Raw genomic sequence first — 114,360 nt, 5'->3', positions numbered from 1 at the left:
CTAAAATCATATTGGCCTGAAGCCGATTATAAAACATTAAATATCATGGCTGACAATATACTTACCAGTATTGCTCCAATAATATATGAAGAAATTAGACAGGCCATAGGTGAAAGAAAAAGGGAATATTGCTTAAAGAGAAAAAATAACAATTTGTAATTTATGTCTAAAAATTAGCGGCTATTATAAATAGTAGGCATAACAAGTGACTTAAATACTCTATTTATAGATTTGATACTTTATCCCGGTGGCGTAATTCTGCCGGGATTTTTTTATGATGAAGCATTTTTTCTTTGCTGCTGTTGCCGTTTAAGTTGTTCAAGCTTTAATCGATTGACGGGTTCAATTTTATTACCGTATTTTTCTTGAAGCATAGTTTCTATGTCTTGTGAGTTTAGATTATAACTTCGCACAATTATTAAGTCACCTCCGTTACAACTTAATATATCATGTTTGTGGTATATTATCCGTAGCTTATTGATGAATTGGGACGATGGTTTATAGAAAAATAAGTCTCGTTGCCGTGATGGGGACGGGCTTTTTCATTATAAAAACTGACTACTCAGTCATAATTTTGTCATACTTCTATTATAAACTTTAGATAATCAATGAATAGATAATTGATTATACATAATGGAGGGGCTAATTTTATGAAAAATATAGCAAAGAAAATAATCACTTACTCACTGTTGGCGGGTGTTATGCAATTCGGATTTAGCGCAACCGTATCACAAGCTTCGCCAAGAGACGATTGGCAGCAGCAACATAATGATCAGCAGTTTCAGGAAAATCAGCGGCATGAGCGGGAGATGCGGCGACATGGAAATGAGAATGAGCGGGATTGGCACGAACGCCAGCGCCAGGAAAACGAAAGGCATGAGCGTTATCTTCGGCAAGACAATGAACGGCAATATCGGAATGAGCTAGAAATGGAGCGGCATGAACGAGAGTTGCAAAGGCGCGAAGATGAGTCGTGGCAGGAGTGGAATGATAGGGCGTGGCTAGAAAATCAGAGACATGAAGATGCCGTTCGTCAAATTGAGATAGATGTGTTAGCGATGTTCTTGAATTAAAATGTTTGAGTCTAATGTTAATCCCCCGCCTGGCGTGTGCCGGGCGGGTTTGGTTTATACGATTATCCTGTTTTGTCCCCAGAAAGTCTTTTTACAATTATCCCCTCTCCTGGCCGATGGCTGGGGTAGGGGGTTAGTTTTACTTTTATCATCCATTCTTTTTTCCAGTAACCACCTGCGGAAAATCATTATTGATAAGCTCCATAACGGGGCTTTATTTTTTACCAGTTGTGACAAAGCCGTAACAATCATATACTATAATAAAATAGTAATTAGTAGATTGGAGGAATGGTAAAGTGAAAAAGAAGCTGACTGCTTTAATACTAGCGATATTTATATCTTCTTTCAGTGGGCTAGGATTAGTAAATGCTTCGCCCAATGATAGAGATAGGGATGAGCATCATCAATCAAATGATGATCGCGACCAAACCAGACATGATGATCGTGACCAAACCAGACATGATGATCGTGACCAAACCGGACATGATGATCGCGACCAAACCAGACATGATGATCATGACCAGCAATGGCATAATGATCACGACAAACAATGGAGAGATCATGATCGGGAATGGAGGGAGCACGATCGTGAATGGCACGAACATGATGGCGATCGGGATTGGCAAGAAAGACATGCGCATGAATGGAAAGACTGGTATCGTTGGCATCATGACAATGGTGATGACGGATTTGATAGTTTCTTAGCCGGCGTAATTGTTGGTGTCATTCTTGGCGGAGAACATTAAATAACGTAAATACTAAAGCCACTGTATCTTTATGAATGATAGTGGCTTTTTTCTATTCTTGCCGTTGGCTGGGGTAGACGGTTCTAATTTAATTCTAAAAATTAGCGGCTACAATTAAGCCATAATATTCAGAGTGGCTTAGCTGCTCTGTTTACATAGATTTGATACTTTATCCCGGCACAATGCTGCCGGGTATTTTACTTACTGCGAAAATAAATAATCCCCATACCCAGAAGGATAAGGGGATTATCAAAGCTTATTTTTTTTGGGCCCTGATTAAGTCTAGAATGCCGTCTTCGTGTATGATTTTAGATAATTCTTGTTTTTCATTTATCCATTTCATTTCTACTTTTTGAGGATCTAAATACTCAACTTGTAATCCCATGTTTTTAACATGTTGTTTAAATTCTTCATCCTCAGTCATTTTTTTTAGCCCTTCGGCAAGTTTAGCTTTTGCTTCTGGCGGTATATCCTTGGGTGCTGCTAGTCCAAACCAATTTTCAAATTCAATATTAAAATCTTGTTCCATTAATGTTGGTATATCGGCAAGACATGGATCATCAAGCCGATATTTACCTGTTACAGCTAATGCTCTTATAGTGCCATTGTCAATATGCGCCTTTACCACAGAAGGATTAACAATAGCAACCTGGACGTGTCCTCCAAGTAATGCTGTCAATGCTTCACCAGAACTTTGAAATGGAACTTGTTCGAGGTCAATACCGGATTCTTTATTAATCATTTCACCAATTAAATGAGGGAAAGATCCGATCCCACCATGACTAAATTTTAATTCACCCGGGTGTTCTTTGGCATAAGTAACTAATTCGCCTATACTTTTCCATGGTTGCTTTGATTGAATGACTACTATCCAAGAAGAACTTGTAATTTGCGCTAGGGGCTGTAACGCAGATATATAATTATACTTTGTCGTGCCATATATAGGTAATGTAATTAATTCAGCACCGGTCATTCCTATAGTATAGCCATCAGGTCTAGATGCTGCCAGTTCGTTCCAACCGTTTATACCTGCACCACCGGGTTTGTTGACAATTATCAGGGATTGCCCAAGGTATTTAGATGCATCTTTTTCGATAGTTCTAGCTGCTAGATCTTGTCCACCACCAACACTAAAAGGAACAATAATAGTAATTGGCTTTTCAGGATACTTATTGGCGCTATTTACCGCCTTATTTTGTATACCGCTGCAACCTCCAATCAATGTGGAAATCGTCATCAAACAGGCTACTAACAAAAATAAATGGTTTTTCCGCATATAACCACCTCCTGATTTCCAATATACTACATTTTACAGGAAATTCCTGCAATTATATGTAAAAAAGTACAAATTTTTACGTATAACACCGAAGATAAATTTATTGCCAAAAATATGTTATCAGGGGTGATTGCTATACTATGCAAGTCAGTAGATTTTATAGGCGGAGAAGTAGATTTGTTGCCGGGGGTTTTATGTGTTGGGACATAATTCTTCTTGGTTGTAAATGGGATGGAGCGTATAATCAACTCATGTCATAATAAAGTAGATTGCGTCCTCATAGCTCAGATGGATAGAGCAGTGGCCTTCGAAGCCATGTGTCGCAGGTTCGAATCCTGCTGGGGATGCCAACGCAATTAATGGCCGCCCTCTGCGGGGTGGCTTTTTGTTTATTCCCCGCCTGGCGTGTGCCGGGCGGGGGTATACTTTGCTTCAGTAGCATATAAATAATGTAGGCAACTTATTTGTCATGCTTTTATTTACACGGCGTTCTAGTGCCATGAATGCCATAGGTATCGTAGTTAAGACCCATCCAGCGGGTGCCCAGCATACCGCCGGGGTTTAAAATTTTATTGGCAATGGCATAGTTGCCGGAAGGGGTAGGGGTTGCCGGCTTGCCAATGCCGACCGGATACTGATGGACCGGATTGTTGCCGTCGAACAGGGTGAGCCGGCGTTGAGCTTTGGCAATCAGGATATTGCCGCGGGGCAGGGAAAAGTCAGCCCGCTCCGCGCTTTTTAAGACCGGGATTTCGCTGACAGGGGAATCCAGCAGGTGACAGTAGGTAAGAGGATCGGCGATGCCGGTAGCCGGCAAGCCGGCGGATTCCTGAAACAAAGCTACCGCCTCCCGGGTTTCGGCATCATATTCAACCTGCAGCACTCCTTTATACAGACCGCGGTTTTTTAATAACTGCTGCAGTCTGGGAACTAAGGGGTGTTTTTTATCTTCGCTGAAATTTATTTGGGATAAAGGGTGATCCAAATAAAGCTTGCGGATCTTCATAGCGTCGACCTCCTATAATGTTCTTTTAGCATAATCATTATATGGTGATAGTACTGGTTTGGTGTTTTTCCCGCCACTTTTTGCTAGAAGCAGACGGACGGAAAAAATGTATAAAGATATGCAATATCTGGTAAAGCTAGGCGTATAAGCTTTTCATATTCTCTGAGGGAGGAAGACATGGAGAAAACGAGAGCAGGAAATCTGGTCATTATCGGCGGGAACGAGGACAAGCAGGGAGACTGTCTGATCCTCCGCAAGTTCATGGAGATAGCCGGCGGCCGGCAGGCACGGATCGCCGTATTGACAACGGCTACCGAACTGCCCCGGGAAGTTGGCGATGAATACCGGAATTTATTTACTCAAATGGGTGCTGATAATGCTCCGGTTTTGTATATTACCAATCGGGAGTCGGCCAATGACCGTCATCAAATTCGTGAAATTGACAATGCTACCGGTATTTTTATTACCGGCGGCGACCAATTACGGCTGACCAGTATTTTGGGTGGCTCAGGCGTGGATGCCGCACTCCGGCGGGCTTTTTCCCGGGGAACGGTAATTGCCGGAACAAGTGCCGGAGCGTCGGTAATGAGTGATACCATGATCGTTGGCGGCGACTCCAGCGATACACCGAAAAAATTGACTTTGAGCATGGCCCATGGAATGGGATTATTGGCGGAAGTTGTCATTGATCAGCATTTCGCCCAGCGGGGACGGATTAACCGGCTGCTGGCTGCGGTGGCACAAAATCCTCATATTCTGGGGATCGGCATTGATGAAGATACGGCGCTGGTTGTGGAAGCGGGAGGCAAGTGTCAGGTGATTGGTTCTCAGACGGTAACCATTCTGGATGGCAAAAACATTATTCACTCCAATATATTTGAGTCAAAACGACAAGATCCTCTGGCGATAACCAATATGAGTCTGCATGTGCTGCCGTCAGGTTACGGCTATGATATTTCCCGGCGCATACCGTTTACGATTACCGGAAAACGGGAAGAACAGGCGGAGCCTGAACAAAACTATTAATACGGAACCCGTTTTTTCTGTGTTGGCCGCGTTCTCTGCGGTTCAAGAAATATATTTACTAATCATGCGATAGAGTCAAGGAGGCTTATTAATGGAAATTTTGTCGGTACGGACGCTGGAAGGGCCTAATATTTACAGCTTTAGCCCGGTACTGCGGGCAAAACTGGATATTGGACGGTATGATGATGTATCCAGTTCCGAGATCGAGGGCTTTAGCGAGAAATTATTGGCGTTGCTGCCCGGTTTGCAGGAACATCACTGCTCCTGCGGCTGTCCGGGAGGTTTTGTGCTGCGGCTTAAGGAAGGAACGTATCTGGCACATATTTTTGAGCATACGGTCCTTGAACTGCAATGCATGGCCGGGGATGAGATTAACTTTGGTAAAACGCGGCAGGACGGCCGTCCCGGACTTTACCAGGTAGTGGTTGCCTATCGTTCGGCGGCATTGGCCCGGCAGGCTGTTTATGAATCTTGCCGGTTATTAACGGCGATTTTGCAGCACCAGTCCTTTGATGTTGCGGCCGGAGTCGCCAGGATAGTACAGGCCGGTGATCAGGATAAGCTGGGGCCCAGTACAGAAGCCATTTATCAGGCCGCTTTGGCCCGGGACATTCCGGTGAACCGGCTGGAGAATGAAAGTTTGCTGATTTTGGGGTATGGCCGGCACTGTCAGCGGGTATGGGCGACATTGACCAGTCGTACCAGCGCTTTGGCCACTGATTTGGCCGGCGATAAGCAGCTGACAAAAAGAGTGTTGGAACAAGGCGGGATCATTGTGCCGTTTGGTACGGTTGTGACCAATGCTGTGGATGCGGTGGCGGCGGTTAAACGGTTAAACTGTCCGGCAGTGATAAAACCCCTCGGCGGCAATCAGGGCAAAGGTGTGACGATCGGCGTTACCGGAGCGGCGGAGACAGAGCGGGCTTTTCAGGATGCCAGCCGGTTTGATTCTCAGGTTCTGGTCGAAGAATACATTCCCGGACTGCAATATCGGCTTTGTGTGGTCAATGGTAAAATGGTGGCTGCCGCCGAGCGGATTCCGGCTTATGTGGCAGGCGACGGAAAGCACAGTGTAGCCGAACTGGTTGAGATTACAAATTGTGATCCCGGCCGGGGAGAAGGCCATGGCAAAAAACTGAGCAAAATTAAACTTGACAATGTGGCCATTGCAGTACTGGCGAAACAACAGCTTTCGCCCCAGGCAGTTCCACCGGCCGGACAAGTTGTGCGCATCCGGGACAACGCCAACCTCAGTACCGGCGGTACGGCGGTGGATGTAACCGACATTGTGCATCCGGCCAATAGCCGGCTGGCCGAATGGGCGGCTCAGCTCATCGGACTTGATGTGGCCGGGATTGATCTGGTGGCCAGGAATATTACCCAGCCTATCGGCCGGGGGAACGGAGCGGTAATTGAAGTCAATGCCGCTCCCGGTATCCGGATGCATCACTATCCCTCAGCCGGCAAGCCGCGGGATGTGGGGGCTTGTATTGTTGATTCTTTATTTCCGGAAGACGAGACGGGGCGCATTCCGGTGCTGGCGATTACCGGAACCAATGGCAAGACAACCGTTACCCGGATGATCGGTCACGTTTGGCGGCAGGCCGGCTATAATGTTGGCATGACTACCACCGACGGTATTTATATCAATGATCGCTGTATTCTTTCCGGTGATACAACCGGGCCCGGCAGTGCCAGAATCGTGCTGACCGATTCCCAAGTGGATGTAGCTGTTCTGGAAACGGCCCGGGGCGGCATCATCCGCGGCGGCCTGGCTTTTGACCGGTGTGATGTGGGGATTGTTACCAACATTACGGAAGATCATTTAGGGCAGGATGGCATTGAAACGCTGGACGACCTGGCGTATATTAAATCCTTGGTGCCGGAAACCGTCCGGCCGGGCGGGTATGCTCTGCTGAATGCGGATGATCCCTGCGTTGCGGCAATGGCGCCCAGAATCCGGGCGGAAGTTGTGTACTTTAGTGTGGAACCGTCTAATGTCGTTGTTCGCCGTCATTTGGGGACAGGGGGAAAAGGCTTTTTTGTGAAAGAGGGTATGATATACGCTGCCTGCGGCGGTTTGGCCAGGACCGTTTTACCGGTCAATGAAATTCCGGCGACATTAGGCGGTATTGCGATCCATAATCTCCAGAACGCGGTGATTGCGGCGGCGGCCTGTTATTGTTCTAAAATACCCCTTTCCTATATCCGTCAGGGATTGTCCAGCTTTGCTCAAAATCCGGGACGGCTGAATCTGTTAACTTTAGGCGATTTCCGGGTATGCGTGGATTACGGACACAATCCGGCCGGTTATCAGGCACTCATCAGCACCATGCACCGCCTGGATGCGGCCCGGCTGGTGGGTGTGGTTGCCGCACCGGGCGATCGTCGGGATGATGTTACCCTGAACATCGGGCGGATTGCCGGCAGTGGTTTTGATTTTATTTACATTAAAGAAGACGAAGATTTGCGGGGCCGTAAACCGGGGGAAACGGCAGAACTATTGCGCCGGGGAATTTTGGACGCCGGCTTTCCGGTTGATCGGATCGTTACCGTTTTGCCGGAAAAGGCAGCAGTGACCCGTGCGTTGACGAATGCCAAACCTAGTGATTTGATTGTTGTTTTTTACGAGAAATATGACGTCGTTATGGCGGCGATTCAAGAATTTCGCGAACAGCTAATCTTGGATTCTGCTGAGTCTAAGGCTGAATATGAGACGGTAATCGCTGCCGAAGCAAAAATACTGTAAAAATATTGTTGGCAAATGCAGGCAAACACCGTTATAATATCGAATATATTATCTTCAGGTATTTTATCCTTTTTTGCCGGGAAACAATATAGCTTCGATGCGGAGGTATTGCCGAATGGAAAATGAAGTGAAGAGCCAACAGGAACTGCAATTGGTAATTTTCCAATTAGCCAAAGAAGAATATGGGCTACCCATTACTACGGTGCAGGAAATTAACCGTCTGGTTCCCATAACCAAGCTGCCTCAAACCGCTTCTTTTATGGAAGGAATTATTAATCTCCGGGGACGGATCATACCGGTTGTTGATCTTCGAAAACGGTTTCAGCTAGCAGTTGCCGAGCATACGGATGATACGAGGATTATCATTGTGGAAGTGAACGGGCAAACGGTGGGAGTTATTGTGGATTCGGTGAACGAAGTGGTGCGGCTGCGTGCCGACAGCATCGAACCGCCACCGCCGTCCTTTGTCCTGGATGCCCGTTATATTCAAGGTGTTGGCAAACTGGATGGCAGGCTGCTGATCCTGCTGGAGATCGACAAGATCCTGACTACAGAAGAAGAAATCGCTTTAAAACAAGTGAATGGTTGATGAATAGTGCTGACAGTAAACGCATACGGGAAAATAAATCTGGCTCTTGATATACTGGGGAAGCGTGATGATGGCTATCACGAAGTCGCCATGATTATGCAGACTATTGATTTGGCGGATACGCTGTATTTTTCTGAGCAGTCAGCCGGCATTTCCGTCAGTTCCGATGAACAGGAACTGGCCTGCGATCAGACTAATCTGGCTTATCGGGCGGCATCTTTGCTGCAAGAACGATTTTTTGTCAAGCAGGGTGTACATATTGAGTTGAAAAAACGGATTCCCTTGGCTGCCGGTTTAGCCGGCGGCAGTGCCGATGCCGCCGGGACTCTCATCGGTTTGAACCATCGTTGGCAGCTGGGAATGACGGTTGAGCAGCTGGCCGATCTGGGGGCTGTGCTGGGAGCGGATGTGCCTTTTTGTGTTCGGGGCGGGACGATGCTGGCAACGGGCCGGGGCGAGAAATTAAGCAGGCTGCCCCTACTGCCGTCTTGCTGGGCGATATTGGCCAAACCACGGATACAGGTCTCCACTGTCTGGGCCTATCAGCACTATCGGGCCGGTGCAGTGGAAAAGCATCCTGATATTCCGGCCATGCTGGCTTGTTTGGAGCGCGGTGATTTAAAGGGAATAACCGCCGGTCTGTGTAATGTGCTGGAGAGTGTAACTATACCGGTTCATCCGGAGATCGGCGAACTGAAACGGCAGCTGCAGGAATTGGGTGTGCGGGGTTGCCTTATGTCAGGCAGCGGCCCGACGGTTTTCGGTTTAACACCGGACTGCTGCCGGGCAAAAGCGGTTGCAGAAAAACTAAAGAAGCAAAGTGATGCTGTAATACTAGTTTCAAAGGTAGGTGGAGCAAATGGAACGTCGATTGCTGCCGATTAGACTGGATAGCTATCAACCTCTTAGAGAAGTAGTCTGCGAGACACTGCGGGAAGCAATTGTCAATGGAGTGTTGAAACCCGGCGAGCGTTTGATGGAGATTCAGCTGGCGGAAGAATTGGGGGTTAGCCGTACACCGGTGCGGGAGGCAATTCGCAAACTGGAACTGGAAGGCTTTGTGATTATGATACCGCGGCGCGGTACTTATGTGGCTGATCTTTCCATCAAAGATGTCAATGAAGTATTTGAGGTGCGTACTTCCCTGGATGTGCTGGCAGCCGGTCTGGCGGCGGAACGCATTACCGATGAAGAACTGGAGCAAATGGAACGGCTGTTAGTCCAGATTGGCGAATATATTGAACAAGGCGATATGGATAAAATAGTGGAAGCCGACAGTCAGTTTCATGATATCCTTTATCAGGCCAGTCGCAACGACAGGCTGGTAGGTATTATTAACAATCTGCGGGAGCAGTTAACCCGCTTCCGTTCTATGTCCATGTCTTATCCGGGACGGCTGAAGAACACACTGGAGGAGCATGGCCGGCTGGTGGAGGCTATTGCGGCCCGGGATGTTGAACTTGCCCAGCAATTGGCTACGGAGCATATGGAAAATTCGGAGCAGACGCTGTTGCTGGATATGAATGAGCGCAGGCAGAAAGTGGATGGAAAGTAACATTGGCATTCGCTTGACAAGCAGCAATCCAAATGGGAGGGTCGCAGTATATGTATGATGCCATTATACTGGCCGGCGGCGAAAATAGTAAATCGTTAAGCAAGTTTTCACCTCAGCCGTATGAGGCGATGATAGAAATTGCCGGTAAACCGATGGTGTCTTTCGTCGCTCGGGCTTTGTCCGACAGTCCTCATGTAAATAGGATCTTTGTTGTTGGTCCGATCAAGGAACTAACGAACTGTGATTTTCCTGCGGAGGCAGTGCTTGTGGAAGGCGGGCAAACGATTATTGAGACTATAAAAATCGGTATGAAAGCCTTGAACCATCAGCATAAAGTTTTGGTGACAACCGCCGATATTCCTTTGTTAACTCCGGAAGCAATTGAGGATTTTCTGCTGCAATGCAGCAAAATAGAGGCTGATCTATATTATCCTATTGTCACCCGTGATGTGAATGAAAAACATTATCCGGGGAATAAGCGGACCTACGTTCGGTTGAATGAGGGAACGTATACCGGCGGCAATATTTTTTTGGTGGATCCGGCCATTGTACCCCGTTGTGTGGCCGTTGCCGAACGGATTATCGCTAACCGGAAAAATCCCGTTAAATTAGCCTGTATTTTAGGCTGGAGTTTTGTCTTCCGGTTTTTACTGGGGTGTTTGAGCCTGACGGCGGTAAAAGAACGGGTAACTGCCCTGTTGAAGATTTCCGGTGCGGTTATTCATTCCGAATACCCAGAGTTGGGCATTGATGTTGATAAACCCAGTGACTTGGAATTGGTTCGGTCGGTCTTTTTAGCTCAGGCATAATTCACTTGTAGCAACATATGAAAAACAACAATGCAGCCTTAAGGCTGCATTGTTGTTTTTCATATGTTGCTGTGAGCCAACAGCCGCACAGCTTTTTTTCAGAATAATTTTCGCCGCAGCAGGAATTGCTAACTAGACAGAGAAACTGAATAAAAATGCATTGAGACAGAAAAACATTCGGTAATAGACAGACAATGGGGGCTGGGAAATGAATAAAGTACGGAGAGTTGAGCGGATTGCGGCGTTGACCAAACTGCTGACCGATATGCCGGGACGCCTCTTTTCGCTGGGCCATTTCAGCGAGGTGTTCGGTGCAGCTAAATCCACAGTAAGCGAGGATTTGGTGACGATAAAACAATCGTTGCAGCAATTTGGGTTAGGAACGCTGGAAACGGTATCCGGCGCTTCCGGCGGCGTGCGCTTTCTGCCGTATCGAGGCAAAGAAGCGGCTGACCGGTTGCTGTCTGATTTGGCTTTTCAACTGGAGAAACCGGAGCGGATTATTCCCGGCGGCTATATTTATATGACGGATTTATTGTTTACAGCCAATCTGATGGTACCCATTGGCGAAATCTTTATGAGCAAGTTTTCCCATTTGTCGCCGGATTATATCATGACGATTGAGACAAAAGGGATTCCTTTGGCATTGGTGACAGCCCGGGCTTTTGATCTGCCGCTGGTAGTGGTGCGCCGGGGCGGGAAGGTAACGGAGGGACCGTCGGTCAGTATCAATTACGTCAGCGGCTCATCGAAGCGGATTCAGACGATGTCGCTGCCCAGAAGGGCGATTTCCGCCGGGTCCAAGGTGCTTGTTATTGATGATTTCATGAAAGCCGGCGGCACCGCTCAGGGAATGGTGGATTTGGCCCGGGAAGTGGAGGCTGAGGTGGTGGGTACCGGCGTGCTGGTAGCCACGGCCGATCCGGAAGAAAAATTAGTGGAAGATTATCTGGCCCTGCTTATTTTATACGGCGTGGATCAGCATACTAAGAAGACCGATATACGGCCGGCGGCGCTGTAACAGTGAAACTAAGGAGGGCATCGCGATGGAGAAAAATATAGGTTTGGCAGATATTGAACAGGCATATGCTGCACTGCGGGGGGTCGTTCACCATACGCCATTGGATCGAAGCCGTACTTTCAGTAACATGGCCGGCTGTGATGTTTACTTAAAATTAGAGAATTTGCAAAAGACCGGCTCCTTTAAAATTCGGGGCGCTTATAATAAAATACGTACCTTAACGGACAGGGAAAAGGCGAAAGGAGTTATTGCGGCATCGGCCGGCAATCACGCTCAGGGCGTGGCTTTTGCCGCCGGAATGGCTGGTGCCAGGGCTACCATCGTTATGCCGGAAGTGGCGCCGCTGGCCAAAAGCATGGCTACCCGGGGTTATGGGGCAGAAGTTGTGTTAAAAGGGCTGGTATACGACGATGCGTTTCAACAGGCCCAGGAACTGCAGGAGCAGACCGGACAAACCTTTATTCATGCTTTTAATGATCCGGCGGTGATTGCCGGACAGGGTACGGTCGGTTTGGAAATTTTGGAATCCCTGCAGGATGTGTCTTCAATTGTTGTGCCTGTGGGCGGCGGTGGCCTTATCGCCGGAATCGCCATGGCAGTAAAGGAGACATCACCTCATGTGAAAATTTACGGAGTGCAGGCACAGGGAGCGCCGGCGATGTATATGTCGAAGCGGGCCCGCGAGATTCGTACAACACCGGAGGCGGCGACGATAGCGGACGGTATTGCCGTAAGAACGCCTGGAAATTTAACCTTTGGAATTATTGATAAATATGTGGACGACATCGTTGTTGTGGATGATGAGGCTATTGCCGGGACGATTCTCCTGTTATTGGAACGGGCGAAGCTAGTGGTGGAGGGCGCCGGAGCGGTTAGTCTGGCTGCCATTCTTCAGCATAAAATTCCCGGGGCAGGCAAGGTAGCCGGGGTGATTTCCGGCGGGAATATTGATGTAAACTTTATCTCCCGGATTATTGAGCGGGGGCTGGTGAAAGCCGGCCGACGGATCAAGCTTTCGGCAATGATTCACGACCGTCCCGGGGTACTGCAGCATCTGCTGAATGTAATTGCTCAGTTGCAGGCCAATGTCATCAGCGTCTATCATGACCGGGTGGAACAAAATGTGCCGATTGGGCAGGCACTCGTGGAGATTAGCCTTGAAACCAGGGATGCCATGCATACGGAACAAATATTAAACAGCCTCCGACAGGATGGCTGCAACGCGAAAGTAATCTAAAATGGCTATGAGCTATGAGCTATGAGCTATGAGCTATGAGCTATGAGCTATGAGCTATGAGCTATGAGCTATGAGCTGTCATCACGAGGCGTTAGCCGTGGCGATTTCACGCTGGATAGGCGAATGCGGCCGGGAGATTGCTTCGCTGGCGCTCGCAATGACAGAATTTAGTGCTATGAGTCAAGTACCAAAACTGTTTGAATTTACTGTTTTCTTTTTAATGCAGGAATTTAGCTTATACTGTCGAAAGAAATTATGTTTTACTCTGTCATTTTCCAATATGATTTAACTTGGCCTATGCCAAGATGATTTTTTGCGGGGAAACGCTTTTAGGAAATGGGGGAACGGTAATGTCAGATTTGCTGACGGTAATTCTGGCGGCAGGCAAAGGTACTCGTATGAAGTCAGCATTACCGAAGGTGCTTCATACTGTCGGCGGGAAACCAATGGTGCAGCAGGTCCTGGATGCCGCGAATCAGGCGGGATCATCCAGAAATATCGTAGTCGTTGGTTTTGGCGCCGATCAGGTGGAAGAAGTGATTGGAACTCAGGCGGAATTTGTGGTTCAGGAGCAGCAGCTTGGTACCGGTCATGCAGTGCGGCAGGCCGAAAGATTGCTGACAGATTTTAATGGCACTGTCATGGTTTTGTGTGGCGATACGCCTCTGCTGGAAGGGAAAACTCTGGCTGAATTGTATGCTGCGCATCAGGCTGCCGGAGCGGCGGCTACTGTGCTGACGGCCCGTATGCCGGATCCGGCAGGCTATGGCCGGGTTATTCGCGACGACAGCGGCCGGGTGCTCAAGATTGTGGAACAGAAGGATGCGAATCCGGCGGAATTAGCGGTTAATGAAGTCAATACCGGGATATACTGCTTTGACCGGGAAGCGTTATTCGAAGCATTGGCCGCTATTAACTGCGCCAATCAGCAGGGTGAATATTATCTGACCGATGTAATTGGCATCCTTACCGGGCAAAAGGCCAAGGTAGGGGCGGTAGTTGCTGAGGATTATCAGCAGACGCTGGGAATCAATTCCCGGCTGCAGCTGGCGGCAGCAGAGAAAATTCTGCGGCGCCGCAAATTGAATGAAGTTATGGAAAACGGTGTTACGATTATGGACCCGGACAGCACTTTTATTGATGCTGAAGTGACGATTGAACCGGATACGGTGATTTATCCTTTTACCTGGCTGGAAGGCGCAACCACTATCGGCCGGGGTTGCAGCATCGGTCCCGGCACCCGGATTCAGAATACTAAAATTGGCGACGAAGTAACGCTGCAGTTCACCTATGCCCATGACTGCCGGGTGGAAAATCATGTGACAGTGGGTCCTTATGTCCACCTGCGCCCGGATACCGTATTGTCGGAAGGCGTCAAGGTGGGCAATTTTGTTGAGGTGAAAAATTCTCAGGTGGGCAAAAACAGCAAGATTCCGCATCTCAGCTATATCGGCGATACCGATATGGGAGCCAGGGTCAATATCGGTTCCGGCACCATTACCGTTAATTATGACGGCAAAACGAAACACCGGACAACGATTGAGGATGAGGCGTTTATTGGCTGCAACAGCAACTTAGTAGCTCCGGTTACGGTTGGTAAAGGCGCTTATATAGGTGCCGGTTCAACCATTACGAAAAATGTGCCGTCGGTGGGTCTGGGCGTGGCCCGGGCCCGTCAGGTAAACATTGAAGGCTGGGTAGGCAAGCGAAAATCCTGACTTTTAAGAAAAAATGAAACAAAATGTGTTGGAGGCAAGATAATTCATGAGTTTAGCAGAGACGAAGAAGTTGCGATTGTTTACCGGAAATTCCAATCCGGCCTTGGCTGAGGAAATTGCCGCGCATCTGGGAGTTACGTTGGGCAGCGCCATGGTAGGACATTTCAATAACGGTGAAACCCAGGTGATTATTGACGAAAGCGTCCGCGGCAAAGAAGTTTTTATTATTCAGCCTACCTGTTATCCCGTTAATGACAGTGTGATGGAACTCTTAATCATGGTCGATGCCATGAAACGGGCTTCGGCCAAGCATATTACGGCTGTAGTGCCTTACTATGCCTATGCCCGTCAGGACCGGAAAACCCGCGGACGGGAGCCGATTTCCGCCAAACTGATGGCCAATCTGCTGACTACTGCCGGGGTAACCCGGGTGGTTACTATGGATCTTCACGCCGGCCAGATTCAGGGTTTCTTTGATATTCCGGTGGATCATCTTCCCGGTGTTCCCATTTTAGCTGATTACATTGCTTCCAAAAAATTAGAGGATATGATTGTCGTTTCTCCCGATTTGGGCGGTGTTACCAGGGCACGGCAGTTGGCCGACCGCCTCCATGCTCCGATTGCCATTATTGAAAAACGCCGCCCCATGCCCGGTGTGGCGGAAGTTATGAATCTGATCGGCAGTGTGGAAGGCAAGAATGCAGTCATTGTCGATGATATCATCGACACCGCCGGTTCTCTGACTGAGGGAGCCCGGGCCCTGGAACGTCTTGGCGCCAAAGAGGTTTATGCCTGCTGTACCCACGCCGTGCTCAGCGATCCGGCGGTACAGCGTGTCAAAGATTCCAACATTAAAGAACTGATTGTAACCAATACCATTCCGGTACCGCCGGAGAAACAGGATGGGAAGATTAAAATCCTGTCCGTAGCGCCTATTTTTGGGGAAGCCATTATCCGGATTTTCGGCGAGCTTTCCGTAAGCAAGCTGTTTGATTAAAAGATAAGAAAAGCCGCTAGCGCGTCTTCTCGGCACTTAGCACTTAGAAAAAAGATTCTAATTACGTATAAATTATTCTTTCTAAGATCGAAACCTCAAACGATGTATCTTAATAAAATGGCTGTTGGCTTCTGCCGGCGGCCATTTTTTTAGGGCCGACATTACGATATAATTGCAGTAAGACAGGAAGGTTGGTTATTGGGTTGGGCTTTTTGTATTGCAGGATGGATAAACATTACAAATAGCTGTAAAAGCTCAAAGGAGGAAAAGTAATGGAGCATAGCAGCAGTCACTTTATTAACGAGGATATAATCAGATATTTTAGTGAATTACAGTTTAGAATGAACATTTAGGAGCAAGGGGACGTTTATTTCGCTTCTCGCCTAAGATTCGTTAGAAGCGAATGAGCTCGTTTAGCTAAAGCTGAACAGCGAAGCTCCAGGTGGAGATTCTTATTCCACCTGGAGTCAGAAGCGAAGCTACCACGTATAGAAGTGGCAGTCTTGTGGTATGAATCCATGTAAAGGGTTTGCCTTCTTCCACCGGCAGCCATTTTTTTAGATCGGGAATTATGATATAATCGCAGTGAGGCAGGTGAGAATATGACCGGCTCAGTGATTATCAATCGGGCCCTGCCGGCTGATATACCGGCGATTGCCGCGTTGTTTACCGAGAGTTTTATCGAAAGTGTCCTGCATCATTGCGGGCGGCTGCCCAAGCCCCAGGCCATGGAGGATGTTTTCTCCCTGGTGTGGTCAGCGGAGCCGGCGGCGGCGCTGGTTGCCCGGAATGGTGAGAATGGGCGGATCGTTGGTTACTGTTTTGCGCCTACCGGACTGTCCCATTTGTGGGTGCGGGCTGTGCTGGGGGGGCATATACTAAAGTGGGCCTGGCGCTGGCTGACCGGCCGCTATGGCTTCGGGCTGCACCCGGTGAAGATTATTATGATGAATAAGCTGGCTTTTCTTCGGTCTTCGCTGCGGCCGGCGGCCGCAGTGAATGCCCGTATACTGTCGATTGCGGTGGCGGAAGATTGCCGGGGCCGGGGAATCGCGTCCCGGCTCATGGAAGCGGCAGTGGAATATTTTACAGCACAGCAGGCCAAACGGATCAGGCTGGAAGTAAGGCCGGACAATCTGCCGGCTGTCCGGGTGTATCAAAAAATGGGATTTTATCCCGGCGGCCGGACGGCGGATTCTCAGGGCGAGTGGCTGATTATGTTTAAGGAAATGGAGTAAAGTTTATGATAGATGGTAATATGCGGCTGATCAGCATGCTGGGACTCATAACCATCCTGGTTGTGGCCGGTTTGCTGCTGGATTATTTCCGGCTTCTCCGGCGCCCTCACAGATTGGGCATGTGGCTGGCACTGCTGGGCATTGTGGCCGGTCTGGGGTTGACGCTGAGCGCAGTGCTGCCAAACAATCACTTCTATGGTATGGCGTTTTCCGAAATCCCGACCAGCCGGAAAGAGTTGGCTCTGACTTTTGACGATGGTCCTTATCCTCCCTATACGGATCAGATATTGGATATATTAAAAGAATATCAGGTGCCGGCGACTTTTTTTGTTATCGGTCAAAATGCGGAAAAACATCCGGAATTGGTAGCCCGTATTGTCAGGGAGGGCCATCAGGTGGGCAATCATTCCTATCATCATGTTGATTTGCTGAAAGCCGATAGCAGTGTAATTGCTGCTGAAATTGACCGTACAAGTCAGGTGATTGCGAATATTACCGGGCAGCCGCCTAAGTTTGTGCGTCCGCCACATGGCTTCCGGGATCCCGTGGTGATGGAAGCCATGAACAAGCGGGGACTGACGGTGGTAGAGTGGTCGGTGATGAGTCGGGACTGGACCAACCCCGGGGTAGAGGCCATTGTGGAGCGGACGGTCGGCAAAGTGCAGAACGGTTCGGTGATTTTGCTGCACGACGGCGACGGTGTGGCGCAGGCCGCATCCCGGGCCCAGTCGGTTGAGGCAACGCGGCGGATTATTCAGCAGCTGCGGGCTCAGGGGTATACTTTTGTAACAGTAAATGAAATTTTAGCTAAACCGGAGGACGGACACAAGTGAAAATGATAGTGGGTCTGGGGAATCCCGGACAGGAATACAGCGGGACCCGCCACAATGTGGGGTTTATGGTTATGGATGAATTGGCCGGACGGTGGGAGGCTGCCGGCTGGCGCAGTAAACAGGACGCCCTGGTGACGGAATATCGTAGCGGCGGTGAACCGATTTTACTGGTTAAGCCTCAGACTTTTATGAATTTAAGCGGTACCGCGGTGGGGGCGTTGGCTCGCTGGCACAAGATACCGGCAGAAGATATTATTGCGATTTGCGACGATATGGATTTACCGGTCGGCCGGCTGCGGCTGCGGACAAAAGGCGGGTCCGGCGGACACAAAGGCATTGAATCCTTGCTGGTTCATTTGGGGCAAGACAATTTTTCCCGGATCCGGGTAGGCATCGGCCGCCCGCCGGCAGGCTGGGAAGTTGTGAATTATGTGCTCAGCCGGTTTACGGCGGAAGAGGCGCCCCTTATGGAAGCTGCCCTCAGCCGGGCGGCGGCGGCGGCAGAGTCCATTATCAACAAGGGCATGGTCAAGACCATGAACATATTCAATCAATAATGAGCCGGCCGAACCGGTAAATGGAGTGGGTAAGCGGTGTTGACAGCATTATATGCGGATAGTGAGGGAGAAATATTTGATGCACCGGGAGTTCAGGCCGTTGGCCGTATCGGGCGGGAAAATGTCTTGCTGAACCCGGCGGATATGATTCCTCTGCCGGAAGGCGCCGATTTGATGTTTTTGCCCGGCCGCCAGGCGCTTGGCGCTGAGAATGGCCGGATTTTACCGGTGAAGGGGAAGGTTTTGGCGGCGGCGGCTATTTTGCCGGTGGGCTATACCCGGACATTCCTGCCAGCTTTTGTCCGCGAACAAAAGGCGCCGATATTGCCTTTATACGGATATGCCGCAGTTGCCTTGTATAACGATCAGCTGTATGTGGCTGCAGTAAAAAGCGACGACAATGACAAATGGCATCCTTATCATTACAATACCCGGAATCTGAAAAAAAAAGTTGCATCAGTGGAAAAAGAACTGTCCGGCAACCGGATTGTGGCGCAGTTGGCCGGCTGTTCGCTCAAATGGCACTGTTGCACGGCGCAGAATTTGTTTTACCATCGGTGGGAAGCCGGCATTCCCACATCGCCGGTTTGCAATGCCAACTGCTTTGGCTGTATTTCCCTGCAGCCGGCACAGTGCTGCCCTTCTCCCCAGAACCGGATTGACTTTAGACCTACAGCGGAAGAAATTGCTGCAGTAGGAATTTATCATCTAGCCTCGGCTCCGGAAGCAATTATTAGCTTTGGCCAGGGCTGCGAGGGGGAACCTTCTCTTGCCGCCGGGGAAATTGCCGCCGGCGTGCGGCAAATCCGCCGGGCTACCGAGAAGGGCATTATCAATATCAATACTAACGCCGGATTTACCGAGGGAATCCGGTCCATTGTGGATGCCGGGCTGGACAGTATGCGGGTCAGTATCATCAGCGGCATACCGGAAACGTATCAGGCGTATTATCGCTGCAGCTATGAATTGGCGGATGTAAAGGCTTCTATAGCTTATGCCAAGTCTCGCGGCGTGTATGTCTCCTTCAATATGCTGTCTTTCCCCGGACTGAATGACCGGCCGGAAGAACTGGCGGCCTGGGAAGAATTGATTGGGGAAACCAGCGTGGATATGATTCAACTGCGGAATTTAAACATTGACCCGGATGAATTTTTAGCGATTATGCCCCCTGCCAAACAGCCGCCATTGGGAGTTAAAGCTTTTTTGCGGCGGTTGTCGGCGCGTTTTCCTGCTTTGGCAGTCGGCAGTTTCAGCCGCTATTTGGGCAAGAATCATTAACGAAGCGGTTAATCGGTTGACCGGGAGACACCATCGGGCTTACAAGCAAATCGGGTTCAATATCTGCCACAATCACCGCCGGTTTGTTTGCAGCAAGAGCGGCTTGAAACGATTTTTTGAATTGACGCGGCGTTTTCGCGCTAAAGGCGGCCGCGCCGTTAACAGTCGCAAAACCGGTAAAATCAAAATCAGACAATTCGGTAGACATGTAACGATGGTTGAAGAACAAATGCTGCCACTGGTGTACCATTCCCAGGGATTTATTGTTAAATATGACGCAGATAACCGGCAGTCCTTCATCTACCGCTGTATGCAATTCCATACCCGTCATCTTAAATCCGCCATCTCCGGCGATTAAAATGACACGTTTGTCGGGAGTGGCTGCCTGCGCTCCTAATGCCGCCGGCAGCCCAAATCCCATTGTTCCCAATCCCCCCGCAGTGATCCAGGAACGCGGGCTGCTGATTTTCAGGTATTGTGCCGCCCACATTTGATGCTGGCCCACATCCGTAACCCAAGTGACAGGAAAGTCTGCGGCTGCTTCGGACAGGTAATTCATAATCCAGGGGGGATTTAATGTTTTGTCGTCATAAACGGGCAGAAAATTTTGCCGCCACATTTCGATCTTTTGCCACCAATTATGGATGTCGCTCCAGGGATTCGGCTGCAGTATTTTAGTTAGCTGAAGCAAAGAATACTTCAATCCGCCGACAACTGTTATATCGGTGCTGATATTCTTGCCGCATTCGGCCGGATCAACATCGCAATGGATGATCGTTTTTCCCTGGGAATATTGGTTGATATCGCCGGTTATTCTATCGCTGAAGCGGGTTCCAACCGCCAGAACGACATCGGCATGATGCACGGCCAGATTGGCGGCCTTATGTCCGTGCATGCCGGTCAGCCCAAGAAAATAAGGCTGACCGGCAGGAAAAGCATCCAATCCCATAAGCGTACTTACAACGGGAATACGGGTAGAACGAACGAAGTCTAACACCTCGGCGCAGGCATTGCCTGTTTTTACTCCGCCGCCGATAAGCATGACAGGCTGTCTGGCTTTGGCTAAAGCTGCCGCAGCCGCTTTAATGGCGGTTTTATTGGCGTAGGCCGGCACTGTATTCCAAGCCGCTTTTTGCCGCGCAGCATAATACTCCGCCGTACCGGTCAGCACATCTCTTGGCACATCAATCAGCACCGGCCCCGGCCGGCCGCTGGCGGCAAGCATGAATGCCTGGTCGATGATGCCGGGCAGGCTGTTTATATCCCGAACGAGGAAATTATGCTTAGTAACCGGCATAGTAATACTGATAATATCAACTTCCTGAAAAGCATCACTGCCGAGCAGGGCGGTAGCTACCTGGCCTGTAATTGCAACAACCGGCGATGAATCAAGAAAAGCTGTTGCCAAACCGGTAACTAAATTGGTTGCGCCCGGTCCCGATGTGGCTATGCATACGCCTACTTGTCCCGAGGCGCGGGCATAACCATCAGCGGCATGGACGGCTCCTTGTTCGTGTATAGTCAATATATGGCGGATAGGAGAATCATACAGAACATCGTAAAAAGGCATAATGGCTCCACCCGGGTAACCAAAAATAACGCTGACACCGTGACGCAATAAACACCTTTCCATAATTTTGCTGCCGGAAACTTTCATGGTCGTATAATCCTCCAACAAGCATTAGTCTTTCTTTAACCAGGACATCATGGGCCGCAGCTTTTTACCGACGCTTTCAATGGGATGAGACGCTTTTTTTCTGCGCAGGGCGTTAAAAGTCGGTCGGTTTGCCTGATTCTCCAAGATCCATTGCTTGGCGAACGAGCCATCCTGGATTTCAGCTAATATCTGGCGCATTTCAGCTCGGGTGGATTCGGTAATAATCCGCTGTCCCGCAACATAATCGCCAAATTCGGCGGTATCACTGATGGAGTGACGCATTGCGGCCATTCCGCCCTCGTACATTAAATCCACGATTAGTTTCATTTCATGCAGACATTCGAAGTAAGCCAGTTCCGGCTGATAGCCGGCTTGGGTCAGCGTTTCAAAACCGGCACAGACCAGTTCGGTCAGTCCGCCGCAGAGAACTGCCTGCTCACCAAACAGATCGGTCTCTGTTTCTTCCGCAAATGTCGTCGCCAAAACTCCTGCCCTGGTGCCGCCGATACCGCGTGCATAAGCAAGCGCCAATTCCTTAGCCGTACCTGTGTTGTCATGATAAACCGCAAACAGGCAGGGAACACCTTTGCCCTCGGTAAAAGTCCGCCGTACCAGATGCCCCGGTCCCTTGGGAGCAACCATAAAAACATCAACATCATCAGTCGGCTGGATTTGGCCGTAATGAATATTAAAGCCGTGAGCAAAAGCTAAAGCGGCTCCTTTCTGTAAGTACGGGGCGACTTCCTGCCGGTAAACAGCAGCCTGCTTTTCGTCAGGTAAAAGCATCATGACAATATCCGCCCGGGATACCGCATCGCGTACTGTGGTTACATTCACCCCGTCACCTTCCGCCTTAGCCCAGGATTTACTGCCTTCATAGAGTCCTACAGTTACTTTGATACCGCTGTCCTGAAGGTTTAAAGCATGAGCCCGCCCTTGACTGCCATAACCGAGTACGGCGACATGCTTGTTTTTTATAACCTCCCAATTTGCATCATGATCATAATATAATTTTGCCATAAAAATTTCCTCGCTTTCTTTTTCTACTATAATTCGCTTTTTTGATTTTGCCGGTTTAATTGAGCGTTGAACAGGTACAGCTTCCTATTGCGCTCTTATCCGGCCGGATATCGGCATGGATGACGCCGACCAGTTTTAAGATGTTAGGCAGCAGTTGACCAGACCGCTTATTATGACCGGACACGACAGCTGTTACCCGGATGCATTCCAACTTATCATCAGGAACAGCTAACAGGCTTTCTACCCAATAGCCACGCCGGTAAATCAGCCCGGTCAGTCTTACCAGAGAATCATCCTGGTGCTGCAGCAAAATCGAAAGTATCTGTGTCATAACAGAGACCTCCTTTCTTTTAAATTAAAAAATCCGCCCCTGCTGCATGCTGTCAGCATGCAACAGGGGCGGATAATTCCGCGGTACCACCCTGCATTTTACTCATTTCATCGGCCATCACCGACTGCTCCTGTAACGTAGAGCTTACGCCTTCAGCTAGGGTATTCGGCGGGATAAAAAGCTTCTGTTTGCCGAAATACTTTCGTAAAGGAGTTCGTGGGTGATTTAGAAAAGACCATACCGCTCCGGTTCGCACCAACCACCGGCTCTCTGCTGCGGTTTGCTTGATCTATTCCGCTCCCAGTCATTACTTTTTGAGTAGAATCATGATATGAAAATAAACAAAGGAATTCTTGTTGGACTTCCTTTTGCACAATTGGCTATTACAAATGATATATTGTATACATTATTACAGGGAATAATTCTTTTGTCAATAGAATTTGTAATATTTTTTAAGACGGCATTAACAATTGAGAAGTATGTTTCAGCAAAACAAGGTTGCACATCAGAAAGGGGTATGCTATAATTGTCTGGTATAAACCCAGGTGGAATACTATTATGCCTGCGGCATGAGATAATATTAAAAAAACCCACCGCTGAAGGGTACAAAGCGAGGTGCAATATCCATGAAAGAAAAAATTCATCCTAAATTTGGTGAAGCAAAGGTTATTTGCGGGTGCGGCAATACTTTTGTAACTGGTTCTACAAAAAAAGAGCTGCGCGTCGATGTATGCTCCAAATGCCATCCCTTCTTCACCGGCCAGCAGCGTAATGCGGCTGCGGGCGGGCGTATTGAGAAATTCAATAAGCGTTACGGCCAGGAAGGCTAAACGGCTAGCAGAGCAGCGATGCTCTGCTTCATTTATAATAAATAAGGCTGCCGGTTTTATTGCAGCCGGGGAGGGAATACCGTGAAATCAAGGATTAATATTGGCGGGCAAGCGGTAATTGAGGGCGTGATGATGCGCGGACCATCACTTATCGCTACTGCCGTGCGGGAACCGTCAGGCGAAATTACCGTAAAAAAAGATACCCTTACTTCCGTCACCGACCGGTATCCTATCCTGAAACAGCCAATGATTCGTGGCGTTGTGGCTTTGATAGAATCATTGATCTATGGCCTGAAGGCATTATCTTTTTCGGCTCAGGCTGCCGGGGAAGAAGGAGAAGAACTGACGGCCAAGGAAATTGTCCTGACGATGCTGTTTGCCCTCGGATTGGCCATTGTGTTATTTGTTATAATTCCGACGTATGCGGCAAAATATATTCATAGCTCCATTACCGACCCCCGGATGTTGAATTTGTTCGAAGGCATTCTCCGGCTGGCAATTTTTTTGGCTTATATCGGCGGGATATCGATGATGAAGGATATCCAGCGGGTGTTTGAGTATCATGGCGCCGAGCATAAGACCATTCATGCTTATGAAGCCGGAGTTCCGCTGGATGTGGAGCATGTGCGGACTTTCAGCACACTGCATCCCCGTTGCGGCACGAATTTTCTGCTGATTGTTATGTTGGTCAGTATTTTTGTGTTCGCCTTTCTCGGCTGGCCGGATTTATGGCTGCGAATTGTTTCCCGCATTGTCCTGATGCCGCTTGTGGCCGGAATTGCCTACGAAATGATCCGGTTTGCCGGTCGGAGTGAAAAAAAGTGGGTAGCTTATGCAATTTTGCCCGGTCTGTGGCTGCAAAAGCTGACGACAAGAGAGCCCAGCGATGATCAGCTTGAAGTGGCCATCCGCTCACTGGAAGCGGTTCGTCCCACTGATGATAAACTGGTACTGTAAGATGCGGAATACTTTAGAAGGCCCGTTGCAGGTGAAGAAGCGAAAGCTGCCTGCAACAGCGGGTGCAAGAGGAGAACGGCATGCTTGACAAATTACAGGTCTTAGAAGATAGATATTGTGAACTGGAGTCCCTGATCAGCGATCCGTCGGTGATGGCGGATATGCCCCAGTGGCAGCAGCATACCAAGGCTCTTGCCAAGCTGAGTCCGATTGTAACTAAATTCCGGGAATATAAAAAAGTCCGGCAGGGATTGGAAGATGCCCGGGAAATGCTGAAGGAGAAGCTGGATGAGGACTTTCATGCTATGGTAGAAGCTGAATTTACCGAATTGAAGCAGCAAAATGTCAAACTGGAAGAAGAACTGACAGTATTGCTGCTGCCGAAAGATCCCAATGATGAAAAAAGTGTTATTGTGGAAATCCGCGGCGGCGCCGGCGGCGATGAAGCGGCTTTGTTTGCCGGTGATTTGTTCCGCATGTATACCCGCTATGCGGAAAGCAGGGGCTGGAAGACGGAAATACTGGATGCCAACGCCCCTGATTTAGGCGGGTTTAAGGAAGTCGTTTTTGCCGTTGTGGGGGAAGGCGCTTACAGCCGTTTGAAATATGAAAGCGGCGTACACCGGGTACAGCGGGTGCCGACTACCGAATCCAGCGGCCGCATTCATACGTCCACGGTGACGGTGGCAGTACTGCCGGAAGCGGAAGAAGTGGAAGTGGACATTAACCCCGTTGATTTAAAAATTGATACCTATTGTGCCAGCGGTGCCGGCGGGCAGCATGTCAACCGGACTGAGTCGGCGGTGCGCATCACCCATCTGCCAACCGGCGTGGTAGTAACCTGCCAGGATGAAAAATCTCAGTTTAAAAACCGGGATAAAGCCATGCGGGTGCTGCGGGCCAGGCTGCTGGAGCTGGCTCAGGCCGAGCAGCATGCGGAAGTGGCGGAAAACCGGAAAAGCCAGGTAGGCACCGGCGACCGCAGTGAACGGATTCGTACCTATAATTTTCCTCAGGGACGGGTTACCGATCACCGCATCGGGCTGACACTGCATAAACTGGATTTTGTGTTAAACGGCGATTTGGATGAATTAATTGACGCGCTGGTCACAGCCGGTCAGAGCGAGCAATTGAAACAGGTTGAATAACATGAACAAACAGAAGAAAGTTTGGACCATTGGCAGCATTTTAACATGGACTAGGCAGTACTTTGGCGAGAAAGGGGTGGATAATCCACGACTTGATGCCGAGGTACTGCTTTCCCACATTCTGGATAAGGACCGGTTGCATTTATATGTGAATTTTGATCAGCCCCTGCAGCCGGCAGAACTGGCAGCTTTTCGTGATGCTGTAAAAAAACGGGTTATGCGGATTCCGGTGGCGTATATAACCGGACATAAAGAATTTATGGGATTGGATTTTACTGTAGCCCCGGCAGTCCTCATTCCCCGGCCGGATACGGAAATTCTGGTGGAAACGGCTTTGAACCGGCTGAAGGGGGCGGAGTCTCTCCGCCTTTTGGATATGGGTATCGGCAGCGGCGCCATCCTGATCAGTCTGCTGGTAAAACTTCCTCAGGCCCAGGGGGTGGGGGTGGATATATCCCAGGATGCCTTGCAGGTGGCGGAGAAAAACGGAGAGCACCTTGGGGTGGCAAACCGACTGGAATTATGTCGGGGTGATTTGTTTGCTCCGGTGGCCGACCGAGAATTTGATGCTGTTTTGTCCAATCCCCCCTATATCCCTGATGGGGATATCAGTCAATTGACGCCGGAAGTCCGGCGGGAGCCCCGGCTGGCTCTGGCCGGCGGTAATGACGGACTGGACTTTTACCGGCGGATCATTGATCAGGGCGGCAAACTGTTGAGCTCCGGTGGGTTTATCGCTCTGGAAGTGGGCGTTCATCAGGCCGGGCAGGTAGCATCTCTGGCGGCCGCCGGACAGGAACTTGTAGTTGCGGCTATAGTAAAGGATTACGCCGGAATTGAGAGGGTAGTCGTGTTGGAGAAGAAATGAATCGAGGTTATATAATATGAATACAGAGTTGTTTACCGTTGATCGGAATTGCCCGGACAGTATTTTGCTGGCGAGGGCGGCGGATATTTTAAAGCAGGGCGGACTAGTGGCGTTTCCCACGGAAACAGTGTACGGACTGGGAGCCAATGGACTGGATGATCGGGCGGTAAGAAGAATTTATCAGGCGAAAGGCAGACCTTCCGATAATCCGTTGATTTTACATGTTTCCGCTATTAGCGAAGTACAGAGACTGGTGGCGGATATCCCGGCCAACGCCCGGGCGCTGATGGAGCGCTACTGGCCGGGTCCTTTGACATTGGTGCTGAAACGGCGGCCGGTGGTGCCGGATATCGTTACCGGCGGACTGGATACGGTAGCTATCCGTTTTCCTGATTCCGCGGTGGCCAGACAATTGATTCGTTTGGCCGGTGTGCCGGTAGCGGGGCCCAGCGCCAATTTGTCCGGCCGGCCCAGTCCTACTACCGCTCAGGCTGTTTGGAATGATTTGAACGGCAGGATTGAGGCCATTTTGGATGCCGGACCCTGTGAAGTGGGTGTGGAATCGACTGTTGTTGACTGCACTACACCGGTTCCGACACTGCTGCGGCCGGGTGGCCTTACGTTGGAAATGTTGACAGATACGTTGGGAGTTGTCGAGGTGGACCCCGCCTTAGGGGGAGTAAAAAAAGATGTGGTTCCCCGTTCACCGGGAATGAAATACAGGCATTACGCTCCGAAGGCGCCGATGACGCTGCTGGAGGGAGCCGCCGGTCCTTTGGTAAAGCGGCTGCATCAGGAAATCAAACAGGCCCTCGCCAACGGACAAACTGTCGGGGCGGTGGTATCCGATGAAACAGCTGCGCTGCTGCCGCCGGAAGTCAGAACGGCGGCTTACGGTTCAAGACAGGACGCAGGAGAAATTGCCGCACATTTGTATACGGCGCTTCTCTCCTTTGATGATCGGCCGGTAGACCTTATTTTCGGCGAGGGTATATCCGAAGCGGGATTGGGATTGGCGGTTATGAATCGATTGCGCAAGGCCAGCGGGTATCGGATTATTAAGGTGTAGGGCTTTTGGCTGTTAGCTGTTGGCTCATAGCTAACAGCCCATCGCCAACAGCCAACTCCCCCTTCCCGTCATATCCTTTCTTTGCCCCTCATATACATTAGTCGGAGGGGATGGCTGTGAGCGGAGTTGAATTATTTGTCTTAAGTGTGGCCTTGGGAACGGATTTATTTTCCGTGGCCATACCCATAGGGATGAGGCGGGTGCGGCTGAAAGTAATTTTGCGGGCTGCAGCAGTATTTGCCCTGTTTCATATTGTCATGATTCTGACGGGATATTATGTGGGCCACCGGCTGGGGACGGTGGTAGAGTATTTTGGTTCTTATCAGACAGATTGTCCGGCTGTGGTGGTACAAAACTGGGCCGGCGTGGTGGGCTCATTGGTTTTGATTGGCTTAGGCTTATATATGATGAAAGAAAACTTGCAGGGCAGTCCAAATTATGCTCCGCAGAAACATCCCCTGCAGGGCACCTCTCTTCTGATGCTGGCTTTTAGTGTCAGTGTGGATGCTCTGGCGGCCGGATTCAGCATGGGAATGATGGACGTTGATTTAGTAAAGCTGAGCATCATCCTGGGAGTTGTAATTTTCGGCATTGCAGCCGTGGGCCTGGGATTGGGCCGGCGGGCCGGGCGTTATTTTGGTTCCCGGTCGGAAATCATTGGCGGCGGGGTACTGATTTTGCTGGGAATTCATGTATTGTCGACCACATTGGCCATTTGACGATTAGCTTGCGGTTGTTGAAAAAGATGCTAGTTCTAAATCCGGACGGACATACTAAAGGGAGGTTGAGCAGCCGTGCTGCAGATTGTATTTGTTTGTACAGGCAACACTTGCCGCAGTCCCATGGCTGAGGCATTATTGCGGGAAAAAATCGGACAAGCCGGCATGACGGATCGAATTACCGTATCTTCCGCCGGCATGACTGCTTATGGGCAGATGACTGCTTCGCGGGGGGCGGCTTCGGCGATGGAGCGGCAGGGAATTGATTTGTCCGGCCACCGTTCCCGGCTGCTTACAGCTCAGATAACTGCTGCCGCCGGCTTGATTTTAACAATGACGGCAGAACATAAACGGGTTGTTTTGTCCATTGCCCCGGAAGCGGCGGAGAAAGTGTTTACCCTGACGGAGTTTGCGGACGATTCCGGTGAAGTTGCCGATCCTTACGGCGGTGATACGGCAGTGTATCAGTTATGTGCCCGGCAGATCCGCCGGTTGTTGGACAAGTCCTGGGAAAAAATTGTCGCTTTAGCAGGAAAAAGCAATTGAGTGGCGAAAGATGACGAATAGATTGTAAGGAGGTTGTCAGTTTTGTTAGTGGCTATTGGCAGCGATCATGGCGGGTTTCATCTAAAAGAAGAGATAAAGCAATTATTAGCGGAAAATAGAATTGAATTTCACGATTTCGGCACTCATTCGACAGAATCCGTCGATTACCCCGACATTGCCCGGAGCGTGGGTCAGGCTGTTGCTTCCGGTCAGTGTGAGCGGGGCATTATTATATGCGGCACCGGTATTGGCGTCAGCATTGCCGCCAATAAAATAAAAGGAATCCGGGCGGCATTGTGCCATGACGTCTTTTCGGCTCAGATGTCCCGGGAGCATAATGATGCCAATATTCTGACCATGGGAGAACGGGTTATCGGACCCGGCTTGGCAGGGATGATTGTCATGACCTGGCTGAAGACGGAATTTGCCGGCGGACGTCATGGCCGCCGGGTTGGTAAAATTACAAAATTGGAATCTTTGTGCCATTGAACCATGCAATCTTCCTGAAGGAAAAATTGAGGTGATGGATATGGATACGGATTTAAAAATGATTGGCTTGCAGGCGAAAGAAGCACTGGCCGAACTGCTGCAGACTGCGCAGCTTACAGCCGGTCAGATTGTGGTCGTAGGCTGCAGTACCAGTGAAGTACGGGGAGCTCGAATCGGTTCGGCCGGCTCGGCGGAAGTGGCTGCCGCTTTATTAAACGGTTTGACGGAAGTCTGTGCCGGGGCACAGGTGCATTTGGCCATCCAGTGCTGTGAACATTTGAACCGGGCATTGGTAGTGGAACGGTCGGTTATGGAGAACTATCAATTGGAGCAGGTGTCTGTCCGGCCGATACCTCATGCCGGCGGGGCTTTAGCCGCTCAGGCCATGCAGGACTTTACCGATCCGGTGGTAGTGGAATTTATTTCCGCCCACGCCGGGCTGGATATTGGCAGTACGCTGATTGGAATGCACTTAAAGCGGGTTGCCGTGCCGGTCAGGCTGAAAAACAAACAGGTGGGGCAGGCGTTGGTGACAGCAGCCAGGACAAGGCCGAAACTGATTGGCGGAGTCCGGGCGGTATACGAGTAGGCAATATTATTTTACATACATATGGAGGCTAGTATATGAGTATTCTTTCTCAAATTGATCCCGAAATTGCTCAAGCTATTAATTTGGAGCGTCAGCGGCAGCAGCAGAAACTGGAACTGATTGCATCGGAAAATTTTGTCAGCAAGGCAGTATTGGAAGCTCAGGGGTCGGTATTAACCAACAAATATGCGGAAGGATATCCGGGACGTCGTTACTACGGCGGCTGCGAGTATGTGGATATTGTTGAAAAGCTGGCCATCGACCGGGCAAAAACTTTATTTGGCGTCGAGCATGTCAATGTTCAGCCCCATTCCGGCGCTCAGGCCAATACCGCCGTTTATTTTGCTTTGCTCAAGCCGGGGGATACTATTTTAGGAATGAACCTGTCCCACGGCGGACATTTGACTCACGGCAGTCCGGTTAATATTTCCGGCAAATATTTTACGATTGTGCCTTATGGTGTCGATAAAGACACCCAGCGGATTAATTATGACCAAGTTGAAGTGCTGGCAAGGGAACATCATCCCAAGCTGATTGTCGCCGGAGCCAGTGCTTATCCCCGCATAATTGATTTTGCCCGCATGGGTGAAATCGCCCATTCAGTCGGGGCGCTGCTGATGGTGGATATGGCTCATATCGCCGGCTTGGTAGCGGCGGGGCTGCATCCGACCCCGGTGGGACATGCCGATATCGTGACGACCACTACTCATAAAACGCTACGGGGGCCAAGGGGCGGCATGATCATGTGCGGCGCCGAACTGGCTCCGGCTATCGACAAGGCGATTTTCCCCGGAACCCAGGGTGGTCCGCTGATGCATGTGATTGCCGCTAAGGCGGTAGCCTTGAAAGAGGCAATGAGCGAGGAATTCAAATTGTATCAGGAACAAATTATCAAGAATGCCAAAGCTTTGGCGGACAAGCTGCTGCAGTCGGGCTTTACTCTGGTTTCCGGCGGTACGGACAATCACTTGCTGCTGGTTGACGTACGGGGACAGAATTTAACCGGCAAACAGGCGGAAAAATTACTGGATGAAGTCGGTGTAACAGTGAATAAAAATACAATTCCTTTTGATCCCGCCAGTCCTTTTGTGACCAGCGGCATTCGGATCGGGACACCGGCGCTGACTTCGCGGGGTATGAAGGAAGAGGACATGCTGGTGGTAGGGGAGATCATTGCTTCCGTGCTAAGCAAGCCTGAGGACAGTTATACGAAATCCCGCGCTGTAAGCATGGTCGCCAAGCTGTGCGGCAAGTATCCGTTATATGAATAATTTGGCTTAGAGGGGAGAACATTGACTGATGCAGGTAAAGATTATTGATCACCCGTTAGTTCAGCACAAATTGTCGCTGCTTCGCGACGTCAAAACCGGACCGAAGGAATTCCGTGAGCTGCTTGAGGAAATCGCCATGCTCATGGCCTATGAGATCACCCGGGATTTGCCTTTGGAAGAAACGAAGATCACGACGCCCCTTACGGAATGTGTCTGTAAGACACTGACCGGCAAAAAAATCGGTATTGTGCCGATACTGCGGGCCGGCCTGGGAATGACCGGCGGCGTGCTGAAACTGATCCCGGCGGCAAAGGTCGGTCATGTTGGTTTGTATCGTGACCCGAAGACACTGCAACCGGTGGAATACTACTGTAAACTGCCCACCGATGTGGAGGAACGGGACTTTGTGGTAATTGATCCTATGCTGGCTACCGGCGGTTCGGTAATCGCCACCCTGGATATTTTGAAACGCAAAGGAGCCAAGCATATCAAGCTGATGTGTCTGGTGGCGGCACCGGAGGGAGTGCTTGCTGTCAACCGGCAGCATCCGGATGTGGAGGTTTATGTGGCTTCAGTGGACGAAAGACTGAATGATCACGGCTATATTGTTCCCGGTCTGGGAGATGCCGGCGATCGGATTTTTGGCACGAAATGATCAGGCCATCCTGGGATGAATATTTTATGGACATTGTCCGGGTTGTTGCGACCCGTTCCACTTGTCTCAGACGGCAGGTGGGAGCCGCCATTGTTAAGGATAAACGGGTGCTGACCACAGGCTACAATGGTGCGCCTCAGGGATTGGCTCACTGTATTGAGGCGGGCTGTCTGCGGGAGACCTATCACATCCCTTCCGGTCAGCGCCACGAATTGTGCCGGGGCCTGCATGCCGAGCAAAATGCCATTATTCAGGCAGCCTTCCATGGGGTGGCGATTAAGGGCGCGACTTTGTATTGTACCCATCAGCCTTGTTCCGCCTGTACCAAAATGATTATTAATGCCGGAATCAAGCGGATTGTATATGAGAATGGTTATCCCGACCCCTTGGCGGTAAAGCTGGCCGGGGAGGCCGGGGTTGACAGTGAGCATATGCCGCAAGAAAATAGTGGGGATAGCAAGTAGCAAAACCTTATAGTTTTACGTCTCAGGAATAACGACGAAAAGCAAGGCTTATCATTGTTGGTAAGCCTTGCTTTTCGTTTACGGGTTCAATTACCGGCCGCAGTCTAATAAATTCTTATGCTACGGCTCTTAGCATTTTCATTTCTTCCGAGTTAAACAGTTTACTCAAATCCAGTATAATCAGCAGCCGGTCATCCCTTTTGCCGATGCCTCTGATAAATTGATTGGAATTTGCGATTCCATTTGCTGCTTCGATAGCAGTATCTTCAAGCCGTATTACTTCCGTGACCGTGTCGACCACGATCCCCATTTCCTGGCCTGCTGTTTCAACGATTAGCGCCTGCTTATCAGAATTTTTCTCTAGCTGCAGTTCAAACTTGGCGGCAAGGTCGATTACGGGAATGATTTTGCCGCGAAGATTTATCATTCCTTCCATATACGCAGGCGTGTCAGGCAGTTTGGTAGCCCCGTTATAGCGGATGATTTCCCTGACATGAGCTATAGAAACAGCATATTCTTCAGCTGCCAGTTGAAAAACGACAAGTTGTTCGGTTGCCATGATATGCACCCATCCTTTACCATTATACTTGAAACTTGCTTACAGCCGTCTGAAGATCCTGAGCCATTTTTGCCAGACTTTGGCTGGAAGCGGCGATTTCTTCCATAGATGCCGATTGCTCCTCCGTAGCCGCGGAGACTGTCTGGGACTCACCGGATGCCTTTTTGCTTAATTTATCAATTTTCTTTACCGATTCTACAATCTGTTGGCTGCCCACTGCCATTTGCTCAATGGCGGTGGAAATTTCCTGCACCTGGCTCGATACGGTTGTGACCAGAGTTGCGATTTCCCGGAAGGCTTGTCCGGCAGCATTGACGATTTCCGCTCCCAGTTTAACTTCCTTAGTTCCGTCATTCATGGCGATGACTGCTTTGTCGGTATTGCCCTGAATTTCATTAATCAGGGAAGCAATTTGTTTAGCCGCTTCCTGGGACTGTTCCGCCAGTTTGCGCACTTCTTCCGCAACTACGGCAAAGCCCCGGCCCTGTTCACCGGCACGGGCTGCTTCGATGGCGGCATTTAACGCCAGGAGGTTGGTTTGGCCGGCAATGCCGGAGATTGTATCCACAATCTGGCCGATTTCCTTGGAACGCTCTCCTAATAGCGTTACTACCTCGGCGGAGGCAGTAACCGTCTGCTCGATGCTGGTCATTTGTTCTACGGCTTTATCTACCGCTTTGTTTCCTTCGTTGGCCTTGTCGGCAGTCTGGGCCGATTGTCCGGCTACCTCGTTGGTGTTGGCGGCCACTTGCTGAATACTGGCCGACAACTGTTCCACCACGGCGGAAGTATCATTTGCTGCGGCTAACTGTTCTTCCGCGCCTTTTGCCACATCGGTAATGGAGGTGGCAACTTGATTGGCCGCCTGAGCCGACTGCTCGGAACTGGCAGTCAGCTCTTCGCTGGATGATGCTACCTGTTCGGCGTTTTCCGTAACTTGCCTGATCAGTGTCTTAAGCGCCGTTACCATAGTATTGAAGGATGCTGCCAGCTGGCCGATTTCGTCCTGACTGGTAACCTTTACTTGCTGCGTTAAATCACCGTTGGCTACTTTTTCGGCAACAGCGGCTAACTGATTGACCGGACGGGACATACGGCGGGCGGCGAAAAAGCCGATGAGAATGCCCAGAACGGCAGACAATAAAGCGGCAGCAATGGAGATATTTTTGGCTTGATTGGAATGTTCCACGGCCTTGTTTAAACTGTCGTTGATTTCCTTGTTGCGGAAGGATTGAGCTTCAGCTGTTTTGTTATCTAAGGCTTTAGCGATGGGGTTCATTTCGCTGCTCAGAATTTGCAAGGCTTCCTCCTGATGGCCGGCTTGCACCAAAGGAATAAATTTTTCTTCAGTAATTTTTGAGTATTTGTCATCTAAAGCTTTTACTTCCACAGCCAAGCGCTTTCCCTCCGCTGTAGTAGATGTTTGAATTAATTCCTCTTCCAGCTTGCTGTTTTCATCGGCCGCATTTTTGTAACCGCTGAGAAATTGCGGGCTTTTGGTAATAAAATATCCCCGCGTATTGGCTAATTCATCACTGGAGTTGGTATTGATTTTGCTCATTTTTAGCAGCCGCGGCAGCGAGGTATTATTTACATTGGTAACTATATCCGTCACGTCATTGACTTTCCAGATGGTGTAGGCAAACCCCAATGAGGTCACCAGTACAACCAGCAGAAAATAGGCTACCATTTTCGTCGTCAGATTCATTTTCATTTCTTCCCTGCTTCTTTGTTTTGCGAAGCAGGTTCACCTCCTTTATGTAGTAAGATTGCGGTTAATAGGGTGTGAGATTATTTAAAAGAGTAAACAGTACTCTGAATTTTTGCCGGGAATCAAGGTGGTTTATTTCTAAAAAAAACGTCGACCAATACAGGGTCAAACCAGGTGCCGCTTCCCTCCCGGATCACTTTCAATGACTCCTGCGGGGACATCGCCTTGCGATAACAGCGATCGGAAGTAATTGCTTCATATACATCTGCGAGCGTTAATATGCGTGAAATTAAAGGGATACCCTCGCCGGAACTGCCTGAGGGATAGCCGGTGCCATTAAATTTTTCGTGATGATGCAAAACGATTTTGGCTATATGATGCAGCTGCCGGGACCCGTTTAGGATTTGATAGCCGTATTCAGGGTGACGCTTTATAATTTCAAATTCGGAATGGGTTAATTTTCCGGGTTTAGTTAATATGGTGTTAGAAATCTTCATTTTACCAATGTCATGAAGTAGGGCGGCGTCGGATATATCCTGAATTATCGGCGCGGCAAGATCAAGGCCGGCTGCCAGTTCCATGGCCAGACGTTGTACTTTAAAGGAATGTTCGGCTGTATAGCGATCATAATCAGCGATCAAACTCAGAAAGGAACTTACTATTTCCGGCATTGTTTGCAAAGAAGCTATAATTTTTATTTTAGAAAACATATCATCATCCCTTGAGGCGTAATGTAACACAATAGACTTGTGTTACATTACGCCTTTTTTATTCATCAAACAAGGTTTGTATTTAAAGTAACATATTGTATAATTTATAGATGATAAGTAACATAAAACAGGAGATGTGGTTTGATGAAATATGTAGAGCCGATACGATCTAAAAAGCAGATCGACAATATGAAACGCTACTTAAAAAAGAGCAATTTGCGCGACTATCTTCTTTTTGTTCTCGGTATCAATAGTGGCTTGCGAATTTCGGATTTATTACTGTTAACAATAGACGATGTAAAAGAGAAAAATAGAATCATCATAAAAGAGAAAAAAACAGGGAAAACAAAAGATTTTCCTTTATCCGATACTTGTAAAAAAGCGATAAAGGAATATTTGGCTAATATTCATTCTGCGGGGAAATGGCTGTTTAAAAGCAAAAAAGGAGATCGGCCGATTACCAGGATACAAGCGTATAGAATTATCAATACAGCGGCCCGGGCAATAGGAATTAAGGATGCGATCGGGACCCATACCTTACGCAAAACATTCGGTTATTGGACGTATAAAAGCGGGGTAGATATCATTAAGATTCAAAAATTACTGAATCATTCGGCATCAAGCATAACCTTGGCCTATATTGGAATCACCAAAGATGAATTAGATAATATTTATATTAATTTGAATTTATAAAAAATCATTAGCGAAAAAGGAGGAATGATAGGAGAAAAGAAGAAATAATAGAAAAAAAAGGAACATAAGGAGAAAATTGTGTCGAAAAAAGTCGTTATGATGTAACAAAAGTCTATTGTGTTACTATAAAATAGCAGCAAAAACAGGATTTTTGGCCTTAATAGAAGAATACGTATTTAAGCCGAGGTTGCAGAACGATAGGAATAGATTGACTCGTCCGATATTCTCGCTGCAGGGCTTAGGGTCCAGCGTTAATAATAGCTGGGTTTGAAATTACCCTTAGGAGCATCTTATGATTCCATTAAAAGGGCTGTTGCTGCCGTTTTTTTTCCTCGTCTGGTGGTGGACGGCTGCCGCTTTGCAGCTGGTCAACAGTTATTTGATTCCGTCGCCGGCAGCCATATTACATACAGCGGCGGTGCTGCTGGAAAAAGGGATACTGGTGCATCATGTGGAAACAAGCCTGTACCGGGTATTTACCGGCTTCACTATTACTTTTTTTCTGGCCTTTCCCCTGGCGGTGCTGCTGGGAATGAACCGGCGGCTGGAAGCTTATTTTGATCCGGTCCTCAATTTTATCCGGCATGTTCCGCCGATTTCCTGTATTCCCCTGCTTATTCTTTGGTTCGGGATTGGCGAGGCTTCCAAAATGGCAGTGATTATTCTGGCAGCGTTTTTCCCCATTTTCTTAAACTCTCTGGAAGGCATTGCCCAGTGCGATTCGCAGCTGATTGAGGTGGGACAATCCTTTGGTTTTAGCAGGAAACAGCAATTCCTGAAAATTATTTTGCCGGCATCACTGCCCGCCGTTATTCTGGGCATGCGGCTGGGGCTGGGATACAGCTGGCGGGCTTTGATTGGGGCGGAACTTATCGCTGCTTCCGCCGGTATCGGCTATATGATTATTGAAGCCGAAGAGCTTTCCCGGCCGGATATTGTCATTGTCGGCATACTGGTCATCGGCTTGTTTGGCTATGTGATTGATTACGGATTTCTCAAGCTTACCCGGCTGCTTTTGCCATGGAATCGAAAGAAGGCGGAACATGACAGCTTTAGTGCTAAGGGGGCTTTATAAACAGTATTCGCTCCACGGGCAGCCGGTCAATGCCTTGACGAATGTCAATCTTACGGTGGAGCATGGCAGTTTCGTTACGATAGTCGGCAGGAGCGGTTGTGGAAAAACAACGCTGCTGCGGGTTATCGGCGGGCTGGAAAGTTTGTCTGCCGGCCAAATTATTTTTACGCCGCCTGGTACGAAGGTGGGAATGGTATTCCAGGAACCCCGCCTAATGCCCTGGCTGACGGTGGAACAGAATATGGCTCTGGGAATGGGGCAGGCGGCCGGCAAGGAAAAAGTTAGGCAAACTACAAGCCGCTTTTTGGCAATGCTGGGCCTTACTTCATTCAAAAACGCCTACCCGGATCAATTGTCAGGCGGTATGGCTCAGCGGGCGGCTTTAGGACGGGTTTTATGCTATGATCCCGACATTATCCTGCTGGATGAACCTTTGAGTGCGCTTGATGCTTTTACAAGGCGAAATCTGCAAAAGGAGTTAGTGAATATTTTTCGAACTCAGCAAAAAACCATTTTGTTTGTTACTCATGATGTGGATGAAGCCTTACTATTGGGCCAGCGAGTGCTGATTATGGAAAATGGCGGGATTGTCGGCGAATTTACAGTGTCCTTTCCGTATCCCCGCAATTCCTCCGGTGAAGATTTTTATCGGCTGCGGGAAGAATTGCTGGGGGCAATACAGGGCGGCATTGAATAAAAAGAGGTGGACTCAATGAAAAAATGGCTTGCTTATGGTTTGATATGTATGCTGCTGCTCGCTCTTTCCGGCTGTGGCTCAGCCGGAAAGAGCGCAGCTCCCAAAGTGGATACGATTCATATTTCCTATGTGAAACTTCCCCTGAATGTTCCGTCCATTGTGGAAAAAAAGCAGGGATTATTTGAACAGGAATTTGGCAGGGATAATATCAAAGTTGAGTTTCCGGAAATCACGGAAGGCCCGAAGATGACGGAAGCGCTGGCTGCCGGCTCGCTGGATTTCTGCAATGCCCTTGGCGGTACTTCCGCCATACTGGCGGCAGCAAACGGCGTTGACCTGAAAATTATCGGTATCTACAGCCGGGCGCCGAAAGCTTTCACGATTATGGCCAGGGACCCGCAAATTAAAACGACAGCCGATTTGAGGGGGAAAAAAGTGGCAGGGCCGAAGGGAACCATTCTGCATCAGCTGCTGCTTGCGTCCCTTACCAAAGCGGGAATGACGGCGGATGATGCCGCCTTTATTAATATGGGCATCCCCCAGGGGATGGCGGCCATGTTCTCCGGCAATGTGGATGCGGCGCTGGTTGCCGGTCCGGCGGTACCGAAAGCGCTGGCTGGCGGGGCTCATATTCTGACGACCGGCGAAGGACTGCTGGATGCTACCATTGTAATTGCTGTCAGCAATAAATTTTTGACGGAGCATCCTGATCTGGTGAAACGATATATGCAGGTCCATCAGCAAAGCCTGCAGTACATCCAGCAGCAGCCGGAAGAAGTATACCAAATGGCGGCGGAGGAAACCGGTATTGGGGTGGAAGATGTCCGGAATATGGTGTCCTGGTATGACTTTAATCCCGCCATTACGTCTGCCGATGTCGAGGATTTGGAGAAAACCCAGGAGTTTTTGCTGCAGAATGGAATGCTGACGCAGAAGGTAGAGCTCAAACGGCTGATCAGCGATCTGACAAAATAGAAAGCTTCTATAGGTATATATAACGAACTAATGTTTTTTACTGTCATTGCGCGACGGTACGATGCAGCAGTCTGCTAAACAAGGCCATGAGATTGCTTCACTATCGTTCGCAATGACAGATCCTTTTTTATCGCTTTTCAGATAGAAACACTTTCTATGTACAAACTATTGATGATATGCTATACTTTTTTAGCTATGAGCTATGAGCTATGAGCTATGAGCTATGAGCCATGAGCCATGAGCCATGAGCCATGAGCTATGAGCTATGAGCCATGAGCCATGAGCCATGAGCTATGAGCTATGAGCTATGAGCTATGAGCCGATTCCCCGTTCTATTGCTTGTATCCAATGAATATAGTTATTGGTGATGAAATTGGCTGATATAGTTTGATTATGGGTAATCAAGTGCGATTTGACAAGTTTCTGACAGGTGATGTAAAATGAAGGTGTTGTCTAGAAATGAGGTGTTAAAATTATGCAGACCTATGTAGTGACGTTTACCATAGCTTTGGCTGTGGCGTATTTTATAACGCCGGAAATTAAGAAACTGGCGGAGAAGGCCGGTGCCATGGATGCGCCGGATGCCCGTAAGGTTCACACCAAACCGATTCCCCGAATGGGCGGCTTGGCGATTTATGCCGGTTTTGTCATCGCGGTTTTGGCCAGTGTGCATATGAGCCGGGAGATATTGGGCTTGTTAACCGGTGGAACGATTATTTTGATTGTTGGTATTATAGATGATTTGAAACAGTTGTCGCCAAAGGTAAAACTGATGGGACAGATTATTGCTGCTGCGGTGCTGATACTGTTTGACATACGCATTGACTGGCTTACCAATCCTTTTGGCGATATGATTTATGTGGAGTATTTCTCTATACCCCTTACCATTCTGTGGGTAGTCGGTTTGACTAATACCGTAAACCTGATTGATGGTCTGGATGGCTTAGCCGCCGGTGTTTCGACCATAGCTTCGATTACTATATTGCTGGTGGCTTTGCAGCAGAACTTCTGGATGGTGGTGATTTTGAGTGCCGCATTGGCGGGAAGCGCCATGGGCTTTCTTCAGCATAATTTTAATCCGGCTAAAATCTTTATGGGTGATACCGGCAGCATGTTTTTAGGATATATGCTGGCAGCGGTATCGGTGATTGGCGCGGTAAAAAGTGCGGCGACGATTGCGCTGATTGTGCCGATTGTTGCTTTGGGACTGCCGATTATGGATACTGCTTTTGCGATCATCCGCCGTTATATGAGCGGCAAGCCGATTTTTAAACCGGATAAAGGGCATTTGCATCACCGTTTACTGGAGATGGGGCTGACTCAGAAAGAAGCGGTGCTGTTGATGTATGTCATTAGCGGCTGTCTGGGATTAAGCGCTATAGCATTGACTGAAGTGAATCATGCTTTGGGGGCTTTGATTCTTATCGGGCTGCTTGGGCTCGCCTTTTTCGGCGCCAAAAAGATCGGTGTTTTAAAAGCCACCAAATCGGTGGAAAGTCATTAAAATGGTTATATAGGCGGGCGTAATGCCCGCCTTATTTTCGGTATCATAGACATGATAATAGTTGAGGTTTTGATTTCAGGAAGGAAAGCTTGCATTTTTCGCTACGTGCTATGAGCCGGCGAAATGCTAGCACCTTTTCTCGCACTACTGTAACCAGTCGGAAGGGAGCGATTTCATGTCGCGCATTAAAGTTATGACCGTATTCGGCACTCGCCCGGAAGCAATTAAGATGGCTCCGGTGGTTTTGAAACTGGCAAAGTATCCGGAAGCGATTATTCCGGTTGTTGCCGTAACCGCCCAGCACAGGGAGATGCTGGATCAGGTGCTGCATTTATTTCAGATAGAACCTCAGTATGACCTGGATATTATGGCTCGGGGGCAGACTTTGTTTGATATTACCTGCCGGGCGATGCAGGGACTGAATTCGGTGATTCAAAAGGAACGGCCGGATATTGTGCTGGTGCACGGGGATACCACAACTACCTTTGCCGGAGCGCTGACTGCTTTTTACAATCAGACTGCTGTCGGTCATGTGGAGGCAGGACTGCGGACGGGCAATAAGTATTCTCCTTTTCCGGAAGAGATGAATCGGAAACTGACCGGAGCTTTAACGGATCTGCATTTTGCTCCCACCCTGACGGCTCAAAAAAATTTGTTGGGGGAAGGGATCCCTGAAACAGCAACTTTTGTGACCGGCAATACAGTGATCGATGCCCTTTTGGCAACAGTGCAGCAGGATTACCAGTTTACGGATCCTCTGCTGACGGATATTGATTATACCAGTAAACGGATTGTTTTGGTGACGACTCACCGCCGGGAGAATTTGGGTGAGCCGATGCGCCATGTGTATCAGGCACTGCGGGATATTGTGGCGGAATTTGAGGATGTGGAAGTTATTTTCCCGGTTCACAGGAATCCCAGGGTGCGGGAAGTTGTGAACAGTGAACTGGGCGAACGGGAACGGGTTCATCTGATCGATCCATTGGATTACCAGCCTTTTGCCAATCTTTTGGCAAGGGCTTATCTGGTGCTTACCGATTCCGGCGGTATTCAGGAAGAGGCTCCCGCCCTGGGGAAACCGGTACTGGTGTTGCGGGATACGACAGAACGGCCGGAAGCGATCGATGCCGGTACGGTGAAACTGATTGGCACCGATAAAACACGGGTATATCAGGAAACCAAGCGGCTGCTTGCCGACAGGACAGAATATGACCGTTTGGCCAATGCCTGCAATCCTTACGGCGACGGTCAGGCAGCCGACCGCATTGTTAAGGCTATTCTGTGGAAATACGGCTTTTCCCCGGAAAAGCCCGGCCATTTCGGCAGTTATAAGAAATAAGGCAATAATCAGCTGATGACACCTGGTATATCGAAGCAGGAGCAGTCAGCTTTTTTCTAATTCAAAATTATTTATCATTGACACATATTGAAAATAGGCATAAGATGGTTTTGTAACAGTGAGTACCAATTTGGTTTTTACAGTACATTGCTTAACAAAGCCGGAATCGGGGGATGCTGTCTGATAAAATGTTATGAATTATAAAATTGAATTAGCAGGAAATAGCAATAAATTAGCGAATGCTTATCGTAATTGTCGAATTGCCGAACAAGAGTAAGATTTTTCTATTGAGGGTATAGTAAAGAAAATCAGAGCGGGCAGATAAAAGACGGCAGCGACGGCAGAAGGATACAGCGGTGAAGCGGCTATGGCAAAAGATGATAAACGGCAACTGTTTGAGGCGTTTAGCTTGGTGGGCATCATTGGCCTGAATATGGTGGCGTCAGTGGTGGTGGGACTGTTTATCGGCCGGCTGATTGATAACTGGCTGGACGGCGGCTTCGGGGCAACGATAGCCGGGATAGTATTGGGGATGTTTGCCGGTCTCTGGTCTGCTTATAAAAGGATATTGAATAAGGACTAGCACAATATGCAGGAATATCGTTTCGCAGTTAAACGTACAGTGATTCAAATTGTTTTATGGGGCATTGGCCTGGGCAGCGGGGCTTATGCTGCCGGCTACAGCAGCTGGCTGTCAGGACTGGCCCTGGGAACGATAACCAGTATTGTTTATTTTTTGTTTATGAGCTGCCGGGTTCGTAAAAGTGTCGAACTGCCGCCGCATAAGGCGGTATCTTATATGCGGGTTGGCTGGGCAATCCGGTTGATATTTATTTTACTGATGCTGGTTTTGTCGGTACAGATTCCTTCCGTCCATTTCTGGGCCGCCGTGGCGGGAATGCTTTCCCTGCAGGTGGTGCTGCTGCTGAATGGCGGGATATTGATTCTTAAAAGTCTCCTGGGTGCCGTCAAAAAGCACCCGTTGTGAAAATGATTTACAGCAAGAGCCATATTGGCAAGTCGTCTGTGGGTTTAATCGGTGAAGAAAAGGGGTGAAAATATGGAGCACGAAATAGGCGTTCATCAACTGGCTTATTGGGCAGGCCTTACCTTTAATATTGATACATTGAGGATGACCTGGCTGGCAATGGGAATTGTGATTTTGCTGGCTTTTGTGGCTACCAGGGGAATCCGTCTGGTGCCTCGCCGCTGGCAAAACCTGCTGGAGATGGCGGTAGTGGCTCTGCTTGACCAGATTGAAGCGACCATGGGGCCTAATGGCAAGAAACTGGCGCCGCTGATTATTACCTTGTTTTTGTTTTTACTGGTAGCCAACTGGCTGGGATTGATTCCCGGCTTTACATCACCCACCAGTGATTTGAATACCACCTTGGGGCTGGCGTTGATGGTGATTATTCTGGTGCATGGACTGGAGGTGGTACACAGGGGGGGAGGCAAATACATCAAGCGTTTCTTTCAACCCTTTATACCATTTGTTTTGATTAATATCATTGAGGAACTGGCCAAACCGATCACGCTGTCTTTCCGTCTTTTCGGCAATATTCTGGCTGGGGAAGTGTTGATTATTATTTTAGGCATTTTAGTGCCGTATGTGATTCCGACAGCATGGCTGGCTTTTAGTGTTTTTGTCGGTGCTGTGCAGGCTTTTATTTTTACCATGCTGTCGATGTCGTACTTAGCAAATTCTCTTCGGGACGATTAATACTAACATTTGAGATATATAGCTTGATACTTGTTTAAAGGGTAGCTGAGAAGGAAAGGAGGGGGCATCATGGAACATGCCATTATGGTTGCAGGAGCTTTTATTGGGGCAGGCTTGGCTATAGGTTTGGGCGCGGTCGGCGCTGGTATTGGTGACGGGTCCGTAACTGCGAAAGCCGTTGAGGGCATTGCAAGACAACCGGAAGCAAAGAGTACTATTTTAGTAAATATGCTGATTTCGGTGGGCTTGATTGAATCCATTCCGATTATTGCGGCAGTTATTGCTATTGTACTGCTTTACGCCAATCCGATGATAAAGTAACAACAGCGTAATAGGGCGGCGGAGGGATTTGTCCTGCCGTCGCCTCCCTTACACGCCGGACAGAGGAGGTGCCCTGCTTGATTGATTTAAATGCGACGCTTATAGCGCAGATCATAAATTTCCTCATCTTGGTGGTCATATTGACGAAAGTAGCCTATAAACCGTTGATAAAGGTACTGGATGACAGGAAAAATAAGATTGCCGCCAGTATGGAGCAGGCGGAGCGGGAAAAAATCGCTGCCGAGCAGCTAAAACGGGAGTATCAGGAGCAGTTGATGGCCGCCCGTACACAGGCTCAGACTATTGTGGAAAAAGCCGTGCGGACAGCAGAGCAAAGCAAAGAAGAAATTTTGGCAGAGGCCCGGGCCGAACATGCCAGAATGCTGAAAACCGCTCAGGAAGAAATCAGCCGGGAGCGGGAACGGGCGTTTGCTCAGCTGCGGGGTGAAGTGGTGACTCTTTCGATGGCTGCCGCAACTAAGATTATTGAGAAAAACCTGGATGAAGCGGCAGAAGCCAAGTTAGTGGCTAATTTTATTGAAAAGCTGGATAATGAGAAAATAGGTGGTTTGCCATGCTAGTGGAACAGCTGGCGCAAAAGTATGCTCAGGCCGTATATGAACTGGCGGCAGAAAACAATCTGCTGGAACAGGTGGAAACTGAACTGCAGATGGTGGGAGAGACCATTGAAGACAATCCTGATTTGGCTATTTTTCTCTACCATCCTCAGGTACTGGCTGCAGCAAAAAAGGAAACCGTCAGCCGGATCTTTAAACAGGAACTGAGTGAAATGGTTCATACCTTTCTACTGCTCTTAATTGATAAACGGCGGGAAGCTATTTTACCGGCCATTGTCCGGGAGTATTGCAACCTGTCCAATGCGGCAAGAAATATTGCCGAGGCTGAGGTAACCACGGCAAAACCGTTAAGCGATGCTGAGCATGCGGCTCTGGCAGATAAATTAAGTGCCGTAACCGGAAAAAACATGGTACTGAAAACCAGTATCGATCCCCGGCTTTTAGGCGGGGTTATCGTAAAAATGGGGGATAAGCTGATTGACGGCAGTGTGGTACGTCAGTTGGAAATGCTGAAAACCACGCTGCTGGGCAAGTGACAAAGATTGGGGTGACAAACGCAACATGAAAATGAGGCCAGAAGAAATAACGGCTATCATCAAACAGCAGATAGAGCACTATCAGGTGGATCTTAATGTCGATGACGTCGGTACGGTCATTGAGGTTGGTGATGGAATTGCCCGTATCCACGGCCTGCAGAAAGCGATGGCCGGCGAATTGCTGGAGTTCCCTCATGGCGTATACGGAATGGTACTCAATCTGGAGGAAGATAACGTCGGCGGAGTACTGCTGGGCGGGGAAACCCTTATCAAAGAAGGGGATACCGTACGCCGTACCGGCCGGATTATGGAAGTGCCGGTAGGCGAGGGACTCATCGGACGGGTAGTTAATGCCTTAGGCCAGCCCATTGACGGCAAAGGTACTATTGCTACCACCGAATTTCGTCCGGTGGAATATCCGGCGCCGGGTATTGCCGACCGTCAGTCGGTTAAAGAACCGTTGCAAACCGGCCTGAAGGCTATCGATTCCATGGTTCCCATTGGCCGCGGCCAGCGGGAATTGATTATCGGCGACCGGGGTACCGGTAAAACGGCAATTGCCATTGATACTATATTGAATCAAAAGGGCCATGGAGTTGTTTGCATTTACGTGGCCATTGGTCAAAAGGCGTCCACTGTTGCCCGGGTGGTACGTACCCTGGAAGAAGGCGGGGCGATGGAATACACGATTGTTGTCGCTGCTTCGGCTTCCGACAGTGCGCCGCTTCAGTACTTGGCTCCGTATTCCGGTGTTGCTATGGGCGAGTATTTTATGTACAAGGGCGGCCACGTATTATGTGTCTATGACGACCTGTCAAAGCATGCTACAGCCTATCGGGCCATGTCCCTCCTGTTGCGGCGTCCGCCGGGACGGGAAGCATATCCCGGCGATGTATTTTATTTGCATTCCCGGCTGCTGGAGCGGGCGGCGAAACTTTCCGACGAACTTGGCGGCGGTTCCATTACCGCACTGCCGATCATCGAAACTTTGGCCGGCGATGTTTCGGCCTATATTCCTACGAATGTAATCTCGATTACTGACGGGCAGATTTTTCTGGAAGGCGAATTATTCTACTCTGGTATCCGGCCGGCCATTAATGTTGGTTTGTCCGTGTCCCGGGTAGGCGGTTCGGCTCAGATTAAAGCTATGAAACAGGTGGCTGGACGGCTGCGGCTTGATTTGGCTCAGTACCGGGAATTAGCGGCTTTTTCCCAGTTCGGTTCCGATTTGGATAAAGCTACCAAAGCATTGCTGGACAGAGGACAGCGTACCATGGAAGTGCTGAAACAGCCTCAGTATTCACCGGTGCCGGTAGAAGAACAGGCCATGATCATTTATGTAGCGGTTAATGGTTATCTGGATGACGTGGCTGTAGAGAATGTAACCAAATTTGAACAGGATTATATCAAATTTATGCGTTCCAATTATACCGAAATCGGTAAGAGTATCCGGGAAAAGAAGGTTCTTGATGCCGAAACGGAAACAGCCTTGAAAAAGGCTATTAAAGAGTTTAAAGATACCTTTGTCAGTTTTGAAAAAAACCAAGCGGCTGCGAGGTGATATAAATGCCTAGTACCCAGGATATACGCCGCCGCATCAAAAGTGTAAAAAGCATTGAACAGATTACCAAAGCGATGAAGATGGTTGCCGCAGCCCGTCTTCGGCGGGCTCAGGAGCGGGCTATTGCCAGCCGTCCCTTTACCGAAAAAATCCGGCAGGTATTAGCTGGCGTGGCTCAGAGTGCCGGAGATATTTCCCATCCTCTCCTTGAGGAGCGGGAGGTTCGGCAAACCGGCTATTTGATTCTCAGTGCCGATAAAGGATTGGCCGGCGCTTATTCTTCCAACCTGTTCAAAGAAGTTCAGCCCCAGATAATTGACAAAGGAACCGCCCGGCTGATTGTGGTAGGGCGAAAAGCCAGAGATTATTTTAAGCGTCGGGGCTATTCGATTGATCAGGAGTATACCGGCTTTTCGGAAAAACCGACATATGATCATGCCCGGCAGCTAGCTGCAGCTATGGCGGATGGCTACCAGAACGGCGACTATGATGAGATTCAGCTGAGTTATACTCAGTTTCTGTCACCGATGAATCATCAACCGGTTACCATCAAGCTGCTGCCCGTTGCTCATCCGACAGTGGAAGGGGCCACAGGGCATCATGAATACCTGTTCGAGCCTTCGGCTGGTGAAGTGCTGGATTTGCTGCTGCCGAAATATCTGGAAACAGTGATTTACGGGGCACTCCTGCAGTCGGCAGCCAGTGAACTGGCTGCCCGGATGACAGCTATGGGATCGGCAACGGAAAATGCCGAAGAATTAATTTCTAAATTGGTGCTTAATTATAACAAAGTGCGTCAGGCGACCATTACTCGGGAGATTTCCGAAATTGTGGGCGGCGCCGAAGCGCTTAAATAACAAGGAGGGGAAAGACTGTTGAATACCGGTAAAGTGGTACAAGTAATTGGACCTGTCGTTGATATTGAATTTCCCCCGGAACAGCTGCCCGCCATTTATAATGCAATCACCATCAACGGGAAAGCCGGTGATGTGGACATTCACCTGACGGTAGAAGTTATGCAGCATCTTGGTGATAATACGATCCGCTGTGTGGCCATGTCCTCCACCGATGGGCTTACCCGGGGGATGGTGGCAACCGATACAGGTCTGCCGATTAAAATTCCGGTGGGTAAAGCGACTCTGGGCCGGGTGTTTAATGTTTTGGGCGAGACAGTGGACCATAATCCGGCGCCGGTTCAGGCCGATGACTATTGGCCGATTCACCGTCCGGCACCTAGCTTTGAACAGCAGGAAACATCGACACAGATTCTGGAAACCGGAATTAAAGTCGTGGATTTGATCGCCCCTTATTCCCGGGGCGGTAAAATCGGCTTATTTGGCGGTGCCGGAGTTGGCAAGACGGTATTGATTATGGAACTGATCCGCAATATTGCCACTGAGCATGGCGGCTTTTCCGTATTTGCCGGCGTGGGAGAGCGTACCCGGGAAGGAAATGATCTCTGGACAGAGATGAAGGAGTCCGGTGTTATTGAAAAAACGGCTCTTGTATACGGACAGATGAATGAACCGCCGGGAGCCAGAATGCGGGTTGGCCTGACCGGCCTGACTATGGCGGAATATTTCCGCGATGTGGGCGGTCAGGATGTGTTGCTGTTTATTGATAATATATTCCGGTTTATCCAGGCCGGTTCGGAAGTATCGGCACTGCTCGGCCGCATGCCTTCGGCCGTTGGCTATCAGCCGACTTTGGGTACGGATGTGGGTGCCTTGCAGGAACGGATTACCTCTACTAAACAGGGTTCCATTACTTCGGTACAGGCCGTATATGTGCCGGCAGACGATTTGACCGATCCGGCGCCGGCTGCAACTTTTGCCCATCTGGATGCGACTACCGTACTGTCCCGGCAGATTGCTGAACTGGGGATTTATCCGGCGGTTGATCCTCTGGATTCCACTTCCCGGATTGTTGATCCTAACATTATCGGCGAAGAGCATTATCAGGTAGCCAGAGGCGTGCAGGAAGTCCTGCAGCGGTATAAGGAACTGCAGGATATCATTGCCATTCTGGGGATGGAAGAATTGTCTGACGAAGATAAATTGACGGTGTCCAGGGCCCGTAAAATACAGCGGTTTCTCAGCCAGCCGTTCTTTGTGGCGGAAACCTTCACCAATATGGCCGGTAAATATGTACCGCTGAAAGAAACCATTCGCGGTTTTAAAGAGATTCTCAGCGGCAAATATGATGACTTGCCGGAAACGGCATTCTTCATGGTCGGTTCAATTGACGAAGTGGTGGAAAAGGCGAAAAAAGTAAAGGGGGAATAACAGGTGGCTAAAAAAATCCGGCTGGATATTGTTACCCCCGAAAAGATCGTTTACTCTGATGATGTCAACATGGTGATTGCCCGGACTACTGCCGGCGATATCGGTGTGCTGCCCGGGCACGCAGCTTTGGTTGCGGGCTTGGTAATATGGCCGCTCAGGCTCCTTACGGATGACGGGGAAACGGAAGTTTCACTCTGCGGCGGATTTATTGAAGTGCTGCCGGAAAAGGTAACGATTTTGGCTCATTGTGCCGAACTGCCTGGCGATATAGACGTGGCACGGGCGGAAGCGGCTAAAGCAAGAGCAGAGAATCGTCTTAAAGGCGACAGGGAAGGCATTGATGTCAGCCGGGCGGAAGCGGCCTTGCACCGGGCCATGATTCGCCTGCAGGTGGCCAAACATCAGCAATAGACAGGTTTGAGAGCATTTTTGAGACTGCTTGGCGGCAATAAGCCTGCCGGCAGTCTCATTTTGGTACTAGCAGCCGATTGTTTAAATTCAGATACAAGGGAACTTGATTAGCATAATTTGTCTTGTATATCTCCCCTAAAAACTGGCAAGAATGAAATTAACAGCAAAATTTTTTCGCCGGTGAAGGGGAGCGGGAGAATGAATCGGTTTCGCTATGGTCTTATTTTAGGGATGATACTGGTCGTCATAGTTTGGTTTGCTTATGAGCAGCGTAGTGCTGCAGAAGAACCGGAGCCCCTCAGTGCTGCTATGCTGGCGACAGGCGCCAAGGCTGAGGAGTTGTCGGTCAACGGCTGGGCCAGGCTGCCCCTGCAGGAAGCCGATGAAGCCTATTTAGAAAGAGTGGTGACAATCGCTATGGATCAGTTGGGGTTTACCCCTGCTGATTATCAAGTTTCGCGCAGTAAAAATCGACAGCAGCAAATCCTTCGGGCGGAGGTTACTGCCGATCACTTTCATGGGGTTGTTGCGGCGAAAAGCATCCGGCCGGTTGGTAGCCAACAAAACAGTGGTGTTTATGTAGTAATTAATATTGAGACAAAACCGGAACAAAACAGGGAACTGCTGCAATGGCATGCGGCAATAACCGGTATTTTGAAGAATTTTGGCGGCTCGCCGCGTATTTCCTCTTGCCTGGTCGGCTGGCTTAATGGTAAACTAAAGGATGGAGACTGGAACGAGCGGTTGGAAAATGGGTTTGCCGCCGCGAAGGGAACTGCCGTTGACAGAACGAGGTATACTAATTTTGCCAGTTATACAGGATTTTCGCCAGCCATTTCCGATTTTTTGCAAGTCGGAAGCAATAAGGTGAATTTAAATTTGGCCATGCGCTACAGTCCGTATGATGATCGTACATATGTCATAGTCGGCTCCCCGGTAATTACCAGGGAGTATTAGCGGTTATTATTGCAGGAGGGCATTTATAGTAGTTTGTGTGGGAGGAAGTTATGGAAAAGCTAGTCATACGCGGAGGTAATAGACTATCCGGTACTGTAAAAATCAGTGGTGCTAAAAATGCGGTGCTGCCGCTTATCGCTGCCGCCTTGCTGGGGACTACGCCCAGTATCCTTGATGAAGTTCCCGATTTGGAGGATGTCCGCACTTTTTCGGAAGTGCTGCAGCATTTGGGCGTAGGTGTGCGGCGGGAAAAGAATGAACTCTATATTGACAGTTCCAACCTGACCAGTTGTGAGGCGCCTTATGAATTGGTACGGAAAATGCGGGCTTCTTTTTTAGTAATGGGACCGCTGCTGGCCCGACGGGGAAGAGCAAAGATCTCCTTACCCGGCGGCTGCGCAATTGGCACCCGGCCAATTGATTTGCATCTGAAAGGGTTTGAAGCTTTGGGCGCCGATATTGATATCGGGCATGGGTATATTGAAGCAAAAGCACCCCAGGGGTTAACGGGAGCGAGGATATATTTGGATTTTCCCAGTGTTGGTGCAACGGAAAATATTATCATGGCGGCCAGTATGGCAAAGGGCCAGACCATCCTGGAGAATCCGGCTCACGAACCGGAAATTGTCGATTTAGCCAACTATTTGAACGTCATGGGAGCCAGGATTCGCGGTGCCGGCACGAATGTGATTAAAGTTGAAGGTGTGAACGAGCTCAGAGGAATGGATTACACTGTCATTCCCGATCGGATCGAAGCAGGCACCTATATGGTGGCCGCCGCCATGACCGGCGGCGATGTCTGGATTGAAAATGCATTGACCGAGCATCTGAAGCCGGTAGTGGCCAAGCTGAAGGAGGCCGGTGTTTGTATTGAGGAAGATATTAACGGTGTGAGGGTCTGGGGTGACGGCAATTTCCGGGCGGTGGATATTAAGACATTGCCTTATCCGGGTTTTCCCACCGATATGCAGGCTCAGTTTATGGCCATGGCAGCCATTGCCAAGGGAACCAGTGTAGTGAGTGAAACGGTATTTGAAAATCGCTTTATGCATGTGGACGAATTGAAACGGATGGGAGCTTGTATCAAGATTGAAGGGCGCAGTGCAGTTGTGGAAGGTGTGGCCACGTTGACCGGCTGTCCGGTTAAAGCCACCGATTTGCGGGCCGGTGCCGCCATGGTATTGGCAGGACTGGCTGCGGAGGGAAAAACCGAGGTCGGTTACATTCATCATATCGACCGCGGCTATGACAATCTTGTGAACAAGCTGAAAGGAATCGGCGCCGACATCGAACGCATCGGCTAAGCACTTATAATTTAGGCTAATACATGAAAGGACGGCTAAGCTTAGCCGTCCTTTCATGTATTAGGGGAGATTTGTCATTGCGAGGCGGCACGACGAAGCAATCTTAGGAGCATGGGGTGCTCTTTTTTGATAATGACAATTGCTATAAGGCGGCTTTGTCGGGAGACAAGAAGACGGAGGTGCGCGCTGTAAGCTAGGGTTGAGGCTGATAGTAGCGAGAATTAGCCAATTTATGCAGGAAATACCATTTCCCGAGCGAATAAATATAATAATGAAGCAATAATGAAGCGAAGAAAATGCACTCTCTTATGGGGTGAGTGGATTATGAATTTTAAAAAAATGCGGCTGGTTTGCTTACTTACGATTCTGCTTGCTGTCTGCACAGGATGCGGCTCTTTCCCGGGTAAGGATAAGTACATTGATTTTAAGAAGGTGGAACCGGCACCGGCTGTTTCTGCCGTCAGCACGGATTCTCAGGCTTTGCGGGTGGCGATTTCCTCTGTGTTATTGCCGCAGGAGACCGTAATGCATTACCGCTCGATAGCTAATTTTCTCGGCCAGCATGTGGATAGGCCGGTCATCCTGATTCAGCGAAAAAGTTATGCAGAGATTGCACTGCTGCTCCTAAATGGCGGCGCGGACATTGCTTTTTTCTCATCCGGAGAATATGCGGCTTACAGTGGCTTTGACGAGATTGAGATGCTGGCATCGCAGCAGCGGATGGGGCTGCCCTATTATCAAGGGTATATTATTGTAGCGAAGGATAGCGGAATAAACGACATAGCGGATCTTAAAGGCAAGACGGTCGCCTTTACCGACCCGTTAAGTTATTCCGGTTACACATTTTTAGTACAAATGCTGCGACACAGGAACCAGACGCCGGAAACGTTTTTCGGACATTATATTTACACGTATAGTCATGATAATTCTCTTCGCGCCGTTGCCAACAAGGTCGTCGATGGTGCGCCTGTTACCAGGCTGGTATACGATAGGGCGAAAGAAAAACAGCCGGAGCTGGCGGAGGCTGTTAAGATTATTGCTGTTTCGCCGCCTGCCGGGATTGGCCCGGTAGTAGCGGGTAAAAGTGTAAGCCAGAGACAGCGGGACAGCTTGCGCAAAGCCCTGCTCAGCATGCATGAATACCCGTATATGACGCCGGCACTGCAAGGATTGTCGATTGACCGGTTCGTGCCGCCTCAGCCGGAGCTGTTTGAACCGATTCGGCTGATGCTGCGCGAAGGAAGAGAGGAGTTATGAGGCTGCCGCGGTTGTCGGTTTATTACCGGATATTGGCGATGGCACTTTTTATCATCGCGCTGCTTAGCGTTGCTATCGGTTTAATTGTTTGGGACTCGCTTGACGATGTTGTTTCGCAGCAGCTGCAAAAGCGCGGCACCGAGATCGCCAATCACGTAGCATTGGCCGGCGGAAATTATATATTGATGGAAGATTTGTACAATCTCTATGAGCTGGCGGCTCAGACAGCCGCCAGCAGCGAAGATGTGCGGTATATTTTAATTATCGACAGCAACCAGCGTTTGCTGGCGCATACTTTTCACGGGGGCATACCCGCGGGACTGCTGGATGATATGCCCGATTTTACGCAGCAAGAAATAACGGCATTTAATTCTGACGAAGGGCTTATCCATGATATTGTTGTTCCCATTGAAAATGGAGCCGTCGGTTATGTTCGGGTCGGCATGACCGAAAAGTACACGCGGAACTCGATTCATCAGCATGCAAGGGACGTGTTGTTTACTGTCTTTATTGTTTGCGCCCTGGCTGTATTCTTATCCAGCCGGATATCGGCGCTGATTACAAAACCGATTCGCGATCTGGCGGAAGTTGCCGAATCAATAACCCAGGGAAATCTAAAAATTCGGGCCAATATCCGTGATACCGGCGAGGTCGGCAAGCTGGCCGTCGCTTTTAACGAAATGGCGGCCAGCCTGATAAAGGCTAGCGCTGATAAGGAAATTTTGCTGGGCGAGCTGCGTGTCAAGGAACAGCTGCGGGATACTTTGATTACAAAGCTGATGACAGCGCAGGAAGACGAGCGCAAGCGGATTTCTCGCGAACTGCATGATGAAACAAGTCAGGCGCTAACCTCGCTTATGCTGACAATGCGGGTTCTAGCGGAAGATGCATCAAATCAGGAGCAAAAAGATGCTTTGCTTCTGGGGCGCGACGTTGCCGCCAATATTTTGCGGGAGGTTCGCGATCTGGCAGTTGAGCTAAGACCGCCGGCGCTGGATGATCTCGGGCTAGTCGCAGCCATAGAACGATATAGTGAGAAATTCGCCAGCCGCCATGGGCTAGACATTGACCTAAATACATCAGGCCGGCAAACTTCGGTAGATGGCCAAATTGCTGTGGCCCTTTACCGAATTGTCCAGGAGAGCTTAAATAATGTTGTTCAGCACTCCGGCGCAACTACTGTGTCAATTGATATCACCTTTCAGCCCGAGCGGATTATGGTCGCTATAGCTGACAATGGCAGGGGCATTACCGATTCTGATTTAATTCGGGCCCAGAAAGAACATCGGCTTGGATTATATGGAATGCGTGAACGGGTGGAACTGCTGCAGGGAAGGCTAGATATCGGACAGTCCCCCGGCGGCGGCACGGAACTTTTCATTGCGATTCCTCAATACCACCCAGTGAAAGGAGAGCTATCGTGAAACAAAAGCTAAAATTGCTATTGGCGGATGATCATAAGCTGCTTCGCTCCGGCTTGAAACTGCTGCTGCAGCGGAATCCGGATATGCTGGTGGTGGGAGAGTCGGCGGATGGTGAGCAGACAATACAGCTGTTTGAGCAGCTTAAACCAGATATTCTGCTGCTTGACTTATCAATGCCGAATATGAGTGGGATTGAATGTCTCAAGGAGATCAAAAGCCGTCATCCTGATGCCAGGGTGATTGTGCTGACGATGCACGAAGATGAGAGTTATATAAAGCGGGCAATGCAGGCAGGAGCCGCTGCTTACGTCCATAAAAGCGCGGCGGACACTGATTTGTTCAAAGCGATTGCGTCGGTGCAAGCCGGTGAGCTTTACCTCAGCCAACAAGATTCCAGTCTATTGCTGCACGATTTACTAAACCAGGAGCAGGAAACGATTGATAAAAAAGCTCCTTACGTTCTGCTCAGTCCCAGGGAGCGGGAAGTCTTGCGGCTTGTTGCCCATGGATATTCCCTGGCCGAGGTAGCGGCAAGACTATCGCTGAGTATTAAAACAGTGGATACGTATAAAGTACGGCTAACGGAGAAACTGAAAACAACCAAAAGGAGTGATTTGGTAAGTTACGCCCTGAAGTACGGTTTATTGTCGAATAAATAACCTTTGTAAGGGATTTTTCCGACAGTAAGTTAGGGGATTTTTCCGCTACATTACAGCCTTTAATTGTGCGATAATTTAGAAAAAGCACAAAAGGCTGTTTTTTTCATGGGTAGACAAGTAAAGTTTCTACCTTTTTCCGGTGTACCCAATAACTTACACAAGGAGGATTTCGGGAAAATGAGAAAAAAAAGTATTCTTTTGTTAGCGTTCATCATGTTGTGCAGTATCCTGCTTGCCGGTTGCGGCGGCAACGATAAAAAAGCGCAAGCTCCCGGTGCCGCAGACGGAAATAAACTTATCATCTACACGTCCATGAAGGAATCTCTCATCAAAGGGATAGTTGAAGGTTTCAAGCAGAAAAATCCCGGCATTGAGGTAGATTATCAGTCCGCCGGCGCCGGCAAGCTCATGGCCAAAATCGCGGCAGAGCGGCAGAGCGGCCATATTCTGGCAGACGTTATCTGGACAAGTGAGGTTCCCGATTTCTACAGTATGAAGAAAGAGGGAATCCTGGAACAATACAAGTCGCCGCTCTTAGGTGAGATCGTCAATCCTTTTGAAGATTATGATGGATCTTTTACCGCGGCTCGGCTGGGAACACTGGGCATAGCCATCAACACAGACAAAATTAAGACCCCGCCTACTCAGTGGTCCGATCTGTTAAAACCGGAATATAAAGGGGCCTTCGCCATAGCGGATCCCGCTCTTTCCGGAACATCCTACATGAGTGTCGCTTTGCTGGAAAAGCAGTTCGGCTGGGAGTTTTTTGAGAAACTGCACGCGAATCAGGCCAGAATAGGCAAGGGGTCGGGTCAGGTTGTTGACGACACCGCCTCGGGTGAACTTGCTGCCAGTCTTGCCGTTGATTACATAACAAACAGCAAGATTAAAAAGGGCGCGCATATTGCCCTGTACTATCCGCCGGAACTTTTGGTTGTGCCCAGTCCGGTGGCTATATTCAAAGGGACTGCCAAGCTTGACGCAGCGAAGAAATTTGTCGACTATCTTCTCGGTCCGGAAGCTCAGGCGCTTATTGCCGCTGAGGGTACGATTTCCGTACGCCCGGACGTGAAGAGCCCGGAAAAATTCAATCTGCCGGAGGCGGCTGAAGCGTTGAAGCGCGCCATCAAGATAGACTATAACGAGGCTCTGACCACCAAGGAAGCAACGATAAAGAAGTTTACTGAAATACTGCAGGTGAAAAAATAATTGTAACAAAACTTCCTGCTTACTTCAGCGGGGCGGATCGTTCCGTTCCGCTGTTTTATTTATTGAAATGTTTGAAATTTTGGAGGGTAGAGTATGGAAATAATCCGGGTAGAAGGTGTAGCGAAGAGTTACGACAAGCATCAGGTACACAACGATCTTACACTTGCCATTGAGCAGGGTGAATGTTTTACCCTGCTGGGGCCGTCGGGTTGCGGTAAAACCGTGCTGCTGCGGCTTATTGCGGGTTTTGAGATTCCGGATGCCGGCAGAATATCCATTGATAATATTGTCGTTACAGACACGGCGGGGGGTATAAATATTCCTCCCGACCGCAGAGGGCTTGGCATCGTCTTTCAGGATTACGCAGTCTGGCCGCATATGACTGTATTTGACAATGTCGGTTATCCTTTAAAAATTGCCAAACGGTCGAAAAACGAGCTGCGGGATCGGGTAATGGAAACAATCGAGATGGTTGGGATGGGCGGCCTCGAGCACCGTCTGCCCTCGGAGCTTTCCGGCGGTCAGCAGCAGCGTGTGGCCCTGGCCCGTGCGCTTGTCGCCAGACCGTCCGTGATGCTGTTGGATGAGCCGCTGAGCAATCTTGACGCCAATCTGCGCGAAGAAATGCGGTTTGAAATAAAAGAGCTGCAGCGCAAGCTGAATATAACAGTTCTCTATGTTACGCATGATCAGGAGATAGCGCTTGCTATCTCAGACCGCATTGCTATCATGGACGAGACGGGCAGGATACGGCAGACAAGCAACCCTTGGGAGATTTTTGAACGACCGGCGGATCCTTTTATCTTCAACTTCATGGGCATAGCGAACTTTGTCCCTGTGCGGCGGGACGGGGAATCCTATCTGGTGGGCGACGGTGAACAGCTCATTCCCTGGGAGCTGCCCAAGGGCGACGCGCCTGAATGGGTCGCGGGCTTTCGCCCCTCCGACGTGGAAATTACCCGGCAGGGAACCGGCCTCAGAGGCGTGGTCAAGCGTGCCAACTTCCTTGGCTCGACGATGGATTATCTCATTGAGGTGGACGGCGCCCATTTACGCACAAGCATAGAGACACACGCGGCCATTTCCAAGGGGCTTATGTTCAAAGAAGGGGAGACTTGCGTCATCAGCTTCCGGAGCCTCCTGTGGTTCAACGCTGAGAGCCTGAAGGAGGTGAAGCAATGAAATCAATCACGCAAAAGAGCAATTTTGGCGTGGCGCAGGTTATACTGTTTCTCTCCATTGCCATTTTGGTTATTGTGGTGGCTGTTCCGGTTCTTTTGATTTTGTTCAATGCCTTCTGGGTGAACGGTGAGTTCAACCTCAAGGATGTCTACAAGACTATTTCAGAACCGCAGACGTATCAGGCCCTGATAAATTCGCTTATTATTGCTACCGGCACTACGATTGGCAGTACGATCGTCGGCACTTTTTTTGCTTGGCTGGTAACGCGTACTGATCTTCCCTACAAAGGTTTTATGAAGGCCATGTTCTTAGTACCGTTCATGCTCCCGTCATTTATCGGTGCGCTCGCCTGGAAGATGCTGCTTTCCCCCAATGCCGGGTTCATTAACAAATTTTTTATGAATAATTTTGGCTTTGACGGTCCGATTTTTAATATTTACAGCTATCTTGGTATTAGCGGTGTAGAGGTAATGTATCTGTTTCCCTTTGTTTTCATCCAGGTGTGCGGCGCGCTTGAGCGCATGGACCCGACCCTGGAGGAGTCGGCTCGCATATCGGGGGCGGGGCTTTTCACCATCACAAGAAAAATTACAATTCCTTTAGTGCTGCCAAGTATTCTTTCAGGCTCGCTGCTGATAATGCTCTACTCAATGGCTCACTTTGGCACTGTCGCTGTGCTTGGCATAGAAAATGGGATATACAATATACCGACACTTATTTACGAGCGCATACACCAGAGCGGGGGGAGCTTTGACTCGATACGGACCGGTACAGTGCTTGCCACGGTACTGATTATATCTGCGGCTTTCATCATCTGGCTGCAGGGGAAAGTACTGGGCAAGGGGCATTATCAGATTATCGGCGGTAAAAGCTTCCGGCCGATGGAACTGAAACTGCGCGCTCTGCGCGTACCGCTTCTTATCCTCTGCCTGGGGTACATTGGTTTTACGATTGTCCTGCCTACGGTGGTTATTTTCCTGGTAGGAGGGCTGACGACCTATGGACTGCCTTTCACTTGGGAGAATCTTTCACTTAGCAACTATAAATACATCCTCTTTGACTATAATGTGACCAGGGATGCAATCTGCAACAGCGTTACTCTGGGGTTGAGCGCGGCTGTCATTACCATGTTCGCCGGGGTTATGATTTCCTATGTCATTGTTAAGATGAAGGTGCGGGGCAAACGCATCTTAGAGTTCTTGGGGATGCTTCCCTTCTCGGTTCCCGGTTCGGTAATCGCCCTTGGTGTGATCCTTGCCTGGAGCGGCCAGTTTGGCATCAACCTCTATAACACGGTTTGGATCATATTAATCGCCTATATTGCCCGCTACATGGCTTTTTCGCTCAAAGCCAACTCGGCGGCCCTGGAGCAGGTGCATGACTCCTTGATAGAGGCAGCCCGCTCCTGCGGTGCTAGCATGTGGCAGTCCCTTAAGGATATCGTGCTGCCCCTTGTGCGTCCCGGCATGCTGGCGGCCTTCTTTCTGATTTTTCTTCCATCCCTGAGAGAACTAACCGTTTCTATCATGCTTTACTCACCGGCTACCCGGACCATCGGCGTTGCGATATATACCCTGAACGAGGACGGGGAAACAGTAATCTCGGCGGCCTTAGCCGGTATTGCGCTGCTGATCATTATTACCGGTCAGACACTGATTAACCATTTCACCAAAAAGGCAGGTGTGTAAAAGATCATGTCATATGTGCGCTTAGTGAATGTTACCAAAAAATTCGGCGACGTTACCGCCGTTAATTCCCTGAACCTGGAGATTGGCAAGGGGGAATGCTTTTCCATGCTGGGTCCGTCCGGCTGCGGTAAGACCACGACACTCCGCATGGTGGCTGGGTTTGAGGACTTGAGCGACGGGGAAATTTACGTCGGGGATCATCTTATTTCTTCCCCTAAGCGTAATTATTATCTGCCGCCGGAAAAACGTAATTTCGGCATGGTTTTTCAGGCTTTTGCCGTCTGGCCCCATTTGTCGGTTTTTGAGAATGTCGCTTTTCCGCTGCGCATCCGCAAATTACCTGCCGCTGAGATTGAGCGGCGCACGAACGACGCTCTGCGCGCCACAAACCTGCTAAAGGTCGCAGCGGACAGCCCGGCAGACCTTTCAGGCGGCGGCAAACAGCGGGTAGCGCTTGCCCGGGCGCTGTCCATGAATCCTGATGTCATGCTCTTGGATGAGCCGCTCTCAAGCTTAGACCCTCATCTGCGCGAGGAGATGCGTTTTGAGATTAAGGACTTACAGCGAAAGTACGGCTTTTCCATCATCTATGTGACTCATGACCAGTCCGAGGCCATGGCCCTTTCAGACCGGATACTGGTGATGAAAGCAGGTATCATGCAGCAGATAGATACGCCGCTTAATATCTACAACAAGCCGGCCAATAAATTCGTCTTCAGTTTTATTGGCCTGTCCAACTTTCTCGATATTGTTCGGGAGGACGGCAAAACGTTTGTGCGCGGTGACAATGCATCGCTGCCGTTGAATTTGCTCCCGCCGGCAGCGATGCACGACAGGGGCATGCTTTCCTTGGCAAGCCGTCCGTCTGAGATCGATTTTGTGAGTGGGGACGACGAGGACGGAGTGCGCGGCGTTGTCAGCCGTAAAGCATTTCTGGGCGAAATTATTGACTATCAGGTGAAAATCGGCGAACAGGAGGTACGCGTTCAGAAGGGACGTCGCGCCCCCGGCCCCGAGTTGGGCGAATCATGCTGCCTGCGTTTCCTGCGCCCCTTCTGGTACGGCGGCGAGCAATAGAATAAAGCTATTGGCTGCCGTTGCGCTTTATTTTATGGTGATGATGGGATCAGTGTGTATTATTGCGGAAAGAAGCAGGAATGTCCGACTAGCCGGCAATGAGCAATGAGCAATGAGCTATGAGCTATGAGCTATGAGCCAACAGCCAATAGCCAACAGCCAATAGCCAACAGCCAACAGCCAATAGCCAAATTCCAAGTGCTCCCTTCCTTGCATACTCTGCCTATATAACGCATAATTATTAGTAGCAGAATAGACAGCGGGCTGCAATTTTTTTCGTATGGACAAGGAAAATATCGCGGAGTATCGGATCGGAGAGGAGGGACAGTGTGAAAAAACTGCTGGCGTTTACAGCGCTGCTGGTGATTGTTCTGGTCATCATCATTCCTGCCCTGCTGGTGCGCCTGGATTTTACCGGTCCGGCACCGAACAGGGGGAATAAGGTGTTCACAAGTGAAGATATCTCGATTCGGGTTTATCTGCCTGAAACGAATAAAATTGTCGAGATGAACCTGGAGGATTATATCAAAGGGGTAGTAGCTGCGGAAATGCCGGCCGAGTTCGAGCTTGAGGCACTAAAGGCCCAGGCGGTCGCGGCACGGACAGTAGCGGTAAAAAGTATGGCATCTTTTGGCGGCTCAGGTGTGCCGGAACATCCGGGAGCCGATGTCAGCGCGGATTTTAAGCAAAGCCAGGCTTGGCTTGGCGAAGCCAGGCTCAGGGAGCGGTGGGGGGATAATTATGGACGCTACTGGGCGCGAATTTCACAGGCTGTAGACCAGACTAGGGGCCAAATTATTACCTATGCCGGCGAGCCGATCAACGCAGTATTCCATTCTACCAGCGGTGGACGTACTGCCAGCGCCAAAGAAGTGTGGGGATTTGAGTATCCCTATTTGCAAAGTGTAGCCTGCACCTGGGATCAAACATCACCTCGCTATAATGACACCAAAGAAATACCTCTGGCGGAAATTGAACAGCGGCTGGGTCCTGATGCCGGAGTTATGTCCGCCGCCAAAAACGGTAGCGGAGCAGTGGCTCATATTATAGATCTGACGGATTCCGGCCGGGTGGATAAGATTCGTATTGGCAGCAAGGTGCTGTCGGGAATTGCCGCGCGGGAAAAGCTGGAGCTGCGTTCCGCTAATTTCACTGTGGAACAAAGTGGCGACAAAATGATTTTTAAAACCATCGGCTACGGTCACGGCGTCGGCCTGTGCCAATATGGAGCCAACGGCATGGCGAAAGAAGGCAGGGATTATCGTCAGATTGTTACCTATTATTACACCGGCGTAGCCTTGACGAACATATTCGGGTCGTAAGGGCTATGAGCAACCGCCAGATTTTCCCTTGTTGGCCGGTGTCATCGCGAGGCGTCAGCCGTGGCGATCTCAAGGATGGGTAGAGGCAAAACGGAACCGAGATTGCTTCGCTGCTCGCTCGCAATGACAATTCCAGTACCAAGTACCAAGTACCAAGTACCAAGTGCCAAGTTCTCTATACGCCAACCGTCCATATCCCCGTTTGAAATTCTTCTCTCCCGGGCATACTGATTGTGAGGTGATCGTATGTTCGGGAAAACGGGTTGGATGGTAGCGCTGTGGGATCAATGCAAGCTAATCTTTTATCCGGGGTGGATACGGCCTAAGCCGGTTTATGCTGCGGCAGGGCTGCTGCTCCTGACCGGCGGATTGCTGTTTACAGTGGCATCAAGTCTGGAAAGCGGAGCGGAGAGGCTCCCGGTCCCGGCGGCTGAAATCACAGATGGGACCGGGGAGCGGCTTTCTCCCTCAGTCGGGACCGGGGAGGCGGTGGTCGAGCCAGCTAAGCCTGCAGCCGCCGTGGCGCCGGTGGCTGCAGCAGAAACGGCTTGCTGGCCGCTTCAGGGGAAAATACAGCGGGAGATGGGCTGGCAGCTGCATCCGGTTTTTTTGGACTGGCGATACCATACCGGCATTGATATTCAGGCAAAAGAGGAGCAGCCGGTTCAGGCCATGTTCAGCGGCAGAGTAACCGATATTTATACCGACAACGGCAGCGGTTTGACAGTGGTCGTGGCGGGTGAGAAATATACGGTGTATTATGGCTCCCTGGCAGCCGCTGCGGTTGCTAAAGGCAGTCGGGTGACTGCCGGCAGCCGGATCGGCACTGCCGGTTTGTGCGACGCGGAGCCTTATCTTCATCTCCATTTAGCGGTGAAAAAGGGGGACAACTGGATCGATCCAAGAGAACTGACAAATAATTGAGGCCGACAAAACGGATAGAAGAACCCAGAGCCCTCTTGTCCAAATGCGTGAGAAAACTCACGCATTTTTTGTTTTTGTCCGCATATACATGTTAGCAAATGGAGGGTGAGGGGGAAGCAAAAAATATGAAAGACTATATCCGCAAACGGGTATTGGACATCTGCAGTCATATCCTGGAAAGTAAACATACGGTGCGGCAAACAGCGGTCGTCTTTGGTGTCAGCAAAAGTACGGTACACAAGGATATGATTGAGCGCCTGCCAGTGATCAATAAGCGGCTGGCCGGAAAGGTCAGATTGATACTGGAAGAAAATAAAGCGGAGCGCCATATCCGCGGGGGTGAGGCAACTCGGCGAAAGTATAAATTATCAAAAGAAAATAGCAAAAAATAAAGGGTTTCGGCGATAAATGTAGAAAAATATTCAAACATATACGGATTTTTGTAACTGCTTGTTTGAATTCTGGCGGCTGATTGCTTCTTTTCCGGCCAATCAGGGACAGGCGTTCGGTTATAATTGAAAGGGGATTCTACATGTTTGGGATATCAATGGATATTGGGGTGGATTTAGGTACTGCGAATGTACTGGTATACATAAAGGGAAGGGGAATTGTTTTGCGGGAGCCGTCGGTAGTGGCAATTGACCGGGATACCAATCGCATCCTGGCGATTGGCGAAGAGGCTCGCCGTATGCTGGGGCGTACTCCCGGCAATATTATTGCCATTCGTCCTTTGCGGGAGGGTGTGATTGCTGATTACGATACGACGGAAAGCATGCTCCGCCATTTTATCCAAAAGGTAGCCGGGAAAAACATGTTCTTCAAGCCACGAATTATGGTTTGCATCCCTTCGGGTGTTACTACGGTAGAAAAACGGGCTGTGCTTGAGGCTGCCATGCAGGCCGGGGCCAGAAAAACCTACTTGATTGAAGAACCGCTGGCGGCGGCTCTGGGAGCTGGGCTGGAAATTTCCGAACCCTGCGGCGCTATGGTGGTTGACATTGGTGGCGGGACGACCGATGTGGCGGTTCTCAGTCTGGGGGGGATTGTAATCAGCGAGTCTCTTCGGATTGGCGGCGATAAATTTGATGAAGCTTTAGTGCGGTATGTCAAGCGGGAGTTTAATATTATGATTGGCGAACGGACTGCAGAAGAAATTAAAGTCAATGTCGGTACCGCCTACGAAAAAGGCCGGGAAGAATCTCTCGAAATCCGGGGGCGGGATTTATTGTCCGGCTTACCGAAAACCATGCGGATTACTTCCGAAGAAACAAGAGAAGCCTTGGCCGATTCGGTAGCAATGATTGTTCATTGTGTAAAATCCGTTCTGGAAAGCACTCCCCCCGAATTATCTGCCGATATCATGGACAGAGGAATTGTTATGACCGGTGGCGGTTCGCTGCTTACCGGGCTGGACAAGCTGATTCAGGCGGAAACCGGCATTCCGACATATCTGGCGGAAGATCCGCTGTCTTGCGTGGCTTTGGGTACCGGTAAAGCATTAGAATCCATGGAAGCACTGGAAGATGGTATTACTACCCTCAAAAAAGGCAGCATTGCGTAATGTTGTTTAGACTAAAAACCGAAAAGCGAGGTGAGCGTATATGATTCGCGGGATTTATTCAGCGGCAGCCGGTATGATGACTGAAATAGTCCGCAGTGACGTAACTGCCAATAATCTGGCGAATGCCAACACTACCGGTTTTAAAAAAGATGTGTCGATCAGCAAGGATTTTAACAGTGTGCTGATCGAAAGAATCAATGACGGAGCGAGTTCTCCTATTGGCGAGATGGGATCGGGCTCTCAGGTTGACGAAGTTGCGACCATATACACCGGCGGTCAGATTCGCGCCACGGGCAACGATCTTGATTTGGCCATTAACGGCAAAGGCTTTTTTGCGGTACAGACCCCGAACGGAATCCGTTATACCCGTAATGGCTCTTTTACCAGGAGCTCCCGGGGAGAACTCGTTACCGGTGACGGTTACCGGGTCATGGGACAGCGTGGGGCGGTTCGGGTGAACGATGGCAAATTGACGGTAAATGCTATGGGCCAGGTTTTTGTAGACGGAGTTCAGACCGACCGTCTGCGGGTAACTGATTTTGCCGATACCAAACAGCTGACGAAAGAAGGCAGCAGCTTGTTTGCCGCATCAGACAATGCCCGGACGCAGCCGGTGTCCGGACAGGTGGAGCAAGGCTGTCTGGAGATGTCTAACGTGAATGTGGTATCCGAGATGGTAAACCTGATTGCCAACTATCGCGCTTATGAAGTCAACGGCAAAACGGTGCAGGCTCACGATTCATTGCTGGATAAGGCAGTCAATGATGTAGGAAAAATCTAATGGCTGTTATAAAATAGCACTTAATTTTTTTCCCATTTTTATCGATAAGATAGTAAAGACTATGTTATGGGGCCGGACCTTTGCGGGAGCCCCGGGCTGCTGATCGATAGATGCAGCTTATTACGGATAAACCGGGGGAGGAATATATTATGATGCGTGCCTTATGGACTGCCGGGTCAGGAATGATTGCACAGCAGTCAAATTTGGATATTATTTCCAACAATCTGGCCAATGTGAATACAACAGGTTTCAAAAAAAGCCGTAACGATTTTCAGGATCTAATGTATCAGACAATGCGCCAGGCCGGTTCTTCTACAGGACCGGATACCCAGGTCCCAGCAGGAATCCAGGTGGGAAGCGGCGTGCGCCAGGTAGCGACCACAAAACTTTATACCGAAGGCAGTCCTCAATCCACGGGCGATTCGTATGATGTAATGATTGAGGGAGACGGATTTTTTCAAATCAATATGCCGGACGGGACACTGGCTTATACTCGCGACGGTTCCTTTAAAAAGGATTCCCAGGGAAGAATCGTAACTTCCGACGGCTATACAGTTGAGCCGCAGATTACGGTTCCGGATACGGCTACGGACATTTCCATATCCGCGGATGGACAGGTTACAGCAAAGATTCCGAATCAGACGGATCCCCAGGATATCGGGCAGCTGCAGATTGCTCGCTTTATCAACTCGGCCGGTCTTGACAGCATCGGCAGAAATTTATTACAGGAGACAGCGGCTTCCGGCACACCGGTTGTTACGAATCCGGGTACCGATGGAGCAGGAACTTTGCAGCAAAAATATTTGGAGATGTCAAATGTTCAGGTAGTCGAAGAAATGGTCAATATGATTGTGGCCCAGCGGGCTTATGAAATTGACTCCAAAGCGATTACCGCAGCGGATGACATGCTGAGTCAGGCTGCTCAGTTGAAGCGTTAGCATAAGGCTATGCTAAGAAAAATTTGCGGGGTGTGCTTAGCCGCCTTCTTTCTGCTGATAGGGACTGCGCTGGCCGCCGAAAATGCTGCTGACGGCTCAGAACAGGCAGATATTGCCGGCGGGCAGGAGGTAAGCGGTCAAACATTGTCAGATGCTGCCGCCGCCTATATCCGTCAGCGTATTGGGATTCCGGCCGACAGCGATGCTGTAGACATTACGCTGTTGCACTTGCCGCAGGCTGCTGTCGTACCTGCCGGTACTTTGAATTTGACAGTCGAATTACCTTATGGCGTTCGCTACAGCACACCGACCAATGCCACGGTTACTATTGCAGTTGATGGCCGGACTGCGGCGCAGGTGAACCTGCTGTTTGCAGTGAAATATTATCAGCAGGTCGTTGTAGCAGCCGGGGTTATTGAGGCCCGGGAATTGCTTACAGCTGACAGGCTGCGTTATGAGCGGGTCGATACAGGGCGGCTGGCAGTGGGCTATATTACTGATATCAACAAGGCAGTGGGGTTAGCCGCTCGCAGGCAGATTTCACCGGGTACGGTAATGAATCAGTCGCTGCTGGTTAAACCGGTGCTTATCAAACGGGGAAATGTCGTTACCATTCTGGCCCGTAAAGGGACCATTGAGGTATCTGCACCGGGACAAGCCTTGCAGGACGGTGTAGAAGGACAGCTGATAAAAATACAAAATTTGAACTCCCGAAAAATAATCGTCGCCAAAGTGCTGAATGATGCTGCTGTTTTGGCAGCGACGTATAACGGAAGGTGAAACAGATGATTCGCTTCAGGTTAACCGGATTGCTGCTGGCAGGTTTGTTAGCGCTATCGTTTCCCTTGGCCAATTCGGCTCAGGCCGATTCCTTGTGGAGTGATAACGGTTCTGCTTCCAGTCTGTTTGCCGATCATAAAGCCCATGCTGTGGGCGATATTGTTACGATTCTCATTAATGAGACTTCCAGTGCTACTCGTGCCGGTTCGGCCAGTAATTCCAAAAATGCCAGTACTACTATGAGTGCCGGAACCGGGATCTTCCATGGAATTGCTGCCGCCAGTGCTGCCGATACGGATAGCTTCACTGCTAAGGGGACCATAGCCAACACGAATGTGGTGACTGGGACAATGACCGCTGTAATCACTGAAGTGAAACCTAATGGCAATATGGTGATTTCCGGAACCCAAAGTATTAAACAAAATGGGGAAGCGCAAAAAATCACAGTAGTCGGGACGATCCGTTCCGAAGATATTACTTCGTCCAATACGATTTATTCCAGCTATATCGCCAATGCACAAATTTTTGTTGACGGTAAAGGGCCGATTGCCGGCAAACAGCGGCAAGGGATTGTTTCCCAATTATTCAATTTCCTGTTTTAACGGAGGGCATATGAAAAAAGCAATAAACGTAATAACCATCATGTTTGTTATTACGATAATAATGTTTACGGAAATGATTGCCCTGGCTGCCCCGGCATCAGCCGGCAGCCGGATAAAGGACATTGCCAAGGTACAGGGAGTCCGCTCCAACCAACTGGTGGGCTATGGCCTGGTAGTGGGGCTGGCCGGAACGGGTGATGGAACCAAAAGCGTGGAGACCATTCAGACCATTGCCAATATGCTTAAAAATTTTGGCGTGAGTGTGAGTGCGGTTAAAATGCAGCAATTACAAGCGAAAAATGTGGCTTCCGTTATGGTAACGGCTATGCTGCCGCCGTTTGTGAAACCGGGTGATACGATTGATATTACGGTTTCTTCCATGGGGGACGCTAAAAGCCTGCAGGGCGGCACACTGCTGCAGACTCCTTTAAAGGCGGCCAACGGTCTCGTCTATGCGGTGGCTCAGGGAGCCGTATCAACCGGCGGTTTTGTTGCCGGTAGCGGCGGGAGCAGTCAGCAAAAGAATTTTCCCACTGTCGGCACGACGCCCAACGGGGCGATTGTTGAGCGGGATGTGCCCAGTCAGCTCAACAGCGGCGGCAGCATTAATCTTGCTCTGAATCAGCCTGACTTTACCACTGCCAGTCGTATTTGCGAAGTGTTAAACAGTCAGTTCGGCGGCGTTGCCACCGCCCGTGATCCAGGAACAGTTAACGTTGTGATTCCGCCGGATTATAGCGGTGATATTGTCGGCTTTGTAGCAGCGCTGGAGGAACTGCCGGTGACGCCGGATTCCATTGCCCGGGTGGTTATTAATGAACGTACCGGTACCGTGGTGATGGGTTCCAATGTTACGATTGATGAAGTAGCGGTTGCACAAGGCGGGCTTAGCATCAAAATCGGTAAGACAATAGAAGTTTCCCAGCCGGCGCCATTTTCCAACGGCAGCACGGTGGTAACCGGTCAGACAACCGTAGATGTGCAAGAAGATAAGGCTCATGTTGTATTGTTACCGGCCACGGCTAATGTAGGCGATGTTGTTAACGCACTCAATGCTATAGGGGCCACGCCGCGGGACATTATTTCCATCCTTCAGGCCATAAAAGCCGCCGGTGCACTCCATGCCGACCTGCAGATCATGTAGGGGTTATGAGCGATTGGTCAATAACCAAAAGCTAATAGCTCATAGCTCAACGCCAAAAGCCCATAAAGTAGGTGTAATTCATGGGAATTAATAGTATTGATACCCAGACAGGAATAAACAATTATAAATCGGGTCAAATTAAAGCCGTCGGTGCTCTTGCCGATAAGCTGGAAAAATCTGCTGCCGGTCAGTCGGGAATAAGTCAGGATGATATTAAGCTTAAACATGCCTGCCGGGACATGGAAGCCGTATTTCTTAACTTACTGCTTACCGAAATGCGAAAGACAGTGCCTAAGTCCAGCTTGTTGGGGGATCAGTCCCAGGAGGAACTCATGACATCGATGCTGGACAGTGAAATGACGAAAAATATGGCTCAAGCCGGAGGAATCGGGTTGGCGGATATGCTTTATCGCCAGCTCCGAATAACAACGGCAAAGGGAAATTTTACGGGTCAGGCACCTAAATAGGTGTCTGGTTTTTTCTTCCGAATACCATTATTTATTGGAGTACCGTCGCGAGGCGCTAGCCGTGGCGATCTCAACGCCGGATAGGCAACCGCAGTCGAGAGATTGCTTCGCTGTCGCTCGCAATGACAGAATTTAATGCCGAGTGCCAAGTACCAAGTGCCAACCGGCTGCAAAGGAGACAATGAATATGAAAAAGCTGAGATTATCGATTCTGCTCGCAGGATTGATGCTCTTCCTGCTGTCGCAGGTCGTATGGGCAGCTTCGGCCAGTAATCCGGAGATACAAAAAATTCGCTTTAGCCAATCGGCGGAAAAAATTCGCATTGTATTAGATGTAAGTACAATACCTACATATACTACAAGTTTAGAACCGGATAATCTGCATTTGGACGTTGATTTTGCCGGTACCTTGGCTTCCGGGGTTTTGCCTCAGATGACTTTTAATGATGAAGTCGTCAGCGGGCTGCGCGTAGTGGAAACCGAGCCGGGGAAATTGCGAGCTATTGTAGACTTGAAGACCGCCGCCGTATATAAGGTATTTAGTCTTACCGGCCCGAATCGTCTGGTTATTGACATTGTTAAGGGATATGATCAAAAAATTACCCAGGAGATAGCTCCGGGAGTGCGTTATACCAGCTGGTCGCGGGGAAGCTCGGCCGGACCGGTTGCCGCTTATATATTGGATGTGAATTTAAAAGCCGGCTACCGTGTAAAACCGGTATTGTCCAATGATGCCATATCCGGGCTGGAGACAGTCAAATCCATGGCGGACCGGGTGCAGGCTATTGCCGCTGTAAACGGCTCCTATTTCGACCCGGACGGTGAAATTCTGGGGCTGCTGATGCTGGATGGAAAGATTGTCAGCGTATCGGATTTACCCCGGACTGCCATGGGGGTCACAGCGGAGGGAAATATTCTCTTCGATCAGGTGGATTATAACGGTACAGTGACTCTGCCGGGAGATAAATTAATCGCCATCAGCGGCGTGAATTGCGAACGGGGACCGGACAATTTAATTTTATATAACAGCTTTTATGGCAGTACTACCGGTACGAATGAGTTTGGGGCGGAATACGTGATTACCGGCGATACGGTGACCTCCGTCAATGGCAATAATTCGGCTCTCACAGCCGGCAGTGTGGTATTGTCCGCCCATGGGACGGCAGCTCAGGTACTGTCGGGGTTAAAGGTGGGGAGCAAAGTAAAAATCAGTCAGACTCTGGGCAGTGTATGGGACAAAGCAGTCTATGTCTTGGGTGCGGGGCCGATGCTGGTTAAAGACGGCAGTGTGTATCTGACGACCAAAACCGAGCAGTTCGGTTCCGATGTAGCCAGCGGTCGCGCACCGAGAACGGCTTTGGGCCTGGACAAACAGGGACATTTACTGCTGGTGGTTGTAGATGGACGGCAAAGCCATAGTATTGGTATGACATTGTTGGAGCTGGCTCAGTTTATGCAGGAACTGGGTGCTGTCAATGCCATGAATTTGGATGGCGGCGGATCCAGCGATATGGTGGTAAACGGCAAGGTCGTCAATAAGCCTTCCGACGGACGGGAACGTTTGGTAGGCGATTCCCTGGTTATTTTAAAAAATTAGTCTGCTGGGAAATGATTACACCATATTGCTTATTGGCAGTGATACTGTATAATGAGATCGACGGGAGGTGTTACCATGATTCATAGAAAAACTGTTATGATTCTCACGGCAGTGCTGCTTGCCGTCCTTGGCACCTGGGCAATGGCTGCAGACAAAACCATTGATCAAACGAGTGTTCTGTCAGGCCGGGTGGTAGCTCAGGGGCTGGTGACACCGGGAACAGTTGTAAGCGAAGGAAATATTCTGGTGAATGTTCAAACCATTGCCGGCCCAATGCCGACGGCAAGGGCCACAAGTGACGGCGTGGTAAGAGAAGTCCTGGTAAAAGCAGGAGACACTATCCATTCCGGCGATGTAGTGGCACGGATCGAACCGGCGCACAAATAACATGAAAGGATGATCTGTTTGTCACATTTATGGAAGCGGAGCCTGGCAGTATTGGCAGTGCTGCTGGTGCTGCCGCTTGTTTTTGCCTATGCATCGCCTGAAATATTGCCGGTTGATCAAATTACGCCCGGTATGAAGGGCGTCGCTAAGACAGTAGTATCAGGAACGGCTATTGAAGAATTTGATGTTGAAGTGTTGGGCATTCTGAAGGATAAAGGACCTGCCGGCGACTTGATTTTAGTCCGTACTTCCGGCGACCTGATTGATCGGACCGGAGGAATTGCCGAGGGAATGAGCGGCAGTCCGGTCTATATTGACGGCAAGCTGGTTGGAGCCATCGCTTATGGTTGGTCGCTGACTGATCATAAAATCGGCATGGTTACGCCTATTGCCGATATGCTCAAGTTATGGGACTTGCCGGATAATAGAAATAAGATCCCGGTTGATGATACGGATTGGCTGAACGGGACTGGTTTTAAAAAATTAGCTACTCCGCTGATGGTGAGTGGGTTTGGCCAGCCGGCTTTGTCCATGCTGAAGGATAAGCTGGGGCCATTGAATTTGGTACCCTATGCCGTAGGCGATGCGCCTGACGGCGTTCAATTTGGCCCGCTGGAACCGGGGAGCGCTGTCGGCGTGCAGCTGGTTGGTGGTGATGTAAGCATAGGCGCATTAGGCACGGTGACCTATGCCGAAGGCAGTAAGGTACTGGCATTTGGTCATCCTTTTCTGAAAAAAGGCAATGTGGGTTATTTGATGACCAATGCCTATGTGTTTACAACTGTCAACGGCTTGGAAAATTCATTTAAAGTCGGAACGACGGGTGAGCTCATTGGTCTCATTAATCAGGATCGGGGCGCAGCCGTTGCCGGCGAAGTGGGACGTTATCCCTCGGTGATCCCCATGCTGATTACCGTTCAGGACAATGGCTTGAACCGGAAAGAAGTATCAGCCGTTCAAATAGTGCAGGATGAGCAGCTGGCGCCGATTTTGGCTGCAGCCACGGCATTTAATGCTACAGAAAAAGCTATGGACCGGGTTGGCCCCGGAACGGCCAAGGTGACTTTTCAGATTACCGGACGGGATTTGCCGGGAGATGTGTTAACCAGGGAAAATATGTTTTACAGTCCGGCCAATGTCGGGGAAATGGCTGTCGGCGAGTTTTTGGATGCCATGAGCCTGATTGCGAACAACCAATATCATCCGGTTGATATCATGGATGTTAAGGTCAACATTACTATGGATGAAGAACGCCGGACAGCTGCCATTATTTCGGCAAAGGCCGGAGAAATGACTGTAAAGCCAGGTCAAAAGGTAGACATCACCGTTAAACTGAAGCCTTTTCGCGGCGCGCCCGTTACTCAGGTAGTGCCTTTCACCGTTCCGAAGGATCAGCCGGAAGGTACAATGATGCTGGAAGTGCGGGGCGGTGGCTTGATTCCTCTCAGTCAGCTGCTATTAAGGCGCCAGGGGCTGGACGAGGATTTGTTCAAACCTAATAAGAAAAAAAATAAATCGTTTGAAAAGATATTGAAAGAATTTAGCCAGAATGATCGGAATAACGATATTGTAGTGGACATACTGGATATGAGCCAGGAGGATATTGTCGAGCCGACTCTGGCTGCCACGGCAGCTCCCGTTGCAGCGGAAAATAAAAGCAAAGGGACAAAATTGGCTGCCACAGAGAAAAAAGCGAGCGAAGCTGAAGATGCTAAGAATAAAAGTTTTCTTACCACGGACTACATTATTGAGGGCGACACCCAGCTGGCAATACCGGTTATGAAAGATAAGTGAATGATTTCTAGACAGGCGCGCTCCACTGAGTGCGCCTGTTTTGTGCCCATTACCAAGTTCCCATTACCAACCGCCAACCGCCGACTTCCCGGATAAGAAATGACACGAAAAATCCGCTGCCGGCAGGGAACCGGCGGTGAATGTGGAATTAACAAAATAGGAATTAGGCTGAAATAATAACCGATAATGAGGTTGGAAGAATGCTGATTAAGCTACTGGAAGGGATAGGACGCAGAGTAATTCAGGGAATGGAGATTAGCGGACAGGTCGTGCTGTTGTTTGCTGAAACCTTGTATTATATATGCCGTCGCCCTAAAATTGTTCACATTCTGCAGCAAATGAATCATCTTGGCGTGGAGTCGCTGCCGATTGTTTTGCTGACCATTCTATTTACCGGAATGGTGATGACGGTGCAGACGGCCCATGAATTTATTAAATATGGGGCCCAGGCGACAGTGGGCGGTGTCATTGCCATCGGCATGGGGCGGGAATTAGCGCCGGTGCTTTCCGGCGTAGTGTTTGCCGGCAGGGTCGGTGCGGCCATTACGGCTGAAATCGGCTCCATGAAAGTAACCGAGCAGATTGATGCTCTCAGGGTGATGGCAACCAGCCCCGTGGCCTATCTTGTAGTTCCCCGGTTTTTGGCCTGTGTGCTGATGCTGCCGGTTTTGGTAGTGTTTGCCGATCTTATCGGCACCTTTGGGGGCTATTTGGTAGCCACTTTGTATGCCGGTATCAGTTCTTATACCTATATGCAGTCGATTCAGGTTTTTGCTGTCGTGAATGATGTCATCGGCGGATTGATAAAAGCCATGGTTTTCGGCGGGATTGTAGCCATTATCGGCTGTCATCGCGGTTTGAACGCCGGTCAGGGTGCTGAAGGCGTGGGCCAGGCGACGACCGGCTCGGTGGTTAGTTCTATTATTATAATCTTTATTGCCAATTATTTTTTATCACTATTGCTATATCGTTGATGAGGTGGGCGGATGATTAAACTAGTGAATGTTACAATGAGTTTTGGCAACAAGCATGTACTGGAAGGTGTCAGTCTGGAAGTGGCCGAAGGCGAAACAATGGTAATTATCGGCCCCAGCGGCTCCGGAAAAAGTACACTGCTGCGTTTAATCGTCGGGCTGATGAAACCTTCAGACGGTGAAATATGGATAGATAATCAGGAAATTTCCCGACTGGGTGAAGCTGAACTAAACCGTATCCGCCTGAACATGGGCATGGTATTTCAGTATTCCGCCTTGTTTGATTTCATGAGTGTTGGGGAGAACGTGGCTTTCGGGCTGCGGCAGCACACCACGATGACGGAAGAGCAGATAGCCCGGGTTGTGCGGCGGAAGCTGCAGATGGTAGGATTGTCAGGCCAGGAGAATGTGATGCCCAATGAGCTTTCCGGCGGTATGAAGAAACGGGTCAGTCTGGCACGGGCTACCGCCATTGATCCGAAGATTATTCTCTATGATGAACCGACTGCCGGACTGGATCCGATAATGTCCAATACGATTGACCAGATGATTGTCAGTACCCAGCGAATTATGGGAGTGACTTCAGTGGTTGTGACCCATCAGATGAGCAGTGCCTTCAATATTGCCGACCGTATCGCTATGATTTATGAAGGCAGAATTGTGGAAGTCGGGACAGTGGAGCAGATACGAAATTCGGAGAACGAGATTGTCCGGCGATTTATTTGCGGACAAGAGATCACAGCCGGCATTAATGACCGAAGGAGGAACAATTCGTGAGCTTAAGTACAGAAGCGAAGGTAGGCGGCTTCACGTTAGTCGGACTTATTTTACTTGCCTATATGATTATTCATCTTGGCAACTTTAATTTTGGCGAGAAAGGCTATCCGGTCCAAGCGGTCTTCAGCCAGGTAAACGGCCTGAAAGAAGGCAATCTGGTACGCTATAACGGGGTGGAAGTCGGCCGGGTGAAATCAGTTCGGGTAGTCCCCGACGGGGTTGCCGTAACCCTTATGATCCATTCGGACGTAAAAATTCCGGAAGGATCAAAATTCAGTATCGGTACCGATGGCTTAATGGGTGAGAAATTTATCAATATTGCTCCGCCGCCTTTTAGCTCCTCCGGCTTTCTGCCGCCTAACGCCATAGTGCGGGGTGAAGATTCCCGGGGGCTGGACCATCTGGTGGCAACAGCCGAGCAAGTTCTGCTGGAAATTCAGCAGCTGGTCCGGTCCATGAATGACGTCCTCGGTGATGAAAACGTGAAAACCTCGCTGAAGGAAACAGCACTGAATGCCCGGACTATAACCGCTAATCTCAATACACTCAGTGCTACGCTGGCCCGTATGGCCCAAAACAATGAAGCGGATGTCAATACAATGGTAAGTAATTTAAGGGTTATGTCCGGCAGTTTGCGGGATGTCGCCGCCCGGGTGGACAAGATGGTGGCCGTTTTGGACAACGACGGGCAGACAGCCCGGGATCTGAGGGAAGCCATTCACAACTTAAAAGTGACCAGTGTACGGGTGGAGAAGATGGCAGCTTCTCTGGAAGGTGTTGTCACCGATCCGGAAACTGCTAAAAATATTAAAGAAACGCTGCGCAACGCCCGCAGCGTCAGCGATAAGGCCGATAAAATGCTGACCAGAATACAATCGATTCACACTGAGACAGGATTTGAAATGCTGTACAATACCGATACCAGCAAGTACCGCAGTGATGCCGACGTGCGGATCAGCACTTCACCGGATAATTTTGCCGTGCTGGGTGTCGATGATATCGGCGAAACCAATAAAACGAACTTCCAGATTGGTAAAGGCAGTGATCAATTTGCCACCCGGGCGGGAATAATTGAAAGCCGGGCCGGCGTCGGCGTGGATACAAAGCTGGGCAATCAGCTGCGGCTGTCGCTGGATGCCTATGATCCCAATGATGTGCGTCTGAAACTGCGTACCCAGTACCGGCTGTCAGCCGATACCTATCTGGTTGGTCAGGTCGACAGTATTAACAAATCGTCAGACCAAAATACCTATGTAGGCATTCGGCGAACCTTCTAATGGTATTGACACTGACAATAATTGGCTTTATAATAAAACAGTGATTGACTATTTAGTCAGAAATTATCATACTGCTGTCGCGGTACACGCAGAATGAAAATGGAGGATGCTGTACGCAGAGAGCACAGAGAATTCAGCGAGATGTCAGAGTATATGATTAAACCCGTAATCCATTTTCACCCTCTGCGTACTCTGTGGTTCAAAAATCCCCTTATTTTAATCAAAGTGGGGAGTATTGGGAATAGGAGGAAATATACATGGCAAGAAATGGTTGTTGGAAAAAACGGTTGAGTACCGTGATGGTCGGTGGATTTTTAATTTTAAACGCTGCAGTGGCAATGGCCGATCCGGTTGAATTATCGCTGGATGACAGCGTTGCCCTGGCCTTAAAAAATAATCCGTCCATAAGCGTGTCAGATGCTGACAAGGAAAAAGCAGCCTGGGCTGTTGATACGGCCAAGGCCGGTAGAAAGCCGGTTTTAAACTGGACCAATACGGACGCTCACTTGAAGAGCAATCCGGCTGCAGGAAGTTCTGTTATAAAAGATAATTATGACAATAGTGTGACTCTCAGCCTGCCCTTATATACAGGCAACAAGCTGGAAGGCACCATTGATCAGGCTAAACTGAGTCTCAAATATTATGATTTGGCCTTGAGTGCTACCAAGCAGCAGGTAAAATTAGATGCGACTACCGGTTATTTCGATATCCTGCAGGCCCGCAATATGGTCAGAGTGGATCAGGAATCGGTGGACGCTTTGGCCGAACACTTGCGAAATGTCCAAGCTCAATATGATGTAGGCACAGTGGCTAAATCCGATCTGCTGCGGTCGGAAGTGGAACTGGCGAATGCCCAGCAAACTCTGATTAAAGCGAATAATACTTACGACTTGGCTGTCTCCGGCTTCAATAAAGTGGTGGGGCTGCCATTGGATACGGTAGTGACTTTGAACGACGAATTGCAATATCAAAAATATGATTTGACATTGACGGAATGCATTCAATATGCTTTGGTTCACCGTCCGGAAGTCGCTGAGGCGGATACGAATATTGATATTGCCAAAAAAGGAATTACGATTGCCAATGCCGGCCGGCTGCCGACAGTTACTGCCAGTGCCGCAAGCGACTGGAATGACGAAGATTTTCCGGGAGCGGAGAATAATAATTGGCAGGTGGCGCTAAAAGCCAGTTGGAATGTTTTTGATTCGAATTTGACCAAGTCTCAGATTAGGCAGGCGGAAGCGGCTCAGAATAAGGCAGTTGCTCAGGCGCGTGACACGCGTGATTCGGTGCAGCTGGATGTTCGTGATGCTTATCTCAGCATGCAGGAAGCCGAAAAGCGGATTGCTACCAGTAAAGTTACAGTTGCCAAAGCCCAGGAAGATTACAAAATTGCCCAGGTGCGCTACAGCGCCGGCGTGGGAACCAACGTTGACGTGATGGATGCGCAGGTTGCCCTGACTACGGCAAAGACAAACTATATCCAGGCCTTGTACGATTATAACACCAGCAAGGCAAAACTGGATAAAGCCATGGGTGTGAGCGTGCAGTAAGTCAATAAAGAGTGGAGTAACAGCCGGGGCGCAGCCCCGGCTGTTTTTACCATAAGGGGGATTCACAGCACAAAAATCACCAAATTTATCCGTATAATACAAATTATTCCGGAAAGAATAATATTCCACTTCAGCAACAAAGGAAGCCAGCGGGTAGACGTCGAAATGATATCTCATTATCATACGGGAGGCTCGCATGAGAAAAAAGGCAATCGTACTAGGGGTTACAGTTTTATTTCTACTCATTGCTGCCGGCGCTTTTTGGCATAGCAGGAGCCGGTCAGTCATGGCGGATGTCCGGTCTGTCGTGGAAACAGGACTGTCCCAAAGTCTGGGCGGTTCAATTTTGCTTGGCAGTATGGAATTAACGGCTTGGAATGAATTGACAATTCATCAGGTTACGCTTTACGACAAACAAGGAAATTTGGCGGCGTCCGGTGATCAGATACATATAGCTTATAGCCTCTGGGGTATTTTTCAGGGGAAAGCGGCAGTCAGCCTGATTCAAAAGGTCATAATCGAACAACCGGAGCTTTTTTTAAAACAGCGATCGGACGGCAGCTGGAATATTGAAGATATTATACAGCAGCAGGAAGGTGAAGCTCGGTTTACCGGTGAGGTCGTGCTGAAAAACGGCAGACTGTCGGTGGATAGCCTGCGGGGATTCCGTCAGCTTGAGGGAATTAACGGCAGTCTGGATTTTGCCGCTAACCCTGCTATTGATCTTCAACTGGCTGCTGCCTATCAAGGAACTGACATATCTGTAGCCGGGGCGCTGTCGGACAGCAATAATCTGTCACTTACGCTTAAGGCGGAGCGGTTGTCTTTAGTCGATCTGCAAGAATTTTGTCAGGCGGAACTGCCGCTGCGACTGGTGGAGGGTGACGCGAAAAAAATCAATCTTACAATTCGGCGCCAGGACGGTGATTTTCATTTTGCCGGGGAAGCCGGACTGGATCATGCCGGTTTTGACGTTAACGCTGTGCCGGTTCGTGCTGCCCAGGGACTTATGACTTTTACGGATAACCGGGTTTATTTGTTTCAAACCGCTGAAATTTATGATCAGCCGGTGAATGTACGGGGCTGGATAGCGGTTGATACTGGTGAACCGGTATTTAAACTGGCAGTTTCTTCTTCCGGCTTTGATCCCGGGGCGATTGATCCGGCGCTGCCGCTGCAGGGGCCGGTATCATTTAATGCCGATGTCAGCGGGACAATCGCCGATCCCTTGGTTACAGGTGAGTTTCAACTGAAGCAGGGTACACTGGCCGGGTATGGGGCGACAGATGTATCGGTCAGACTGAAGTTTGCGGATCAGAATCTGACTTTGCAGGAGTTTCACGGGAATGTGTGGGGAGGCAGGGTGGAAGGTGCAGGTACGGTAAATCTTACCCAGCGATCTTACCGGCTGACTGCCAGGGGACAGCACCTGGACAGTCAGTATGCCAGCCAGTGGGTTCCCGGTCTTAGTGCTTCTGGCGATATTCAGATTGCCGCCGCCGGTTCCCTGGACGGAATTGATGGAATGATCGTGTATGGAACGGCTGCTTTACAGGCGGGTACATATTCGGGAATTCCTTTTGCATCCATAGATACCGGGTTTTACCGCTCCGGTGAACAGATAGGCATTGATTATGCAAACATTGTCCTGGAAGGAGGCCTGCTGACTGCCGGCGGCAGGATCGATAATGGCAGCTTAAACCTGAACATAGGGGGATGGTCGCTTCCTTTAAGTCTGGCCGCCCGGCAGATTGACGGACTGCCTCTGGACGGAACAGCAGATTTTTCCGGCACTCTTACCGGAACGGTCGATAGTCCTTCGCTCGCCGCTGCTTTTACGGCAGTCAACGGTCAGGCATTTTATCAGCCGTTTGCTCAGGCCCGGGGAAATGTTCAGATTCGGCCGGATCAGGTGATACTGGATAATATCGAATTAGTAAGCGGCCCTGCCAGCCACCGAATTCAGGGAAAGGTAGGCCTGACGGGACGGCGGGATATTGATTTAACAGTAATTTCCCACCAGGCACGGGGAGAAGACCTCATCCGGCTGTTGTCGCCGGGAGAGCATTTTACCGGCAACATTGATAATGAAATGGTTCTCAGCGGCTCTTTGGATAATTTTGACGCCACAGGAAAAATCACGCTCACCGACGGCAGCTTTCGCGGCTATCTGCTGGCTAAAGCCGGCGGGACTTACAGTCGGCAAAATGGCGTTCTCCGGCTGAATGATTTTGTCATTCAGTCTTTAAACAGTCAAATTCAGTTAAGCGGTGCAATTTATCCCGGGAATGAACTGGAGCTTGATGTGGCGGCTCATCATATTGATTTGAGCCGGTTGTATCAGGAGGGATCCTATCCGTTAACCGGTCAGGCCGATTTTGCCGGGAAACTGACCGGAACTCCGGCAATGCCCCGGTTCGATGGTCGGTTCAGTGCCGATAAGCTAACGATTAAGAACCAGGAACTGCGGCAACTGACCGGCAGCGTTGCTGTCGACGGCAATACGGTTTTCCTGCCGGCGGTTCGCTTTTTCCAGGGACCCGGCCGGTATAGCTTTTCCGGCGGCGCCGATTTGGCCGCTGGTACCATTTTCGGTCAGATGGATGTGGAGCAGGCCGAAGTCGCGCCGCTGCTGGCAGTATGCAACGTGCCGCTGCAGGGGGGGATCAATGGCCGGCTGAACGGCCACGTTGTCCTGAATGGTACGTTTACCCAGCCGAATCTGTGGATTACCGGCAGCATGACCAACGGCAGCATTAAAAAATATCCTTTGGAAAATGTGGATGTGGATGTTGCTCTGGAAAATAATATCGTTACCATCAACCACTTTGCTGCCCGGCAGGGCAAGGGGACACTGTTCGTTCTTGGTACTGCCGCTATAAACGGCCCACTGAATCTGGAAGTCGGCGGTTCCAATATTGATGCCGGCATACTGACGGCTTGGTTTGACTCTGATGCCGGACTGAAAGGAAATTTAAATTTTTCTTCCCAGATTTCCGGTACGTCTGTCAACCCCCATGCCGCGGTATCTCTGGGAATTAAGGGCGGAACTCTGGCGAACGCAACTTTTGATGATCTATATGGTCTGTTTATTATTAATAAGCACAGAATTCATGTCAACCAACTGATGCTGGCCAAAGGTTCCAATAAAATTACGGCTTACGGCGAAATTCCGCTGGGAGCGCTAACTGCCGAAGGGCGGCAGCAGGCTACAGAAGCCGATCAGATGAACCTTACGCTTGACTTAAATGAAGGCAATCTAAGCATGCTGCCGCTGTTTAACGGACAGCTATCCTGGGCAGCCGGCAAAACCCAGGGAAAGATAACTGTTGGCGGGACGTTGGCTGAACCTGTTCTAACCGGCAGCGTGTCGGTCGACGAAGGGGCGTTCAAACTGAAGCTGCTGTCCGATCCCATCCAAAAAGTGGGGCTTGCTATTCAGTTCGAAGGTGATAAAATAAATGTAAAATCTTTTGACGGGTCTATGGGGTCAGGCAGCTACCGTTTGACCGGATCGGCCAGACTGGATGGTTTGTCCCTGGCAGATTATAATATGCTGCTGGTCCTGGATAAGCTTGGAGTAAACAGCAAATACTTTAAAGGCTCTCTCAATGGAACATTAACTCTTGCCGGCAGCGGCCACAGTCCGAAATTATCCGGTAAGCTGTTGTTTGATCACGATATGATCAATATCCCTTATGTGGCTGCCGTAGAGCCAACAGATATGAATTTGGGCCTGGATGTGGAATTGGTAGCCGGCAATAAGGTGCGCTTCTATAATCCTTATATGTATGATATTATGGCGGAAGGAAGGGTAAGGTTTACCGGCAGTATCCGGGAACCGGTTGCCTCCGGCAGGATTACTGCCTTACGGGGAACAGTCAACTATTTAAGCACACAGTTTCAAATTAAAGAGGCCAGTGCTGAATTTACCCAATACGGTTCCTTTGAACCGGTGATTCATCTCCAGGCGGATACTAAGCTCCAGGAGATGGCTGTTAATCTTAGAATTGACGGACCGGTTACTGCTATGGAATTTCAGCTGACTTCCGATCCGGCAATGAGCCAGCAGGAAATTTTATCACTGTTGACGCTGCGCAGCCGTTATTTCAGTAAACAAAATAATTCCAATGCCTCGCCGGATACCGGCTTTGGCCGGGACGAAATGATGAGTTTGCTGGATGCCGGTCTTCAGCTCCGGTTTATCAGTGAGGTGGAAGATATTTTCCGCAATGCTACCGGCTTCGATAATGTTCGGTTTGTTCGCAGTACCGATACTACGCAAAAAGCTGCGATGGATTCCCGGCAGCTGTATAATCTGGAAGTCGGCAAGTATATTACCGACCGGCTGATGCTGAGTTACATTGTCGGCGTGGATCATAGCGAGCACGGGTCTGCTTTTCGTTACGATTTAAGCAGCAGGGTGAGTTTAACCGGTTCTCTCGACAACCAAAACCACTCCCGGTTTGGTCTGGAAACCAGGGTTAGGTTCTAAGGGCGGTTAGCAGCTGGCTGTTGGCGATTGGCTCATAGCACATAGCAAAAAGCCAAATTATTATCTGTTTGTCACAAATTTGTAATATTTTTAAGGTACTATATGGATATGACTTGATAGGTTTAGGCTGCTGTCATAGGCTGTCATCGCGAGACGCTAGCCGTGGCGATCTCTAAGCTGGGTGAGGCAATCTGTAACACAGAGATTGCTTTCGCTGCCGCTCGCAATGACAATTCCGCTGCCAAGTGCTATTAGGCTATGGGCTATGAGCCAATCGCCAATAGCTTACAGCCAACAGCCAATAGCCCCATTTAGAAAAGAGTGATTACGATGATGCTCAGACAGTATCTTGCTGAACTGAAAAAGATTCAGCTGTTTACGCCGGAAGAAGAAGCCGGATTGTGGCAGGGCTACAAAACAGAGGATAATATTGAATGCCGCCGGCAGCTGATTGAAAATTATCAGCCCCTGGTTTTTAAGGCTGCCATGAACTGGAAGGTAGATCACGCTACCCTGATGGATATTATCCAGGAGGGTACGGTCGGACTGATTGAAGCGGTGGAGAGGTACGATCCCGGCCGCGGGGTCGCTTTTAGTCTGTTCGCTTTTCATCGGATTCGCGGCCGCATGCTGAATTATATGGAACGGGAAGGAAAACGTTCTTTGGCTTATATGGACAGCCCTTTGGACGGAGACAGCGCCACCTTAGGGGAACTGCTGGTTGATCCGGCGCCTGATGTTTCCCGCCAGGCTGAGCAAAATATTCTGGTTGAACAAGTTAAAAAGGCTTTGGAGCGGCTGCCGATCAAGGAACAGATGGTCTTAAGCGGGGTATACCTGGAAGACAGGGAACCGAAGCAGCTGGCGGAAAAGCTGGATATGAGCATTTCTCATGTGTATCGATTGCAAAAGCAGGGGATTCGACGTATCAGGGGTATGCTGTCAAAATTTATGCAGCATTGGTAACTAGGCAATATCGGGAGAAAAACAGTCTAAATCACTAGTATTTCCTTTGCTTTTTTGTAAAATGAGTGGATATAGCTGTATTTGTCTGAATACAGGATGACCAGAATCTGGACTCTTCCCAGGACTATATATTGTGGATATAATGGGGGGTGGTGAATATGGCGGAGTTTAAACACCATATGTTTCAGCGTCTGCATTCAGCCAGACAATGGCTGAACCGGGCAGAAGAATCCTTTGACAAGGATCGCGATATTCGGGCCGAACTTGATTTAATGCTGGCTCAGGCGGAATTGCAGCATGTCAAGGAAGCCAGCCGTTCCCGCCAATGGCGCTATAAGTATCCCCTGCTGCGTCAGGGACTGGCGTTCGGACTGGCGCTGACCGTAATCAGCGCCGGTATTGGCGGTGCAAGCTATTTTTGGCACCAGCAGCAATCTGTTCTGCCGGTACCGATAGCCGTACAGGAGAATAGCCGGCCGGCGTCGGAAGTCGAACCCGGGGCGGAACATGCTGTTATACAGCCCAAACCGGCTGCTTCAGCCGCAGCCGGTTCTGCTTCCGTGGTTCCGAAAGCTGCGGCGGTTTCTTCCGCCCCGGAGCAGGCAGGCGATAGCAGAGTTTCAGACAACCGCAGAAGTGAACCCCAGGTGACCCGCCCGGCGGAAAAACAGGTAACTTTATCGCCGGAAGAAATGCAGCAATTGGTGCGGGCCGCCGGAAAATCTTTACGCGGCCAGTAATTTGATAAGGAGGTAATGCATGAGTACAAAAAGACGCTACGGACAACTATTCTTTGCAACCATTTTCAGTCTCAGCCTGATTCTTACCGTTTTCGCTCCTGTGTATGCTCAGGATCTTACCGGCAAAGTGGTTACCAAGGTAACGGTTACCGGCAATTCCACAGTGGCGGAAAGCACGATTCTGAGTGTGGTAAAGGTAAAACCGGGAGATGTACTGGCGGCCGACAAAGTCAAGCAGGATATGCAGTCTATTTATGAATTGGGTTATTTTTTCGACGTGGTAGCTAATTTTACCGAAGTCCCTGAAGGCGTCCAGGTGGTTTATACTGTCATGGAAAATCCGGTGCTTACCGATATTGTGATTAAAGGCAATACCAAGGTAACTACCGATAAGCTGAAGAGCATGCTGACAGTTGCTAAAGGCAGTGTTTTAAATTCTAGGACACTGAACGACAATGCTCGTGCGATTGAACAGTATTATCATGATCAGGGATATATCCTGGCGAAAGTCAGTGATGTTTCCATGGCAAGCGGCGGCGTCCTGAATATTACGATTAATGAGGGTACGCTGGAAGGAATCCAGGTGAAGGGCAATGACAAAACAAAGAACTATGTCATTACCCGCGAAATGAAGCTGAAGCCGGGTGAGCCCTTTAATGCCAAGGATGCCCGCCGCAGCATGCAGAAAGTGTACAACCTGGGGTACTTTGAAGATGTGAACATGAAGCTGAATCCGGGAAAAGAGCCAAACGCTGTTGTGCTGGAAGCCGATGTGGTGGAACAAAAAACCGGCACCTTCTCCATTGGCGGCGGCTACAGCAAAAGTGACGGCATGGTGGGAATTATTGAATTAGGCGACACGAACTTCCACGGTACCGGCGATCAGGTCAAAATTCATTGGGAATTCGGCGGCAATGCCGAAAGTGTAAGCAATGGGAAGAATTATGAATTTAGTTATACTCATCCCTGGCTTGATGCCAAGCAGACTTCCCTGGGCTTTAACTTTTATAACATGACTAATGAATATACCGATTACGATGGTGAGACGGAACGATCCGACTACTATAAAAAGCGGAAAGGCTGGGATGTTACCTTTGGGCGTCCGCAAGACGAATACACTACCAACTATATTACTCTGAAGCACCGGGATGATGTCTATGTGGAACCCGTTTCCGGCGTGGATTACAGCGGTGCGTCGACAGATACAAAAACGACAGACTTTTTGTCTAAGTATCCCAATTATTTAAAAGATAATTTTGGTGTAACCCGCAGCGTTACGCTTATGCGGGTGTATGATTCCCGGGACAATGTGTTTAACCCGACGGAAGGGAAACGGACTTCACTGTCGGCTGAGTTTGCCGGACGTACCTTTGGCGGCGATTTTGATTTTAACAAATATACCGCTGAAAACCGCAACTATTTCAAAGTAGGACATGCACAGGTTGTGGCGGTTCGCCTGATGACAGGTTATGCAACCGGAAACTTGCCGGAAGACGGTGAATTTTCCCTCGGCGGTGCCGATAGCCTGCGCGGGTATGAGGATGACGAATTTAAGGGCGATAAAATGATGGCGGCAACAGTCGAATACCGGTTCCCGCTGGCAAAAAAAGTCCAGGGCGTATTCTTTACCGATGCCGGCAAGACGTGGAATGAAGACAGCTACCAAATCAGCGACTTAAAAGTAGGGGTTGGTTTCGGTGTAAGGATTTCCACTCCTATTGGGCCGATTAAGCTGGACTATGGGAAAGGTTCCGAAGGCGGCAGAACCCATTTCAGTTTTGGCGGACAATTCTAACTGCACAGTGGAGTCAGGTTTCGGCCTGACTCCTTCTGTACATAATAGGAGGTGTGTGGCATGAAGAAACGTTTTCCGGTTTTTCTCTGTATACTGACATTGTTTTTGGTTTTTTCCCTGCCGGGGACAGCATTGGCCGCGGCGGCGGTGGAAACAGTTTCTGTCAGCATTACTGCCGGCAGCGATTCTCCGCTGCCGCCTCTTATCGCCAAGCGAATGGCCAATAGCGTGAGTACAGTAGGCCAGCAGGTCTTAATCGGGCGCAAAGTCGCTGATATCGCAGACGGAAGAAGTTCTTATGAAGGCATTATCAAAGAAGTATTCGACCGCATCCTGGTGGGATACTCCGTTGATCAGGTAGAAATCACCCCGGGAGTTGAAACCCACATTGACGTTACCCTGGCTCCCTGGGGCGAAATAGTCAAGGCAGTAGAGCTGGAAATCGATTCGACGGGCATGCAGCCGGCAGTGGCTGAACTGGTCAGGCAGGATTTAGGCGATATCCAGGGAAAAGTGACGGATGTCCTCATTGGTCTGCCGATCGATGCCGTCGACTGGGCTGGCGGAGTGAGTAAGACTGTCATTCGGGATTTGGTGGCGGATCGGCTGCCGGAATTCCGGGCCAATATTGATGTGGCTTCCGGCCCCAAAACGGTGGTAAGAATATCTTTAGTGCCTCAGGGTGCAATGATCCAGGATGTTCATGTGTCACTGCGGTCTCACACGATTCCCAACGTGCTGCTGGCTCAGGCCAGGCCGTCCCTTGACGAATTTGCCGTGATGCTGCGGGGATTGCCGGTTTCTTTTGTGGAACGGCACCGGGATATTTTTACCACCCGGCTGACAGCTGCCGCGGCGGCGAGTTCAATCACCCGCCGCTACGGAATTACCTTAACGCCTGTCCTTCAGCCGGCGGCGGATACGGAGGTTATGCTGGATGCTGAGACGACCAGGTATAAAGTGACACTGGAAGGGTATCTGGATATGGGACGGGCGACGGATAATACTTCCGTCAGACTCCATGGGGGAAAGTTTACTGATGCGCGGAACGAATTGTTTGTGGAGACGGATTTTTTCCCCAGCAGCGTTACCTGGAAAATTATGCCTGGCTGGTCCCACAGGGTCGGCGCTTCCACTTTCATCGGCTTTAAATATAATCTCACCGATGATCGGAACATTGTTTTTATTAATCAGAGTCTTCCTGACAACTGGTCTTTGCGGCTGGAGCGCACGCCGGTTACGGATTTGGACGAAGTGGGACTGCGGTATAGATTCCATGATTTTTTAAGTGTCGAATATGTGTTTACCAATAAGGATAAGTGGCTGCGTCTGGTAGCTGAATTGTAGAAAGATTGCAATAAAATACCAGGACTAATGATAATTCTTGAAACTGGACATATACCCTGCTATAATCATAATGGTAATAGAAAATAGAGTGCCGTCAGGCGAGAGAGAAGGAGTTTATTCGTGTTAAATTTGCAAAAAAAACAAGTTAAAATCATATCATTAGCCATCGTTGCATTCTTTGTCTTGGGAGTTGCCGGACTGGCGTTGTCGCAAACCGGTAAAACCAATGTGGCAAATGCCAGCAGTTCCTCCAACATTGGAGTGGTAAACCATCAATTGCTGGTTTCTCAGCATCCGGATATGGCTAAGGCGCAGGACGCCATGCAAACCGAAGTGGAAGCAGCAAAGCAGGATTTCGATACGAAAACGGCCAATATGAATGACAAAGAAAAACAAGACTACTACATGCAGGTACAGCAGCGGTTAAACCTGAAGCAGCAGGAACTGATCGGACCGATCTTTGATAAAGTGGATGCGGCCATTAAATCCGTTGCCGATGCAAAAGGCATCGCCGTTGTTCTGGATAAAAGCAACGTAGTGTATGGCGGTCAGGATATAACCGACGATGTAATGAAAAAATTAGGCGGTAAGTAAATTCGTTTCAGCAAAGCTGCAACATCGGCAATTCAGGCGGGGAGTCACCCCCGCCTGAATCAACGCGGCTTATAGAGGCGGGAGTCTCGACTCACCGCCGGAAATAAAATTTCATAACCAGGGAATGGCCGAGCGGGTGACCAGCTCGGCTCTTATTAAAAAATTGCGGCAGTGTGGTATGTTTACCACACAGAGAAAATAGAATACTCTCCGCCGGGCTCTCCATGGTCTCCGCGGTTAATTTTTTGCCATTTAATTTGGAAAGTGGGTGATTTGGTGTTTCGTAATCCCAGGATTCTTTCTTTTTCTCTGCTGACAGTGACCGCCGCCTTTCTGATCACCGGTTGTTTTTTTAAACCGGCGCAGGACACCAAGTCGCCCGCAGCGCCTCAAATCGGCGTAATCGACATGAATAAGGCAATCAAAGCCCATCCTAAATATCCGCAGCTGGCGGCGCTGCAGCAGCAATACAATCTTCTGGCCGCAAAACTGGAATCCCGGCAGTCCAGTGCCGCCATGAACTCAAGCAACAATGCGGGGGCAGGGGAACAGCCGCTTATTCCTCTGCCGGAAGAGCCCCGGGAAAATAGCGGGGCTGCTTTTGAGCAAGAGTATAATGCCCGTATGGCAGCGAAACAGGCGGAATTGAAGGATGCTGTCGACAGCAAAACCGCCCGGACCCGGCAGGAACTAGCGGCGGAACGGCAGGCTTACAACGAAGAATTGGATCAACAATATCAAACGCCGATTTTCAGCCTTCAGCTGAAATTGAAAACCCTTCAGTTGGAAAAAGGAGAAATGGCCGCGTTGGCGGAGCAACTGGAACAATTACAGCAGGAGCGTTCCGTAAAAGCCGCTGCCCGGGAACAATCACTGACGGCTCGTCTTGATTCTGTTACGCTGGCGGCGAAGAGTGAGGCCGAGGAGCAGCTGGCAGCTTTCTCCCGGCAGCTGCAGGAGGAAATCGATCAAAAGGCGGCGGCAAAGGCGGCGGAGATATCTTCCCGGAATCAGACACTGCTGCCGGAGAATCCGCCTCCGGATACGACTGCTTCCCCGCGTTTGCCGGATACCGGGGAGGATGAAAAAATGCTGGCGCTAAAGCGGCAGGAAATTGATTCTTTGCAGCAGGCTATCATTGAGGATATCCGTGATAAAGCCGCTCAAGTCGCCGCCGGGCGGGGAATGGAAACCGTACTGGCTAATGTCCGGGTTAATCTTAGCGCCGAGGATATTACCATGAGTGTGATTAACGAATTTAGTACTTTTTCATCCCGGCTGCAGTAACAAAATAGCCGGACTAAAAATATCTGCGCTGGGTATAGTAAAGATATCACCAGGCAGATGGAAGAATGGATGATTGGAGGATTCATAATGAAACAAACCAAAAAATTAGTTGTACTGCTGCTGATAGTTTTTGCTGCATCCCTGCTGCTTAGCGGCTGCAGTACAAGCTCGCAGAATATTGGCGTACTGGATGTGAACAAAGTCATGTCCGACAGTCCGCAAGTGAAACAATTTCAGGATCAGCTTAACCAAAAGGGCAAGGAATTAAGCGATCAGCTGGAAAAGGACAAGGCCAATTTATCCGCTGAGGATTTCCAAAAAAAGCAGGAAGCTGCCTATACTGAATTCATGAAGAACAAACAGGAACTGGAAAGTCAGATTGATGCCAGTATTAAACAGGCTTTGGAGCAGGTATCCAAAGATAAGAAACTGGGAGTTGTTTTGTATAAGAATGGCGTAGCTCAGGGCGGAACCGATATAACGGATGATGTAATTCAAAAAATGCAATAAAACCAGGGAGGACTTCCGGTGAAAATGAAGCTTGGTGAAATCGCCGACCTGGTAAACGGTACGGTTTTAGGCGATAGAGAGATTGTGATTGCAGGGGTGTCCGGTATGGAAGATGCCGGGGCCGAAGAGATTACCTTTGCCGTCGTGCCTTATATTGAACAGGCGGGCTTATCCGGGGCGGCCGCGGTGATTCTGCCGGATACCGTCACGGAATTTGTCAAACCGGCCATTCGGGTAGCTAATCCCCGGGTGGCCTTTACCAGGCTGCTGGAGATATTTAATCCGCCGCCTGCCATTGTGCGGGGCGTTCACCCCACCGCTATTATCGGTCAGAATGTGAAACTTGGCAAAGATATTGCAATAATGCCTTATGTAGTGATTGCGGATAAAGCAGCGATCGGCGACAATACAATTCTTTATCCCCACACCTATATTGGTGAAAATGTTCATATCGGCCGGGATGTTTATATTTATCCCAATGTAACTGTAAGGGAAAACTGTCGAATTGGCGACCGTGTACTGATTCATAGCGGTGCGGTCATTGGCAGTGACGGATTTGGCTTTGTTACCCAGGAGGGCGTTCACCATAAAGTTCCCCAGGTAGGCAATGTAGTGATTGAAGACGATGTGGAGATTGGGGCAAATGTGACTATCGACCGGGCTACTACCAGCAGTACGCTGGTCAGGCGGGGAACAAAAATTGATAATCTGGTTCATTTGGCCCATAATGTGGTGATTGGGGAAGATTGCTTTTTGGTAGCCCAGACAGGAATTGCCGGCAGTGCAAAAATCGGCAATCACGTGACTTTTGCCGGCCAATGCGGTAGTGCCGGACATCTGACAGTCGGCGATAACTGTATTTTTGCCGCCCGATCGGCACCGATCGGCGATATTCCTGCCGGGTCTTTTTATGCCGGCTTTCCCGCCCGACCGCATAAAGAATGGCTGCGGGCCGAGGCTTCGCTGTACAAGGTGCCGGACTTGATCAAAAAAGTGCGGGATTTGGAGAAACGCTTAGCCAGGATAGAACAATGACTAAAGAGAGGCGGCTGCAAAGGCTGTCTCTTTCCCTTTGAATTATCAAATATTACCTGTCGCTTCTCAGCAGGATTATGTCTGTTTTTGCTGAATTATTGAATATCGTTGAACCATAAGCGGCTAATTCGAAGGGAGAAACAATTCGTGAAAAAATATATGCTGGGCACTTTGTGCGCCATATTGCTGATTGCCGCGCCGGCCGGTGCGGCTCCGTCGGTAAACGGTTCCACCGGGATGATCAATAATCCGACTGCCGCTGTTTTGCAGGAAGGGCAAATTTCTTTGGGATATTATCACCTGAAAGACGGCAGAGTGGGTGTGTTCGACGCCAATATCGGCGGACATATGGAAGTCGGCGTCGCCGGATTCCGTTATAATGACCGGGAAGATAAAAATTGCGTAAATGCCAAATGGGGAATAGTGCCGGAAACCATTCTGACTCCCGGTCTGGCTGTGGGAGCGGAGGATATAGCCAATACGGATAAACGCACTTTATATGCGGTAGCCAGTAAAAGCCTGCCTTTTGGCTTTCGCCTGCACGTTGGCATGGGAAACGGCCGCTATGACGGTGTTTTTGCCGGTATTGAGAAGACCGTCAACCCTATCGGCATGATTACCGGCAGCAACACCTTCCCGGCGACTACATTCATGGCGGAATATGATGGACACGGAATGAATTACGGCGCCCGGCTGTCCATCGTCCCCGGGGTAAAACTGGATGCCGGCTATCGTCAGCATCAGACCTGTTTTGGCGTCAGTTTTACGAACTAATCTGCGATATGGCGATGGGCTATGGGCTATGGGCTATGAGCTATGAGCTATGAGCCAACAGCCAATCGCCAAGTGCCTATCTAGGAGGAACCCATGCTTTATACGATAGTGAAAGTTTTCAGCGCAGTGGTCTGCATTTTGCCGGCATCGGTGTGCCGCTGTTTTGGCAATGCCCTGGGAGCTTTGTGCTGGCCGATTGTGCCGCAGAAGCGGAAACTCATGGCCATTCATAATATCATCAGCAGTTTGGCAGTAAACGAAAAAACGGCAGCCGCAATTGCGAAGCAGAGTACCACTCGTTTTGGCAAAATGTTTTTAGAGGTGCTGCGTATTCCACGACTGAATGCTGCTAATATCGGACATCATGTTCGGATGATTGGCGGCGAATATTTAACCGAAGCATTATCCCATGGACATGGAGCAGTACTGGCTACCGCCCATAGCGGGAATTGGGAACTTCTCGGGGCCGCATTGGCAATGCATGATTATCCGCTGGTCGCTGTCGTCCAGAAGCAGACCAATGCGGCTATGGATCGGTTTATTAATGAGTATCGTACTCGTGCCGGTATGTATGTTACTTACAAAACCGGTGTGCGGGAAATGATTCGGCTGCTGGGAGACGGCAAAATAGTCGGCCTGCTGATTGATCAGGATGCCGGCGGAGACGGAGTGTTTGTCGATTTTCTTGGCCGCCCGGCTTCCACTCCTCAGGGCGCGGCGGCTTTGGCCCGGCTGAAGGGAGCACCGATTGTGCCGGCGTTTATTACCGAAAATAGCGATGGCAGTCACAGTGCCGTCATTCATCCACCGGTCTGGGTCAATAAAACCACCGACCGGGACGAGGATATCCGCGTTACCATGCAGCTGCTGACAAAAATTGTTGAGCAGCATATTCGCAAGCATCCTCAGGAGTGGTTTTGGCTCCATAACCGCTGGAAACATCGGCCGCCGGAGACTCGAAACCACTAAACAGCAATCAATTGCTTGCTACGTTTCGTATAATACATCGCAGTGATGTTATTATGAACGCAGCAAAGCAATTTTTTTTTGTATATGGCGATGGGCGTATGAACTGTCATCGCGAGGCGTTAGCCGTGGCGATTTCAACGCCGGATAGGCAACCGCAGCCGTGAGATTGCTTCGCTGCGGCTCGCAATGACAAAATTTAGTACCAACCGCCACGTGCCAAGTACCAAGTACCAAGTGCCAAGTGCTATGACCCAACCGCCCGGTCGTTTACTTACCAGTATATACAAATATCTATAATAGTATATACTTATAGACACATAAATGATATACGTGATATAATATATCCCTGATGGAAAGAGGTGAATGAACCATGCGGAACTTCGTAAACAGGATCAAAAAATTATGGACTCGCAGTATTTTGCAGGATACTTTTAACCGGGACATACTGACTCTGGTCGTGGTAAGTATCGTGATTGGTTCACTGTTGGCCACCACGGTATCCTTGGCCGCTAACGCTTATTTTTCCAAAGCCCTGGCCAGTCTGGTCGGCGACTATGGTGAATATGATATCATTATTCAGGCACGGGAAGAAGTAAAAGAGGATACAGCTCTGCAGATTCAAAAGGTAATTGATGATGCATTTCCCGGGGCAAAAATGAAAGAGGGACCGACGATTACCGGCAAGACATCTTTTTTTGTGGCTTTGCCGGAACAATATAAGACCAAGCAGACATATGAGGATTTAAGCAAGACTTTCGGCAGTATTCCCGGCGGGGCCGGAGTCGGTGTGCTCACCGAACCGCGCTTGACCATCCGGGGTGTGCCGGAAGGAGCTAAAAACATGCTGATGGACCGTATTTCTCAAATTGACGGGGTGCGCTTTGTTTTTCATGACGGTGCGTCGATTGGTGTTGTTTTGTCATCTTTGGATAAAGCGTCTCCGGTGGATTACCAAATTAAAGAAGTTCTTAAGCAGTATCAGGTGATTGAAATCAGCTTCCCCGTAGGCAGCGAGCCGTCCAATCCGATTCGTATGGGTGAGGCTATTGCCAGCGACATGCAGGATAAACTGAAGCTGGAATACGCCAAAAACGTATCCGTTGATGGGAAGAATGATGACATGACTTCCCTGGTCAGTACGATGATGGAGTTGAAGCGCTTTTTGACTGCTTATGCGACGCAGGTAGTGATTGTACCGTCCGCTAATGTCAAACTCACCAAAGGAGACAAGGTTGCCTTCCAGGGAACAGCTGCGGCAATGGTACCGCCTGGTGCTGCACCGGATAAGGGGAATGTTCTGGTACAGATAACCGGAGTGCGTGCCGACGGAACTGCGGAGGGAATTATTACTCAGGGCGAGGCTGCCGGCCTTGGCAGCAATCCGGGTTATAAGCTGATCAATAATGTGATAGGTGAACCGGCAGGTACTGCAACGTACAGTAATCCGCGTCAGCAATTGGGCGGCGCACTGACGGAGACATCCAAACTGGTAAGTCAGATTCCAGGCTTCGCGCAAGATACGCAAAATATGAGCAATATTGCCCTTGGGGCTTTGGATAACTACGGCAGAGGCGTAAATGCCCTGGATCAGACGCTGAGCGATGTGCAGACTGCCGGAAACACCATTCAGGCGGCCACCAGTGGTCTGGCCAATATCGATACCAGTTCCATGCAGGTTCAAATTGATAATTCTTCCCGGGCTGTCGGCGGGTTGATTAATACTTTGCAGGTCGTCAAATTAGTGAATGGCGATGTGGCAGACTCAATTAGCGGTCTGACAGCCACCCGGCATAGTCTTGAAAGTCTCAAGTCCGATTTAAGCGACTTGGATAATGTGTCGGCAAATGCCCGCCGCGCCCAAACGGCTATTGACGCCATTACTGTCAATGGCCATTCCACCATAGCTGCCCTTCGCGCTTTTGATGTCAACGGTGCACGGAATAATCTGAACGATGCCAATAACCGGCTGAATCAACTGCAGCAGCTGAATGTACCGCTGATTACCACCCAGCTCCAGTATATGGCGGCTGCGGCGCCGAACCTGAAGGACGAAGATATCAGCAACTCCATTAATTTGATGGACCAATTCATTGCCGGTCAGGTTATTCCCGGTCAGAGGATTCAGATTCTGACCACTAGTAATATCAGTACCGATGCGGTGGCGCCAATTGTTTATAATCAAGTGGGTCATAATCAGGTATCCCTGTATTCCACTGCTCTGGGGGTGATTGAACCCAATCCCCGCGGTGAACTGTATCAGGTGCTTAATGAAGTCCGGGCTATTTTAGCCGGGATGACGGCCATCATCGCCACTATATTATTTCTGGCGCTGGATCATACTGCAATCATGACCATTATTCGTCGCAAGCGCTTGGTCAACAGGAAGGCCGGGGCCAGGGGCTGGCGCGGAGTCATAGGACGGATTGCGGCGTTCTTTACCGCACCGGAACGCCAATACGGTATGATGATGGGGGCGGTGCTGCTGACAGCGATGTTTATTATCGCCCGCGGCGGTATTCCTTATCTGCCTTGGATTGGTGTGCCGGTTGTCGGCGGACTGCTGGGATTGATTGTAGCCGGCTATGCGGAAAAGATCAGTCCGTTGTCGGCCGAAGAAGTGATGGCCGGAGAATCCCTGGGATTGTCTTTTGACGAAATCATGCGTGAAATTGTCATCCCCGCTGCCAGACCCGGTCTGCTTCAGAAGCTGAATAGCCGTAAAGTGAAGTTTAAGTAGCGATGAGCGATGAGCGATGGGCTATGGGCCAACAGCCAAGTGCCAAGTGCCAACAGCCAATCGCCAACCGCCAAAAACCAAAGGAGGTGATTTACCATGCTTACGATTCAAAACTTATATAAGCAATTCGGCAGTCTGGTAGCGGTTAACGGCGTCAATCTGACTGTCGGACGGGGCGAAACGGTAGCTCTTATGGGGCCGTCAGGCTGCGGCAAATCCACTACCATCAGGACGATTAACCGTTTGGTGGAGCCGGATCAAGGTTCTATCCTGATTGGCGATACGGAGATTACAGCTTTGAATCCGGACGAACTGCGGGATATGCGAAAACGTATCGGCTTTGTTTTTCAACAGTTTAATCTCATCGGCCGGTTAACGGCGTTGGAAAACGTGATGCTGGGCCTGGTAATGAGCGGTATGCCCAGGGAATTGGCCCGTGAAAAAGGAGCGGCAGCTCTTCGCAAGGTGGGCTTGGAAAACCGCCATGACCATAAACCGGGCGAAATGTCCGGCGGTCAGCAGCAGCGGATAGGCATCGCCCGGGCTTTGGCTTTTGAGCCGGAACTGATGCTATGGGATGAACCGACAGCTTCGCTCGATCCGATTTTAGTACGGGAAGTGCTGGTCGTTATGGAAGAGCTGGCCAAGTATCGTGCCAGCGCCATGCTGGTTGTGACCCACGAAATCGCTTTTGCCCTTCACGTTGCCGACCGGATCATGCTGATGGACAAAGGCAGTATTGTAGAAGAAGGCCAGCCGTTTCAAGTGTTTGTTAATCCCCGGTCCTTTGTCGGCAAACAATACAAGGAACTGATTGAGTATCAAATGAATACCAGTGCCCTCTCCCTCGCCGGCAAACGAAGTGCATGAGCGAAGGCGATTGGCTATGAGCCAACAGCCATTCTAGCTGTCATCGCGAGGCGTTAGCCGTGGCGATCTCGACGCCGGATAGGCGATCGCAACCATGAGATTGCTTCGCTGCCGCTCGCAATGACAGAATGTAGTGCTACAGCCAACAGCCAAGTCCCAAGAGCCAAGTCCCAACAGCCAAGTGCCAGCAGCCAATCGCCAACAGCCAAAAACCAACCGCCAGTCGCAAAAAAAATCTCCCGCTAGCTCTTGCAGGAATGGCGGATATTCTGTAGAATATACAAAGGTTATCATCTAGGAGGATTTCCATGGATACTATTGAGCGCCAGACTACTTTGGCGAAAGCAGTTACCTATACCGGCATCGGACTTCATTCCGGCCGGGATGTTACTATTACTTTAAATCCGGCACCGACAGAAACCGGTATTGTATTTGCCCGCGTTGATTTGCCGGGAGCTCCCCGGGTGGAGGCGAAAGCTGCTAATGTTACAAACGCTATGCGGGCAACTACCCTGGAGAAGGGGGAGGCAAAGGTATTCACTGTAGAGCATCTGCTGGCTGCTTTCAGCGCCGTACAGGTGGATAACTGTATAGTGGAGATCAATTCCATTGAACCTCCCGTCGGTGACGGCAGCGCGCTGCCCTTTTTGCAGTTGATTCAGTCTGCAGGAATCATTGAGCAGGACAAGCCGCGGGCAGTAGTCCGGATCACTGCGGCGCAGGCGGTACGGCAGCAGGATAAGTTTATTGCGATTTTGCCTTATGAAGGTTTTCGGATTACCTTTACTTCGATTAATGCGCACCCCCTGCTGGGTGTACAGTTTGGCGATTACGAAATAACGCCGGGAAATTTTCGCCGGGAGATTGCGCCGGCCCGGACCATCGGCTTTATGCATGAAATTGAAGCGCTGCAGGCCCAGGGACTGGCTCTGGGGGGCAGTCTGGGCAATGCCATTGTTTATGACGATACCCAGGTGCTTACGCCCCTTCGTTTCTCCGATGAATTAGTACGGCATAAAATCCTGGATATTGTCGGGGATTTGGCTTTGGTTGGCCGCGTATACGGCCATGTGATTGCTGTAAAATCCGGCCATTCCTTAAATACAATGCTTGCAAAAAAAATAGCATTCAAGTTGTGCACAATTGCTGAGGGAGTTGAATAAATTATGTTGTCTTCGACAGAAATTCAAAAGATTATTCCCCATCGGTATCCAATGCTGCTGGTTGACCGCATCGTGGAACTTGAACCGATGAAACGGGCTGTTGGTATTAAAAATGTGACGATCAACGAGCAATTTTTTCAGGGCCATTTTCCTGGGAAACCGATTATGCCTGGCGTTCTTATACTGGAAGCCATGGCCCAGGTCGGCGGAGTTGCCATGCTCCAGCCGGAGGAAAACAGAGGCAAAGTGGCTGTTTTTGCCGGTATTGACCGGGTGAAATTCCGCAAGCCGGTAGTGCCCGGTGATCAGCTGCGCCTAGTGGCGGAACTGCTTAAAGTCCGTGGCAGCATGGGAAAATTGTGGGCTCAGGCTTATGTTGACGAGCAACTGGTGGCGGAAGGTGAATTTTTGTTTGCCTTAACCTGATAAGGATGAAAATACGAAAAAAATACTGCTCTTTGTGTGCTAGATTGCGTTAGTACGTAAATATGCGCAAATACCGCTAAATTGGGATGAATATAACTTACCACTATACGACTGGATAGTCGGATTTTATTTTTAGAGGTAGGGCGTTTCCGATGCTAACCAGTGGGCAAACGCAGCATACTCAGTTAAGAAGGAGTTGATTTTGTTGATAAAACCGGAAAAGGTAGTAATACCTCTGCATCAAGTACATGAAACGGCAGTTATTCATCCCGGTGCCCGCATTGGTAAGGATGTGGAAATCGGACCTTATGCGGTAATTGGCGAAAACGTATTAATCGACGATGGTACCAAAATCGGCGCTCATGTTGTTATAGATGGCTGGACCAGTATCGGCAAAAATTGTATTATCTTTCCCAGTGCTTCCCTTGGCGCCGAACCTCAGGATTTGAAATTTACCGGCGAGAAAAGTTATGTATTTATCGGAGATAATACCAGAATCAGGGAATTCGCTACTGTTCACCGGGCTACCGGTGAAGGGGAGGAAACTCGCATCGGCTCCAACTGTTTGCTGATGGCCTATACCCATGTGGCTCATAATTGTGTTGTCGGCAATTATGTAGTTATGTCTAATGCCGCGACATTAGCCGGGCACGTTGTTGTGGAAGACCGGGTTGTCATTGGCGGTTTATCCGGTGTGCATCAATTCGTAAAAATCGGTAAAAACGCCATGGTCGGCGGTGCTTCGAAAGTAGTACAAGATGTGCCGCCGTATGTTATCGTCGACGGTCATCCGGCAAAAGTATCCGGTCTCAATAATGTAGGCTTGTCACGGGCCGGAGTCAGTCTGGACGCTCGCCGTACGCTGAAAAAAGCCTATAAAATTCTTTATCGTTCCGGCTTGAGCCTGGATCAGGCCATTGCCGTAATGGAACAGGAACTGGAAGCTTGTAATGAAATAGAACATTTTCTTCGCTTCCTGCGGAATGCGGAGCGGGGAATTTGCCGCGGCCGGCGGGAAGTTTCTGAATAAGGGAGAGAACAAATGAAAACAATTGGTTTATTAGCCGGGCTTGGCCGGCTGCCGGTTGAATTTGCCCGTGCCGCTCATGGCATGGGCTTTGCCGTGATTGCCATTGGGCTTGTGCCGGACGTGGACAGGGAACTGGCGGCGGCGGCGCAGAAAATGTACAGCATTAGCGTAGGAGAATTAGATCGCATTATTACGACTTTAAAAAGTGAAAAAGCGGAGCAGGTTACCATGCTGGGCAAGGTCACGAAAGAATTGCTGTTTGCCGGTACCGTTCAACGGGATAGCCGCATGCAAAAACTTTTGACCGGGTTACCGGATAACAGTGACGATACCCTTATGCTGGCTTTTGTCCGGGAACTGGCAGCGGCGGGAATCGGTATCCTGGACCAGACAAAATTGATTCGGACATTGATGCCGTCTCCCGGCTTGTTGACCAGTCGTCGGCCTTCCGCCGCGGAGCAGGCGGACATGGATTTCGGTTTTTCCATGGCCCGGCAAATCGGCGGACTGGATATCGGCCAGACTGTCGTTGTCAAAGACAGGGCGGTTATGGCAGTAGAAGCCATTGAAGGTACGGACAGCTGTATTCGCCGGGGCGGCCAATTAGGCCGGGGAGGAGTTACAGTGGCCAAGGCGGCCAAACCCAACCAGGACATGCGGTTTGACGTACCCAGCGTCGGCCCCGATACCCTGCGGGCGATGATTGAGGCCGGAGCGAAGGCGCTGGTAATTGAAGCCGGCAAAACACTGCTGGTGGAGCGGGAAACAGTGCTAAAATTGGCAAATGACAACGGAATAGCAATTATGGCTATGTAAATAATAACCCTAGAGACGCGAAGTTTGGATGCGCAGCAGCGTATTCCCGCTAGTTCTTCGCGTCTTTGCGGTTTCAATATTGTTGTATTTTTGCAGTGATGGTAATGGAGGCCTGTTATGTACAAAGTAATGATTTCCGTCGGCGAAGCCTCCGGGGATTTGCACGGTGCCAGTGTTGCCGCCGCCCTGAAAAAAAACTGCCCGGATATTGAGCTGATCGGCATGGGCGGTCAGGCGATGCGGCAGGCCGGAGTGAAAATCGCTTATGATATTGCTGATTTAGGTGTGATCGGCCTGGTGGAAGTAGTTAGAAATCTACCCCGGCTGTTTCGTCTGCGGAATATGCTGGCAGCATTGATGGACCGGGAAAAACCGGATGTTTTAGTCGTTATCGACTATCCCGGATTTAATATGCGCCTGGCTAAAGTCGCTAAAGAAAAAGGGATACCGGTGGTTTCTTATATCAGTCCGTCGGTATGGGCCTGGGGCAGGGGCCGGGCTAAGGAAGTGGCAGCGACGGTGGAAAAAGTAGCGGCTATTTTTCCCTTTGAAGCCGATGCCTACCGTCAGGCGGGAGCGGATGTTGTTTTTGTCGGCAATCCCCTGGTGGATATTGCCAGACCGTCAATGACCAAAGCAGCGGCCTACCGTTTTTTTAAGGCTGATCCGGCGAAACCGGTTGTATTGCTAATGCCCGGCAGCCGCCGGCAGGAGCTTGTCAACTTGCTGCCGGTAATGCTGGCGGCAGCGGAAAAAATTGCGGAACAAAGGCAGGACTGTCAATTCTTTTTACCGATCGCTTCGACAATTTCCCGGGAAATGCTGCAGAATTTTGTAAAAGAATATCAGGTTCCCATTGTATTGACCAGCAGCAATAATTATGATTTGATGAACATAGCCGATATTGGAATCGCGGCTTCCGGCACCGTGACATTAGAGGCTGCGCTGTTAGATCTGCCTACGGTGATTATTTATAAAGTCGCGGCTCTTACATATTTTTTTGGCCGGTTTTTAGTTAAAATTCCTCATATCAGTTTACCGAATATTGTTGCCGGACGGAAAATATTGCCCGAATTGCTGCAGGGTGCTGCCAATCCCGGCAATATTGCCCAAGAAACCCTGGAGATTTTATGCCGGCAGGGAACACGGCAGCGTGTGCTGAGGGATTTGGCGGAAGTTAAAGCAAAACTAGGGGAAGCGGGTGCCGTTGACCGGGTGGCAAAAGTCATTCTGGACACAGCGGCCAAGTACGCTGGAGGACAAACATGACCGTATATCTGCGATTGATCAATTATATCCGGCCCTATATAACGCGGGTGGCAGCTGCCATTGTATGTATTATGCTGGCGGCCAGTGCCAACCTGTATGTGCCCTGGATTTTGAAAAGTGTCATTGATGAGGTCCTGACCGCCAAGGATATGCTGATGCTGAACAGCATTGCCATTGGCATTATTGTGGTGTATTTGCTGCGAGGCATCTTTTTTTACGGGCAGACATACTTAATGTCTTTTGTCGGCCAGAAGGTGGTCATTGATATCCGGGAGGCTATTTACCGGCATCTTCAGAAACTGTCCCTGTCCTATTATGAAAAACGCCAGACCGGAGCCATTATGAGCTATATTACCAACGACGTGGCAGCTCTTCAAGGCGCTTTGGTGGACAGCATGATCGAAATGGTGACCGAAGCCATGACACTGCTCGGCTCAATGGGGGCGATGGTTTACATTCACTGGAAACTGTCCCTGCTGACCTGTATTACTCTGCCCCTGGTAGCTCATACCATCAATATCTTCGGCAAAAAGCTGCGGAAAGCCAGCAGCCTCATGCAGAGTAAAGCGGCAGATATTACCTCCGTTTTGCAGGAAAGCATTTCCGCTGTGAGAGTCATTAAATCCTTTGTCCGGGAAGATTACGAAATCGAACGGTTCAACCAGGAAAATTACTTTAATTTCCGAGCCCAGATGAAAACAGCCCAACTGATGGCCACGCTGACACCGGTGATTGAATTTTTGGCAGCCATCGGCGTTACGGTAATCATTTGGTATGGCGGACGGGAAGTTATCAACGGCAATTTAACGGCGGGTTCTTTGATTGCCTTTTTGATTTATGCCGTAAATATATCCAACCCCATTAAACGGCTCAGCCGGGTATACGGCAACATTCAGCGGGCGCTGGCGGCGGCGGAACGGGTATTTTCCGTGCTGGATACCGAACCGGAGATTCAGGATATTGCCGGTGCGGTAAAATTGCCGTCGATTCAGGGACATGTTGTTTTTCATGACGTTGATTTTGAATATAAATCCGGCGAACCGGTACTCAGCCGAGTGAACCTGGAAGCAAAACCGGGTCAAATGGTGGCCATTGTGGGCCCCAGCGGTGCCGGTAAAACAACCATTGTAAATCTGATTCCCCGCTTTTATGATCCGACCGGCGGTAAGGTGAGCATTGACGGTTTTGACATCAAGCAGGTAACCGTGGATTCCCTGCGGGAACAGATCGGTATTGTCCCGCAGGAGACAATACTGTTTAACGGTTCGATTTATGAGAATATCCTTTATGGAAGACTGGATGCATCGCGGGAAGATATTATCGCTGCGGCTAAGGCAGCCAATGCGCATAGCTTTATTGAAGATTTACCGGAAGGGTACGACACCCAGATCGGCGAGCGGGGCTCGAAGCTGTCCGGCGGCCAGCGGCAGCGAATTGCCATCGCCCGGGCTATTTTGAAAAATCCCCGGGTTTTGATTCTGGATGAAGCAACTTCCGCTTTGGATACCGAGAGCGAGCAATTGGTGCAGGAAGCCCTGGATAAACTGATGATTGGCCGGACTTCCTTTGTCATTGCTCACCGTCTCTCGACGGTGCAGCGGGCCGATATGATTCTCGTTATGCAGCAGGGCCGGATTTCCGAACGTGGCACCCATGACGAATTATTGGCCTTAGGCGGGCTCTATCATAAATTGTATAAAGTACAATTTCGAAATCATTAAACCTCATATGCAGCAGAATAAAGCGAGGTACCAGCATGCATTTTCTTTATAATCTTTTGGCAATGATCATCGTGATAATGGCCATACCGGTATTCATCGTCCGGTTGGTCAGAGAAAACGGTTTTGGGGAGCGGCTGCGGCAGAGTTTCGGCTTTATACCGGAGCGGGTGCTTGCTCCGGTTGCCGGCCGGCAGTGCATTTGGCTGCACGCCGCCTCAGTCGGTGAAATTGTGGCGGCAAGTCCGATTGCCAAAGAGATCCGCCGGCAATTTCCCCGTGATCCGATTTTGGTTTCGGTCGTCACCGCCAGCGGGTATGCTATGGCGAAGTCAATTATTTCCGATGCCGACAGCGTGATTTTTTTCCCCGTCGATTTGCCGTGGCTCAGCCACAGAGTAGTTTCCCGGATTCGTCCTAAAGTATTTTTACCGGTGGAAACGGAACTATGGCCCAATTTTCTTAAAGCTGCCAGACATTTTCGGATCCCGGTCATGATGGTTAACGGCCGGATCAGCGATAAAAGCGTAAAACGGTACCACTATTTGCACAGTGTGCTTAACGATATGATGGATACGGTAGTGAAATTCTGCATGCAGTCGATGATTGACGCTCAGTACGTAATTCGTTTGGGGGCAGATCCCCACCGGGTAGTGGTGACCGGGAATACCAAATACGATCAAACTTATACCGCAGTCAGCCAGACTGAGAAGCAGGATTTGCGCCGGCAGCTGGGACTGGAAGCTGTCGGTCCCGTAGTAGTGGCCGGCAGCACCCACAAAGGGGAGGAAGAAATGCTGTTTACCGCATTTCAGCAGATCAGGACACAGTTTTCTCAGGCCAGGATGATTATTGCTCCCCGGGAAACCATGCGCAGCGATGAAATTATTGCGTTGGCGGAAAATTACGGTTTTCATGGCGCCAGACGGACCCGACTGCAAAGGAAGCCGGCTGCCGGGCATGATTTTGTTTTGCTGGATACAATTGGAGAACTAGGGAAAATTTACAGTATCGGCGATATTATTTATGTCGGCGGCAGTCTGGTGCCTCATGGCGGACACAACATTCTGGAGCCGGCGGCCCATGGCAAGCCTATCTTTGTCGGGCCTCATATGTTTAACTTCAAAGATACCTATGCTCTTTTTTCCGGAAGAGGGGCCTGTCTGACCGTATGCGATACTGATGAACTGGCAGAAAAAATGCTGCAGATTTTAAATAACGAAGACGAGCGGCAGGCTATGTCATCAAAAACTTTGGCAATTATAGAGGAAAATCGGGGGGCAGCCCGGAAAAGTGTTTATTATCTAAAAATCCTGCTGGAAGAAGAATCTATTAGATAAGGGCGGAACAAGCATGCGGCAACGGGAAGCATTGCAAGTTTATTTATATCAACTGGTTCATGGGGAACGCTCCGGAATCCTGGTGGATATCCTGCTGGGATTATTGCGCGTATTCTCATTGCTATATGGGCTGGGAGTCATTATCAAACTTGCCTTGTATAAATATGGAATATTGAAGCAGCATAAGCTGAATTGCCGGGTAATCAGTTTGGGGAATATTACCGTCGGCGGCACAGGCAAAACTCCCACCGCCCAGCGGCTGGCGGCGATGATTCGCGACATGGGCTATAAAGTCGTCATTTTAAACCGGGGATACCGGGCATCTTTTCGGGGAGAAGTCGGTCTTGTTTCCGATGGACGCAAGATTTACATGAGCGTTACCGAAGCCGGTGATGAAGCTTATTTACTGGCAAAAAGCCTGCGGGGAGTGTCGGTAGTCATCGGACGGGACCGGCGGATAACCGGACAGTACGCGGTGGAAAAGCTGAAGGCCGAGGTGGTCATCTTAGATGACGGTTATCAGCACTGGCAGCTGGCCCGGGATCTGGATATTGTTCTTATTGATACACTGAATGTATTTGGCAATAATTTTCTGCTCCCCCGGGGAACGCTACGGGAACCCCTATCCAATTTAACCAGAGCCGATGCCTTTCTTTTATCCCGGGTTGACCAGTCCAGCGATGACAGCCGGGGCAATCTTCGCACCCTTTTGGCCCGCTATAACGCTAAAGCGCCGGTAGTGGAGAGCACCCATACTCCCCAGTGCTTTCTTGAAATTGAGGAATGGTATAAAGGAATTCAGTTTACACCCATTGCCCTGGATACCATTCGCGGTAAAAAAGTGATGGCCGTATCGGCTATCGGCAACCCCTTTTCCTTTGAACAAACCATAGCCGATATTGGTGCGGCAGCTGTCGATTCCAACCGTTTTCCGGATCATCACGATTACACCATGGCGGAAATGCAGCAAGTCATGGAAAAAGCCGTGCAAAATGAGGATTGCGTCCTGATTATTACGGATAAAGACGCGGTAAAAATACCGGCGGAATTTATTCATTCCGACCGCCAGCTGCCCATGTATGTTCTCAGTATCAAACTGAATTTTGTTGACGGCTATGACGACCTCATGAGCCTGATTGAGAACGTGACGGGAGATAGCAGGCGATGAGCAATGAGCTATGAGCCAACAGCCAAAAGCCCACCGCCAAAAGCCAATCGCCCCCCGTCCCAAACATACTACGGAGGTCTTACCATGAATATACTTTGTGTGATACCGGCCCGCTATTCATCTACCCGGCTGCCGGGGAAGCCTTTGGCGGATATTGCCGGCAAACCGATGATTCAGCATGTCTATGAACGGGCTAAACAAGCGAAGCGGCCGACAAAAGTGATCGTGGCCACCGATCATCAACTGGTTTACGATGCAGTGAAAAAATTTGGCGGCGAAGTGATGCTGACTGCTGCGAATCATCCTACCGGCACCGATCGCCTGGCGGAAGTGGCGGCCGCCTATACCCAGGCGGATGTTATTATTAATGTACAGGGGGACGAGCCCCTTATTGAACCGTCGATTATTGACCAATTGGCCGCCGTCTTTGACGAGGATGAACAATTGCATATGGCGACATTGATGACACCGATGGAAGAAAGCGAATATAATTCGCCGGATGCGGTAAAAGTGGTTACTGACCTGAACGGTTACGCTTTATATTTTTCCCGTTCCTTCATACCTTATCCCCGGGTAAATCAGCCCAATGTTCCGGTCTATAAGCATATCGGCATTTATGCTTACCGCCGGGATTTCTTATTAACCTTCGCCCGGCTGGATGCCACGCCCCTGGAACAGACGGAATCCTTAGAACAGCTCCGAGCCCTGGAACATGGCTACCGGATCAAGGTTCTTAAAACCGGTTTCAAGTCCATCGGAGTGGACACAGCGGCGGATTTGGCGTTAGTCAATCAGATAGTAGCGAAGAGGGGGTAGGAGCGCACAGCTCATGGCTCATGGCAATGGGAACTTAGAACTTGGAACTTAGAAATTAAGTTCCGGATTGTCATTGCGAGCGATAGCAAAGCAATCTTGCTGCTGCAGGTGTAGACCTTTATGCCATGTACTATGAACCAAGTACCAAGTACTTCCGTGTGCCCAAAGCCATTATAGTTGTCATCGCGAGGCGTTAGCCGTGGCGATCTCAATGCCGGATAGACGATCGCAGACATGAGATTGCTTCGCTGCCGCTCGCAATGACAGATTTAGTCCCAAGTACCAAGTGCCAAGTACCAAGTACTAAGTTCCACCATCTTTTCCCCATGCGCCCAACAACAAGGAGGTATTTCTCATGCACAGCGTTACCATTGGTCCCGTTACCATCGGCGGCAAGCAGCCGATTGCTTTGATTGCCGGTCCCTGCGTTATCGAAGATCCGCAGCGCACCTTAAAGATTGGCCGGGCGATTCAGGAAATCACCGCTCGCCTGGGCGTTCCGTATATCTTTAAGGCATCTTTTGACAAAGCCAACCGTTCCTCTTATTCTTCCTTCCGCGGGCCGGGCCTGACGGAAGGATTGGCGATTCTGAAAAACATCAGACAGCAGCTTGGCGTGCCGGTAATCAGTGATATTCATTGTGTTACCCAGGTCAAACCTGCTGCTGCGGTGCTGGATATTTTACAGATTCCCGCATTTTTATGCCGTCAGACCGATTTACTGCATGAAGCTGCCCGTACCGGAAAAGCCGTGAATGTAAAAAAAGGCCAGTTTTTGGCTCCTCAGGAGATGAAAAATGTCGTCAACAAACTGCGGGAAGCCGGTAATGAGAATATACTGCTGACAGAACGGGGAGCGACTTTAGGCTATAACAATCTTGTTGTGGATATGCGGTCGCTGCCGATACTGCGCTCCTTTGGCTATCCGGTTGTTTTTGATGCCACTCACAGCGTCCAATTACCGGGCGGTGCCGGTACCTCTTCCGGCGGCCAGCGGGAATATATACCCTATCTAACCCGCGCCGCCGTTGCCGCCGGCGTGGATGCCTTATTTATGGAAATTCACGACAACCCGGAAGAAGCCTTGTGTGACGGTCCTAATATGCTTTACGTCGACCAGCTTGAAAATCTGCTAAAAGATGTACTGGCGATTGATGCAGTGACCAGAAAATATAAATAGAGCGAAAGTTTATGAAACGAAACAGGTTAATTGGTATTATTCACCGTACTGACTTATTGCGGCAAGGAGTGGTATAATGGATACTGAGATTCGTGCCAAAAGAATCAGGCTGCTTATTTTCGATGTTGACGGAGTACTGACCAACGGGCAAATCGTCATTGGCCGGGATGGGGAGATATTAAAGAAATTTTATGCTCAGGACGGACTGGGAATTACCGCCGCTCACCGGGCCGGTCTTAAGACGGCTATCATTACCGGCCGGCAAAGCGACATCGTCAGTATTCGCGGCGCCGAGTTAAAGATTACAGATGTTTACCAGGGAGCTATGAATAAAGTTACGGCTTTGGAGCAGCTCCTTGCCAAACATAAATTGACTTTGGAACAGGTTGGCTACGTAGGTGACGACCTGAATGATCTGGCCATTATGCTGCAGGTCGGACTGGCCTGCGCCGTAGCCGACGCCGTACCGGAAGTCAAGGCAAAGGCTCACTTTGTGGCCGTTCACGCCGGTGGTAAAGGTGCCGTCCGGGAAATCATTGAAATGATTTTAAAAGCCCAGAATCGCTGGGACGAAGTCCTTGCATCCTACAGCCGTCCGGGGATAATAGAAACCAGACAGTAGGAGTTTGGCTATGAGCTGTTAGCTGTTGGCGATGGGCCAACCGCTAATCGCTAACAGCCAACAACCAACCCCACAGACAGGAGGAACGTCGGCATGTCCACCAACTGGCAATATCATTTACTGAAAGCAATCAGCCGACTGGTTTGCTTATTGCCTTATACCATTGTGTTATTTATCGGCCGGCAGCTTGGACGGCTGTACTATCATCTTGCCGCCCGCCAAAGCCGGCGTGCTATGAATCAGATGCAGGAAAGTTTGTCGGTTTCGGCGAAAGAAGCGGAAAGGATTACCCGCCGGTTATTTAGAAAATTAGGTCAGACTTTCATGGAAGTCTTGTATACCCCGGTTCTTACGCCGGAGAAAATCAAACAACTGGTTACGCTCGAAAATGACCAGTATCTGGCCGATGCTGTGTCCCAGGGACACGGAGTGGTTCTTTTGACTGCCCATATCGGCAATTGGGAATGGCTGGGCGCAGCATTGGCCATGGCCGGGTTTCCTTTGACCACCTTAATAAAAAAGCAGCCTAACGACCAGCATACCCGTATTCTAAACGAGTACCGCCAGAAAGTGGGAATGGAAATTTTTTCCCGTGGCACCAGTGAACTGGTGGGTGCGGCAAGGGCCCTGAAAAAAGGGAAAATTCTTAGCTTTTTAGCCGATCAGGATGCCGGAGTCAGCGGAGTGTTTGTGTCTTTTCTCGGCAAGGCCGCCTCGACTCCCCTGGGACCTGCTGTTTTTGCGAAACGATTTCACTCTCCCATAGTTCCGGTCTTTATCGTTCGCCGCCCCGAAGGCGGTCACCGGGCTATTGTGGAACCGCCTTTAATCATGGAAGATACCGGTGATGAAACCGTTGATTTATATAATGCGACTGAGAAAATGACCCGGATTATTGAAGCTGTTATCCGTCAGTATCCCGATGAATGGCTGTGGTTTCAGAAACGCTGGAATACAGCACCCCGCACGCCTCTTTCCCATCGTCATAACCGGGGAACGCCAACACTGCAGGAGAGGATCGGTGAACAGGCTTGAAAAAAACTTCCTATCTGGCGATTGTCTGCGTGGTTCTTTTTTTAGCCGGAGGCATTTATTACTTTATTAAAGAGGAACCGTTAAATTCTCCTTCCGCCGGTCAGGAAGCAAAGGGTGATCCGGCATCAACAGCCACTTTTGTCAACAGTTTACTCATTGAAGAGGAAAATGGAAAACGAATTTGGGAATTGACGGCAGATTCCATTGAGATGGAGCCAAATACCAAACAGGCAACGCTGATGAACCTAGCGGGAATTTTTTATCAGGATAATGGCGGTACCATTCACATTACCGCACCTTGGGCAACCATGGACACAAAGACAAAGAATATTGTTCTGACCGGCAGCGTCCGGGCGGTTGCCAGCGACGGAACCGAACTTAATGCCAGGGAAGCGCGTTGGGATGGTCAAACCCGTTGCTTTTACGCTGACGGCGACGTTACGGTGACCAGGGATGATACCATCATCAGCGGCAATCAGCTGGAAAGCGATGTCGATCTGGAGAAAATCAAAGTGCAGGGTAACGCCCGGGTTCGCAAGGGAGGGGCATCTAATTGAAAAATAAGTTTATGATTGCAGTACTGGCTTTATTTCTGGCTGTCGGCACCACAAATCATCTGTCGGCGCAGAACAACGGCCCGGTAGAGATGGCGGCGGATTCGATTGAATACGATGCCGTAAGCGGAGTTATGACGGCTCAGGGAGCGGTTCAGCTGACACAGGCAAACGCCGCCATGACCGGGGCAAGCGCCCGTTACAATACAAAGACCAGAGAATCCTATATTTCCGGCGGTGTTAAAGTCGTTCAGGATGACGCGGTGCTCACGGCAGCCGAAGTCCGGGGGTATGACAATACCCATCTTATTGCCACCGGCGATGTTGTGCTGGTAAAAGGCGACAATCGCCTTACCGGTCCGCAAATCGACTATTATTCCGACAAACAATATGCAGTCGTCAACAACTCGGCTCGGTTGACCATGCCGGACGGAGTCATGACTGCCGCTAAATTGGAAGCCTTCCTTGATGAAGAGCGGGCAGTCGGCGAAGGCGATGTCCATATCGTCAGCGAAACCCGCCAGCTGGATGCCGTATCCGATCAGGCGGTTTACTACGGCGCCAAAAACGGACAGGCTAAAGCCGTATTAACCGGCAACGCCCGTGCGATTCAGCAGGGCAATGTCCTTACAGGCAATACCCTGACCATCTATATGGATGACAAAGTCATGGACGCCCAGGGGCGTACCAAACTGATTATTAATCAGCAGTAACGGGGCGGGACTGTTGGCTATGGGCTGCGAGCTATGGGCGATGGGCTATGAGCTATGAGCTATGAGCTATGAGCTATGGGCTATGAGCTATGGGCTATGAGCTATGGGCTATGGGCTATGGGCTATGAGCTATGAGCTATGGGCTATGGGCGATGGGCTATGAGCTATGAGCTATGAGCTATGGGCTATGGGCTATGAGCTATGGGCTATGAGCTATGAGCTATGGGCTATGGGCTATGAGCTTTGAGCTATGGGCTATGGGCTATGAGCTTTGAGCTATGGGCTATGAGCTTTGAGCTATGAGCTTTGAGCTATGAGCTATGAACTTTGAGCTATGAGCTATGAGCTATGAGCCCACAGCCCACAGCCAACAGCCAATCGCCAAAAATAAGGAGCATTTGCATGTATATAGCAACTTCTGACTTAGTCAAAAATTATAAAGGCCGCAACGTAGTCGACGGTGTCAGTCTGCGGGTGGATCAGGGACAGATTGTCGGTCTTCTCGGTCCCAACGGTGCCGGTAAAACGACGACCTTTTATATGATTGTCGGGCTGGAAAGACCGAATAGCGGCAATATCGTTGTCAATGGCGAAGATGTTACCCATATGCCTATGTACCAACGTTCCCGCTTTGGCATTGGTTATTTGCCCCAGGAAGCATCCGTCTTCCGCAAACTGACAGTAGAGGATAATCTGCTGGCCATATTGGAAACGACCCCTTTGTCGGCAGGCGAACGCCGGGATAAAACGGAGAGCCTGCTGGAAGAATTTCATGTTGTCCATGTCCGCAAGCGCAAAGGTTCCGAATTGTCCGGCGGGGAGCGGCGCCGGGTGGAAATCGCCCGTTCTCTGGCTACTGATCCCTATTTTATCCTGCTGGATGAACCCTTTGCCGGCGTCGATCCGATTGCCGTAGCCGACATTCAGGATATTATCGGCTATTTGCGGGAACGCGGCATCGGCATCCTAATTACCGACCATAATGTCCGCGAAACCTTAAAGATTGTTGATAAAGCTTATATCCTCAATGAAGGTCAAATTCTCATTGATGGCGACAGTGCAACCATCGCCGTCAGTGAAATCGCCAGGAAATTCTATTTGGGAGAAAATTTCAGTCTGTAGCGGCGCTGACAGAAGAAAGTTTTGTTCCTCTATACGTAATAAGAATCTTTTAGCTGTGAGCCATGAGACGAAAAGACGCGTCAGCGGCTTTTCTTGATAGTAAGGAGAATATATGCGCATCTTAGACAAATATATCATTAAGGAACTGATGGGACCCTTTGTTTTTGGCATATGTGCTTTTTCCAGCGTCTTTATCGGTACCAATACGTTGTTTCGCATCGCCCAGTATGTAACCCAATACGGTGCCTCAGTGACCTCGGTGATTAAGTTGTTTATTTATAGTCTGCCCAGCATTATTGTATTAACATTTCCCATGTCCATGTTATTGGCAGCATTGTTATCCTTTGGCCGGCTTTCCGGCGCCAGTGAAGTCACGGCCATGCGTTCCGGCGGGCTTAGCTTTTTCCGGCTGTCGGCTCCGGTATTTGTTGTGGCTTTTTTTGTCAGTTTGTTTGCCGTTACTTTTAATGAAATGGTAGTGCCCCAGTCCAATGAAGCCTATAACACGGTTGTTGATGAAATCAAAAAAAATACGGCGCCTAAATCCCAGGAACACATTGTCATTAAAGATGTGAAAGAGGGAGCACTGGAACGTTTGACATATGCCCGCAAATACGAAGACAATGTCATGTATGCCGTCAGTGTGGAAGAATTTGAAACCGGCAGCCTGGTACGGGTGGAAAACGCCGAGAATGCAGTCTGGCAGGATAACCGCTGGGTGATGTCCAACGGCATTATTTATGAACTCAGTCCTACCGGTCAGCTGGAGCATACTATGCGGTTCGACCGGCAAATACTGCCCGTGGACAAAAATCCCGAATCAATCTCCCGGGAACAAAAGCGGCCGGATGAAATGTCTATTAAAGAATTGAAGCAGCAAATAGCCATACTGCAGCGGGAATATGTAAAGACAAGCCGCTATGAAGTAGAATTGCATCAGCGGCTGTCCATCCCCATGGCCAGCTTTGTCTTTGCCCTTATCGGCACGCCCCTGGGCCTTCAGCCTCATCGGTCCAGTTCCTCCATCGGTCTGGGGATCAGCATTATCGTTATTTTTATTTACTATACCATTATGACCGTTGCCACCGCCTTGGGACAGGGGGGAGCCATTCCCGCCGTCCTAGCGGCCTGGTTTCCCAACATCATCGGCATTTTGGCCGGTATCTACCTGGTTCGCAAAGCATCGCAGTAGGGGCGATTGGCTTTTGGCTGTTAGCGATTGGCTTTTAGCTTTTGACCAACAGCCCATGGCACATAGCTAAAAGCCAAGAGCCAGTGCCCAGAGTGAAAAACTCTTCTATCTGTCATCGCGAGGCGTTAGCCGTGGCGATCTCAACGCTGTGAAAGGCAATCTGCAACAGAGAGTGTGCTGCGCTGTCGCTCGCAACGACAATCCCAGAGCAATCGCCAACAACCAACACGAAGGGAGGCCTTCCCATGTACGGTATTGTACTCATCGCGGTTTTAGCTGTGATGGGCGGAGTGATCGCTTATATCGGCGACAAATTAGGCACAAAAGTCGGCAAAAGGAAAATGACACTGTTTGGACTAAGGCCGAAGCATACCTCCATCATTGTTACCATCATCACCGGCATCCTGATCGCTTCGACGACCCTGGGAATACTGACATTGGCCTCCCGCGACGTGCGTACCGCCTTATTCGGCATGAAAGCGCTGAAAACCGAACTGGCGGTTCTTTCGGCGGAAGTAGCGGCTAAAAACAGCGAACTGGCAGACAGCCGGACTGCCCTGGAAGCTAAAACAGCCGAATATTCTACCCTTAATGCCAAAATAAAAAATACTACAGAACAATTAAGAAACATAACGGCGGAATTGTCCACAGTTGCTGCCGAACGGGATCGCACTACCGCTGCTCTTAAGCAAGTTGAGGCGGATTACGCCCAGGTTCAGGGAAATCTGGCAGAAGCCCGGCAGAAAATCCAAACATTGCAGGCTACCAAGGACGAATTGGATGTTCGTATTACCGCCCTCAACGAATCAAAAGCCAGCCTCCAGTCCGACGTCGACCGGCTAAACGAACTTACGACTAAACTCAACAAAGGTATCCAAGCCGTAAGAGAAGGCGCCATCGCTTTCCGGGCGGGAGAAGTGCTCTCTACCAGCGTCCTTTCCCAACAGGAAAAAGACAATCAGGCGGAGAAAGCTTTGACGAGTATTATATACCGGACCAATCAGAGTTTATTAGACAGGCTGGATGTCACCGATAAAGATCTGGAAATCCTCTGGATTTCAAAAAATGATTTTGATCAGGCGGTTGCCATCCTGGACTCGGCTTCCGAAGGAGTCGTCGTCCGTATATCCGCAGCCGGTAATATCGTCTACGGCGAACCGGTTATCGGACAGATTGAACTGTTCCCCAATCACCTTATCTATTCCCAGGGGATGGTCGTTGATTCCGCCGTCTTCGTTACCGGCAGTGATCAGGGGAAAGCCGAAGAAATTGTTTTGTCGTTTCTGCAAAAGGTAAATGCAGCGGCAGTCAAACAAGGCATCCTGCCCGATCCTCTCCAGGGAACTGTAGGCGAAATGGGCGGTGCCCAGTTATATGACACCATCAATCAGGTGAAACGCTGCAGCGGCAAAGTACAGCTTACCGCTGTCGCCAAAAATGACACCTACGCCGCCGGTCCCCTGAAGATTACGATCCAGGTTCGCAATATAGTGGAATAAGGCGGGGGGCATGGGCTTTTGGCTATGGGCCATGATCCATGACATGATCCATGATCCAAAAGCCAAAAGCCAAAAGCTAACAGCCAATCGCCAACAGCCCTCCCCGCTTAACATAAATTACCGGTCGGGAATCCCGCTGAAAATGCAGGATTCTTTTTTTTTATCGCGAATCTGACATATATCAAAATTATTATGTAAAATGCATAATTTTTTTGAAACAATATGACTGACTGGTCGTTCCAAAGTAACCAAGCCATTTGCAGCATGATGAGGCAGCTTGCACGAATCATAGCAGTTCCTTCTGTCATTATCAAGGAAGAAACGCCAGCGCCGAGATTGCTTCGTCGTACCTCCTCGCAATGACAAACATTTTCTTTTACGGCAGACAGGAGAAATTGCCAATAATTACACAGCAATGGCAAGCAGGAATCCAGGCAGGCGTATAGAATTATGTAAACAAGAACCTGCGAAAGCGGCAGGTGCATAAAAGCGAATTTCTGCTGGACGGGATAGAAGTTGAGGAAACGTGGATACTCATCGTTCGGTCCCCCTGGCGGATAGCAGCCGATATGCCGGTGGTAACACCCGCGCACAAAAAATTATTTAGGGGGATTTCAAGTGAAAAAGAAACTCTTAAAAGCGGCGATCACTACTGCACTGACAGTAGCCTTCGCAGTACCGGCCTTCGCCAATCCCTTTGCCGATGTACCGGCAAACAACTGGGCTTATGATGCTGTCAACAAATTGGCTCAAGCCGGTATCGTCGACGGTTACAGCGACGGCACCTTCCGCGGCGACAAAACCATGACCCGTTACGAAATGGCCCAAATCGTTGCCAAAGCCATGAACAAGAGCCTCAATGCCGATCAAAAAGCTACCGTTGACAAACTGTCCAAAGAATTTGCTACCGAGCTGAACACCATGGGTGTAAAAGTGGAAGGACTGCAAAATCAAGTAGACAACATGGTGAAATTCTCCGGCGACGCCCGTGTTCGCTACATCAACGGTGAAGATGGCGACATTGCCGACAAAACGGACTACCGCGTACGTCTCGGCGCTACAGCAAAAATCAACAACGACATGAGCCTGTACGCTCGCTTCAACTCCGGCAACACCAATCCTTCCGCATCCTCCAGCGTTGCAACCAGCCCTATCGTAGAAAACGCCTATGTGAACTTTAAAGCGTTGGGCTTCGATGGCAAAATCGGCCGTCAGGACTATGATCTTGGCCAGGGCATGCTGGCTGGTGCCGGCACTACCGCTGTCCTTAACGGCGTATCCGTTAAAGAAGGCAACTTCCTTGCTTTTGGCGGTAAAGAAATTGTCGATAGCAGCAACACCATGGAAAATTCTTACGGCGCACAATACAAACTGAATATAGTCGGCGCTCCGCTTACTTTTGCCTATCTGAACCAGGACAGCACGGAGTACGCTGCTGCCAGCACCTCCTTCACCCTGGTTCCCGGTGTGAAAATGGATGCTGAATACGCTAAAAACATTGATGCCAAAGCCGATGCTTACCAAGTGAAAGCAACTCTCGGCAATACCGGTTTAAGCGTAGCGTATAAAGACGTAAAAGCAGGCGCTCTGCCTTACGATTCCTCGGCAAACCTGAAAATCGGCGTAAACGACTTCTATGCAATCTCCGCCGGCGGTCAGGAAGCAAAAGGCATGGAATACGAATACAACAAAGCGCTGAACAAAAATACCAACCTCAATGTTCTATACCAGGATATCAAGGATCACGGCACTAACGTTCGCGCTACTGCCAGCGTTAAATTCTAATTCAGTATTTCGGCAAAAAAGGCGTCCCTCCGGGCAATGTCATTAAGTTAAGAAAACAAAACGACAAAGAAACAACGGAAAAGACAGAGAGATTGAGAAATAATGGCCTCCCTGTCTTTTCTGTCTATTTTTGAGCACCACAAACAGACAGATTGTCAT

Annotated in this window: 111 protein-coding genes and 1 tRNA gene; 103 read left to right on the top strand and 9 right to left on the bottom strand. The window is 49.7% G+C overall.

From position 1 onward, the window contains the following. The first annotated feature begins 650 nt into the window (after positions 1 to 650). Together ABFC84_05310 and ABFC84_05305 are read left to right on the top strand one after the other, a co-directional pair. A complete protein-coding gene (locus ABFC84_05310) occupies positions 651 to 1,073 on the top strand; it encodes a hypothetical protein (protein MEN6412172.1) in 423 nt (140 codons plus the stop codon). Positions 1,074 to 1,369: 296 nt separating this feature from the next. Next, positions 1,370 to 1,819, top strand: a complete 450-nt coding sequence (locus tag ABFC84_05305; GenBank protein ID MEN6412171.1) for a hypothetical protein — start codon at positions 1,370 to 1,372, stop codon at positions 1,817 to 1,819. Positions 1,820 to 2,075: 256 nt separating this feature from the next. On the opposite strand, the gene ABFC84_05300 is transcribed toward ABFC84_05305, so the two are convergent. After that, positions 2,076 to 3,095, bottom strand: coding sequence for a tripartite tricarboxylate transporter substrate binding protein (locus ABFC84_05300; protein MEN6412170.1), 1,020 nt, complete (start codon positions 3,093 to 3,095; stop codon positions 2,076 to 2,078). 273 nt (positions 3,096 to 3,368) lie between these two features. Between ABFC84_05300 and ABFC84_05295 the strand changes: the two genes are divergently transcribed. Beyond that, positions 3,369 to 3,445: transfer RNA gene (locus ABFC84_05295), tRNA-Arg, on the top strand. A 125-nt stretch (positions 3,446 to 3,570) separates the two neighbouring features. Here the strand turns inward: ABFC84_05295 and ABFC84_05290 are convergent. Continuing rightward, positions 3,571 to 4,101, bottom strand: coding sequence for a L,D-transpeptidase family protein (locus ABFC84_05290; GenBank protein ID MEN6412169.1), 531 nt, complete (start codon positions 4,099 to 4,101; stop codon positions 3,571 to 3,573). Positions 4,102 to 4,278: 177 nt separating this feature from the next. Between ABFC84_05290 and ABFC84_05285 the strand changes: the two genes are divergently transcribed. The 15 genes from ABFC84_05285 (at position 4,279) to ABFC84_05215 (ending at position 19,708) form a co-directional block, all read left to right on the top strand. Further along, positions 4,279 to 5,127: a cyanophycinase gene (locus ABFC84_05285; GenBank protein ID MEN6412168.1), complete on the top strand. Its 849-nt coding sequence runs from the start codon at positions 4,279 to 4,281 to the stop codon at positions 5,125 to 5,127. 91 nt (positions 5,128 to 5,218) lie between these two features. Then, positions 5,219 to 7,876, top strand: a complete 2,658-nt coding sequence (cphA, locus tag ABFC84_05280; protein ID MEN6412167.1) for a cyanophycin synthetase — start codon at positions 5,219 to 5,221, stop codon at positions 7,874 to 7,876. Between the two features lie 115 nt (positions 7,877 to 7,991). Beyond that, the gene (locus ABFC84_05275; GenBank protein MEN6412166.1) at positions 7,992 to 8,465 is read left to right on the top strand and encodes a chemotaxis protein CheW; all 474 of its coding nucleotides are present in this window, start codon (positions 7,992 to 7,994) and stop codon (positions 8,463 to 8,465) included. A 6-nt stretch (positions 8,466 to 8,471) separates the two neighbouring features. Next, positions 8,472 to 9,350 carry a 4-(cytidine 5'-diphospho)-2-C-methyl-D-erythritol kinase gene (gene ispE / locus ABFC84_05270; protein ID MEN6412165.1) on the top strand — a complete coding sequence of 293 codons (879 nt, stop codon included), beginning with the start codon at positions 8,472 to 8,474 and terminating at the stop codon, positions 9,348 to 9,350. Next, complete coding sequence (locus tag ABFC84_05265) at positions 9,325 to 10,020, top strand: GntR family transcriptional regulator (GenBank protein ID MEN6412164.1); 696 nt, start codon at positions 9,325 to 9,327, stop codon at positions 10,018 to 10,020. Before ispE ends, ABFC84_05265 begins: the two co-directional genes overlap by 26 nt. A gap of 50 nt (positions 10,021 to 10,070) precedes the next feature. After that, positions 10,071 to 10,829, top strand: coding sequence for a nucleotidyltransferase family protein (locus ABFC84_05260; GenBank protein MEN6412163.1), 759 nt, complete (start codon positions 10,071 to 10,073; stop codon positions 10,827 to 10,829). 208 nt (positions 10,830 to 11,037) lie between these two features. After that, on the top strand, positions 11,038 to 11,850 hold the full coding sequence (gene purR, locus ABFC84_05255; GenBank protein MEN6412162.1) for a pur operon repressor: 813 nt from the start codon (positions 11,038 to 11,040) through the stop codon (positions 11,848 to 11,850). Between the two features lie 25 nt (positions 11,851 to 11,875). Then, complete coding sequence (ilvA, locus tag ABFC84_05250) at positions 11,876 to 13,087, top strand: threonine ammonia-lyase (GenBank protein ID MEN6412161.1); 1,212 nt, start codon at positions 11,876 to 11,878, stop codon at positions 13,085 to 13,087. Positions 13,088 to 13,157: 70 nt separating this feature from the next. Next, positions 13,158 to 13,376 (top strand): hypothetical protein, encoded by a 219-nt coding sequence (locus ABFC84_05245; GenBank protein ID MEN6412160.1) that lies wholly within the window; start codon positions 13,158 to 13,160, stop codon positions 13,374 to 13,376. 61 nt (positions 13,377 to 13,437) lie between these two features. After that, complete coding sequence (gene glmU / locus ABFC84_05240) at positions 13,438 to 14,805, top strand: bifunctional UDP-N-acetylglucosamine diphosphorylase/glucosamine-1-phosphate N-acetyltransferase GlmU (protein ID MEN6412159.1); 1,368 nt, start codon at positions 13,438 to 13,440, stop codon at positions 14,803 to 14,805. A gap of 46 nt (positions 14,806 to 14,851) precedes the next feature. Next, entirely contained in the window at positions 14,852 to 15,802 is a 951-nt protein-coding gene (locus ABFC84_05235; protein ID MEN6412158.1) for a ribose-phosphate pyrophosphokinase, read from the top strand. 602 nt (positions 15,803 to 16,404) lie between these two features. After that, on the top strand, positions 16,405 to 17,040 hold the full coding sequence (locus ABFC84_05230; GenBank protein ID MEN6412157.1) for a GNAT family N-acetyltransferase: 636 nt from the start codon (positions 16,405 to 16,407) through the stop codon (positions 17,038 to 17,040). 5 nt (positions 17,041 to 17,045) lie between these two features. Continuing rightward, positions 17,046 to 17,873, top strand: coding sequence for a polysaccharide deacetylase family protein (locus ABFC84_05225; protein MEN6412156.1), 828 nt, complete (start codon positions 17,046 to 17,048; stop codon positions 17,871 to 17,873). A gap of 2 nt (positions 17,874 to 17,875) precedes the next feature. Beyond that, positions 17,876 to 18,430: an aminoacyl-tRNA hydrolase gene (gene pth / locus ABFC84_05220; protein MEN6412155.1), complete on the top strand. Its 555-nt coding sequence runs from the start codon at positions 17,876 to 17,878 to the stop codon at positions 18,428 to 18,430. Positions 18,431 to 18,466: 36 nt separating this feature from the next. Beyond that, positions 18,467 to 19,708: a radical SAM protein gene (locus tag ABFC84_05215; GenBank protein ID MEN6412154.1), complete on the top strand. Its 1,242-nt coding sequence runs from the start codon at positions 18,467 to 18,469 to the stop codon at positions 19,706 to 19,708. Here the strand turns inward: ABFC84_05215 and ilvB are convergent. From ilvB to ABFC84_05200, 3 genes are read right to left on the bottom strand one after another with little or no spacing between them, the layout of a single operon-like run. Next, positions 19,680 to 21,341: a biosynthetic-type acetolactate synthase large subunit gene (gene ilvB, locus ABFC84_05210; GenBank protein MEN6412153.1), complete on the bottom strand. Its 1,662-nt coding sequence runs from the start codon at positions 21,339 to 21,341 to the stop codon at positions 19,680 to 19,682. The two genes, ABFC84_05215 and ilvB, sit on opposite strands and share 29 nt — an antisense overlap. 48 nt (positions 21,342 to 21,389) lie before the next feature. Next, the gene (ilvC, locus tag ABFC84_05205; protein ID MEN6412152.1) at positions 21,390 to 22,385 is read right to left on the bottom strand and encodes a ketol-acid reductoisomerase; all 996 of its coding nucleotides are present in this window, start codon (positions 22,383 to 22,385) and stop codon (positions 21,390 to 21,392) included. Between the two features lie 55 nt (positions 22,386 to 22,440). Then, complete coding sequence (locus ABFC84_05200; protein MEN6412151.1) at positions 22,441 to 22,716, bottom strand: acetolactate synthase small subunit; 276 nt, start codon at positions 22,714 to 22,716, stop codon at positions 22,441 to 22,443. Between the two features lie 626 nt (positions 22,717 to 23,342). On the opposite strand from ABFC84_05200, the gene rpmE reads away from it, so the two are divergent. From rpmE to ABFC84_05140, 12 genes are all read left to right on the top strand, one after another. Further along, positions 23,343 to 23,546, top strand: a complete 204-nt coding sequence (rpmE, locus tag ABFC84_05195; protein ID MEN6412150.1) for a 50S ribosomal protein L31 — start codon at positions 23,343 to 23,345, stop codon at positions 23,544 to 23,546. A gap of 129 nt (positions 23,547 to 23,675) precedes the next feature. After that, positions 23,676 to 24,503, top strand: coding sequence for a DUF1385 domain-containing protein (locus ABFC84_05190; GenBank protein ID MEN6412149.1), 828 nt, complete (start codon positions 23,676 to 23,678; stop codon positions 24,501 to 24,503). Between the two features lie 80 nt (positions 24,504 to 24,583). After that, a complete protein-coding gene (prfA, locus tag ABFC84_05185; protein MEN6412148.1) occupies positions 24,584 to 25,651 on the top strand; it encodes a peptide chain release factor 1 in 1,068 nt (355 codons plus the stop codon). A 1-nt stretch (position 25,652) separates the two neighbouring features. After that, complete coding sequence (prmC, locus tag ABFC84_05180) at positions 25,653 to 26,519, top strand: peptide chain release factor N(5)-glutamine methyltransferase (protein MEN6412147.1); 867 nt, start codon at positions 25,653 to 25,655, stop codon at positions 26,517 to 26,519. 16 nt (positions 26,520 to 26,535) lie between these two features. Then, entirely contained in the window at positions 26,536 to 27,588 is a 1,053-nt protein-coding gene (locus tag ABFC84_05175) for an L-threonylcarbamoyladenylate synthase (protein ID MEN6412146.1), read from the top strand. Positions 27,589 to 27,704: 116 nt separating this feature from the next. Beyond that, positions 27,705 to 28,307 (top strand): manganese efflux pump MntP family protein, encoded by a 603-nt coding sequence (locus tag ABFC84_05170; GenBank protein MEN6412145.1) that lies wholly within the window; start codon positions 27,705 to 27,707, stop codon positions 28,305 to 28,307. A 75-nt stretch (positions 28,308 to 28,382) separates the two neighbouring features. Next, complete coding sequence (locus tag ABFC84_05165; GenBank protein ID MEN6412144.1) at positions 28,383 to 28,853, top strand: low molecular weight protein arginine phosphatase; 471 nt, start codon at positions 28,383 to 28,385, stop codon at positions 28,851 to 28,853. A 42-nt stretch (positions 28,854 to 28,895) separates the two neighbouring features. After that, positions 28,896 to 29,342 carry a ribose 5-phosphate isomerase B gene (gene rpiB, locus ABFC84_05160; protein MEN6412143.1) on the top strand — a complete coding sequence of 149 codons (447 nt, stop codon included), beginning with the start codon at positions 28,896 to 28,898 and terminating at the stop codon, positions 29,340 to 29,342. Positions 29,343 to 29,382: 40 nt separating this feature from the next. Next, positions 29,383 to 29,931, top strand: a complete 549-nt coding sequence (locus ABFC84_05155; GenBank protein ID MEN6412142.1) for a TIGR01440 family protein — start codon at positions 29,383 to 29,385, stop codon at positions 29,929 to 29,931. Positions 29,932 to 29,966: 35 nt separating this feature from the next. Further along, on the top strand, positions 29,967 to 31,202 hold the full coding sequence (gene glyA, locus ABFC84_05150) for a serine hydroxymethyltransferase (GenBank protein MEN6412141.1): 1,236 nt from the start codon (positions 29,967 to 29,969) through the stop codon (positions 31,200 to 31,202). A 28-nt stretch (positions 31,203 to 31,230) separates the two neighbouring features. After that, positions 31,231 to 31,857: a uracil phosphoribosyltransferase gene (gene upp / locus ABFC84_05145; GenBank protein ID MEN6412140.1), complete on the top strand. Its 627-nt coding sequence runs from the start codon at positions 31,231 to 31,233 to the stop codon at positions 31,855 to 31,857. Beyond that, complete coding sequence (locus ABFC84_05140) at positions 31,854 to 32,321, top strand: cytidine/deoxycytidylate deaminase family protein (protein MEN6412139.1); 468 nt, start codon at positions 31,854 to 31,856, stop codon at positions 32,319 to 32,321. The genes upp and ABFC84_05140 overlap by 4 nt, the downstream gene beginning before the upstream one ends. 115 nt (positions 32,322 to 32,436) lie before the next feature. On the opposite strand, the gene ABFC84_05135 is transcribed toward ABFC84_05140, so the two are convergent. The 3 genes from ABFC84_05135 to ABFC84_05125 all read right to left on the bottom strand — a co-directional run bounded on the left by ABFC84_05135 (position 32,437) and on the right by ABFC84_05125 (position 35,301). Continuing rightward, on the bottom strand, positions 32,437 to 32,880 hold the full coding sequence (locus ABFC84_05135; protein ID MEN6412138.1) for a chemotaxis protein CheW: 444 nt from the start codon (positions 32,878 to 32,880) through the stop codon (positions 32,437 to 32,439). A 22-nt stretch (positions 32,881 to 32,902) separates the two neighbouring features. Then, on the bottom strand, positions 32,903 to 34,594 hold the full coding sequence (locus ABFC84_05130; GenBank protein MEN6412137.1) for a methyl-accepting chemotaxis protein: 1,692 nt from the start codon (positions 34,592 to 34,594) through the stop codon (positions 32,903 to 32,905). Between the two features lie 119 nt (positions 34,595 to 34,713). Then, the gene (locus ABFC84_05125) at positions 34,714 to 35,301 is read right to left on the bottom strand and encodes an HD-GYP domain-containing protein (GenBank protein MEN6412136.1); all 588 of its coding nucleotides are present in this window, start codon (positions 35,299 to 35,301) and stop codon (positions 34,714 to 34,716) included. A 144-nt stretch (positions 35,302 to 35,445) separates the two neighbouring features. Here ABFC84_05125 and ABFC84_05120 point away from each other — a divergent pair, with 144 nt between their 5' ends. From ABFC84_05120 to ABFC84_04850, 55 genes are all read left to right on the top strand, one after another. Further along, entirely contained in the window at positions 35,446 to 35,994 is a 549-nt protein-coding gene (locus ABFC84_05120; GenBank protein ID MEN6412135.1) for a site-specific integrase, read from the top strand. Between the two features lie 292 nt (positions 35,995 to 36,286). Continuing rightward, positions 36,287 to 37,069, top strand: a complete 783-nt coding sequence (locus tag ABFC84_05115; protein MEN6412134.1) for an ABC transporter permease — start codon at positions 36,287 to 36,289, stop codon at positions 37,067 to 37,069. Further along, complete coding sequence (locus tag ABFC84_05110; protein MEN6412133.1) at positions 37,038 to 37,766, top strand: ABC transporter ATP-binding protein; 729 nt, start codon at positions 37,038 to 37,040, stop codon at positions 37,764 to 37,766. The genes ABFC84_05115 and ABFC84_05110 overlap by 32 nt, the downstream gene beginning before the upstream one ends. 15 nt (positions 37,767 to 37,781) lie before the next feature. Next, a complete protein-coding gene (locus ABFC84_05105) occupies positions 37,782 to 38,741 on the top strand; it encodes an NrtA/SsuA/CpmA family ABC transporter substrate-binding protein (GenBank protein MEN6412132.1) in 960 nt (319 codons plus the stop codon). A 475-nt stretch (positions 38,742 to 39,216) separates the two neighbouring features. Continuing rightward, positions 39,217 to 40,245 (top strand): MraY family glycosyltransferase, encoded by a 1,029-nt coding sequence (locus ABFC84_05100; protein MEN6412131.1) that lies wholly within the window; start codon positions 39,217 to 39,219, stop codon positions 40,243 to 40,245. 175 nt (positions 40,246 to 40,420) lie between these two features. Continuing rightward, a complete protein-coding gene (gene wecB, locus ABFC84_05095; protein MEN6412130.1) occupies positions 40,421 to 41,584 on the top strand; it encodes a UDP-N-acetylglucosamine 2-epimerase (non-hydrolyzing) in 1,164 nt (387 codons plus the stop codon). A 367-nt stretch (positions 41,585 to 41,951) separates the two neighbouring features. Beyond that, positions 41,952 to 42,167, top strand: coding sequence for an AtpZ/AtpI family protein (locus ABFC84_05090; protein MEN6412129.1), 216 nt, complete (start codon positions 41,952 to 41,954; stop codon positions 42,165 to 42,167). Between the two features lie 39 nt (positions 42,168 to 42,206). Continuing rightward, positions 42,207 to 42,572, top strand: a complete 366-nt coding sequence (locus ABFC84_05085; protein ID MEN6412128.1) for an ATP synthase subunit I — start codon at positions 42,207 to 42,209, stop codon at positions 42,570 to 42,572. 72 nt (positions 42,573 to 42,644) lie between these two features. Continuing rightward, positions 42,645 to 43,307: a F0F1 ATP synthase subunit A gene (gene atpB, locus ABFC84_05080; GenBank protein ID MEN6412127.1), complete on the top strand. Its 663-nt coding sequence runs from the start codon at positions 42,645 to 42,647 to the stop codon at positions 43,305 to 43,307. 69 nt (positions 43,308 to 43,376) lie between these two features. Then, on the top strand, positions 43,377 to 43,628 hold the full coding sequence (atpE, locus tag ABFC84_05075; GenBank protein MEN6412126.1) for a F0F1 ATP synthase subunit C: 252 nt from the start codon (positions 43,377 to 43,379) through the stop codon (positions 43,626 to 43,628). A 77-nt stretch (positions 43,629 to 43,705) separates the two neighbouring features. Next, positions 43,706 to 44,209 carry a F0F1 ATP synthase subunit B gene (atpF, locus tag ABFC84_05070; protein MEN6412125.1) on the top strand — a complete coding sequence of 168 codons (504 nt, stop codon included), beginning with the start codon at positions 43,706 to 43,708 and terminating at the stop codon, positions 44,207 to 44,209. After that, entirely contained in the window at positions 44,203 to 44,742 is a 540-nt protein-coding gene (locus tag ABFC84_05065; GenBank protein ID MEN6412124.1) for a F0F1 ATP synthase subunit delta, read from the top strand. The genes atpF and ABFC84_05065 overlap by 7 nt, the downstream gene beginning before the upstream one ends. 25 nt (positions 44,743 to 44,767) lie before the next feature. Further along, complete coding sequence (gene atpA, locus ABFC84_05060; GenBank protein MEN6412123.1) at positions 44,768 to 46,303, top strand: F0F1 ATP synthase subunit alpha; 1,536 nt, start codon at positions 44,768 to 44,770, stop codon at positions 46,301 to 46,303. Between the two features lie 5 nt (positions 46,304 to 46,308). Next, on the top strand, positions 46,309 to 47,160 hold the full coding sequence (gene atpG / locus ABFC84_05055; GenBank protein MEN6412122.1) for an ATP synthase F1 subunit gamma: 852 nt from the start codon (positions 46,309 to 46,311) through the stop codon (positions 47,158 to 47,160). Positions 47,161 to 47,175: 15 nt separating this feature from the next. Beyond that, positions 47,176 to 48,588 (top strand): F0F1 ATP synthase subunit beta, encoded by a 1,413-nt coding sequence (gene atpD / locus ABFC84_05050; protein ID MEN6412121.1) that lies wholly within the window; start codon positions 47,176 to 47,178, stop codon positions 48,586 to 48,588. 3 nt (positions 48,589 to 48,591) lie between these two features. Beyond that, the gene (locus ABFC84_05045; protein MEN6412120.1) at positions 48,592 to 48,999 is read left to right on the top strand and encodes a F0F1 ATP synthase subunit epsilon; all 408 of its coding nucleotides are present in this window, start codon (positions 48,592 to 48,594) and stop codon (positions 48,997 to 48,999) included. 198 nt (positions 49,000 to 49,197) lie between these two features. Further along, positions 49,198 to 49,956, top strand: a complete 759-nt coding sequence (locus ABFC84_05040; GenBank protein MEN6412119.1) for a YwmB family TATA-box binding protein — start codon at positions 49,198 to 49,200, stop codon at positions 49,954 to 49,956. 50 nt (positions 49,957 to 50,006) lie between these two features. Further along, entirely contained in the window at positions 50,007 to 51,260 is a 1,254-nt protein-coding gene (murA, locus tag ABFC84_05035) for a UDP-N-acetylglucosamine 1-carboxyvinyltransferase (GenBank protein MEN6412118.1), read from the top strand. Positions 51,261 to 51,584: 324 nt separating this feature from the next. After that, positions 51,585 to 52,517, top strand: coding sequence for a phosphate/phosphite/phosphonate ABC transporter substrate-binding protein (phnD, locus tag ABFC84_05030; protein MEN6412117.1), 933 nt, complete (start codon positions 51,585 to 51,587; stop codon positions 52,515 to 52,517). Then, positions 52,514 to 53,941 carry an ATP-binding protein gene (locus tag ABFC84_05025; GenBank protein MEN6412116.1) on the top strand — a complete coding sequence of 476 codons (1,428 nt, stop codon included), beginning with the start codon at positions 52,514 to 52,516 and terminating at the stop codon, positions 53,939 to 53,941. The genes phnD and ABFC84_05025 overlap by 4 nt, the downstream gene beginning before the upstream one ends. Further along, complete coding sequence (locus ABFC84_05020) at positions 53,938 to 54,600, top strand: response regulator transcription factor (protein ID MEN6412115.1); 663 nt, start codon at positions 53,938 to 53,940, stop codon at positions 54,598 to 54,600. Before ABFC84_05025 ends, ABFC84_05020 begins: the two co-directional genes overlap by 4 nt. 177 nt (positions 54,601 to 54,777) lie before the next feature. Further along, complete coding sequence (locus ABFC84_05015) at positions 54,778 to 55,809, top strand: ABC transporter substrate-binding protein (protein MEN6412114.1); 1,032 nt, start codon at positions 54,778 to 54,780, stop codon at positions 55,807 to 55,809. 93 nt (positions 55,810 to 55,902) lie between these two features. Beyond that, complete coding sequence (locus ABFC84_05010; protein MEN6412113.1) at positions 55,903 to 56,991, top strand: ABC transporter ATP-binding protein; 1,089 nt, start codon at positions 55,903 to 55,905, stop codon at positions 56,989 to 56,991. Then, positions 56,988 to 58,679 carry an iron ABC transporter permease gene (locus tag ABFC84_05005; GenBank protein ID MEN6412112.1) on the top strand — a complete coding sequence of 564 codons (1,692 nt, stop codon included), beginning with the start codon at positions 56,988 to 56,990 and terminating at the stop codon, positions 58,677 to 58,679. Before ABFC84_05010 ends, ABFC84_05005 begins: the two co-directional genes overlap by 4 nt. Positions 58,680 to 58,703: 24 nt before the next feature. Beyond that, the gene (locus ABFC84_05000) at positions 58,704 to 59,756 is read left to right on the top strand and encodes an ABC transporter ATP-binding protein (protein ID MEN6412111.1); all 1,053 of its coding nucleotides are present in this window, start codon (positions 58,704 to 58,706) and stop codon (positions 59,754 to 59,756) included. Positions 59,757 to 60,085: 329 nt separating this feature from the next. Continuing rightward, on the top strand, positions 60,086 to 61,078 hold the full coding sequence (gene spoIID / locus ABFC84_04995; GenBank protein ID MEN6412110.1) for a stage II sporulation protein D: 993 nt from the start codon (positions 60,086 to 60,088) through the stop codon (positions 61,076 to 61,078). 246 nt (positions 61,079 to 61,324) lie between these two features. Next, a complete protein-coding gene (locus tag ABFC84_04990; protein MEN6412109.1) occupies positions 61,325 to 62,002 on the top strand; it encodes a M23 family metallopeptidase in 678 nt (225 codons plus the stop codon). 125 nt (positions 62,003 to 62,127) lie between these two features. Then, positions 62,128 to 62,394, top strand: coding sequence for a sporulation transcriptional regulator SpoIIID (gene spoIIID / locus ABFC84_04985; protein ID MEN6412108.1), 267 nt, complete (start codon positions 62,128 to 62,130; stop codon positions 62,392 to 62,394). 140 nt (positions 62,395 to 62,534) lie between these two features. Next, positions 62,535 to 63,563, top strand: coding sequence for a rod shape-determining protein (locus ABFC84_04980; protein MEN6412107.1), 1,029 nt, complete (start codon positions 62,535 to 62,537; stop codon positions 63,561 to 63,563). 40 nt (positions 63,564 to 63,603) lie between these two features. Further along, positions 63,604 to 64,344, top strand: coding sequence for a flagellar basal-body rod protein FlgF (gene flgF / locus ABFC84_04975; GenBank protein MEN6412106.1), 741 nt, complete (start codon positions 63,604 to 63,606; stop codon positions 64,342 to 64,344). Between the two features lie 149 nt (positions 64,345 to 64,493). Continuing rightward, the gene (gene flgG / locus ABFC84_04970) at positions 64,494 to 65,282 is read left to right on the top strand and encodes a flagellar basal-body rod protein FlgG (GenBank protein MEN6412105.1); all 789 of its coding nucleotides are present in this window, start codon (positions 64,494 to 64,496) and stop codon (positions 65,280 to 65,282) included. Between the two features lie 9 nt (positions 65,283 to 65,291). After that, positions 65,292 to 66,062 carry a flagellar basal body P-ring formation chaperone FlgA gene (gene flgA, locus ABFC84_04965; protein MEN6412104.1) on the top strand — a complete coding sequence of 257 codons (771 nt, stop codon included), beginning with the start codon at positions 65,292 to 65,294 and terminating at the stop codon, positions 66,060 to 66,062. Positions 66,063 to 66,067: 5 nt separating this feature from the next. Further along, on the top strand, positions 66,068 to 66,664 hold the full coding sequence (locus ABFC84_04960; GenBank protein MEN6412103.1) for a flagellar basal body L-ring protein FlgH: 597 nt from the start codon (positions 66,068 to 66,070) through the stop codon (positions 66,662 to 66,664). A gap of 10 nt (positions 66,665 to 66,674) precedes the next feature. Beyond that, positions 66,675 to 67,808: a flagellar basal body P-ring protein FlgI gene (locus ABFC84_04955; protein ID MEN6412102.1), complete on the top strand. Its 1,134-nt coding sequence runs from the start codon at positions 66,675 to 66,677 to the stop codon at positions 67,806 to 67,808. Between the two features lie 80 nt (positions 67,809 to 67,888). Continuing rightward, positions 67,889 to 68,275 (top strand): rod-binding protein, encoded by a 387-nt coding sequence (locus tag ABFC84_04950; protein MEN6412101.1) that lies wholly within the window; start codon positions 67,889 to 67,891, stop codon positions 68,273 to 68,275. A 187-nt stretch (positions 68,276 to 68,462) separates the two neighbouring features. Continuing rightward, entirely contained in the window at positions 68,463 to 69,872 is a 1,410-nt protein-coding gene (locus tag ABFC84_04945; GenBank protein MEN6412100.1) for a phosphodiester glycosidase family protein, read from the top strand. Between the two features lie 75 nt (positions 69,873 to 69,947). Continuing rightward, positions 69,948 to 70,259 (top strand): biotin/lipoyl-containing protein, encoded by a 312-nt coding sequence (locus tag ABFC84_04940; protein ID MEN6412099.1) that lies wholly within the window; start codon positions 69,948 to 69,950, stop codon positions 70,257 to 70,259. 18 nt (positions 70,260 to 70,277) lie between these two features. After that, positions 70,278 to 72,053 (top strand): SpoIVB peptidase S55 domain-containing protein, encoded by a 1,776-nt coding sequence (locus ABFC84_04935; protein ID MEN6412098.1) that lies wholly within the window; start codon positions 70,278 to 70,280, stop codon positions 72,051 to 72,053. A 200-nt stretch (positions 72,054 to 72,253) separates the two neighbouring features. Further along, a complete protein-coding gene (locus tag ABFC84_04930) occupies positions 72,254 to 73,027 on the top strand; it encodes an ABC transporter permease (GenBank protein MEN6412097.1) in 774 nt (257 codons plus the stop codon). A 12-nt stretch (positions 73,028 to 73,039) separates the two neighbouring features. Beyond that, positions 73,040 to 73,804 (top strand): ABC transporter ATP-binding protein, encoded by a 765-nt coding sequence (locus tag ABFC84_04925; protein MEN6412096.1) that lies wholly within the window; start codon positions 73,040 to 73,042, stop codon positions 73,802 to 73,804. After that, a complete protein-coding gene (locus ABFC84_04920; protein ID MEN6412095.1) occupies positions 73,801 to 75,081 on the top strand; it encodes an MlaD family protein in 1,281 nt (426 codons plus the stop codon). The genes ABFC84_04925 and ABFC84_04920 overlap by 4 nt, the downstream gene beginning before the upstream one ends. Before the next feature lie 257 nt (positions 75,082 to 75,338). After that, the gene (locus tag ABFC84_04915; protein ID MEN6412094.1) at positions 75,339 to 76,634 is read left to right on the top strand and encodes a TolC family protein; all 1,296 of its coding nucleotides are present in this window, start codon (positions 75,339 to 75,341) and stop codon (positions 76,632 to 76,634) included. Positions 76,635 to 76,830: 196 nt separating this feature from the next. Beyond that, on the top strand, positions 76,831 to 81,129 hold the full coding sequence (locus ABFC84_04910) for a translocation/assembly module TamB domain-containing protein (GenBank protein ID MEN6412093.1): 4,299 nt from the start codon (positions 76,831 to 76,833) through the stop codon (positions 81,127 to 81,129). Positions 81,130 to 81,459: 330 nt separating this feature from the next. Next, on the top strand, positions 81,460 to 82,095 hold the full coding sequence (locus ABFC84_04905) for a sigma-70 family RNA polymerase sigma factor (protein MEN6412092.1): 636 nt from the start codon (positions 81,460 to 81,462) through the stop codon (positions 82,093 to 82,095). Positions 82,096 to 82,253: 158 nt separating this feature from the next. Next, complete coding sequence (locus ABFC84_04900) at positions 82,254 to 82,835, top strand: hypothetical protein (protein ID MEN6412091.1); 582 nt, start codon at positions 82,254 to 82,256, stop codon at positions 82,833 to 82,835. 19 nt (positions 82,836 to 82,854) lie between these two features. Beyond that, a complete protein-coding gene (locus ABFC84_04895) occupies positions 82,855 to 84,630 on the top strand; it encodes a BamA/TamA family outer membrane protein (protein MEN6412090.1) in 1,776 nt (591 codons plus the stop codon). Between the two features lie 60 nt (positions 84,631 to 84,690). Next, the gene (locus ABFC84_04890; GenBank protein MEN6412089.1) at positions 84,691 to 85,977 is read left to right on the top strand and encodes a hypothetical protein; all 1,287 of its coding nucleotides are present in this window, start codon (positions 84,691 to 84,693) and stop codon (positions 85,975 to 85,977) included. A gap of 120 nt (positions 85,978 to 86,097) precedes the next feature. After that, positions 86,098 to 86,571, top strand: a complete 474-nt coding sequence (locus ABFC84_04885) for an OmpH family outer membrane protein (protein MEN6412088.1) — start codon at positions 86,098 to 86,100, stop codon at positions 86,569 to 86,571. Positions 86,572 to 86,835: 264 nt separating this feature from the next. Further along, positions 86,836 to 87,858: a hypothetical protein gene (locus tag ABFC84_04880; GenBank protein MEN6412087.1), complete on the top strand. Its 1,023-nt coding sequence runs from the start codon at positions 86,836 to 86,838 to the stop codon at positions 87,856 to 87,858. 87 nt (positions 87,859 to 87,945) lie between these two features. After that, positions 87,946 to 88,368 (top strand): OmpH family outer membrane protein, encoded by a 423-nt coding sequence (locus tag ABFC84_04875; protein MEN6412086.1) that lies wholly within the window; start codon positions 87,946 to 87,948, stop codon positions 88,366 to 88,368. Between the two features lie 24 nt (positions 88,369 to 88,392). Further along, the gene (lpxD, locus tag ABFC84_04870) at positions 88,393 to 89,403 is read left to right on the top strand and encodes a UDP-3-O-(3-hydroxymyristoyl)glucosamine N-acyltransferase (protein MEN6412085.1); all 1,011 of its coding nucleotides are present in this window, start codon (positions 88,393 to 88,395) and stop codon (positions 89,401 to 89,403) included. 147 nt (positions 89,404 to 89,550) lie between these two features. Next, positions 89,551 to 90,177 (top strand): YjbH domain-containing protein, encoded by a 627-nt coding sequence (locus tag ABFC84_04865; GenBank protein ID MEN6412084.1) that lies wholly within the window; start codon positions 89,551 to 89,553, stop codon positions 90,175 to 90,177. 93 nt (positions 90,178 to 90,270) lie between these two features. Next, a complete protein-coding gene (locus ABFC84_04860) occupies positions 90,271 to 91,146 on the top strand; it encodes a lysophospholipid acyltransferase family protein (protein MEN6412083.1) in 876 nt (291 codons plus the stop codon). A 370-nt stretch (positions 91,147 to 91,516) separates the two neighbouring features. After that, complete coding sequence (locus ABFC84_04855; GenBank protein ID MEN6412082.1) at positions 91,517 to 93,883, top strand: hypothetical protein; 2,367 nt, start codon at positions 91,517 to 91,519, stop codon at positions 93,881 to 93,883. A 96-nt stretch (positions 93,884 to 93,979) separates the two neighbouring features. After that, on the top strand, positions 93,980 to 94,753 hold the full coding sequence (locus ABFC84_04850; protein MEN6412081.1) for an amino acid ABC transporter ATP-binding protein: 774 nt from the start codon (positions 93,980 to 93,982) through the stop codon (positions 94,751 to 94,753). A 33-nt stretch (positions 94,754 to 94,786) separates the two neighbouring features. Here the strand turns inward: ABFC84_04850 and ABFC84_04845 are convergent, their stop codons facing one another. Beyond that, on the bottom strand, positions 94,787 to 95,047 hold the full coding sequence (locus ABFC84_04845; protein ID MEN6412080.1) for a hypothetical protein: 261 nt from the start codon (positions 95,045 to 95,047) through the stop codon (positions 94,787 to 94,789). A 14-nt stretch (positions 95,048 to 95,061) separates the two neighbouring features. Between ABFC84_04845 and lpxC the strand changes: the two genes are divergently transcribed. The 18 genes from lpxC to ABFC84_04755 all read left to right on the top strand — a co-directional run bounded on the left by lpxC (position 95,062) and on the right by ABFC84_04755 (position 114,201). Continuing rightward, positions 95,062 to 95,916, top strand: coding sequence for a UDP-3-O-acyl-N-acetylglucosamine deacetylase (gene lpxC / locus ABFC84_04840; GenBank protein MEN6412079.1), 855 nt, complete (start codon positions 95,062 to 95,064; stop codon positions 95,914 to 95,916). Beyond that, a complete protein-coding gene (gene fabZ / locus ABFC84_04835; protein MEN6412078.1) occupies positions 95,917 to 96,342 on the top strand; it encodes a 3-hydroxyacyl-ACP dehydratase FabZ in 426 nt (141 codons plus the stop codon). A gap of 208 nt (positions 96,343 to 96,550) precedes the next feature. Continuing rightward, entirely contained in the window at positions 96,551 to 97,372 is an 822-nt protein-coding gene (lpxA, locus tag ABFC84_04830) for an acyl-ACP--UDP-N-acetylglucosamine O-acyltransferase (GenBank protein ID MEN6412077.1), read from the top strand. A gap of 12 nt (positions 97,373 to 97,384) precedes the next feature. Then, positions 97,385 to 98,188 carry a UDP-2,3-diacylglucosamine diphosphatase LpxI gene (lpxI, locus tag ABFC84_04825; protein MEN6412076.1) on the top strand — a complete coding sequence of 268 codons (804 nt, stop codon included), beginning with the start codon at positions 97,385 to 97,387 and terminating at the stop codon, positions 98,186 to 98,188. A gap of 117 nt (positions 98,189 to 98,305) precedes the next feature. Further along, entirely contained in the window at positions 98,306 to 99,457 is a 1,152-nt protein-coding gene (gene lpxB / locus ABFC84_04820; protein ID MEN6412075.1) for a lipid-A-disaccharide synthase, read from the top strand. Next, positions 99,454 to 101,178, top strand: coding sequence for a lipid A export permease/ATP-binding protein MsbA (gene msbA, locus ABFC84_04815; GenBank protein ID MEN6412074.1), 1,725 nt, complete (start codon positions 99,454 to 99,456; stop codon positions 101,176 to 101,178). Before lpxB ends, msbA begins: the two co-directional genes overlap by 4 nt. A 35-nt stretch (positions 101,179 to 101,213) precedes the next feature. Next, complete coding sequence (locus ABFC84_04810) at positions 101,214 to 102,515, top strand: 3-deoxy-D-manno-octulosonic acid transferase (GenBank protein ID MEN6412073.1); 1,302 nt, start codon at positions 101,214 to 101,216, stop codon at positions 102,513 to 102,515. Positions 102,516 to 102,528: 13 nt separating this feature from the next. After that, complete coding sequence (gene lpxK, locus ABFC84_04805; protein MEN6412072.1) at positions 102,529 to 103,683, top strand: tetraacyldisaccharide 4'-kinase; 1,155 nt, start codon at positions 102,529 to 102,531, stop codon at positions 103,681 to 103,683. Positions 103,684 to 103,767: 84 nt separating this feature from the next. Next, the gene (gene kdsB / locus ABFC84_04800) at positions 103,768 to 104,499 is read left to right on the top strand and encodes a 3-deoxy-manno-octulosonate cytidylyltransferase (protein MEN6412071.1); all 732 of its coding nucleotides are present in this window, start codon (positions 103,768 to 103,770) and stop codon (positions 104,497 to 104,499) included. Between the two features lie 355 nt (positions 104,500 to 104,854). Further along, the gene (kdsA, locus tag ABFC84_04795) at positions 104,855 to 105,679 is read left to right on the top strand and encodes a 3-deoxy-8-phosphooctulonate synthase (protein MEN6412070.1); all 825 of its coding nucleotides are present in this window, start codon (positions 104,855 to 104,857) and stop codon (positions 105,677 to 105,679) included. A 76-nt stretch (positions 105,680 to 105,755) separates the two neighbouring features. Continuing rightward, on the top strand, positions 105,756 to 106,301 hold the full coding sequence (locus ABFC84_04790; GenBank protein MEN6412069.1) for an HAD hydrolase family protein: 546 nt from the start codon (positions 105,756 to 105,758) through the stop codon (positions 106,299 to 106,301). A 93-nt stretch (positions 106,302 to 106,394) separates the two neighbouring features. Beyond that, positions 106,395 to 107,336 carry a lysophospholipid acyltransferase family protein gene (locus ABFC84_04785; GenBank protein MEN6412068.1) on the top strand — a complete coding sequence of 314 codons (942 nt, stop codon included), beginning with the start codon at positions 106,395 to 106,397 and terminating at the stop codon, positions 107,334 to 107,336. Further along, on the top strand, positions 107,333 to 107,893 hold the full coding sequence (lptC, locus tag ABFC84_04780; GenBank protein MEN6412067.1) for an LPS export ABC transporter periplasmic protein LptC: 561 nt from the start codon (positions 107,333 to 107,335) through the stop codon (positions 107,891 to 107,893). Before ABFC84_04785 ends, lptC begins: the two co-directional genes overlap by 4 nt. After that, entirely contained in the window at positions 107,890 to 108,603 is a 714-nt protein-coding gene (locus ABFC84_04775; protein MEN6412066.1) for an LptA/OstA family protein, read from the top strand. Before lptC ends, ABFC84_04775 begins: the two co-directional genes overlap by 4 nt. Before the next feature lie 402 nt (positions 108,604 to 109,005). Then, complete coding sequence (lptB, locus tag ABFC84_04770) at positions 109,006 to 109,725, top strand: LPS export ABC transporter ATP-binding protein (protein MEN6412065.1); 720 nt, start codon at positions 109,006 to 109,008, stop codon at positions 109,723 to 109,725. A 112-nt stretch (positions 109,726 to 109,837) separates the two neighbouring features. Further along, positions 109,838 to 110,917 carry an LptF/LptG family permease gene (locus ABFC84_04765; protein MEN6412064.1) on the top strand — a complete coding sequence of 360 codons (1,080 nt, stop codon included), beginning with the start codon at positions 109,838 to 109,840 and terminating at the stop codon, positions 110,915 to 110,917. A 245-nt stretch (positions 110,918 to 111,162) separates the two neighbouring features. After that, a complete protein-coding gene (locus ABFC84_04760; protein ID MEN6412063.1) occupies positions 111,163 to 112,416 on the top strand; it encodes a DUF3084 domain-containing protein in 1,254 nt (417 codons plus the stop codon). 618 nt (positions 112,417 to 113,034) lie between these two features. Next, positions 113,035 to 114,201 carry an S-layer homology domain-containing protein gene (locus ABFC84_04755; GenBank protein MEN6412062.1) on the top strand — a complete coding sequence of 389 codons (1,167 nt, stop codon included), beginning with the start codon at positions 113,035 to 113,037 and terminating at the stop codon, positions 114,199 to 114,201. The last annotated feature ends 159 nt before the right edge of the window (positions 114,202 to 114,360 follow it).

This window comes from Veillonellales bacterium, assembly GCA_039680175.1.
Taxonomy (GTDB): domain Bacteria; phylum Bacillota; class Negativicutes; order JAAYSF01; family JAAYSF01; genus JBDKTO01.
This window is presented reverse-complemented; position numbering and strand designations above follow the sequence as displayed.

What these genes read in the sequence shown, in the direction of transcription:
- ABFC84_05310 (MEN6412172.1), top strand. Translation starts at nt 651, where the DNA reads ATGAAAAATATAGCAAAGAAAATAATCACTTACTCACTGTTGGCGGGT.
- ABFC84_05300 (MEN6412170.1), bottom strand. Translation starts at nt 3,095, where the DNA reads ATGCGGAAAAACCATTTATTTTTGTTAGTAGCCTGTTTGATGACGATT.
- ABFC84_05290 (MEN6412169.1), bottom strand. Translation starts at nt 4,101, where the DNA reads ATGAAGATCCGCAAGCTTTATTTGGATCACCCTTTATCCCAAATAAAT.
- ABFC84_05285 (MEN6412168.1), top strand. Translation starts at nt 4,279, where the DNA reads ATGGAGAAAACGAGAGCAGGAAATCTGGTCATTATCGGCGGGAACGAG.
- cphA (MEN6412167.1), top strand. Translation starts at nt 5,219, where the DNA reads ATGGAAATTTTGTCGGTACGGACGCTGGAAGGGCCTAATATTTACAGC.
- ABFC84_05275 (MEN6412166.1), top strand. Translation starts at nt 7,992, where the DNA reads ATGGAAAATGAAGTGAAGAGCCAACAGGAACTGCAATTGGTAATTTTC.
- ABFC84_05265 (MEN6412164.1), top strand. Translation starts at nt 9,325, where the DNA reads ATGGAACGTCGATTGCTGCCGATTAGACTGGATAGCTATCAACCTCTT.
- ABFC84_05260 (MEN6412163.1), top strand. Translation starts at nt 10,071, where the DNA reads ATGTATGATGCCATTATACTGGCCGGCGGCGAAAATAGTAAATCGTTA.
- purR (MEN6412162.1), top strand. Translation starts at nt 11,038, where the DNA reads ATGAATAAAGTACGGAGAGTTGAGCGGATTGCGGCGTTGACCAAACTG.
- ilvA (MEN6412161.1), top strand. Translation starts at nt 11,876, where the DNA reads ATGGAGAAAAATATAGGTTTGGCAGATATTGAACAGGCATATGCTGCA.
- ABFC84_05245 (MEN6412160.1), top strand. Translation starts at nt 13,158, where the DNA reads ATGAGCTGTCATCACGAGGCGTTAGCCGTGGCGATTTCACGCTGGATA.
- glmU (MEN6412159.1), top strand. Translation starts at nt 13,438, where the DNA reads ATGTCAGATTTGCTGACGGTAATTCTGGCGGCAGGCAAAGGTACTCGT.
- ABFC84_05235 (MEN6412158.1), top strand. Translation starts at nt 14,852, where the DNA reads ATGAGTTTAGCAGAGACGAAGAAGTTGCGATTGTTTACCGGAAATTCC.
- ABFC84_05230 (MEN6412157.1), top strand. Translation starts at nt 16,405, where the DNA reads ATGACCGGCTCAGTGATTATCAATCGGGCCCTGCCGGCTGATATACCG.
- ABFC84_05225 (MEN6412156.1), top strand. Translation starts at nt 17,046, where the DNA reads ATGATAGATGGTAATATGCGGCTGATCAGCATGCTGGGACTCATAACC.
- pth (MEN6412155.1), top strand. Translation starts at nt 17,876, where the DNA reads ATGATAGTGGGTCTGGGGAATCCCGGACAGGAATACAGCGGGACCCGC.
- ilvB (MEN6412153.1), bottom strand. Translation starts at nt 21,341, where the DNA reads ATGGAAAGGTGTTTATTGCGTCACGGTGTCAGCGTTATTTTTGGTTAC.
- ilvC (MEN6412152.1), bottom strand. Translation starts at nt 22,385, where the DNA reads ATGGCAAAATTATATTATGATCATGATGCAAATTGGGAGGTTATAAAA.
- ABFC84_05200 (MEN6412151.1), bottom strand. Translation starts at nt 22,716, where the DNA reads ATGACACAGATACTTTCGATTTTGCTGCAGCACCAGGATGATTCTCTG.
- rpmE (MEN6412150.1), top strand. Translation starts at nt 23,343, where the DNA reads ATGAAAGAAAAAATTCATCCTAAATTTGGTGAAGCAAAGGTTATTTGC.
- ABFC84_05190 (MEN6412149.1), top strand. Translation starts at nt 23,676, where the DNA reads ATGATGCGCGGACCATCACTTATCGCTACTGCCGTGCGGGAACCGTCA.
- prfA (MEN6412148.1), top strand. Translation starts at nt 24,584, where the DNA reads ATGCTTGACAAATTACAGGTCTTAGAAGATAGATATTGTGAACTGGAG.
- prmC (MEN6412147.1), top strand. Translation starts at nt 25,653, where the DNA reads ATGAACAAACAGAAGAAAGTTTGGACCATTGGCAGCATTTTAACATGG.
- ABFC84_05175 (MEN6412146.1), top strand. Translation starts at nt 26,536, where the DNA reads ATGAATACAGAGTTGTTTACCGTTGATCGGAATTGCCCGGACAGTATT.
- ABFC84_05155 (MEN6412142.1), top strand. Translation starts at nt 29,383, where the DNA reads ATGGATACGGATTTAAAAATGATTGGCTTGCAGGCGAAAGAAGCACTG.
- glyA (MEN6412141.1), top strand. Translation starts at nt 29,967, where the DNA reads ATGAGTATTCTTTCTCAAATTGATCCCGAAATTGCTCAAGCTATTAAT.
- upp (MEN6412140.1), top strand. Translation starts at nt 31,231, where the DNA reads ATGCAGGTAAAGATTATTGATCACCCGTTAGTTCAGCACAAATTGTCG.
- ABFC84_05140 (MEN6412139.1), top strand. Translation starts at nt 31,854, where the DNA reads ATGATCAGGCCATCCTGGGATGAATATTTTATGGACATTGTCCGGGTT.
- ABFC84_05135 (MEN6412138.1), bottom strand. Translation starts at nt 32,880, where the DNA reads ATGGCAACCGAACAACTTGTCGTTTTTCAACTGGCAGCTGAAGAATAT.
- ABFC84_05130 (MEN6412137.1), bottom strand. Translation starts at nt 34,594, where the DNA reads ATGAAAATGAATCTGACGACGAAAATGGTAGCCTATTTTCTGCTGGTT.
- ABFC84_05125 (MEN6412136.1), bottom strand. Translation starts at nt 35,301, where the DNA reads ATGTTTTCTAAAATAAAAATTATAGCTTCTTTGCAAACAATGCCGGAA.
- ABFC84_05120 (MEN6412135.1), top strand. Translation starts at nt 35,446, where the DNA reads ATGAAATATGTAGAGCCGATACGATCTAAAAAGCAGATCGACAATATG.
- ABFC84_05115 (MEN6412134.1), top strand. Translation starts at nt 36,287, where the DNA reads ATGATTCCATTAAAAGGGCTGTTGCTGCCGTTTTTTTTCCTCGTCTGG.
- ABFC84_05110 (MEN6412133.1), top strand. Translation starts at nt 37,038, where the DNA reads ATGACAGCTTTAGTGCTAAGGGGGCTTTATAAACAGTATTCGCTCCAC.
- ABFC84_05105 (MEN6412132.1), top strand. Translation starts at nt 37,782, where the DNA reads ATGAAAAAATGGCTTGCTTATGGTTTGATATGTATGCTGCTGCTCGCT.
- ABFC84_05100 (MEN6412131.1), top strand. Translation starts at nt 39,217, where the DNA reads ATGCAGACCTATGTAGTGACGTTTACCATAGCTTTGGCTGTGGCGTAT.
- wecB (MEN6412130.1), top strand. Translation starts at nt 40,421, where the DNA reads ATGTCGCGCATTAAAGTTATGACCGTATTCGGCACTCGCCCGGAAGCA.
- ABFC84_05090 (MEN6412129.1), top strand. Translation starts at nt 41,952, where the DNA reads ATGGCAAAAGATGATAAACGGCAACTGTTTGAGGCGTTTAGCTTGGTG.
- atpB (MEN6412127.1), top strand. Translation starts at nt 42,645, where the DNA reads ATGGAGCACGAAATAGGCGTTCATCAACTGGCTTATTGGGCAGGCCTT.
- atpE (MEN6412126.1), top strand. Translation starts at nt 43,377, where the DNA reads ATGGAACATGCCATTATGGTTGCAGGAGCTTTTATTGGGGCAGGCTTG.
- ABFC84_05065 (MEN6412124.1), top strand. Translation starts at nt 44,203, where the DNA reads ATGCTAGTGGAACAGCTGGCGCAAAAGTATGCTCAGGCCGTATATGAA.
- atpA (MEN6412123.1), top strand. Translation starts at nt 44,768, where the DNA reads ATGAAAATGAGGCCAGAAGAAATAACGGCTATCATCAAACAGCAGATA.
- atpG (MEN6412122.1), top strand. Translation starts at nt 46,309, where the DNA reads ATGCCTAGTACCCAGGATATACGCCGCCGCATCAAAAGTGTAAAAAGC.
- ABFC84_05040 (MEN6412119.1), top strand. Translation starts at nt 49,198, where the DNA reads ATGAATCGGTTTCGCTATGGTCTTATTTTAGGGATGATACTGGTCGTC.
- murA (MEN6412118.1), top strand. Translation starts at nt 50,007, where the DNA reads ATGGAAAAGCTAGTCATACGCGGAGGTAATAGACTATCCGGTACTGTA.
- phnD (MEN6412117.1), top strand. Translation starts at nt 51,585, where the DNA reads ATGAATTTTAAAAAAATGCGGCTGGTTTGCTTACTTACGATTCTGCTT.
- ABFC84_05025 (MEN6412116.1), top strand. Translation starts at nt 52,514, where the DNA reads ATGAGGCTGCCGCGGTTGTCGGTTTATTACCGGATATTGGCGATGGCA.
- ABFC84_05015 (MEN6412114.1), top strand. Translation starts at nt 54,778, where the DNA reads ATGAGAAAAAAAAGTATTCTTTTGTTAGCGTTCATCATGTTGTGCAGT.
- ABFC84_05010 (MEN6412113.1), top strand. Translation starts at nt 55,903, where the DNA reads ATGGAAATAATCCGGGTAGAAGGTGTAGCGAAGAGTTACGACAAGCAT.
- ABFC84_05005 (MEN6412112.1), top strand. Translation starts at nt 56,988, where the DNA reads ATGAAATCAATCACGCAAAAGAGCAATTTTGGCGTGGCGCAGGTTATA.
- ABFC84_04990 (MEN6412109.1), top strand. Translation starts at nt 61,325, where the DNA reads ATGTTCGGGAAAACGGGTTGGATGGTAGCGCTGTGGGATCAATGCAAG.
- spoIIID (MEN6412108.1), top strand. Translation starts at nt 62,128, where the DNA reads ATGAAAGACTATATCCGCAAACGGGTATTGGACATCTGCAGTCATATC.
- ABFC84_04980 (MEN6412107.1), top strand. Translation starts at nt 62,535, where the DNA reads ATGTTTGGGATATCAATGGATATTGGGGTGGATTTAGGTACTGCGAAT.
- flgF (MEN6412106.1), top strand. Translation starts at nt 63,604, where the DNA reads ATGATTCGCGGGATTTATTCAGCGGCAGCCGGTATGATGACTGAAATA.
- flgG (MEN6412105.1), top strand. Translation starts at nt 64,494, where the DNA reads ATGATGCGTGCCTTATGGACTGCCGGGTCAGGAATGATTGCACAGCAG.
- flgA (MEN6412104.1), top strand. Translation starts at nt 65,292, where the DNA reads ATGCTAAGAAAAATTTGCGGGGTGTGCTTAGCCGCCTTCTTTCTGCTG.
- ABFC84_04960 (MEN6412103.1), top strand. Translation starts at nt 66,068, where the DNA reads ATGATTCGCTTCAGGTTAACCGGATTGCTGCTGGCAGGTTTGTTAGCG.
- ABFC84_04955 (MEN6412102.1), top strand. Translation starts at nt 66,675, where the DNA reads ATGAAAAAAGCAATAAACGTAATAACCATCATGTTTGTTATTACGATA.
- ABFC84_04950 (MEN6412101.1), top strand. Translation starts at nt 67,889, where the DNA reads ATGGGAATTAATAGTATTGATACCCAGACAGGAATAAACAATTATAAA.
- ABFC84_04945 (MEN6412100.1), top strand. Translation starts at nt 68,463, where the DNA reads ATGAAAAAGCTGAGATTATCGATTCTGCTCGCAGGATTGATGCTCTTC.
- ABFC84_04940 (MEN6412099.1), top strand. Translation starts at nt 69,948, where the DNA reads ATGATTCATAGAAAAACTGTTATGATTCTCACGGCAGTGCTGCTTGCC.
- ABFC84_04930 (MEN6412097.1), top strand. Translation starts at nt 72,254, where the DNA reads ATGCTGATTAAGCTACTGGAAGGGATAGGACGCAGAGTAATTCAGGGA.
- ABFC84_04925 (MEN6412096.1), top strand. Translation starts at nt 73,040, where the DNA reads ATGATTAAACTAGTGAATGTTACAATGAGTTTTGGCAACAAGCATGTA.
- ABFC84_04915 (MEN6412094.1), top strand. Translation starts at nt 75,339, where the DNA reads ATGGCAAGAAATGGTTGTTGGAAAAAACGGTTGAGTACCGTGATGGTC.
- ABFC84_04910 (MEN6412093.1), top strand. Translation starts at nt 76,831, where the DNA reads ATGAGAAAAAAGGCAATCGTACTAGGGGTTACAGTTTTATTTCTACTC.
- ABFC84_04905 (MEN6412092.1), top strand. Translation starts at nt 81,460, where the DNA reads ATGATGCTCAGACAGTATCTTGCTGAACTGAAAAAGATTCAGCTGTTT.
- ABFC84_04900 (MEN6412091.1), top strand. Translation starts at nt 82,254, where the DNA reads ATGGCGGAGTTTAAACACCATATGTTTCAGCGTCTGCATTCAGCCAGA.
- ABFC84_04895 (MEN6412090.1), top strand. Translation starts at nt 82,855, where the DNA reads ATGAGTACAAAAAGACGCTACGGACAACTATTCTTTGCAACCATTTTC.
- ABFC84_04890 (MEN6412089.1), top strand. Translation starts at nt 84,691, where the DNA reads ATGAAGAAACGTTTTCCGGTTTTTCTCTGTATACTGACATTGTTTTTG.
- ABFC84_04875 (MEN6412086.1), top strand. Translation starts at nt 87,946, where the DNA reads ATGAAACAAACCAAAAAATTAGTTGTACTGCTGCTGATAGTTTTTGCT.
- lpxD (MEN6412085.1), top strand. Translation starts at nt 88,393, where the DNA reads ATGAAGCTTGGTGAAATCGCCGACCTGGTAAACGGTACGGTTTTAGGC.
- ABFC84_04860 (MEN6412083.1), top strand. Translation starts at nt 90,271, where the DNA reads ATGCTTTATACGATAGTGAAAGTTTTCAGCGCAGTGGTCTGCATTTTG.
- ABFC84_04855 (MEN6412082.1), top strand. Translation starts at nt 91,517, where the DNA reads ATGCGGAACTTCGTAAACAGGATCAAAAAATTATGGACTCGCAGTATT.
- ABFC84_04850 (MEN6412081.1), top strand. Translation starts at nt 93,980, where the DNA reads ATGCTTACGATTCAAAACTTATATAAGCAATTCGGCAGTCTGGTAGCG.
- ABFC84_04845 (MEN6412080.1), bottom strand. Translation starts at nt 95,047, where the DNA reads ATGATAACCTTTGTATATTCTACAGAATATCCGCCATTCCTGCAAGAG.
- lpxC (MEN6412079.1), top strand. Translation starts at nt 95,062, where the DNA reads ATGGATACTATTGAGCGCCAGACTACTTTGGCGAAAGCAGTTACCTAT.
- lpxI (MEN6412076.1), top strand. Translation starts at nt 97,385, where the DNA reads ATGAAAACAATTGGTTTATTAGCCGGGCTTGGCCGGCTGCCGGTTGAA.
- lpxB (MEN6412075.1), top strand. Translation starts at nt 98,306, where the DNA reads ATGTACAAAGTAATGATTTCCGTCGGCGAAGCCTCCGGGGATTTGCAC.
- msbA (MEN6412074.1), top strand. Translation starts at nt 99,454, where the DNA reads ATGACCGTATATCTGCGATTGATCAATTATATCCGGCCCTATATAACG.
- ABFC84_04810 (MEN6412073.1), top strand. Translation starts at nt 101,214, where the DNA reads ATGCATTTTCTTTATAATCTTTTGGCAATGATCATCGTGATAATGGCC.
- lpxK (MEN6412072.1), top strand. Translation starts at nt 102,529, where the DNA reads ATGCGGCAACGGGAAGCATTGCAAGTTTATTTATATCAACTGGTTCAT.
- kdsB (MEN6412071.1), top strand. Translation starts at nt 103,768, where the DNA reads ATGAATATACTTTGTGTGATACCGGCCCGCTATTCATCTACCCGGCTG.
- kdsA (MEN6412070.1), top strand. Translation starts at nt 104,855, where the DNA reads ATGCACAGCGTTACCATTGGTCCCGTTACCATCGGCGGCAAGCAGCCG.
- ABFC84_04790 (MEN6412069.1), top strand. Translation starts at nt 105,756, where the DNA reads ATGGATACTGAGATTCGTGCCAAAAGAATCAGGCTGCTTATTTTCGAT.
- ABFC84_04785 (MEN6412068.1), top strand. Translation starts at nt 106,395, where the DNA reads ATGTCCACCAACTGGCAATATCATTTACTGAAAGCAATCAGCCGACTG.
- lptB (MEN6412065.1), top strand. Translation starts at nt 109,006, where the DNA reads ATGTATATAGCAACTTCTGACTTAGTCAAAAATTATAAAGGCCGCAAC.
- ABFC84_04765 (MEN6412064.1), top strand. Translation starts at nt 109,838, where the DNA reads ATGCGCATCTTAGACAAATATATCATTAAGGAACTGATGGGACCCTTT.
- ABFC84_04760 (MEN6412063.1), top strand. Translation starts at nt 111,163, where the DNA reads ATGTACGGTATTGTACTCATCGCGGTTTTAGCTGTGATGGGCGGAGTG.